Here is a 92,665-nt window from a genome sequence, read left to right as displayed (position 1 = left end):
CACGGCGGCGGGCGGCACCGCGGCGGGCGCGGCCGCCGGTCGCCGGGGCGGCGGGCTCCGCGGCCTGCCGACGCCCACGATCATCGGCCACCGCGGCGCCAGCGGCTACCGCCCCGAGCACACCTTCGGCTCCTACGAGCTGGCCCTCGACCTCGGCGCGCACGTCGTCGAGGCCGGCGACCTGGTGCCCACCCGCGACGGCCACCTGGTGTGCCGTCACGAACCGGAGATCGGCGGCACCACGGACGTCGCCGACCACCCCGAGTTCGCCGGCCGCAAGACCACCAAGACCCTCGACGGGGTGCCGACCACCGGCTGGTTCACCGAGGACTTCACCCTCGCCGAGCTGAAGCGGCTGCGCGCGATCGAGCGCATCCCCGCCAACCGCCCGCACAACACCGTCTTCGACGGCCGCTGGGAGATCCCCACCTTCGAAGAGGTCCTGAAGTGGCAGGACGAGCAGACCCGCAAGCGCGGCCGGCAGGTCTGGATCTACCCCGAGACCAAGCACCCCACCTACTTCCGCGCACTCGGCCTCGGCCTGGAGGAGCGGGTCGCCGAGCTGCTGCGCAAGTACGGCAAGGACCGCAAGGACTCGCCGGTCATCCTCCAGTCCTTCGAGCCCACCAGCATCCAGCGCCTCAACCGTCTCGTCGCCAACCCGCTGGTGGTGCTGCTGTCCGACGCCGGCTCGCGCCCGTACGACTTCGTCGCCACCGGCGACCCGCGCACCGTCGCCGACCTCATCACGCCCAAGGGCCTCAAGGAGATCGCCTCCTACGCGCAGGGCATCGGCCCGACCCTGGACCTGGTCGTCCCCAAGGACGCCGACGGCAACCTCGGCGCGCCGAGCACCCTGGTCCGCGACGCGCACGCCGCCGGACTGCTCCTGCACCCCTACACCGTCCGCCCGGAGAACCCCTTCCTGCCGCCGAAGCTGCGCAAGGGCGCCGCCAAGGACGCCTACGGCGACGTGTTCAGCCTCTACCGCACCTACTTCGCCACCGGCATCGACGGCGTCTTCACCGACACCGCCGACCTGGGCCTGCTCGCCCGCGAGGACTTCCTGAACCACCGGTCCGTCAACCACTGACCCGACCCGCCCTCGTCCCAGTGAACCGCGGCCGTTCCGGCAACCCGTGCCGGGACGGCCGCGTCGTGCCGCATATGACACACGAGATGCTCACCGCCCTGCGCCCCCTGCTCCTGGCCGAGGCCTCCGCGGAGGCACATGCCGCCGGAACCGAGCCGGGCGACCTGGAACAGGCGGTCTGGCTGCGGCTGCTGGAGCGCCTGGAGGCGGACGGCCCGCCGCCCGACCCGCAGGGCTGGCTGCGCCGGGCCGTCCGCTCCGAGGCCCGCCGCACCCGACGCACCATCAGCATCGAACGCCCCTACGGCCTGGAGCCCGCCGACGACAGCGAACGCGGCCCCGAACACCTCGCCCTGGCCGCCGCCCGCGGCCGCGCCCTGCGCGACGCGGTGCGCAGACTGCCCGGCCGCTGCCCCCGGCTGCTGGAGGCGCTGCTGTCGCCGCGGGACCTCACCTACCGCGAGATCGCCGGGGAGTTGGGTATCTCACAGGGCAGCCTTGGGCCGGAACGCTCCAGATGTCTGGGATGTCTGCGACGGCTGCTGGCGCCGGAGGTTGCGGCCCGCGAAGCGCGGGGATAGGTGTGGGGGACGACAGGTGATCAGGTGAGCGGGAGGCATGCGCACATGGGCATGAGCGTGACCATCTCTGCGGCGACCGAGCAGGACGCGGAGCAGATCTTCAGGTTGCAGTACCTGTGCTTCCAGAGCGAGGCCGCCCTGTACGGCAACTACCGCATCGCCCCGCTCGTGCAGAGCCTCGACTCGGTCCGCGAGGAGGTCGCCGAGGACTGCGTCTTCGTGGCGCGGCTCGGCGAGGAGGTCGTCGGCTCGGTACGGGGCCGGGTGACCGAGGACGGCGCCGCCGCCATCGGCAGGCTCTGCGTCCACCCCCGCCTCCAGGGCCACGGCATCGGCGCCCGGCTGCTGCGCGCGGCCGAGAAGGCGCTGGCCGACGAGCGCGGCGCGACCAGGTTCCGCCTGCACACCGGCCACCGCAGCGAGGGCAACCTGCGGCTGTACCGGCGCGTGGGCTACGAGGCGGTCGGCACCTCCCCGGGCGAGGACGGCGTGCCGCAGATCGTCCTGGAGAAGCCGGCCGGCACCTACGTGGCGACCGCCTGACGCGAGGCCGTACGTGCCGCCGCGCGGCCGTACGGGACGCCGCCGTGCGGCCGTCCAGGACGACGCCCCGGCGGCGGGCGCCGTCGGCCCGGTGGGCTCAGGGGGCCGACGGCGCCTGCTCGCGGGTGCGGCGCAGCCAGTACAGGGCCGACAGCGGCAGCAGCACCGGGATGAACAGGTACTCCATGCCGTAGTCCGACCACACGGTGGAGTCCGCGAACGCCGACGGCTCGACCAGCGTCCAGGTCCCGACCCCCAGCACGCCCACCAGCTCGGCGGCGCAGCACACCAGCGCCGCCCTGCGGGCCCTCTCGCCGCCGCGCACCAGCGAGTACGTGATGAAGCCGTAGACCACGCCCGCCACCGCCGACAGGGAGTAGGCGAGCGGCGCCCGGCCGAAGTCGGTGGCGATCTGGTAGACCGAACGGGACACCGCGCCGACGACCATCACGCCGTACAGCCACACCAGCAGCGTGCCCGGCCCGCTGATGAGCCGGTTGCGCGCCGGCTTCTCCTCGACGGCGGTCATCTCAGCCTCCCCAGATGTCATAGAGCCGCACCTCCAGAACGGCCAGGACCACGCCGCCGGCCGCGACCGTCACCGAACCCCAGCGCGTGCGCTCGCCCAGCGACATGAACCCGGCCGCCGGGACGCAGGCGAAGGCGCCCAGCAGATACGCCACGAAGATCGTCGTCCCCTGGTCCGGCCTCTCGCCCCGCGCCAGCGCCACGATCCCGATCACCAGCTGGATCAGGGCCAGCACCGACACCACGGCCATGCCGATGAAGTGCCAGTCCTTCGTCGGCTGGTCACGGTAGGCCGCCCAGCCGCACCAGGCGGCGAGCAGCAGCGCGGCGACCCCGGTCACCAGCGTCAGGACAGCAAGCATGCGGACGACCCTATTACGCACCGGACCCCGCCCGGTCCCCGGGCCGGGCACCGGCGGGGACGGCCCCGGCGCGTGCCGCACGCGGAGGGGCGGCGGACGGGGGCGGGGCCGTGGTGTTGGCCACAGCGTGCCGCCGGGGCGGCGGTGGCCGGCGCCGCCGGGCGGGCGCCGGGCGGCCCGTCCGCGCTGGTCAGCGCCGCGCGCACCGCGCGCCCGTCCCCGCACCGCACCGCGTCCACGGCTGTCCACTATCCGGACGGCGGTGTCCTCTCAGCAGCCCGGGTCTGGTTTACTGACCGCATGACCACGACGAGCTGCCGCATCCCTGCGACCGAGGCGACGATGACGCCCGGTGCTCGTTGTATGTGTCCTACGCGTCGAATGTGCGCCTTCTAGAGGGCCCCCGCACCACCTGAGCCTCGCGCCCCGAAGCGAGTGCCCGCTCATGTCCGCGCCCGCGTCCGGCCCGCCCGGCGTACCGCGGCCGAGCCCGTCCCGCCGCCCGCAGCGGCGCGGGACCGCCCCCAGCGCGCGCACGTCTCTCCTTCCGCCCCCGGCACAGCCAAGGCAAGCGCGCCGCGCGCCGGTCGCACCCGACCATGAACGCCGTGCCCGGCGCCCACGACGCGCCGCGCACTCGACAGTGACGGAAACCCACGTGATCACCACATCGGGCCTCACCAAGGTCTACCGCTCGCGCGGCCGCGAGGTCACCGCCCTCGACGGCGTCGACCTGCACGTGCGCGAAGGCGAGGTGTTCGGCGTCATCGGCCAGTCCGGCGCCGGCAAGTCCTCCCTCATCCGCTGCGTCAACCTGCTGGAGCGGCCCACCTCCGGCACGGTCACCGTCGCCGGCCGGGACCTCACCGCCCTCGCCGGCCGCGGCCCGCGCGCCGGAAGGGAACTGCGGCAGGCGCGCAGCCGGATCGGCATGGTCTTCCAGCACTTCAACCTGCTCTCCTCGCGCACCGTCAAGGACAACGTCGAGCTGCCCCTGGAGATCCTCGGCACGTCGGGGAAGGAACGCTCCCGCAGGGCGCTCGAACTGCTCGACCTGGTCGGCCTGGCCGACAAGGCCGGCGCCTACCCCGCCCAGCTCTCCGGCGGCCAGAAGCAGCGCGTCGGCATCGCCCGCGCCCTGGCCGGCGACCCCAAGGTGCTGCTCTCCGACGAGGCCACCAGCGCCCTGGACCCGGAGACCACCCGCTCCATCCTCCAGCTGCTGCGCGACCTGAACCGGCAGCTCGGACTGACCGTCCTGCTCATCACGCACGAGATGGACGTCGTGAAGTCGATCTGCGACTCGGCGGCGCTCATGGAGAAGGGCCGCATCGTGGAATCCGGCACCGTCAGCGAACTCCTCGCCACCCCCGGCTCACAGCTGGCCGCCGCGCTCTTCCCGGTCGGCGGCGACGCCACCGGCGAGGACCGCACGGTCGTCGACGTCACCTTCCACGGCGACGCCGCCACCCAGCCCGTCATCTCCCAGCTGGCCCGCACCTACAACATCGACATCTCGATCCTCGGCGCGGCCATCGACACCGTCGGCGGCCTCCAGGTCGGCCGGATGCGCATCGAACTGCCCGGCCGCTACGAGGACAACGTCGTGCCCATCGGCTTCCTGCGCGAGCAGGGCCTGCAGATCGACGTCGTGGACAGCGGGGCCGACGCCCCGGCGGACCGGTCCCTGCTGGTCAAGGAAGGTGCCAAGTGACCTGGTCCGAGATGCAGCCGCTGCTGTCCCAAGCGTGTTGGGACACCCTCTACATGGTCGGCTGGTCCACGCTCATCGCGGTCGTCGCCGGCCTCCCGCTCGGCGTCCTGCTGGTCCTCACCGACCGCGGCGGCCTGCTCCAGAACATCGTCGCCAACAAGGTCCTCGGCCAGCTGGTGAACATCGCCCGCTCGATGCCGTTCATCATCCTCATGGTCGCCCTGATGAGCTTCACCCGCTGGGTGACCGGCACGACCATCGGCCGCGACGCCGCCATCGTGCCGCTGGCCATCGGCGCCATCCCGTTCTTCGCCCGCCTGGTCGAGACGGCCGTGCGCGAGGTGGACGGCGGCCTCGTCGAGGCCGTGCAGGCGATGGGCGGCAACACCTGGACCGTCGTGCGCAAGGTCCTCGTCCCCGAGTCCCTGCCCTCGCTGATCGCCGGCACCACCACCACGATCGTCGCCCTCATCGGCTACTCCGCCATGGCCGGCACGGTCGGCGCCGGCGGCCTCGGCGACATCGCCATCCGCTACGGCTACCAGCGCTTCGAGACCCAGCTGATGTGGATCACCGTGGCGATCCTCGCCGTGGTCATCTCCCTCATCCAGTTCGCCGGCGACTTCGCCGCCCGCGCCCTGCACCGGCGCGGCGGCCGCGGCGGCCCGGCCCCCAGGCTGCGGCTGCTGAAGGCCAAGGAGCCCGCGGCGGCCGACGCGACCCGCCCCGGCGCCGCGCCCGCCGACGCGGCCCCCGCCGACGCGGCCCCCGGCGAAGCCGCCCCGGCCGAGGTCAGCAAGGTCGGCTGAGACCGCCCGACGCACCCCCCGACTCCCCGTCCACCCAAGACGGGGCGCACCACCCCTAGGAAAGGCACTTTTCGTGCGTAACACCGCCAAGATCACCACCGCCGTCCTGGCCGCCGGAGCCCTCACCTTCGGGCTCTCCGCGTGCGGCGGCTCCGACTCCGGCTCCGGCAAGGCCGACCCCGACGCCACGCTGACGGTCGCCGCCACGCCCACCCCGCAGGGCGAGATCCTCACCTATGTGAAGGACCACCTGGCCGCGAAGGCCGGCCTCAAGCTGGAGGTCAAGGAGTTCACCGACTACGTGACGCCCAACACGGCCGTCCAGCAGGGCCAGGTGGACGCCAACTACTTCCAGCACAAGCCGTACCTCGACGACTTCAACAAGAAGAACGGCACGGACATCGTGCCGGTGCCCGGCGGCACCGTGCACCTGGAGCCCCTCGGCGTCTACTCCAAGAGCCTCAAGAAGCTCACGGACCTGAAGCAGGGCGCCACCGTCGCCCTGCCCAACGACACCACCAACGAGGCCCGCGCGCTCAAGCTGCTGGAGGCCAACGGCGTCCTCAAGCTGAAGTCGGGCGCCGGCTACGACGCCACCCCCAAGGACGTCACCGACAACCCCAAGGGCCTGAAGTTCAAGGAGCTGGAGGCGGCCCAGCTGCCGCGCTCCCTCGGTGACGTCGACGCCGCGGTGATCAACGGCAACTACGCCCTGGAGGCCAAGCTCAGCCCGGCCAAGGACGCGCTGGCCGCCGAGTCCGCCGAGGGCAACCCGTACGCCAACTTCCTCGCCGTGAAGAAGGGCAACGAGAAGGACCCGCGGGTGGTGAAGCTCGCCAAGCTGCTCACCTCGCCCGAGGTGAAGAAGTTCATCGAGGACAAGTACGACGGCGCGGTCGTGCCCGCGTTCTGATCCGCCCGCGGCGCCGCGGAACACCGACCGGCGCGCCCACGGCACCACATCCGGGGTCCTTCCACGCCGCCCGGCCGGCGGGGGAGGACCCCGTGGTGCGCCCGGGGCCCCTGATACTGCATGCTGGACAGTTCAGCAGCCCTGACGGTATTTCCGAAGGTTACGGAGCGGCGCATGACGAGCACCTTCCCCAACATCTCCATCAGCACGGAGCGGTTGGTGCTGCGTCCCCTCGACGAGGACGACGTCGCCGCCCTGACCGAGATGATGAACGACGAACAGGTCGCGGCCTGGACCGACGTCCCCCAGCCCTTCACCGAGGAGGGCGCCCGGACCTGGATCACCGAGTACGCCCCGGCCGAACGCGCGGCGGGCCGCGGCCTCGACCTCGCCGTCACCGAGTTCCTCACCCAGCGCCTGGTCGGCCTCGTCCAGCTCGGCCGCACCGACTGGCACATACGCTCCACCGAGCTGTCGTACATCGTCGCCCCCTGGGCCCGCGGCGAGGGCTACGCCTCCGAGGCCGCCCTGGCCACCGCCCAATGGCTGTTCGGCGACCAGCGGTTCGAACGCATCGAACTGCGCACCGCCGCCGACAACACCGCCTCCCAGCAGGTCGCCCAGAAGATCGGCTGCATCAGCGAGGGCGTCCTGCGCAACGCCTGCATAGCCCACGTGCGCGCCGAGGACGGCACCTGGACCGACGTGCGCACCGACTTCATCGTGTGGAGCCTGCTGCCCGAGGACCTCGAAGGAGCCGGCGGGGAACTCGCCGACGCCAACGGATTCACCTCCTTCGCCGACTGGAACTGACGGCACGGACCGTTCGGCGGTACGGCCCCGCCGCGCGTCCCCCGCCCGCACCGGGTAATCTCACGGAGCCCGACCGTGGGCGACCGCCACCCTGACGACCTGCGACATCCCTGGAGACTGACGACGATGGCCGACCGGGTCACGGTGATCGGCTGGGACGGTTCGCCGCTGACCGACGCGGCACGCGGCGCACTGGGCGCCGCCACCCTCGTCGCGGGCGCGGCCCACCACCTGGCCCTGCCCGAGGTGCCCCCCACCGCCGAGCGCATCCGCCTCGGCAGCGTCGCCCTCGCCGCCCGCCGCATCGCCGGCCACCGGGGCACCGCCGTGGTGCTCGCCGACGGCGACCCGGGCTTCTTCGGCGTCGTACGCACCCTGCGCGCACCCGAGTTCGGCCTGGAGGTCGAGGTCGTCCCCGCCGTCTCCTCGGTGGCCGCCGCCTTCGCCCGCGCCGGAATGCCCTGGGACGACGCCCAGGTCGTCGTCGCCCACAAACGCACCCTGCGCCGCGCCGTCAACGTCTGCCGCGCCCACACCAAGGTCGCCGTGCTGACCGCCCCCGGCGCCGGACCCGCCGAACTCGGCCTGCTCCTGGACGGCGTCCACCGCACCTTCGTCATCTGCGAGGAACTCGGCACCGACCGCGAACAGGTCACCGTCGTCACCTCCGACAAGGCCGCCGACCACACCTGGCGCGACCCCAACGTCGTCATCGTCATCGGCGGCCGGCCCGGCGCCGCCGAGGACGGCGGCTGGATCGCCGGCCGCGACCCGGCCGCCGGCCCGCGCGGCTGGACCCAGCCCGCCGAGGCCTACGGCGGCGTGCTCGGCGAGGGGGAGACGGAACTGCTGCGCGCCGCCCAACTCGCCCGCCTCGGCCCGCGCGTCGGCGACCTGGTGTGGGACATCGGCTGCGGCAGCGGCGCGTTCACCGCCGAGGCCGCCCGAAGCGGCGCCGCCGTCATCGCCGTCGACCACGACCCCGACGCCTGCGCCCGCACCGAGGCCGCCGCCCGCAGCTTCGGCGTCCAGGCCCACGTGGTGCTCGGCGACGCCCCGCACATCCTGGAGAACCTCCCCGAACCCGACGTCGTACGCGTCGGCGGCGGGGGAGCGGCCGTCGTCGACGCCGTCGCCGACCGCCGCCCGCAGCGCATCGTCACGCACGCCGCCACCCGCGACGCCGCCGAACTCATCGGCCGCGAACTGACCGAGCACGGCTACCGCGTCGAGTGCGCCCTCCTGCAGTCCGTCCAACTCGACACCCGCGCCTGGACGGAGACAGAGCGGAGCGTCGCGTTCCTGCTCACCGGGGAACTCGGCCGCGACGAAGCCCCCCGCTGAGCGACCGCGCCGGACGACCGGACGGGGCCGCGAGAGCGCGCCCCGTGATCGGCTTGTCGTACCGCGCGCGGTAGGCTGGCCGATCGTTGTACCGCACTGGGTGGTCCGGAGCTTCGTTCGTCAATGTCCGGAAAACCCGCCCGTTTTGCGGTGGGTGTGGTACGGCGGAACCGGAGGACGCGCAACGTGGCGCAGTCCACAGCGAGCGGTGGCGGATCACGCTGTCGCGGCGGCCGGACGACCGCGACAATGCCACTGAATGGCTTTGTCGCCTTTTTTGGGCGGGTCGTTCGTGCCGCTGGGCACGCACGCTCGTTCTTCACTGCGGGGCGGTCGGTGCGCCGCTCCCGGTGAGCTGGTCGTAGAAGCACTAACCGATGGGCGAGGGGTACGCATGACCGACACCGGCCAGATCCCGGGCGAGGGGCTGCCGGAGAGCGCAGGCATGGTGGAGCAGCCGGGCGTCCCCGCGCACGGCGTGTACACCTACCTCTCCGAGTCTCCCGCCGAGGACGAAGACCTGCTGCTCCCGGGCTCCCACGGCGCCTGGGGCAACGAGGTGCCCCCGCCCGCCCCGGAGCCGGTCGTCGAGGCCGTCCACCAGCCGGGCCCGCACGAACTGTCGGGCCGCGACAGCGGTTCCGTCGACCTCAGCGGCGTCCTGCACCCCGACCCCATGGCCACGCAGCCCGTCGCCGCCGCGCCGCCGCGCCGCCCGCTGCACCTCGGCCCGCCGATCCCCGACGCCTCCGCGAGCCCGGTGCGCTCGCTGGCCGACCGGGGCCCCGCCGACGTACCGGCCCGGCCGTCCGGCCCCGCCGCCCCCGGCCCCGAGTACCTGGACGCCGCGCAGACGGCGCCGCAGGCCGCCGCCCCCTGGGGCGCGCAGGCCGCGCAGCCGGGCGTGACCGCTCCCGTGGCGGCGCCGGCCGGTGCGCAGACCACGGCCGTGGAGCCGGCCGTGGAAGCGGTCGCCCCCGCCGCCGAGCCCGTGGACGCCGCCCAGGCCGCCGTGGCCCGCCTCACCGCCCAGGCGGTCGCCCCGGCCGCCGTGTCCGCCCCGGAGGCCGTCGCCCCGGCCGAGGCGGCGACCGCGCAGCAGCCCGAGGACGCCCAGCTCCCGGCGGAGCCGGGCACGGACGCAGAGGCCGCGGGTGCTCCCGTGGCCGACCAGGCGCCGGAGGCGACGGCCCCGGCCGCCCCCGCCGCTCCTGCCGCTGCGGCCGAGCCGAGCCCGCAGGCCCAGGCCCAGGGCGAGGCCCAGGACCAGGGCCAGGCGCAGGGCGAGGCCGTGACCGGTTCCGCCGAGGCGGATCACGTGACGGCGGCCGCTCCAGGCGTCGGCGCGGAGAGCGACGCCGCGGCCGGGACGGCCCCGGTCTCCGAGACCGTCCAGGCCCCGGAGCAGGCTGCCGCCGAGGCTGTCCAGGCCCCGGAGCAGGCTGCCGCCGAGGGCGTACCGGCTCCGGAGGGCGTGCCCGCCCCGGGGGCCGCCCAGTCCCCGGAGGGCGGCCAGGGCGATGCCGAGGCCGCGCAGGGTCTCCCGGGCGCGCAGGTCACGGAGGCGGCTCAGCTTCCGGAGGGCGCGCAGACGGCCCCGACGGGCGCTGCCGAGGGCGTCCAGGCCGTGGGCGGTGACGAGGCCGTCGCGGCCGTCGAGACCTCGGAGGCCGCCGTTACGGCCGAGGCCGTGGGCGCTGCCGAGGTGGCTGTCCCTGAGGCCGTCGCCGACGGCCCTGAGGCGCTTGCACCTGAGGCCGCCGGTGGTCCCGAAGTGGCTGCCCCGCAGGCCGCCGTCGGCGCTGATGCCGCGCAGGCGGGCACCGCCGCCGAGGCTTCCGCCTCGGCACCGGAGCAGGCCGCCGTTCCCGGCCAGGCCGCCACCGAGCCGGCCGCCGCTCCCGAGCAGACGGCTGTCCCGCAGCAGGCCCCCGCCGCCGAGGTCAGCGCCCCGGAGCAGTCCCTCGCCGCCGACCAGGCCACCGCCCCGGCGCAGACCCCCGTCGCCGAGGAGGCACCCGCTCCGGAGCAGGCTCCCGCTCCCGAGCAGGCTCTCCCGGCCCAGCAGGCCCCCGAGGCCTCGCAGGTCGCGGAGGCCGCCCAGGCCGGCGACGCCCAGCCCGTCCAGGCGACGGAGGCGGCCCCCGTGCCCGCCCCCGCGCCCGACGCCGCCCAGCCGCACCCGCAGGCACAGCCCGAGACCGCTCCCGCCCCCGAAGCAGCGACCGCCCCCGCCCCGGAGGCCGCCCCCGCCCCCGAGGCCGTGGCCGCCTCCGCCACGGAGGCAGCAGCCGCCCCCGCACCGCACCCCGAGGCCGCCCCCGAGCACCAGGCCGTGCCCACCCCGGAGGCCCCGGCGCAGGTCGCCCCCGAGGCGGCCGACCAGGCTCAGCCGCCGTCGCCCGCCCCCGCGCAGGCCCCGGAAGCCGACCCGCAGAGCGCCGTACCCGTCGCCGCCGCAACCCCCGAGGCGCCCGCCCCCCAGGCGGCCGTCCCGGAGGCCACGCCCCCGGTGACCGGTGCGCCCGAGTCCGCCGACGCCCCCACGGACGCCGCGCCCGGGCAGGCCGTAGAGGCCCAGCCCCTCGCCGCCGCCCCGGCCGAGGCCGCTCAGCCCGTCGCCGTGCCCGCCCCGGCCGACGCCGCCCAGCCTCAGACAGCCCCCGCGCCCGCGGCCGGCCAGTCGCCCCGACCGGCCGACGCGGCACCCGAGTTCGCCACTCCCGAGGCCGCCGCGGCCGAGAACCCGCAAGCCCCCCAGCCCCAGCCCGGCCCCCACGCCGAGCAGGGCGGGCAGGCCGAGCCGGCCGACGCCGCCCCGCTCCCCGAGGTCCCCGTACAGCACCACCCCGACCTCGCCGTGGGTCACGTCGTCGCGGTCGAGGCCTCGGCGCCCATCGCCCCGCAGCAGGCCCCGGAGGCGTACGACGCACCGGCCGAGCAGCCCGCCGCACCCCAGGGCGAGACGGCGGAACCGGCCGTCTCCGTCCCCGCGCCCCGCGACGGCGACAGCGTGCCCGCCGCGCCCGGCGAGGCGCCCGCAGCGCAGGCGGACCAGCACCCGGACGACCCGGACGCCCGGGCCGCCGCCGAGGAAGAGCACCAGGAAGAGCACCAGGAAGAGAGCACGGCCGCAGTGGCAGAAGCACGACAGTCCACCGGCCCGGCCGCGCCCGGCTACGACGAGGCCGAGCGCGAGGCCGTGCTCCGCGTGATGCGCGAGCGCCGCGACATCCGCAACGGCTTCCGCAGCGACCCCATCCCGCACGAGGTGCTGCTGCGCGTCCTGGAGGCCGCCCACACCGCGCCGTCCGTGGGCCACTCCCAGCCCTGGGACTTCGTCGTCATCCGCTCCGCCGAGACCCGCCGCGCCATGCACGAACTGGCCATGCGGCAGCGCGACGCGTACGCCAGGTCGCTGCCCAAGGGCCGGGCCAAGCAGTTCAAGGCGCTGAAGATCGAGGCCATCCTCGAGACCCCGGTGAACATCGTCGTCACCGCCGACCCCACCCGCGGCGGCCGCCACACCCTCGGCCGGCACACCCAGCCGCAGATGGCGCCCTACTCGGCCGCCCTCGCCGTCGAGAACCTCTGGCTCGCCGCCCGCGCCGAAGGCCTCGGCGTCGGCTGGGTCAGCTTCTTCGACGAGCGCGAGATGGTCCGCACCCTCGGCCTGCCCGAGCACCTGGAGGTCATCGCCTACCTGTGCGTCGGCTACGTCGACGAGTTCCCGGACGAGCCCGAGCTGATGCAGGCCGGCTGGTCCAAGCGCCGCCCGCTGTCCTGGGTCGTGCACGAGGAGACGTACGGCCGCCGCGCCCTGCCGGGCGAGGACCCGCACGACCTGCTCGCCGAGACCGTCGCCGGGATCAGGCCGCTGGATGCCAAGGCGCTCGGCGAGGCCTGGGAGCGGCAGAAGCGGATGACCAAGCCGGCCGGCGCGCTCGGCATGCTGGAGATCATCTCCGCGCAGCTGTCCGGGCTGTCCCGGCAGTGCCCGCCGCCGATCCCGGAGCCCGCGGCCGTCGCGATCTTCGCCGGCGACCACGGCGTGCACGCCCAGGGCGTCACCCCGTGGCCGCAGGAGGTCACCGCCCAGATGGTGGGCAACTTCCTCGGCGGGGGAGCGGTCTGCAACGCCTTCGCGACCCAGGTGGGCGCCGAGGTCTGCGTCGTGGACGTGGGCGTCATCGCCGACCTCCCGGCCAGCCCCGGACTGCTGCCCCGCAAGATCCGCGGCGGCACCTCCGACATGACCGCCGGCCCCGCCATGACCCGCGAGGAGGCCAAGAAGGCCATCGAGGTCGGCATCGAGACCGCCCGGGACCTGGTCGCCGCCGGCAACAAGGCGCTGCTCACCGGTGAGATGGGCATCGCGAACACCACCGCGTCCGCCGCCCTCATCTCCGTCTACACCGGCGCCGACCCCGCCGAGGTCACCGGCCGCGGCACCGGCATCAACGACGAGACGCTGGCCCGCAAGACCGAGGTCGTCCGCCGCGCCCTGGAACTGCACCAGCCGGACCCGGCCGACCCCATCGGCGTCCTCGCCGCAGTCGGCGGCTTCGAGCACGCGGCCATGGTCGGCCTGCTGCTCGGCGGCGCCTCCCTGCGCACGCCGGTGATCTTGGACGGCGTCAGCGCCGGCGCCGCCGCCCTGGTCGCCCGCGCCATCGCCCCCGAGGTGCTGGCCGCCTGCATCGCGGGCCACCGCAGCGCCGAACCCGGGCACGTGGCCGCCCTCAACAAGCTCGGGCTGCGCCCCCTGGTCGACCTCGACCTGCGCCTGGGGGAGGGCACCGGCGCGCTGCTCGCCCTGCCGCTGGTGCAGAGCACGGCGCGGGCCATGCACGAGGTGGCGACGTTCGACTCGGCGGGCGTCACCGAGAAGTAGCCCAGCCGCGGCCCGGCCGGGGATGCGCACCCTGCGGGCACCCCCGGCCCGGCCGTACGCTGAACCCACGTCTAGAATCCGCACGTCAGGGCCGCTCCGGAGCCGTAGCGCCCCGTCCCCACCGCTTCGACCGCTGCCACGGCGCCGCCCTGCCGCGGCCGCCCGGACGAGGAGCCGCACTCCCATGGCCGAACACCCCGCCTATCCCGTAGGCCTCCGTCTGACCGGCCGTCGCGTGGTCGTCCTCGGCGGCGGCCAGGTCGCCCAGCGCCGGCTGCCCGCGCTGATCGCGGCCGGCGCGGACATCGTGCTCGTCTCGCCCGAGGCCACGGCGTCGGTGGAGGCGATGGCGGACGCGGGCGAGATCGCCTGGGAGCGCCGCCCCTACCGGGAGGGCGACCTCGCGGACGCCTGGTACGCGCTGATCGCCACCAGCGACCACGACGCGAACACCCGCGCCTCCGCCGAGGCGGAAGCCCACCGGGTGTGGTGCGTCCGCTCCGACGACGCCGACGCGGCGACCGCCTGGACCCCGGCCACCGGCCACAGCGAGGGCGTCACGGTCGCCGTGCTCACCACCGACGCACGCGGCCGCGACCCCCGGCACACCGCCGCGATCCGCGACGCGGTCGTCGAGGGCCTGCGCGACGGCACCCTCGTCGCCCCCCACCACCGCACCCGCACCCCCGGCGTCGCCCTGGTCGGCGGCGGCCCCGGCGACCCCGACCTGATCACGGTGCGCGGCCGCAGGCTGCTCGCCGAGGCCGACGTCGTCATCGCCGACCGGCTCGGCCCGCGCGACCTGCTCGCCGAACTCCCGCCGCACGTCGAGGTGATCGACGCGGCGAAGATCCCCTACGGCCGGTACATGGCGCAGGAGGCCATCAACAACGCGCTCATCGAGCACGCCAAGCAGGGCAGGTCGGTGGTCCGCCTCAAGGGCGGCGACCCCTACGTCTTCGGCCGCGGCATGGAGGAGCTGCAGGCGCTCGCCGAGGCCGGCATCCCCTGCACCGTGGTCCCCGGCATCTCCAGCTCCATCTCGGTGCCCGGCGCGGCCGGCATCCCCGTCACCCACCGCGGGGTGGCGCACGAGTTCACCGTGGTCAGCGGGCACGTGGCCCCCGACGACGAGCGCTCCCTGGTGGACTGGCCGAGCCTCGCCCGGCTCACCGGCACCCTCGTGATCCTCATGGGCGTCGACAAGATAGGCAGGATCGCCGAGACGCTCGTCGCCCACGGCAAGTCCCCCGACACCCCCGTCGCCCTGGTCCAGGAAGGCACGACCGCCGCCCAGCGCCGCGTCGACGCCACCCTCGCCACCGTCGCCGAGACCGTGCGCGCCGAGGACGTCAAGCCGCCGGCCGTCATCGTCGTCGGCCCGGTCGTCGCGGTGGGCCCGCCCGCCGCCGGCTGACCCGCGCCGCCCGAGACCCTCGCACCGCACCAGGACAAGGCAGTGACACCCCCGTGGCCGAACTCATCACCGTCGACGACCCCGCCGACCCGCGCCTGCACGACTACACGGACCTGACCGACGTCGAACTGCGCCGCCGCCGCGAACCCGCCGAGGGCCTGTTCATCGCCGAGGGCGAGAAGGTCATCCGCCGGGCCCTCGACGCCGGCTACACGGCCCGGTCGATGCTGCTGTCCGCCAAGTGGGTCGAGCCCCTGCGCGACGTCATCGACGGCCTCACGGCCCCGGTCTACGTCGCCGCCCCCGACGTCGCCGAGCAGGTCACCGGCTACCACGTGCACCGCGGCGCGCTCGCCGCCATGCAACGCAAGCCCCTGCCCGCCGCCGCCGACGTGCTGCGCACCGCCCGCCGGGTCGCCGTCATGGAGTCGGTCAACGACCACACCAACATCGGCGCGATCTTCCGCTCGGCCGCGGCCCTCGGCATGGACGCCGTCCTGCTCTCCCCGGACTGCGCCGACCCGCTGTACCGCCGCAGCGTCAAGGTGTCGATGGGCGCCGTCTTCTCCGTGCCCTACGCCCGCCTCGACCGCTGGCCGGGCGACCTGGAGCCGGTCCGCGCGGCCGGGTTCACGCTGCTCGCCCTCACCCCGCACGAGAGGGCGAAGCCGCTGGACGAGGTCGCCCCGCACCGGATGGACCGCGTCGCGCTGCTGCTCGGCGCGGAAGGCACCGGCCTGTCACAGCGCGCCCTGTCGGCCGCCGACGAGTGGGTCCGCATCCCCATGTCCCACGGCATCGACTCCCTCAACGTCGGCGCGGCCGCGGCGGTCGCCTTCTACGCGGTGACCGCGGGCCGCCCGACGGACTGAGCGGAGTCCCGCCGCCCGCCGGGGGCCGGGCTAGCGACCGGCGGCGGAAGCCGACGCGGGGTCCGCGTCCGGGACGGCCGGGGCCGCCGCCGCGTGCACGGGTCCCGTCACCGCGCCGCCGTCGCCGCCGAGACCCCGCGAGGGCCCCTGGCACCCCTGCGCCGCCGCGATGCCGAGGGCGACCAGCAGCGTCACCACCACGAACACGAACAGCCGCTGCCGCAGCAGCCGGGGATTGGCGGGCCGCCGGCCGGTGGAGGTGTTGCGCGGCCGGGGCCGGGCGGCGCCGCCCCGCTGAGCCGGACGGGCGCCGCCGCCCGGCCGGGAACCACCGCGCGAGGCCGGGATCGGCCGCCCGCTCCCGTTACGGGCGCGCGGCGCACCGCCGCTGCGGGGAGAGCCGCCCGTGCGCGGCGGAGTGCCGCTGCGCGACGGCGGCACCGTGCCGCGCGGGGCGGGCGTGGCCTGCGAGGAGCCCTGCGGACGCCGCCGCCCGCGCTGCGACTCGGCGTAGCCGGACCGCGACTGCTCGGGACGGCCGGCGCGCTGCTGCTCCGGGTAGGTGGCGCGCTGCTGGTCGGGATAGGTGTCGGCGAGCCGCCCGGTCGGCCGGTCCGCCTCCGCGGCACGCGGCGCCGGCGGCCGCAGATCGCCCAGGCCCTGCGCCTCGCGCGCGGCGATCTCCTTCAGCCGCAGCGACAACTGCAGCGTGCTCGGCCGCTCCTCCGGGTCCTTGGCCAGACAGGCCCGCACGAGCGGGGCCAGCGCGTCGGGCACGCCGTGCAGTTGCGGCTCCTCGTGCACCACGCGATACAGCATCACCTCGGAACTGCCGTGCCCGAACGGCGAGTCGCCCGTCGACGCGTACGCCAGCGTGGCCCCCAGCGAGAACACGTCGGTGGCCGGGGAGACGGCCGCCCCGCGCACCTGCTCCGGGGCGAGGAAGCCGGGGGAGCCGACCGCGGTGCCGACATGCGTGAGCGTCGAGGCGCCGGTCGCCCAGGCGATGCCGAAGTCGATGATCCGCGGCCCCTTCGGGGACAGCAGGATGTTGGACGGCTTCAGGTCCCGGTGCACCACCCCGGCCTCGTGCACGGCGACCAGCCCCTCGGACAGCGCGGCGCCGATCGCCGCCGCCTCCGCCGCGCCGAGCGCGCCCTCGTCGGCCACCTTGTCGTGCAGCGACGGCCCGGGCACGTACTGCGTGGCGAACCACGGCCGGTCCGCCTCCAGGTCCGCCGCCACCAGCCGCGCCGTGCACCCGCCCCGGATCCGGCGGGCCGCCGAGACCTCGCGCGCGAAGCGCGAACGGAACTCCTGGTCCTCCGCGAGATCCGGCCGGATGACCTTCAACGCCACCCGCTGGCCCTTGCGGTCGGAGCCGAGGTAGACCACGCCCATCCCGCCCGCGCCGAGCCGTCGGTGAAGCCTGAACGAGCCGACGACGCGCGGGTCCTCGCGCCTCAGGCGCATCATCGCCATGTTCATCCCCGCTGCCCGGTCCCTGTGACGAGCCACAGCTTACGTTTCCGGGGCCGTTCCCGCGCATAGGCCGCGCCCTCTCGACCCGACCGATCGTCATTGCCCCACGGGCCACTTGAGGGACGGTCAGCGAACCGTCGGCCCGGCCGGCCCGGTCACCGCAGGAGCCCCAACCGCTCGCCGGGCCAAGGGGGTTGGCGTCTTCCCGCGCGGCCGGAAGGAGCGGGCCGCCGGTGCGCGCGACCCGGCGGACGGCCATGGTCCGGCGGCGGACGCGCCCGACCGGCGGGGGTGGACACCGGACCACCCGGACTTGACGGAAGTGAGCGAAGTCACCAGTGGAAACGCCTCAACCCCGGACACTCCGGGCGTCCCCTCCGGGAAGACCCCGAGACCCGCCGCGACGTCTCCACCCAGGGGAGTACGCCCCGGCGCCCGGCTCATCCTCCCGGATGCCCGGCAAGGGGTACGAGGGCATGACGCCCGGCCGCCGCCGCGCGCCTAGATTTGAGGTCAGGCGGTGGGCGCAGCACTCGTCCCCCGAGGTCAAGCGCTCGCCGCCGCAGACGACAACCGACACGGTCAGGAGAGGGACCATGGCCCACACGGCACCGCGGACACTCCTCCGCGGACAGGGACGCGGCACGCGCCCACGCCGTACGGGCCGTCGCCACCCCTTGGTGGCGACGCTGATGGCCCTTCCCCTGGCGGCCCTGCTCCTGCTCGTCTTCGACGGCTGGGAGACGGTGGCCACACAGGCGTCGTCCGTGGGCGTGATGCTGGGGCGCTGAGCGGCGTCCCCAGGCCCGGAAGAGCGGTCCGGGCGGGGACATCCACCCATGAAACCCCGTGGGGACGGGGGTGCGGCGGACGGCAGGATGCCGGCGCAGCTGGGGAGCTGCGCCGGCATCGCCCTTTCCTCCCCCTCCTCCCGCACACCCCGCGAGCACGTGCACCTCGTGAGCCCACGAGCACGTGCGCCTCATAAGCCCACGAGCACGTGCACCTCATAAGCTCACGGTCGCCGCCGTACCCGAGGGAGCCCCGTGACCGCCGACGCCCTGCTGCCCGAGCTGACCGCGCGGGCCGTCCGGGCCGCCCACCGCGACGCGGACGGCTGCCCCTGCGAGGCGGGCGTCCTCGCCGCCCGCCCCGACGCCACGGTCGTCCGGCACGCCGGCGCCGTCGCCAAGGCCCACGCCCCCGGCACCGACCCCGGCCCGCTCGCCCTGCGCGTCGCCACAGCAGCCCGGCTCCCCGGCGTCCTGCTGCCCCCGCTCGCTCCGCACCCCGCCCCGCTCCACGACCGCCTCGTCACCCTCTGGCCCTACGGCGCCCCCGTGGACCCCGACGACCCCGACGCCGCGCCCTGGGAAGCCGCCGCGACGCTCCTGGCCCGGCTGCACCGCAGCCCCGTTCCGCCCGGCCTGCCCCCGATGCGCGGCCCGGCGAAGGCGGCGCAGGCCATCGCCCGCCTCGTCGCGGCCGCCCCGGATCACCCCGCCGCGCCTCCCGTCCTGCGCGCCTGGGCCACGCTCCCCGCCTGGGCCCGCGCCGAGGCGCCCATGCCCGGCCCCGGCCGCCTCTGCCACGGCGACCTCCACCTCGGCCAACTGGTGCGCCACCCGGCCCCCGACGGCCCCTGGAAGCTGATCGACGTCGACGACCTCGGCGCCGGCGTGCCCGCCTGGGACCTCGGCCGCCCCGCCGCCTGGTTCGCCTGCGGACTGCTTCCGCCCGAGGCGTGGAGCCGGTTCCTCGCCGCCTACCGCGCGGCGGGCGGACCGGCCGTCCCGGCGACCGGCGACCCGTGGACCGCCCTGGACACCGCGGCCCGCGCGCTGACCGTGCAGACCGCCGCACTGGCCGTCGCCAAGGCGACCGAGGCCGGCCGCCCGGTGGACGAGGTCGAGCAGGCCGTGGTGGACGCCTGCGACCGAATGGGCCGCCGCCCGCCCCCGTTGGCCGACGCCCCGCCGAAGTAGGGTGCAACCGACCGCGGTCGGACGGAGTCTGTCCTGGCGGTACCCGAAGCAGAATCCACCGGCGAGGAGTTGAGCCGAGCATGCAGTGTCCGAAGTGTCATGCGCCGATGCACACCTACAACCGCAACGGCGTCCAGATCGAGCAGTGCAGCGGCTGCCGCGGCATCTTCCTCGACTACGGCGAGCTGGAGGCGCTGACCCGCCTGGAGGCCCAGTGGACCCAGCCCGCGCCGCCCCCGCCCGCCCCGCAGGCCTACCCGGCCCCGCCCGCCCCGGCCTGGGGCGCGCCGCACGGCGGCCACTACGGCCACGGCCACCACCACAAGAAGAGCTTCGGCCGCATGCTGTTCTCCAGCTGAGACACGACGAAGCCCCCGGCCGTACGAGACGGCCGGGGGCTTCGGGCTGTGTGGACGATACTGGGATTGAACCAGTGACCTCTTCCGTGTCAGGGAAGCGCTCTCCCGCTGAGCTAATCGTCCTCGGGACCGAGATCGTACACCGACGACCACGGGCACTGCGTGCGCGATACTGGGATTGAACCAGTGACCTCTTCCGTGTCAGGGAAGCGCTCTCCCGCTGAGCTAATCGCGCGGGTCGAAGCCTGGGGCTTCAGTGGACGATACTGGGATTGAACCAGTGACCTCTTCCGTGTCAGGGAAGCGCTCTCCCGCTGAGCTAATCGTCCTTGGAGGTGGAGACGGGATTTGAACCCGTGTAGACGGCTTTGCAGGCCGTTGCCTCGCCTCTCGGCCACTCCACCAGGAGTGCTGGGGACCGGGAGTCCCCTCTTCCTACGAGCGGACGACGAGGCTCGAACTCGCGACCTCAACCTTGGCAAGGTTGCGCTCTACCAACTGAGCTACGTCCGCCTGTCGGTTCGGTCCGCTTCCGCGTCCCGGCGACGTGTTGAACTCTAGCGGATTCCCCGGCCAGTACAAAAACGCGTTTGCGCAGCGTGCTGCGGTGCGTCCCGCCGGCCACCCGGTCGCACCCGTGCCCGGACCCCCGCCCGCGCCCCCGGCCGGGCTCCCCGCAGGTCACCGAGGGATCACCGCACGGTCACCGGCGCGGGCGCGCCCTAGACTCGACCGCGTGTCCGACCTGCCTGCCCTCGCCCGCTTCGGCGACCGTCTGGCCACCGGCCTGACCGACGTCACCAGCGACCCCGCGGCCCTCGACTCCAGCGGCTTCTGGGCCGTCGCCGCCGACTACGAAGGCCGCCTGACCTGCGCCCGCTTCCGCGACGTACAAGAGACGCCGGTGCCCGCGCCCGCGCCCGGCCGCTGGCACGGCCCGGCGGCCGCCGACTGGACGTCCTCCCTCGACCACGCCGCGTACACGGCGGGCGTCCGCCGCATCCGCGAGCACATCGCGGCCGGCGAGGTCTACCAGGTGAACCTCTGCCGCGTCCTCTCCGCGCCCGTCGCGCCCGACGCCGACGTGGACGCCCTGACCGCCGTGCTCGCCCACGGCAACCCGGCCCCCTACGCCGGAACGATCCGCCTGCCCGGACACGGCGTGGAGATCGCCACCGCCTCGCCCGAACTCTTCCTGCGCCGCGCCGGCCGCACCGTCGAGTCGGGTCCGATCAAGGGCACCGCCCGCACCGAGGCCGAACTGCTGCCCAAGGACCACGCCGAGAACGTGATGATCGTGGACCTCGTCCGCAACGACATCGGGCGGATCTGCACCACCGGCAGTGTCACGGTCCCCGACCTGTGCGCCGTCGAGAAGCACCCCGGCCTGGTCCACCTCGTCTCCACGGTCCGCGGCGAACTGCGCCCCGGCGCAGGCTGGCCCGACCTGCTGGCCGCCGCCTTCCCGGCCGGCTCCATCACCGGCGCGCCCAAATCGAGCGCCCTGCGGATCATCGACGCCCTGGAGACCGCCCCCCGCGGCCCCTACTGCGGCGGCATCGGCTGGGTCGACGCCGACCGCGGCACCGGCGAGCTGGCCGTCGGGATACGCACCTTCTGGATCGACCGGGACCCCGGCGGCACGGCCGTCCTGCGGTTCGGCGCCGGCGCGGGCATCACCTGGGACTCCGACCCCGAGGGGGAGTGGCGGGAGACCGAACTGAAGGCCGCGCGGCTGCTCGCGGTAGCGTCGGGTACGTACGCGGAGACCGGGCTCTGACCCCGGCGGGCCCGCGCCGCCCGGCGACCCGGGGGACGCGGCCGCCGGCGGGCCGGACCCCGGCCGACGCGACGCACCCGGCACGGACTTGTGAGGTAGGGAAGCAGTGAGGATCTGGCTCGACGGCGGGCTGCGGGACATCGAGTCCGCGCGCGTCTCCGTCCTCGACCACGGACTGACCGTGGGCGACGGCATCTTCGAGACGGTCAAGGCGGTCGACGGGAAGCCCTTCGCGCTCACCCGCCACCTGGACCGGCTGACCCGCTCGGCACGCGGCCTCGGCCTGCCCGACCCCGACCACGACGAGGTCCGCCGCGCCTGCGCCGCCGTCCTCGACGCCAACCCGATGCCGCTCGGCCGGCTGCGCATCACCTACACCGGAGGCCACGGCCCGCTCGGCTCCGACCGCGGCGACCAGGGCCCCACCCTGGTGGTCGCCCTCGGCGAGACCAGCCGCCGCCCCGACTCCACCGCCGTCGTCACCGTCCCCTGGACCCGCAACGAACGCGGCGCGCTCACCGGCCTGAAGACCACCTCCTACGCCGAGAACGTCGTCGCCCTCGCCCACGCCCACCGCCACGGCGCCTCCGAGGCCCTGTTCGGCAACACGGTCGGCCGGCTCTGCGAGGGCACCGGGTCCAACGTCTTCGTCGTCCTCGACGGACAGATCCACACCCCGCCGCTCGCCTCCGGCTGCCTCGCGGGCATCACCCGCGCGCTCGCCGTGGAGTGGACGGGCGCCAAGGAGACCGACCTGCCGCTGGACGTGCTCGACCGGGCCGAGGAGGTCTTCCTCACCTCCACCCTGCGCGACGTCCAGGCGGTCCACCGCGTCGACGACCGCGAACTGCCGGGCGCGGCGGGCCCGGTGACCGCCAAGGCCATGCGGATCTTCGACGAGCGCGCGGGCGACGACCTCGATCCGTGAGGACCGGACCCCGCATCCGATCGGCGGCCCCGGTCGGTGACCGCGGGTCGGTGACCGCGGGTCCGTGAGGGCCGGACCGGTACGGCCCGTTCCGCGCGGCCCAGTCGACGGGAGGCCCGTTCGGTGAAAGGCCCGTTCGTCGGGAGCCGGGCTCCTCATCGGGCTGACCGGCGGCCCCGCAGAGGGTAGAAATCGTTCGATGACCACGACCCTGCGGCCCGTTGAGCCGCTTCAGCAGCACGACGACGGGACCCGTTCACGCCGCTACCAGGTGTGCGTGAACAGCCGTCCCGTCGGCACGGTCCACCTCGCGACCCACCCCTTCTTCCCGGCCACCGCCCGCCTCCTCGACCTGCGCATCGAGGAGCCGGACCGCGGCCGGGGCCGGGGCACGGTGGCCGCACTGGCCGCCGAGGAGGTGGTGCGCGGCTGGCGCTGCGGATGGATCGAGGCCATCGTGCCCGCCGACGCCGAGGCCGCCCTGCGGCTCGTCACCGCGCTCGGCTACGTCCAGCGCAACCGCGGCCTGGAGAAACGGCTCGGCGACGTCCCGCCCGAACTGCCCGCCGGCAGCCGGGGCCGGGAGCTGACGGACGCCGAGTACGCGAGGTGGCTGGCGGACGGCACGGAGAGCTACACCCGGACCTGGACCGAGCGCGGGGTACCGGAGGAGCGGGCCCGGGCCAAGTCACGGGACGACCACGCCCGGCTGCTGCCGCAGGGCGCTGCCACCCCGAACATGCGGATCAGCGTCCTGGAGCACGAGGGCGTCCCGGTCGGCACCGTGTGGGTGGCCCTCGACGAGGACCGCGCCTTCGTCTACGACGTCGTGGCCGACGAGCGCTTCCGCGGCCGGGGCCACGGCCGCTCGCTGATGCTCCTGGCCGAGCGGCACGCGGTGGCCGCCGGGAAGAACCGGATCGGACTGAACGTGTTCGCCGGCAACACCCCGGCCGAGCGGCTCTACGAGTCCCTCGGCTACGAGCCGACGGTGTACGCCCTGCACAAGCAGTTGCTCTAGTCCGCCCGCCCCGCCGCACCGGTCCGGCCCGGGAACCCCCAGGGGAGATCGCTCAGGGGGTGCCGGGTCGGGGGCGCCAGGCCGCGCCGCCGGGGGCGGCCAGGGTCCTCCCGGCACGCTGGTGAGCGCGAGGCGCGCCGGAAGAGCCGGCGGGTTGCCGAGGGCGCCCGTCGCGTCACTCAGCGGCGCGCCCGGAAGGCCCGCCGAACCGGTCAGCGGCGCCGGGGCACCGGTTCAGCCGTTCTCACCGGCCTCCGCGCCGGCTCCGGCGCCGCTCCCGGCCGCCAGCAGCCGGTCCACGATCGCCTCGACGCGCTCGCGCAGCCCCTCCTGGCTCTTGCCGCCGTCCAGACGCTCGCCGCCGACGACGTACGTAGGTGTGCCGGTCACCCCGATCGCCTTGCCCTCGGCCTGGTCGGCGTCCACGATCAGGATGTGCCGGCCGTCGATGAGCGCGGTGTCGAACTCCTCGGCGTCCAGGCCCAGTTCACGGGCGGTCTCGACCAGGAACGACTCGCCCCGCCGGTCCAGCTCCTCGACCCGGCCGAGCACCGCCTCCACATACGGCCACAGCCGGCCCTGCTCGGCGGCCTCCTCGGCGGCCTGCGCGGCGGCGAAGGCGTGCTTGTGCTTCTCCAGCGGGAAGTGCCGCAGCCGCAGCTCCAGCCGGTCGCCGTAACGGGCCCGCAGGGCGCGCAGATCGTCCAGGGCACTGCGGCAGTCCGGGCACTGCAGCTCGCACCAGACGTCGAGGACCGGGACGGCGGATGCGGAGGAGGAGTCGCTCATGCGCCCAGTCTTCCAGGACTGCCGCACAGGACCCAATCCACGCGGCGGCGGCCCCGGCCTCCCGAGGAGCCCGGGTCGTCGCCTCCTCCCGGCGGACGCCGGTCACCGGTACCCGCGAAGGAGGCGACCCGGAGATCTCCCTGATGTCCGCCGGGAGCGTGGCCCCGGGGGAGGGGAGAGGTGCAGGATGGAAGGGACGAACTGCCCGACCGGCGAGCCATGCCCTGGAGGACCGGATGATTGCCGAGACCGTATGCTCCGCCGTCTCCGCGGCCGGCCTCGGCATCGCCGCGGTCACGGCCTATCGCAAGCGTTTCCTCGCGGCGGCCCGCATCGCCGCCTACTCCCTGGTCCCGGTCGCCCTGGTGATGACCGGCGTCGTCGGCTGGCTGGCCGACACCGCCTTCAGCCTCACGGCCTGGGCCGGCTTCGCCCTGCTCGGCTGCGCCTGTCTGCTCTTCGCGACGACCCGCGCGGTGGAGCGCCGCCGGGGCGGCACCCGCAAGGAGCGCAGGGCGGCGGCCCGCGCCGCGGGCGGCGAGGCGGTGGCCCCGGCCGCGTCCGCGCCGTCCCTGGGCGCCGCCGGACCGGCAGCCCGGCCCGCCGCCCGGCCGCAGGCCAAGCCCCGGGGCGAGGACGACTTCAGCGACATCGAGGCGATCCTCAAGAAGCACGGCATATGACGGACGGCCCGGCGGCCGACAGGTCGTCCGGGCCGTGCGGGCCGTCCGGGCCCGCGCACGGACGACCTGCCGGGCCACCCGAGGTGCCCGAGGCGTCCGGGCGGCCCCAGGGTGAGCGCCGGGTGTCCACATGCTGAGCCGGCAGTGTCCAAGGAGTGTCCCGGAAGTGATCAGTACCCGGGCCGATCCGAAACGAAGATCACGGAAATCGGCGAACTCCCGGACATTCCGCGCGTGTTGATCGCGTCGGCGGCGCAGCCTGCGTCATCATCGCCGCGAGATGGTGGACACGACACAGAGTGAGGCCGCGCCGTCGAAGGACAAGCCGCGCGGTTGCCTCTTCGCCCTATCCCAGCCGCCGCTGATGATCTTCCTTGCGGTGATCGGGAGTCTGCTGCTCATGGCTGCGCTGCACGACCTGCTGCTGCTGTGAGCCGTACCGTGGGTCCTCGGCGTCACCCGCCGGGGACCACGACCTCACCGGGGATCACGGCATCACCGGGACCGGCGACGACACCGCCCGGGCCGTCAGCCCGCGGCCTCCTTGCGCCGCGCTCGGTACGCGGCCACATGCAGCCGGTTGCCGCAGGTCCGGCTGTCGCAGTACCGCCGCGACCGGTTGCGGGACAGATCCACGAAGGCCCGCCGGCAGTCCGGGGCCTCGCAGCGCCGCAGCCGCTCCTGCTCCCCGGCCACCACGAAGAAGGCCAGGGCCATCCCGCAGTCCGCGGCCAGGTGGTCGGCCACCGAGGCACCGGGTGCGAAGTAGTGGACATGCCAGTCGTAGCCGTCGTGGTCCGTCAGCCGCGGCGTGGTGCCCGCGGCGGCCACCAGCTCGTTGATCATGGTGGCGGCCGTACGGGCGTCCGGGGCCGCGAAGATCTGGGCGAACCGGCTGCGGATCCGGCGCACCGCCGAGAGATCGAACTCCGAGAGCACCCCGATGTCGCTCACCTCGTGGCTGCGCACGAAGTCGGCGAGCGCGGTGACGTCCGCCAGCCCGTCCGGCGCCGCGTCGTCCTCCGGCGCGGTGTTCACCAGATCGACCACGGTGTCCAGCGCGCACCGGGTGTCGTGGGTGATCAGCACGTTTCGCTCCCTGCCCTGGGGATCGGGCACACGCCCGTCGATGCTGGCCGATGGTAGTGGCTCGGCCGTCGCCCGGGCAGGCGTGGCGACACGCGCGTCGGGCCACGGCGGGCACACGGGCGCTCCGGCCGCCCCCGAGGCGGCCGGTGGTCACCGTGCGTCACCGTGGCCGGTGGCGTGCGCGGGCGCACCGGCACCGGCCCCCCGCGGGGAACCGGCACCGGTGCTTCCTGTGCGGTTGTCCGGCCCGAGCCGTCTCCCCGAGTGGACGGCGACGGGCAGCTCGAAGGGCCTCTCGCTAACTCTCCGCGAGGATGTGCGAGAGCTCCTGATCGAGATCGAAGTGCCGGTGTTCCGTGCCGGGAGGCACGGCGGCGTCCGTTCGCTTCAGGAAGGACTCCAGGGCCCGCGCCGGGGCCTCGAGCAGTGCCTCGCCCTCCGGAGAGCTCAGGGCGATGCACACGACCCCCTGACCATGGCTGCGCGACGGCCAGACACGGACGTCGCCGGTACCAGTGGGACGGTGAAGCCCCTCGGCGAGGAGGTCGCGGGCGAACACCCACTCGACGGCTTCCTCGGCTCCGGTGTGGAAGGTGGCGTGCACGGCGTAGGGGTCGGCCGTGTCGTACCGCAGGCCTGCGGGGACAGGCAGGGAGGACTCGCTCGACACAACGAGGCGCAGGTGCAGCTCGCAGCTGACCGTGGTGTTCATAAGCGCCAGGGCCTTTCGCTCAGTGTGCGCTCGGGGATTCGCACGTCGGCGAAATCGACATGCCACCTACGGTGCCGTTGTAAACCCCTCTGAGTGTTTTGCCTGGCTTTACGTAACTCTTCCGGCCGAGAACCGGTTCGGGCGGTACGGCCATTCCGGTGACCGGTTTCTCTCCGGTAGGGTTTCGGCGTATGAATACGGGGAGTGACCAGCCGGGCCGGGTTGCCGTGGCGTCGGACGGAGCGACGATGGAGGGAAACGGGAAAGAGACGGACGAGGGGCGCGACCGGCAGGGGCTGGGTTCGCGGGCGCCGGAGTTCGTCCGGTCCCGGCGGGCACTGCACCTGAGCTGGCAGGTCGGCGTCTTCGTCGTCGGTCTCGCGGTCGTCGCCGCCGGTGTGGTCATGCTGCCGCTGCCCGGACCGGGCTGGGTGGTGATCTTCGGCGGCATGGCGATCTGGGCGACCGAGTTCGTCTGGGCGCAGCTCGTCCTGCGCTGGACCAAGCGCAAGGTCACCGAGGCGGCGCAGAAGGCCCTCGACCCCAAGGTCCGCCGGCGCAACATCATCCTGACGGCGACCGGCCTCGTGATCGCCGCGGTGCTGGTCGGGATCTACGTGTGGAAGTTCGGCCTCGTCATGCCCTGGAGCATCCACCGCCAGTGACCGGCCCCCGGACCTGCCCGGCCCGGCTCCGGACCCCGGCCCGGCCCGTGGTCCCGAGCACCGGCTGACATGCGGTAATGTTCTTCCTGTGCCCGGGCGATTAGCTCAGTGGGAGAGCGCTTCGTTCACACCGAAGAGGTCACTGGTTCGAACCCAGTATCGCCCACCCGGGAAACGATGGCCCGTTCGCGATCATGCGGATGGGCCGTCGTCGTCTTTCGCTTCGGCCGCGAGAGGCGAATGCGGTTCGCGGAAGCCGATGTGACGAACCGTTATCCACGACGAGGTCGCCGGAGAACGCGCCAATGGATCAATCGGACCATTGCGCCTTTCGGGAGGAATCGTCCGCCGATCGAGCAGAACAAACAGATCAAGAGGAAGACGGACATTAAGACCTATCGGTCTTTCCGGGGGAAGTCCCGGAGTGGCTTCCGGAGAAAAGCCCCGCAAGCATTTGCCGAAACACCGTCACATTCCTTGCCGGGTACGGCGGCAGGAGAGTGGGGCGAGGGGAATCGGCGGTCCGGCCGGGCGGCGCCGCCGCACGGGCGGCGGCGCTCGCCGCCCAGTGTGGCCCGCCCCACCCCGTACGGCATGAGTACCCGTACTCAGATCCCCGCGCACCCGGCCGCGACCGGGCACACTGGACCGCCATGGACTGGACCCACTACCGCTTTTGCGCCCGGTGGACCCTGAGCGCACCGCCCACCGCCGTGTACGACGCACTGGAACGGGTCGAGGACTACCCGCGCTGGTGGCCCCAGGTGCGGGAGGTCCGGCGCACCGGCGCCGACACCGCCGCCCTGCGGATCCGCTCCCTGCTGCCCTACGACCTGTGCTTCACCGCCCGGGAGACCCGCCGCGACCCCGCGGCCGGCGTCCTGGAGGCCGCGATGACCGGCGACCTCGACGGCTGGGCCCGCTGGACCCTCACCCCGCACGGCGCCGGCACCCTCGCCCGCTACGACCAGGTCGTCGACGTGAACAAGCCACTTCTCAGGCGCCTCGCCGTACCCGGCAGGCCGGTCTTCCGGCTCAACCACCGGCTGATGATGCGCGCCGGACGGCGAGGACTGGCCACTCGTCTCCGAGCGGTTTGAAGGAAGGGCGCCGGGACCTGTATTGTTCAGTGCGTTCCCGGGCGATTAGCTCAGCGGGAGAGCGCTTCGTTCACACCGAAGAGGTCACTGGTTCGATCCCAGTATCGCCCACCATCGCGAGAGCGACGTGTGTCCACCAGCAGTACGGACCACGTCGCTCTCGTCGCGTTCCCCCACGCCGACGCCCGCCGGAAGACCGGGAGCACCGGAGCACCGGGAGCACCGGACACCACGCCGGAACACCCCGCTCAGGCCGCCGCCGGAAGCTCCGGCCGCAGCGGCCACGACGGGTCCACCGTCTCCTCCGTGCCACTGCGCGCGAACCACGCCTGCAGACCACGCGCCTGCGCCGCGTGCCACCCCGCCTGCAACGAGTGCAGCTCGGCCGGCGACAGCCGCTCCAGCCGGGTCGAGAAACGCCGGCCGAGCGCACGCACGACCTCCAGCGCCGCCAGCGCGTCCGCCGCCGCGTCGTGCGCGTCCGCCAGCACCACCTCGTAGTGCGCGCACAGATCGGTCAGCGTGCGCCGCCCCTTGCGATACCGGTCCAGATGCTTGTCCAGCACCCGCGGATCCAGCACCCGCAGCGGCGAACCCTCGAACCAGCGCTCCAGCGACGACGCCCGGTGCCGGCGCAACTCCCGGTCCAGCAACGTCAGATCGAACGGCGCGTTCATCACCACCAGCGGCCGGCCCCGCGCCGCCTGCTCCGCCAACTGCTCGGCTATCTCGTACATCACCGGAGCCGGCCAGCGCCCGGTGCGCTGCAACCGCTCCTCCGTCAGCCCGTGCACCGCCGTCGCTTCCCGCGGCACCGGAACACCCGGGTTCACCAGCCAGCGGGACACCCGCGGCCGCGTACCCGGAGCGTCCTGGACGACGACGGCGGCCGACACGATGCGGTCGGTCTCGACGTCGACGCCCGTGGTCTCGGTGTCGAAGGCGGCCAGCGGCCCCTCGTACCAGCAGCACGTCATGTCGACCACAACTCCTCGCTCACCTCGGGCAGCTGACGCACCGTCTTCCGCCCGTTTGGTGATACCCGGCCCGTTTGCGCCGTACGCCGGAAGGAGACAACAGGCGTACGGGTCTTTGCAGTTCACGGACCCGCTGCGGGGATTCCCCCGACTCACTCTTTCAACTCTTCAGGCCAGAAAGGCTGTCGGCCATGGCGATAGCGCGGCCCGAGCGGGGCGGGCTGCTGCCCGAACCGGCGGGCGCCCTGCGCGGCACACTCGCCACCACCGCCTGCATGGAGACCTTGCAGGTGGGCTATCTGCACGCGGTCGCCGCGGCGGCCGGCTGCTCCCTGTCCCAGCCCTTCCCCGACAACGGCATCGACTGGCACGTCAGCCACAGCGCCCCCGGCCACACCGTCGACGACGAGGTGACCATCAAGGTGCAGCTCAAGTGCACCTACCAGCTGCCGCCCCACCCCCCGGGCCGGCACTTCTCCTTCACCCTGGACAACGCCCACCTGGCGAAACTCGCCCGCACCCCGGTCTCGGTGCACAAGATCCTCGTCGTGATGATCGTGCCCCGCTCCCAGGACCAGTGGCTGCGGGCCGGACACGACCGGCTCGACCTCAGGCACTGCTGCTACTGGGTCAACCTCGCCGGGCACCCGATCACCGGCCGGACCCGCACCACCGTGCGGATACCGACCGCACGCATCTTCGACGACCGCGCCCTGTGCGAGATCATGACGCGGGTCGGGACGGGAGGCAGACCATGACCCACCGCCCCCCGGGCGACCCCGCCCACCGCCCGCTCGGCGACCCGGCCCACGGCACACCGGGCGACCCGGCCCACCGCGCCCACGGCGAACCGCCCCGCCCGGCCCGCCCGCACCCCGTCGACACGCCCTGGCACACCACGCCACCGCCCGCCGACCTCGACCCCGCCGTCCTCGCCGCACTGCTGCGCCGGCACGGCTGGCAGCGGCGCGGCGGCGCCGCCGGCCGCTACGGCCGCTGGTCCCCGCCCGGCCCCGGCGGCGACCGCACCAGCCTGCTCGTGCCCGAGAACCGGGCCTTCCCCGACAGCGACGACCTGCTCGGCGAAGCGCTCGACGCCCTCGCCCGCAGCAACACCCCCGCCGCCCGCGAGATCCTCGTCGCCCTCACCCTCCCCAGCGACGAGATCCACTGGTGGCGCGACGTGCCCGGCGGACCGGCAGGCCCCGGCGCCGCCCCCTGGACCGTCCAGGAACGGCTGCGCTCGGCCGCCCGGCAGACCCTGCTCGCCGCCGCGCTCGCCACCCGCGCCCGGGCCGGCTACCACGGCGCCCGCCACCGGCGTTCGGCCGCCGCCGCCCTCGAACACGTCCTCGTCGGCTCCGCCACCGACGGCGGCGGCCTCACCGCCTTCGTCCCCGTCGCTCCCGGCCGCCCGCTCGCCGTCCGCCTCCACCAGTCCCTCTACGCCGTCCGCGAGGCCGTCGACTACCGCCGGGCCACCGGCTCGATGGACGCCTTCGACGGCGCCGTCCGGGCCGGCGCCAGCCGGGAACTCACCGAGGCCCTGGTCGCCCTGGTGCGCGGCACCGAGGGCGCCCGGATCGCCGTCGACTGGGCGCCCGCCGCCGGCGTCCCCGCCGACTGCGCCGCCGGGGCCGTCGAGTTCTCGCCCGGCGACCTGCCCGTGCTGCGCGAGGCCGGCGCCCGCTATCTGCGCGCCGAGCCGTCCGTGCCCGCCCGGATCACCGGCGCCGTGGTCCGCATGCGCAGGCCGCAGCCGCACGGCGAGGGCACGGTACGGCTGCGGGTGATCTCCGGCGCCGAGGTGCCGTACATCCGCGTCGCCCTGGACGAGGAGGACTACCGCACCGCCGGGCACGCCCATCTCGTCGGCCTGCCGGTACGGGTGCTCGGCCGGCTGGAGAGCCGCGGCGGCTTCCGTCGGCTCACCGGAGCCTGCGAGGTCGCGCCCGTGCCGGTGGACGACGAGGAACGCGACCGGCTGATGAAGTGGCTGCGGGAGGACCCGGGCGGCGGCCCGGACCTGTTCGGCGGGACGTGCCCGGCCGAGGACTGACGGTGACCGTTTCGCGATCGGCGGGCCCGGGTCGGTACGATTCCCGTCATGCGCGCGCTCACGGTATGGCGCCGCACCCCACCTGCAGTCAGGAGAGACCGGTGTCAGACGTCCGTGTGATCATCCAACGCGATTCCGAGCGGGAAGAGCGCACGGTGACGACGGGCACCACGGCCGCCGACCTCTTCGCCGGGGAGCGCACCGTCGTCGCCGCCCGTGTCGGCGGAGAGTTGAAGGACCTGGCGTACGAGGTGAAGGACGGCGAGACCGTCGAGGGCGTCGAGATCTCCTCCGAGGACGGCCTGAACATCCTGCGCCACTCCACCGCGCACGTCATGGCGCAGGCCGTGCAGGAGATCTTCCCCGAGGCCAAGCTGGGCATCGGCCCGCCCATCCGGGACGGCTTCTACTACGACTTCGACGTCAAGGAGCCCTTCACCCCCGAGGACCTCAAGCGCATCGAGAAGAGGATGCAAGAGATCCAGAAGCGCGGGCAGAAGTTCTCCCGCCGCGTGACCACCGACGACGACGCCCGCGTGGAGTTGGCCGACGAGCCCTACAAGCTGGAGCTGATCGGCCTCAAGGGCAACGCCGCGCAGGCCGCCGACGGCGCCGACGCCGAGGTGGGCAGCGGCGAGCTGACCATCTACGACAATCTCGACGCCAAGACCGGCGACCTGTGCTGGAAGGACCTGTGCCGCGGTCCGCACCTGCCGACCACCCGGAACATCCCCGCCTTCAAGCTGATGCGCTCGGCCGCCGCCTACTGGCGCGGCAGCGAGAAGAACCCGCAGCTCCAGCGCATCTACGGCACCGCCTGGCCGTCCAAGGACGAACTGAAGCAGTACCTCGACTTCCTCGCCGAGGCCGAGAAGCGCGACCACCGCAAGCTCGGCGCCGAGCTGGACCTGTTCTCCTTCCCGGACGAGCTGGGCCCCGGCCTCGCGGTGTTCCACCCCAAGGGCGGTGTCGTCCGCAAGGTCATGGAGGACTACTCGCGCCGCCGGCACGAGGTCTCCGGCTACGAGTTCGTGAACACCCCGCACATCTCGAAGGAGCACCTCTTCGAGATCTCCGGGCACCTGCCGCACTACGCGGAGGGCATGTTCCCGCCCATCCAGTTCGACGAGCAGAACTACCGCCTCAAGGCGATGAACTGCCCGATGCACAACCTGATCTTCAAGTCCCGGGGCCGCTCGTACCGCGAGCTGCCGCTGAGGCTCTTCGAGTTCGGGACCGTATACCGGTACGAGAAGTCGGGCGTCGTGCACGGCCTGACCCGCTCGCGCGGCTTCACCCAGGACGACTCGCACATCTACTGCACCAAGGAGCAGATGCCCCAGGAGCTGGACACGCTCCTGACCTTCGTCCTGGACCTGCTGCGCGACTACGGCCTGACCGAGTTCGAGCTGGAGCTGTCCACCCGTGACGACTCCGACAAGTTCATCGGCTCGGACGAGGACTGGGCGGAGGCCACCGAGGCGCTCCGCCAGGCCGCCGAGAAGCAGAACCTGCCCCTGGTCCCGGACCCGGGCGGCGCCGCCTACTACGGCCCGAAGATCTCCGTCCAGGTGCGCGACGCCATCGGCCGGTCCTGGCAGATGTCGACCATCCAGGTCGATTTCAACCAGCCCAAGCGCTTCAACCTGGAGTACACGGCGGCCGACGGCTCCCGCCGGCAGCCCGTCATGATCCACCGAGCGCTGTTCGGCTCCATCGAACGGTTCTTCGGCGTCCTGCTGGAGCACTACGCGGGTGCCTTCCCGGCGTGGCTGGCTCCGGTGCAGGCGGTCGGCATCCCGGTGGGTGACGCACACGTCGGCTACCTGGAGAAGTTCGCGCTGGAGGCCAAGTCGAAGGGCCTGCGGGTCGAGGTCGACGCGTCCTCCGACCGGATGCAGAAGAAGATCAGGAACGCCCAGAAGCAGAAGGTGCCGTTCATGATCATTGTTGGCGACGACGACATGAACGCGGGCACGGTGTCGTTCCGTTACCGCGACGGCTCGCAGGAGAACGGCATTCCGCGTGACCAGGCACTGGCCAAGCTCGTTGACGTGGTGGAGCGTCGCGCGCAGGTGTGAGGTGGTCCCTGCGTAAGCGGGGGTGGTCCGAGCTTGCCCTTGGTGGCTTGGGGCGCGTAGACGTGCTCCCCGCCTCTGCGGGGTTCCAGGCCCCCAGGGTGATCCCTGGGGGCCTTTCCCTGCCCCCCACCCCGAAGCCATATGCTGACTGGCATGACGAGTGAGCCGGAGCAGCAGATCGGAGTGGGGACGCAGGACGCGTTCCAGCGCCTGTGGACGCCCCACCGGATGGCCTACATCCAGGGCGAGAACAAGCCGACCGGCCCAGGGTCCGGCGACGGCTGCCCGTTCTGCTCCATCCCGGCCAAGTCCGACGAGGACGGCCTGGTCGTACGGCGCGGTGAGCACGTGTACGCGGTGCTCAACCTCTACCCCTACAACGGCGGCCACCTGATGACCGTCCCCTACCGGCACGTCGCCGACTACACCGACCTCACCGCGGCGGAGACCGCCGAGCTGGCGGAGCTGACCAAGCAGGCGATGCGGGCGCTGCGCGCCGCCTCCGGCGCGCACGGCTTCAACATCGGCATGAACCAGGGCTCCGTCGCCGGCGCCGGCATCGCCGCGCACCTGCACCAGCACATCGTTCCCCGCTGGGGCGGCGACACCAACTTCATGCCGGTGGTCGGCCACACCAGGGTGCTGCCCCAACTCCTCGCCGACACCCGCAAGATGTTGGCCGAGGCCTGGCCGGCGGCGTAGCCGCGGATCCCACGCGTCGTACAGGTTGGCTGCTACGCGTCGTACAGGTCGGCCTTCCGCGGGGAGACGTCCTGTACGGCGCCGCTGAGGACCGACGAGCGGCTGCCGAACTTCTCGACGTCCACACCGTTGTCGCGGAGCGTCTTGAGGGCCGCCGCGTGCACCACGCGCAGCACCGGTGTGGCGGCGCGCAGCGCGTCGTCGGCCATGAAGCGGTGCCGCCAGGGCTGGTCGGCCCAGGCGTGGCGCAGGCCGAACGGCTCGGGCAGGGTGAGGCTGCCGCCGAGCCAGTTCAGCAGCGGCGGGTACCAGGTCAGGGGGGCGCGGGCGGCGAGCCGTACGACCTCGTCGGGGTCGATGAGGGGGAGTTTGACCTTGCGGGTCTCCCAGAACCGGAACGCCTTCTGCACCTCCTTCTCCTTGGCCGCGGGTTTCTCGTTGAACAGGGGGTTGACGGGGCCGAGGGCGTGGCCGGTGACCTCGATGCGCAGGGTCTCGTGCAGCACAGTCACGGTGATCATCATGGTGATGACGAGGTGGCCTTCCCACAGGGTCCACTGGACGCCGAGGTAGTGCCGGTCGCCGCTGCCGAACTGCTGTTTGTTGCAGATGTCCTGCACGGCGTGGGTGCGGACGGTGTAGGCGTCCACGTCGGCGCCGGTGGGCCGGGAGACCTCCTTGGCGTTCTCGCCGACGGGCGTCACGATCCAGTGGGTGATGGTGGGCTTGGTGAAGCCGCCGGTGTTGATGGGGGTGCGTTCCAGCATGCCGAGGCCGCCCTGGATGGCGGTGATCACGTCCCAGCTGCGGAAGGGGTGGAAGTCCTTGCCCGGTTCGGCGGAGACGAGGTCCTCGGCGAGCTGCCAGCTGCCCCAGCGGGTGCCCATGCCGAGGATGCCCTTGGGGCCGGCGTAGAAGACGGAGTTGGAGCGCTGTTCGGCGCCGAGGCGGGCGAGTTCCTTGCGGACCTGTTCGGCGGCGTCGCCGGGGGTGCCGGGTACGGCTTCGGGGATCTTGGCGCCGATGCCACCGCCGGACGCCAGGCTGGCCCAGCGTTCTCTGAGGTCCCGCGCGGTGCGCTCGCAGATCCGCTTGGCCCAGAACCAGCCGATGACCGGCATGACGACGGCGGCGCGGCCGTACCAGGCCCAGAAGCCGTGGAAGGGCATCTTGATCAGGAAGAGCAGGGCGAGCGCGCCCATGGCGAGCAGCAGGGCGGTGCCCAGGGCGCCGGCGCGTTTGTCCTCGCGGCGGCTCACGTTGACGCGCAGCGTGAACACCAGCAGCCAGAGCGCGAATCCGGGCAGGAAGAGGACGCCGCACAGCACGGTGACGGCGCTGAGCCAGTTGTCGCGTTCGCGGCGGATACGGTGGGCCGCGAGGCAGTGTTCGACCACCACCTGGGGTTCGATGCCGAAGGACTGGATGAGCGGTTTGCGTCCGGCGCCCAGGGTGCGGTCGATGACCGCGCGGGAGAACGCCTCGCCGAACATGGGGCGGAAGATCTTCGCCCAGGGGCGGGGAGGCTTGACGGTGGACTGGTGCCACTCGTTGTCCGCGTCCTTGATCCTGATGAGTTCGTCGTCCCGGTAGGCGGCGGAGGCGAGCGCGTAGGTCGCCGCCGTCTGGCCCGCCGAGCCCGAGAGGGGCACCTGCGCCCCGGGACTGAAATCAAATCCGTCCGTCACTGCCGCCCCCACTGCCGCCGCGTCTGCTTCTGCGGCCTTCCCGACTTCCTTGCCCCGCACACCTGTTGATCAGGTCATCAGCGTATCCGGCCCGGTGCGCGCGCGGAGGTGGACGGCCGAAGCCGTCCACCTTTTCGGAGCGAAGCGTTCCGTACTCGTGCCGGGCCGCCGGGTTGTGCGCCGGGCGCGCCGGCTAGGAGGCTTCGCGCTCCTGCCGGCGGATCCGTTCGGCGACCTGCGGCGGCATCGGTTCGTGCCGGGCGTAGCGGCGGTCGAAGCGGGCGGTGCCGTGGGAGAGGGAGCGCAGGTCGACGGCGTAGCGGCCGATCTCGATCTCGGGGACCTCGGCGCGTACGAGGGTGCGTCCGCCGCTGATCTGCTCGGTGCCGAGGACGCGGCCGCGGCGGCCGGACAGGTCGCTCATGACGGCGCCGACGTAGTCGTCGGCGACCAGGACGCCGACCTCGGCGACGGGTTCGAGCAGGTGGATCTTCGCGTCGGCCGCGGCTTCGCGCAGGGCGAGCGCGCCGGCGGTCTGGAAGGCGGCGTCGGAGGAGTCCACCGAGTGGGCCTTGCCGTCCAGGAGCGTGACGCGTACGTCGATCAGCGGGTGGCCGGCGGCGACGCCCTTGGCGGCCTGGGCGCGGACGCCCTTCTCCACCGAGGGGATGAACTGGCGGGGGACCGCGCCGCCGACGACCTTGTCGACGAACTCGATGCCGGAGCCGCCGGGCAGCGGTTCGACCTCGATCTCGCAGATGGCGTACTGGCCGTGGCCGCCGGACTGCTTGACGTGCCGGCCGCGTCCGGTGGACCGGTCGGCGAAGGTCTCCCGCAGGGAGACGCGGTGCGGAACGACGTCGACCTGGACGCCGTAGCGGCTGCGCAGCCGTTCCAGGGCGACGTCGGCGTGCGCCTCGCCCAGGCACCACAGGACGACCTGGTGGGTGTCCTGGTTCTGTTCCAGACGCATGGTGGGGTCCTCTGCGACGAGCCGTGCGAGTCCCTGGGAGAGTTTGTCCTCGTCGGCCTTGCTGTGCGCCTGGATGGCGACCGGCAGCAGCGGGTCGGGCATCTGCCAGGGTTCCATCAGCAGCGGGTCGCCCTTGGCCGAGAGGGTGTCGCCGGTCTCGGCGCCGGTCAGCTTGGCCACCGAGACGAGGTCGCCGGCGACGGCGTGCGGCACCGGGTGCTGCTGTTTGCCGAAGGGCGTCGACAGCGCGCCGATGCGTTCGTCGACGTCGTGGTCCTCGTGGCCCCGGTCGGCGAGTCCGTGCCCGGAGACGTGCACGGTCTCGTCGGGGCGCAGGGTGCCGGAGAAGACGCGGACCAGGGAGACGCGGCCGACGTAGGGGTCGGAGGAGGTCTTGACGACCTCGGCGACCAGCGGGCCGTCCGGGTCGCAGGGTTTGAGCGCGCGGGGCTTGCCGTCGATCGTGGTGACGGCGGGGGCCTGCCGCTCGGGCGGGGTGGGGAAGCCGCGGACGACGAGGTCGAGGAGTTCGACGGTGCCGATGCCCTGTCTGGCGCCCTCGGCGGCGGGGGCGGCGGCCAGGACCGGGAAGAAGGAGCCGCGGGCGACGGCCCGCTCCAGGTCCTTGATCAGGGTGTCGAGGTCGACCTGCTCGCCGCCGAGGTAGCGGTCCATGAGGGTCTCGTCCTCGCTCTCGGCGATGATGCCCTCGATGAGCCGGTTGCGGGCCTCCTCCAGGCCGGGCAGCTGGTCGGCGCCGGGTTCGGACTCCTTGCGCTCGCCGGTCGAGTAGTCGAACAGCTTGCGGGTCAGCAGCCCGACCAGGCCGGTGACGGGGGCGTGCCCGTCGCCTCCCTCGGGGCCGCGCAGTGGCAGGTAGAGCGGCAGGACGGCGTCGGGGTCGTCCGCGCCGAACGCGTCGGCGCACACCCGGGTCATCTCCTCGAAGTCGGCGCGCGCCGATTCCAGGTGGGTGACGACGATGGCGCGGGGCATGCCGACGGCGGCGCACTCCTCCCACACCATGCGGGTGGAGCCGTCCACGCCGTCGGAGGCCGAGACGACGAAGAGGGCCGCGTCCGCCGCGCGCAGACCGGCCCTGAGTTCCCCGACGAAGTCGGCGTAGCCGGGGGTGTCCAGCAGGTTGAGCTTGATGCCCTCCCACTCGACGGGCACCAGGGAGAGCTGTACCGAGCGCTGCTGGCGGTGCTCGATCTCGTCGTAGTCCGAGACGCAGCCGCCGTCCTCGACGCGGCCCGCCCGGTTCACCGCGCCCGCCGTCAGCGCGAGGGCTTCCACCAGTGTCGTCTTGCCCGATCCGGAGTGGCCGACCAGCACCACATTCCGTAGGGACGCGGGTCGGTCGGCCGTCACTGCCCTGCCGGCGGCTCCGGGGTGTGTGTGCGCCTTGTCGCCCATGGTCCTGCCTCCCGTTGACGGTGAGGTCCGTGTGGGCGCGGGCACGCGGCACCGCGTGCACTGGCGGCTCCTGCGACGCCCGCGGTCCTTCGAGCTTTCCACTCCCGTCATGCCGCGTCCATACGAAGGACCCCGTAGGCCTCCGGTCCCGTTCACCGCAGGGCGCTCGCGAGGGGGCCGTGCGCCGCCGGCGCGCGCCTCCCCGGGGTCCGCGAGCGGGCGGGCTGCGGTGCCCGGGCGTCACGCGCCCGCGCGCGTGGCTACGATGGGCCAGCCGGGGCCACCAGGGGCCGTCCGGCCACACCGACCGTCGGGAAGGCCATGCTGAACAAGTACGCGCGTGCATTCTTCACGCGTGTCCTCACACCGTTCGCCGCGTTTCTCATCCGCCGGGGCGTGAGCCCGGACACGGTCACGCTCCTCGGCACCGCCGGGGTGGTCGCGGGCGCGCTGGTCTTCTACCCCCGGGGCGAGTTCTTCTGGGGCACGGTCGTGATCACGCTGTTCGTGTTCTCCGACCTCGTCGACGGGAACATGGCCCGCCAGCTCGGCCGCTCCAGCCGCTGGGGCGCGTTCCTGGACTCCACCCTGGACCGGGTGGCGGACGGCGCGATCTTCGGCGGCTTCGCCCTCTGGTACGCGGGGCGGGGCGACGACAACGTGCTGTGCGCGGTGTCGATCTTCTGCCTGGCCAGCGGGCAGGTGGTGTCCTACACCAAGGCGCGCGGCGAGTCGATCGGTCTGCCGGTCGCCGTCAACGGTCTGGTCGAGCGCGCCGAGCGGCTGGTGATCTCGCTGGTGGCGGCCGGGTTCGCGGGCCTGCACAAGTTCGGCGTGCCGGGCATCCAGTACCTGCTGCCGATCGCCCTGTGGGTGGTGGCCGCCGGCAGCCTCGTGACGCTGATCCAGCGGGTGGTCACGGTCCGCCGCGAGTCCGCGGAGGCCGAGGCGGAGGCCGCCCGGCAGGAGAACCAGGGGAGCGGAGCGGCGAAGTGAAGGCCCAGGAGCGCCTGACCGACGCCCTCTACGGCCTCGGCTGGAGCACCGTGAAGAAGCTCCCCGAACCGGTCGCCGTACGGCTCGGCCGCACCATCGCGGACATCGCCTGGAAGCGGCGCGGCAAGGGCGTCGAGCGGCTGGAGCGCAACTACGCGCGCGTGCTGCCGGGCGCGAGCCCCGAGCGGCTGGCGGAACTGTCCCGCGCGGGCATGCGGTCGTATCTGCGCTACTGGATGGAGTCCTTCCGGCTGCCGGCCTGGAGCCCCGAGCGGATCCGCGGCGGGTTCGCGCCCAAGGACGTCCACCACCTCACCGACGGTCTGGCCGCCGGCCGGGGCGTCGTCCTCGCCCTGCCGCACCTGGCCAACTGGGACCTGGCCGGCGCGTGGGTGACCACCGAGCTGAACACGCCGTTCACCACGGTCGCCGAGCGGCTGAAGCCGGAGACGCTCTACGACCGGTTCGTCGCCTACCGGCAGGGCCTCGGCATGGAGGTCCTGCCGCACAGCGGCGGCTCCGCCTTCGGCACGCTGGCCCGGCGGCTGCGCGACGGCGGCCTGGTCTGCCTGGTCGCCGACCGCGACCTGTCCGCCTCCGGCGTCGAGGTGGACTTCTTCGGCGCGGCCGCCCGGATGCCGGCCGGACCCGCCCTGCTCGCACAGCAGACCGGCGCCCTGCTGCTGCCGGTCACCCTCTGGTACGACGACTCGCCCGTCATGCGGGGCCGCGTCCATCCCCCGATCGAGGTACCGACGGAGGGGACGCGGCGGGAGAAGGCGGCCGCCATGACGCAGGCGCTGGCCGACGCCTTCGCCGCTGGGATCGCCGAGCATCCGGAGGACTGGCACATGCTCCAGCGGCTGTGGCTCGCCGACCTCGACCCGGCGAAGGGACCCGCGTGAGAATCGGGATCGTCTGCCCGTACTCCTGGGACGTGCCCGGCGGCGTCCAGTTCCACATCCGCGACCTCGCCGAGTACTTCCTCCGCCTCGGCCACGAGGTGTCCGTCCTCGCCCCCGCCGACGACGACACCCCGCTGCCGCCGTACGTCGTCTCGGCCGGCCGCGCGGTGCCGGTGCCCTACAACGGCTCGGTGGCCCGGCTGAACTTCGGCTTCCTGTCGGCCGCCCGGGTGCGGCGCTGGCTGCACGAGGGCCGCTTCGACGTCATCCACATCCACGAGCCGACCTCGCCGTCGCTCGGCCTGCTGACCTGCTGGGCGGCGCAGGGCCCGATCGTCGCCACCTTCCACACCTCCAATCCGCGCTCGCGGGCCATGGTCGCCGCGTACGCCATCCTCCAGGCGGCGCTGGAGAAGATCAGCGCCCGGATCGCGGTGAGCGAGTACGCCCGGCGCACCCTCGTCGAGCACCTGGGCGGCGACGCGGTGGTCATCCCCAACGGCGTCGACGTGGACTTCTTCGCCCGGGCCGAGCCGCGACCCGAGTGGCAGGGCGAGACGATCGGCTTCATAGGGCGCATCGACGAGCCCCGCAAGGGCCTGCCGGTGCTGATGCGGGCGCTGCCGAAGATCCTCGCCGCCCGGCCCGGCGCCCGGCTGCTGGTGGCCGGGCGCGGCGACGAGAAGGAGGCCGTCGCCTCGCTCCCCGCGGAGCTGCGTTCCCGCGTCGAGTTCCTCGGCATGATCAGCGACGAGGACAAGGCGCGGTTCCTGCGCAGCGTCGACCTGTACGTCGCGCCCAACACCGGCGGCGAGAGCTTCGGCATCATCCTGGTCGAGGCCATGTCCGCGGGCGCGCCGGTCCTCGCCTCCGACCTCGACGCCTTCGCGCAGGTGCTCGACCAGGGCAAGGCGGGCGAGCTGTTCGCCAACGAGGACGCGGACGCGCTCGCCGAGGCCGCGGTACGGCTCCTCGCCGACCCGGCCCGCCGCGCCGAGCTGCGCGAACGCGGCAGCGCGCACGTCCGCCGCTTCGACTGGTCCACCGTCGGCGCGGACATCCTGTCGGTCTACGAGACGGTGACGGCGGGCGCGGCGGCGGTGGCCACCGACGACCGAGCCACGGGCCTCCGCGCCCGCCTGGGACTGGCCCGCGACTGAGCCCGGCCTCCGGCCGGGGCCGGGTTGTTCCTCCGGCCGGGTGTGGCTGGGGCCGGGGTGTTCCTCTGGCTGGTTGCGGCTGGACCGAGGTGTCCCCTCTGGCCGGGTGGGCCCCGGACCCGGCCGTCTCCCGTGGATGGCCCCTTCTCCGGCGCGCAGCCCTATCACGGTCGGCCCCGGGCACGGTGCGGAATCCGCGGGCGGCCCTGGCCCGGAGCGCAGTCCGCCCGCGGTCGGTCCGGGGGCCGGAGACCCGTGGTCCGGAAGGGAGTCTGCGGACGGCCCGGGGCCGGGGCCCGGAGCGCGGTCCGCCCCCGGGCGGGCCTCCCGTCGGGCACCGGTAGCCTTGCCGCCCGTGACCGCAACGTTCATCTGGATCCTTGTCGCCCTCGTCGCCGTCGGGCTGTACCTGAGCTGGACGGCGGGACGGCTGGACCGGCTGCACGCCCGGATCGACGCCGCCCGCGCCGCGCTCGACGCCCAGCTGCTGCGCCGCGCCTCCGTGGCCCAGGAACTGGCCACCTCCGGAGTGCTCGACCCGGCCGCCTCGATCGTGCTCTACGAGGCCGCGCACGCCGCCCGGCAGTCCGAGGAGGACCAGCGCGAGGTCGCCGAGAGCGAGCTGAGCCAGGCGCTCAGGGCGGTGTTCGCCGAGGCGCAGCAGGTGGAGGCGGTCCGCGAGGCGCCCGGGGGAGAGGAGGCCGCGCGCGAGCTGACGGAGGCCGTGCGCCGGGTCCCGATGGCCCGCCGCTTCCACAACGACGCGGTCGGCGCCGCCCGGCGGCTGCGCGAGCACCGCAAGGTCCGCTGGTTCCGGCTGGCCGGCCACGCTCCCTTCCCGCTGGCCTTCGAGATGGACGACGAGCCGCCGCCCGCGCTGGTGGACCGGGGCGCGTAGCCCGGGGCCCGGCAGAGACGTCGTCCCCGCAAGGGCAGACCGGGACCGGTCCGTGACCGTCCGGGACCACCCGGCGTCGGCCCGGAACCGTCCGGGACAACCTAGCGTCGGCCCGGAACCGTCCGGGACAACCTGGCGTCGGCTCGGGACCGTCCGGGACAACCTGGCGTCGGCCCGGAACCGTCCGGGACCAGCCGGCGTCGGTCCCCGCCGTGCACGCCGCACCCGCGGACCGTACCCGTGGTCCCCCCGAAAAGGATCCACCGCCTCTCCATTGGCCCTTGCCGTGGACTGGTCCACTCGCGTTTCCTCGCTCATGCACCAACCCCCTCTTTTCCCCCGAGTGAGGTCACCCGTGTCCACCACGCTTTCCGACTCCGCCCAGACCCCCGAGACCGGTACCGCCCGGGTGAAGCGCGGCATGGCCGAGCAGCTCAAGGGCGGCGTGATCATGGACGTCGTCACCCCGGAGCAGGCGAAGATCGCCGAGGACGCGGGCGCCGTCGCGGTCATGGCCCTGGAGCGGGTCCCGGCGGACATCCGCAAGGACGGCGGCGTGGCCCGCATGTCCGACCCGGACATGATCGAGGGCATCATCGACGCCGTCTCCATCCCGGTGATGGCCAAGTCCCGCATCGGCCACTTCGTCGAGGCGCAGGTGCTGCAGTCCCTCGGCGTGGACTACATCGACGAGTCCGAGGTCCTCACCCCGGCCGACGAGGTCAACCACTCCGACAAGTGGGCCTTCACCACCCCCTTCGTGTGCGGCGCCACCAACCTCGGCGAGGCCCTGCGCCGCATCGCCGAGGGCGCCGCGATGATCCGCTCCAAGGGCGAGGCCGGCACCGGCAACGTCGTCGAGGCCGTCCGTCACCTGCGCCAGATCAAGAACGAGATCGCCCGGCTGCGCGGCTACGACAACAACGAGCTGTACGCCGCCGCCAAGGAGCTGCGCGCCCCCTACGAGCTGGTCAAGGAGGTCGCCGAGCTGGGCAAGCTCCCGGTGGTGCTGTTCTCCGCCGGCGGTGTGGCCACCCCGGCCGACGCCGCGCTGATGCGCCAGCTCGGCGCCGAGGGCGTCTTCGTCGGCTCCGGCATCTTCAAGTCCGGCGACCCGGCCAAGCGTGCCGCCGCCATCGTCAAGGCGACCACCTTTTACGACGACCCGAAGATCATCGCGGACGCGTCCCGCAACCTCGGCGAGGCCATGGTCGGCATCAACTGCGACACCCTCCCCGAGACCGAGCGCTACGCCAACCGCGGCTGGTAATCACTCCATGAGCAACGAAGCCCCTGTCATCGGCGTCCTGGCCCTCCAGGGCGACGTACGGGAGCACCTCATCGCCCTGGCCGCGGCCGACGCCGTGGCCAGGCCGGTCAGGCGCCCCGAAGAACTCGCCGAGGTCGACGGCCTGGTCCTGCCCGGCGGCGAGTCCACCACCATCTCCAAGCTCGCCGTCCTGTTCGGCGTGATGGAACCCCTCCGCGCGCGCGTGCGCGCCGGCATGCCCGTGTACGGCACCTGCGCCGGCATGATCATGCTCGCTGACAAGATCCTCGACCCGCGTTCGGGCCAGGAGACCGTCGGCGGCATCGACATGATCGTGCGCCGCAACGCCTTCGGCCGGCAGAACGAGTCCTTCGAGGCCGCCGTGGACGTCAGGGGCGTCGCGGGCGACCCCGTGGAGGGCGTCTTCATCCGCGCCCCCTGGGTCGAGTCGGTCGGCGCCGGCGCCGAGGTGCTCGCCGAGCACGACGGCCACATCGTCGCGGTGCGCCAGGGCGACGCGCTGGCCACGTCGTTCCACCCGGAGCTGACCGGCGACCACCGGGTGCACGCCCTGTTCGTCGACATGGTGCGCGCGAAGCGGGCCGCGGAGTCCTTGTAGGATCTCCGGGGGTACCTCCCGGCTGCTTCCGGCCCGGGGGCGTTCGTACAGGATGGGTTTACGCGAAGGAGACAGGCAGATGTCCGGCCACTCTAAATGGGCCACGACGAAGCACAAGAAGGCCGTCATCGACGCCAAGCGTGGCAAGCTCTTCGCGAAGCTGATCAAGAACATCGAGGTCGCCGCGCGGATGGGCGGCGTCGACCTGGACGGCAACCCGACGCTCTACGACGCCGTGCAGAAGGCCAAGAAGCAGTCGGTGCCCAACAAGAACATCGACTCGGCCATCAAGCGCGGCGGCGGCCTGGAGGCCGGCGGCGCCGACTACGAGACGATCATGTACGAGGGCTACGGTCCGAACGGCGTCGCGGTGCTCATCGAGTGCCTCACCGACAACCGCAATCGCGCCGCCTCCGACGTCCGCGTCGCCATGACCCGCAACGGCGGCTCGATGGCCGACCCGGGCTCGGTGTCGTACCTGTTCAACCGCAAGGGCGTCGTGATCGTCCCCAAGGGCGAGCTGACCGAGGACGACGTCCTGGCCGCCGTCCTGGACGCGGGTGCCGAGGAGGTCAACGACCTCGGCGAGAACTTCGAGGTGCTCAGCGAGGCCACCGACCTGGTCGCGGTCCGCACCGCCCTCCAGGAGGCCGGGATCGACTACGACTCGGCCGAGGCCAACTTCGTCCCGACCATGCAGGTCGAGCTGGACGAGGAAGGCGCCAAGAAGATCTTCAAGCTGATCGACGCGCTCGAGGACAGCGACGACGTGCAGAACGTCTTCGCCAACTTCGACGTCAGCGACGAGGTCATGGAGAAGGTCGACGCGTAACACCCCGCGCGCACGGCGACCCAGGCGGGCCGGAGGGACACGTCCCCCGGCCCGCCGCCGTTGTCGGTGGCACCCGATAGCCTGCACGAACAGCGGCAGACGGAAGGGACGGGCGTGCGCGTACTGGGGGTGGACCCGGGGCTGACCCGGTGCGGAGTCGGTGTCGTGGAGGGCGTCGCCGGCCGGCCGCTGACCATGATCGGCGTCGGCGTGGTCCGCACGCCCGCGGACGCCGACCTCGGCCACCGCCTGGTCGCCGTCGAGCAGGGCATCGAACAGTGGCTCGACGAGCACCGCCCGGAGTTCGTCGCGGTGGAGCGCGTCTTCAGCCAGCACAACGTGCGCACGGTGATGGGCACCGCCCAGGCCAGTGCCGTCGCCATCCTGTGCGCCTCCCGCCGCGGCATCCCCGTCGCCCTGCACACCCCCAGCGAGGTCAAGGCCGCCGTCACCGGCAGCGGACGCGCGGACAAGGCCCAGGTGGGCGCCATGGTCACCCGGCTGCTGCGGCTGAGCGCGCCCCCGAAGCCCGCCGACGCGGCCGACGCCCTCGCGCTCGCCATCTGCCACATCTGGCGGGCCCCCGCCCAGAACCGGCTCCAGCAGGCCGTCGCCCGGCACACGGCCGGGACTCCGATGACATCGAAAGGCCGTACGGCATGATCGCCTTCGTCAGCGGCGCCGTCGCCGCCCTCGCCCCCGACACCGCGGTGATCGAGGTGGGCGGCGTCGGCATGACCGTCCAGTGCACCCCGAACACGCTGTCGACTCTGCGGATCGGGCAGCCCGCGAAGCTGCACACCTCCCTGGTCGTCCGCGAGGACTCGCTCACCCTGTACGGCTTCGCCGACGACGACGAGCGCCAGGTCTTCGAACTCCTGCAGACCGCCAGCGGCGTCGGCCCCCGCCTCGCCCAGGCCATGCTCGCCGTGCACGCCCCCGACGCCCTGCGCCGCGCGGTCGCCACCGGCGACGAGAAGGCGCTCACCGCGGTGCCCGGCATCGGCAAGAAGGGCGCCCAGAAGCTCCTGCTGGAACTGAAGGACCGGCTCGGCGCACCGGTCGGCGCCCCCGCCGTCGGCGCCCCCGTCACCCAGGGCTGGCGCGACCAGCTGCACGCCGCCCTCATCGGCCTCGGCTACGCCACCCGGGAGGCCGACGAGGCCGTCGCCGCGGTGACCCCGCAGGCCGAGGCGGCCGGCGGCGCGCCCCAGGTCGGACAGCTGCTGAAGGCCGCCCTGCAGACCCTGAACCGAACCCGCTGACAGGCACCGGCCGAGCCCCTTGTCCGGCACCGGCCGAGTCCGCCGACCCCGGCACCGGCCGAGCCCGCCGACCCGGGCGACGGCCGAGTCCGCAGCCTGCGGCCCGCCGGCCGCGACACGGGGCCACGGGAGCGGCTCCCGGCCCGGGCCCTGACCCGGGCCCGGGAGCGGCCTGTGACCTGCGGTCCTGGCCCAGAACCGGTCCCCGGCCCGGGCCCCCTGCTCCGGTGACGGTCCCTGACCTGCGATCCTGACGTGGGACCGGCCCCGACCCCCGCGACCCCAACCCGCGACCCCAGACCCCGACCCCGACCCGCGCCCTCGCCCCCTGACCCCGACATCGGCCCGGCCCGCCGGTCCCTGTACGGGCCTGGTCCCGAACCGGGACCAGCAGGCCCCGCCGACCCCGACCCGAGCCCGCCGACCACCACTCTCCCCGAGGCTGAGCAGACATGAACTGGGACGACACGACCGACACGCCCGCCGGCGAACGGCTGGTGGGCTCTGTCGCCGACGGTGAGGACCAGGCCGTCGAGGCCGCTCTGCGGCCCAAGGACCTGGGCGAGTTCATCGGCCAGGAGAAGGTGCGCGAACAGCTCGACCTCGTGCTGCGCGCCGCCCGCGCGCGCGGCGCCACCGCCGACCACGTGCTGCTCTCCGGCGCGCCCGGCCTCGGCAAGACCACCCTGTCGATGATCATCGCGGCCGAGATGGGCGCCCCCATCCGGATCACCTCGGGCCCCGCCATCCAGCACGCCGGCGACCTCGCCGCCATCCTCTCCTCCCTCCAGGAGGGTGAGGTGCTCTTCCTCGACGAGATCCACCGGATGTCCCGGCCCGCCGAGGAGATGCTCTACATGGCGATGGAGGACTTCCGCGTCGACGTCATCGTCGGCAAGGGGCCGGGAGCCACCGCCATCCCGCTGGAGCTGCCCCCCTTCACCCTGGTCGGCGCCACCACCCGGGCCGGCCTGCTGCCGCCCCCGCTGCGCGACCGGTTCGGCTTCACCGCGCACATGGAGTTCTACGAGCCCGCCGAGCTGGAGCGCGTCGTGCACCGCTCGGCGAGCCTGCTCGACGTCGAGATCGACACCGCGGGCGCCGCCGAGATCGCCGGCCGCTCCCGCGGCACCCCCCGGATCGCCAACCGGCTGCTGCGCCGGGTGCGCGACTACGCGCAGGTCAAGGCGGACGGCGTCATCACCCGTGAGATCGCCGCCGCCGCCCTCGCCGTCTACGAGGTCGACCCGCGCGGCCTGGACCGGCTCGACCGGGCCGTGCTCCAGGCGCTGCTGAAGCTGTTCGGCGGCGGCCCCGTCGGCCTGTCGACGCTCGCGGTGGCGGTGGGGGAGGAACGTGAGACCGTGGAAGAGGTCGCCGAGCCCTTCCTCGTACGGGAGGGCCTGCTCGCCCGCACCCCCCGCGGGCGGGTCGCCACCCCGGCGGCGTGGGCGCATCTCGGACTGACGCCGCCGCGTTCGCAGACCGCGGGAAACGGACAAGGGGACCTGTTCGGGGCGTGATGCGTGCGGCATTGGCCGGACCAGGAACCCAGGTGCCATGCTGAGCGTTGTTCCATGCACGCGGACTCGCTTAGACTCCGCCGATGCCGCCCTTGTCGACGGCACGCACACCCCCAACCATCAGGCCGCTCCCCATCGCGGTCGTGTGAAGGAAGTTCCGACCCGTGAAGCTCGTGACCCTCCTCCCGTTCATCGTGCTCATCGGGGCCATGTTCCTGATGACCCGGTCGGCCAAGCGCAAGCAGGCGCAGGCCGCCGACATGCGGAACCAGATGCAGCCCGGCAGCGGAATTCGCACCATCGGGGGCATGTACGCCACGGTCAAGGAGGTCAACGACGACACGGTCCTCCTTGACGCCGGACCGGGCGTGGAACTGCTGTTCGCCAAGAACGCCATCGCCACCGTCCTGTCCGACGACGAGTACAACCGCATCGTCCACGGCATCGAGCACGACCTGAAGTCCGACGCCGACCTCGTTCCCGACGACGCCTCCTCCCTCACCGAGACCGACGAGCCCGCCGCCGACGCTTCCACCGCCTCCGACGACAAGCCGATCGACCTCGGGAAGAAGGACGCGGCCGAGGAGCCGGCCGACGCCGCCGAGGCGAAGGCGGACGCAGAGCCGAAGAAGACCGACGGCGACTCCGAGGCGAAGTAGTCACCCTCCAGGGCGCGCGGCACCGCCCGCGCGCCCTGGGACGTGTTCACTTCGCGCGGGATCCCGACACCATGTCATGGCCGCCACCGGGCTGACCCGGCGCGGAGCGGCCCGAGAGGGAGTACGAGAAGGTGGCAGCACCTAAGAAGGGCCGGAGCGCGAGCGCCCAGAGCAAGCCGTGGCGCTCGCTGGCCCTCATCCTGATCGCCATCGTGGCGCTCACCGGCGGCATGTTCGCCTCGGGGAACACCACCCCGCGTCTCGGCATCGACCTGGCCGGCGGTACGAGCATCACCCTGCGGGCGGTCCCCGAACGCGGTCAGGAATCCGCGATCAACAAGACCAACATGAACACGGCCGTGAACATCATGGAACGCCGTGTCAACGGTCTTGGCGTCTCGGAGGCCGAGGTCCAGACCCAGGGCGACGACAACATCATCGTCAACATCCCCAAGGGCACGAACTCCAAGCAGGCCCGGGAGCAGGTCGGCACCACCGCGAAGCTGTACTTCCGTCCGGTCCTCGCCACCGAGCTGTCCGCCGGCGCCGCCACGGCCAGCCCGTCGCCGAGCGCCTCCTCGAGCCCCTCGGGCAAGGCGTCCGCCAGCCCCTCGGGCAAGGCGACGGCACAGTCCGGCGAGAAGGCGACCTCCGGTTCCGAGAGCCCGTCGGCGACCGCGACCCAGCAGGGCCGCGCCGTCACCGACGCCCTGAAGGCCGACGCCACGCCGTCCGCCGGCGCCACCGCGTCCGCCAAGGCCTCCGCCACCCCGAAGGCCTCCACCAGCGCCTCCCCGTCGCCGAGCGGCAGCGCCGGCGACGACGCCACCGCCAAGCTCCAGGCCCAGTACACCGCGCTCGACTGCTCCAAGGAGAGCATGCGCGCCACCGCCGGCAAGGGCGTGCTGCCCACCGAGCCGACCGTGGCCTGCGGCAAGAACTCCTCGGGCGTGTGGCAGAAGTACATCCTCGGCCCGGCCGCCGTCGACGGCACCGACGTCAAGAAGGGCCAGGCGGTCTTCGACACGCAGGGCGCGGCAGGCTGGATCGTGCAGCTCGACTTCACCGGCTCGGGCGCGAAGAAGTTCGCGGACGTCACCGGCAAGCTGGCGCAGAACCAGGAGCCGCAGAACCAGTTCGCCATCGTCCTGGACGGCGAAGTGGTCTCCGACCCCCGGGTCACGACCGCGATCACCGGCGGCAACGCCGAGATCTCCGGCAGCTTCGACCAGCAGTCCGCGCAGAACCTGGCCAACATGCTCTCCTACGGCGCCCTGCCGCTGACCTTCAAGGAGGACAGCGTCACCACCGTGACGGCCGCGCTCGGCGGCGACCAGCTGCACGCCGGCCTGATCGCGGGCGCCATCGGCCTCGCCCTGGTCGTCGTCTACCTGCTGATCTTCTACCGCGGCCTGTCGCTGATCGCCATCCCCTCACTGCTGGTCTCGGCGATCCTCGCCTACGTGATCATGTCGCTGCTCGGCCCGGCCATCGGCTTCGCGCTGAACCTGCCGGCGGTGTGCGGCGCCATCGTCGCCATCGGCATCACCGCGGACTCGTTCATCGTGTTCTTCGAGCGCATCCGCGACGAGATCCGCGAGGGCCGCTCGCTGCGGCCCGCCGTGGAGCGCGCCTGGCCGCGGGCCCGGCGCACCATCCTGGTCTCCGACTTCGTCTCGTTCCTGGCCGCCGCGGTGCTGTTCATCGTCACCGTCGGCAAGGTGCAGGGCTTCGCGTTCACGCTCGGCCTGACCACTCTGCTCGACGTGGTCGTCGTCTTCCTGTTCACCAAGCCGCTGATGACGATCCTGGCCCGCAGGAAGTTCTACGCGAACGGCCACAAGTGGTCCGGCCTCGACCCGAAGGCCCTGGGCGCCAAGCCCCCGCTGCGCCGTACCCGCCGCCCCGCCCGCCCCGTCGACACGAAGGAGGCGTGAGCGTATGTCGAAGATCGGCAGCCTCGGCGCCCGACTCCACCGTGGCGAGGTCGGCTACGACTTCGTCAAGAACCGCAAGATCTGGTACGGCATCTCCATCCTGATCACCATCACGGCCATCCTCGGCCTGGCGGTGCGCGGCCTGAACATGGGCATCGAGTTCCAGGGCGGAGCGGTCTTCACCACCCCCAAGCACATGACGACCTCGGTCAGCCAGGCCGAGACGTACGCCGAAGAGGCCTCCGGCCACGACGCGATCGTGCAGAAGCTCGGTGACGGCAGCCTGCGCATCCAGATCGCCGGCATCGACACCGGCAAGTCCGACGAGATCAAGGACGCCCTGTCCAAGGACCTGAAGGTCAACCCCGAGCAGCTCAACGCCGACCTGGTCGGCCCGAGCTGGGGCAAGCAGATCGCCAACAAGGCCTGGGAAGGCCTGGCGATCTTCATGGTCCTGGTCGTGATCTACCTGGCGATCGCCTTCGAGTGGCGGATGGCGCTGGCCGCCCTGGTCGCCCTGATCCACGACATCACGATCACCACCGGCATCTACGCCCTCGTCGGCTTCGAGGTCACGCCGGGCACCGTGATCGGTCTGCTGACCATCCTCGGTTACTCGCTCTACGACACGGTCGTCGTCTTCGACAGCCTCAAGGAGCAGACGAAGGACATCACCAAGCAGACCCGCTGGACCTACAGCGACATCGCCAACCAGTCGATCAACGGCACGCTGATGCGCTCCATCAACACCACCGTGGTCGCGCTGCTGCCGGTGGCCGGCCTGCTGTTCATCGGCGGCGGCGTGCTCGGCGCGGGCATGCTCAACGACATCTCGCTGTCGCTGTTCGTCGGCCTCGCGGCCGGTGCGTACTCCTCGATCTTCATCGCCACGCCGCTCGTTGCCGACCTCAAGGAGCGCGAGCCGCAGATGAAGGCCCTGCGCAAGCGTGTCCTGGCCAAGCGGGCGCAGGCCGGCGCGCAGGGCGAGCCCGAGGCGCAGGGCGCCGGCGCGTCCTTCGGCGAGGAGCCCGAGGACGCCGCTCCCGCGGTCGTCGGCCCGCGCGAGCAGGGCGCCTCCCGCAGCCGGGGCCGTGGCCGGCCCTCCGGGAAGCGCCGGTGACCGCGATGACCGACATCCAGGAACTGCTGCTCAGCCGCATCCGCGATGTGGAGGACTACCCGGAGCAGGGCGTGATGTTCAAGGACATCACGCCGCTCCTGGCGGACCCGGCGGCGTTCACCGCCCTGACCGACGCGTTCGCCGAGATCGCCGAGCGCACCGGCGCCACGAAGATCGTCGGCCTGGAGGCCCGCGGCTTCATCCTCGGCGCCCCCGTCGCCGTCCGCGCGGGCCTCGGGTTCATCCCCGTGCGCAAGGCGGGCAAGCTCCCCGGAGCCACCCTCCGCCAGGCCTACGACCTGGAGTACGGCTCGGCGGAGATCGAGGTGCACGCCGAGGACCTGACCGCGGGCGACCGCGTCCTGGTCGTGGACGACGTCCTCGCCACCGGCGGCACCGCCGAGGCCTCCCTGCAACTGATCCGCCGGGCGGGCGCCGGGATCGCCGGCGTCGCCGTCCTGATGGAACTCGGCTTCCTCGGCGGCCGGGCCCGGCTGGAGCCGGCCCTGGACGGAGCGCCCCTGGAGGCGCTGCTCCAGGTCTGACCGAAGCGTGGATACGGGACAAAAGCCCCGTATTCGCACAGACGGCACCACTGAGACGGGCCCGGAGGAATCCGGCGCCCGTCTCAGGTGTTCGCACAGGGAACAGCCCGCACGCCGGACTGAAGGCGATCCCGCGGCCCGGGATCGCTACCATGGGGTTTCCGGAGCCTGACCGGGGGACCCGGATCGCGCACGAGGAGTCCTCTTGCCAGACGAGGCCCAGCCACTGACCGCCGCCAAGCCCGAGTCCGCCTCGGCGTCCGCGGCGAAGCCCGCGCCCAAGGTGTCGAACGCGAAGAACGACACCCGGCGGGCGGTCGAGCACGCCCAGTCCGCGCCGGTCGAGAAGACCGCCGAGGCCGCGCGCCCCAAACCCGCCCCGCCCGTGCGCTCCGCCGGCGGGGCCGGCGCCCGCTCCGGCTCCTCCAATCGCGTCCGCGCCCGTCTGGCCCGCCTCGGCGTGCAGCGCGCCAACCCGTACAACCCGGTCCTGGAGCCCCTGCTGCGGATAGTGCGCAGCAACGACCCCAAGATCGAGACCTCGACGCTGCGCCAGATCGAGCGCGCCTACCAGGTCGCCGAGCGCTGGCACCGCGGCCAGAAGCGCAAGAGCGGCGACCCGTACATCACGCACCCGCTCGCCGTCACCACCATCCTCGCCGAGCTGGGCATGGATCCGGCCACCCTGATGGCCGGGCTGCTGCACGACACCGTCGAGGACACCGAGTACGGCCTGGAGGACCTGCGCCGCGACTTCGGCGACGTGGTCGCCCTGCTCGTCGACGGCGTCACCAAGCTGGACAAGGTCAAGTTCGGCGAGGCCGCGCAGGCCGAGACCGTGCGCAAGATGGTCGTCGCCATGGCCAAGGACCCCCGCGTCCTGGTCATCAAGCTCGCCGACCGCCTGCACAACATGCGCACCATGCGCTACCTCAAGCGCGAGAAGCAGGAGAAGAAGGCGCGCGAGACCCTGGAGATCTACGCGCCGCTCGCCCACCGCCTGGGCATGAACACCATCAAGTGGGAACTGGAGGACCTCGCCTTCGCGATCCTCTACCCCAAGATGTACGACGAGATCGTCCGCCTCGTCGCCGAGCGCGCGCCCAAGCGCGACGAGTACCTGGCCGTCGTCACCGACGAGGTCCAGGCCGATCTGCGCGCCGCCCGCATCAAGGCCACCGTCACCGGCCGCCCCAAGCACTACTACAGCGTCTACCAGAAGATGATCGTCCGCGGCCGCGACTTCGCGGAGATCTACGACCTGGTCGGCATCCGCGTCCTGGTCGACACCGTCCGGGACTGCTACGCCGCCCTCGGCACCGTGCACGCGCGATGGAACCCGGTCCCCGGCCGGTTCAAGGACTACATCGCGATGCCCAAGTTCAACATGTACCAGTCGCTGCACACGACGGTCATCGGCCCCAACGGCAAGCCGGTCGAGCTGCAGATCCGCACCTTCGACATGCACCGCCGCGCCGAGTACGGCATCGCCGCGCACTGGAAGTACAAGCAGGAGGCCGTCGCCGGCGCCTCCAAGGTCCGCACCGACGCGCCCAAGTCGTCCGCGAAGGACAAGGACGCCATCAACGACATGGCGTGGCTCAGGCAGCTGCTGGACTGGCAGAAGGAGACCGAGGACCCCGGCGAGTTCCTGGAGTCGCTGCGCTTCGACCTCTCCCGCAACGAGGTCTTCGTCTTCACGCCCAAGGGCGACGTCATAGCGCTCCCGGCCGGCGCCACCCCCGTCGACTTCGCCTACGCCGTCCACACCGAGGTCGGCCACCGCACGATAGGAGCCCGGGTCAACGGCCGACTGGTGCCGCTGGAGTCGACCCTGGACAACGGCGACCTGGTGGAGGTCTTCACCTCCAAGGCGACCGGCGCCGGACCCTCCCGGGACTGGCTCGGCTTCGTCAAGTCGCCGCGCGCCCGCAACAAGATCCGCGGCTGGTTCTCCAAGGAGCGCCGCGACGAGGCGATCGAGCAGGGCAAGGACGCCATCGTCCGCGCCATGCGCAAGCAGAACCTGCCGATCCAGCGGATCCTGACCGGTGACTCCCTGGTCACCCTCGCCCACGAGATGCGCTACTCCGACATCTCCGCGCTCTACGCGGCGATCGGCGAGGGCCATGTCTCGGCGCAGAACATCGTCCAGAAGCTCGTGCAGGCCCTCGGCGGCGAAGAGGCCGCCACCGAGGAGATCGACGAGGCGATGCCGCCCGCCCGCGGGCGCGGCCGCAAGCGCCGCTCCAGCGCGGACCCGGGCGTCGTCGTCAAGGGCGTCGACGACGTGTGGGTCAAGCTGGCCCGCTGCTGCACCCCGGTGCCCGGCGACCCGATCATCGGCTTCGTCACCCGCGGCAGCGGCGTCTCCGTGCACCGCAGCGACTGCGTCAACGTCGAGTCGCTGTCCCGCGAGCCCGAGCGCATCCTGGACGTCGAGTGGGCGCCCACCCAGTCCTCGGTCTTCCTGGTCGCCATCCAGGTCGAGGCGCTGGACCGCTCCCGGCTGCTCTCGGACGTCACCCGCGTCCTGTCCGACCAGCACGTCAACATCCTGTCCGCGGCCGTCCAGACCTCCCGCGACCGCGTCGCCACCTCCCGCTTCACCTTCGAGATGGGCGACCCCAAGCACCTCGGGCACGTCCTGCGGGCCGTACGCGGCGTCGAGGGCGTCTACGACGTGTACCGGGTCACCTCGGCCCGCAACCGCACCTAGCCCGCGCACACACGACGAGGGCTCCCGTACGCGCCGTACGGGAGCCCTCGGTCACACGCGACCGGGTCGCCTCAGCCTCAGCCGCCGAACTCCTGCAGACCCTTCAGAGCCTGGTCCAGAAGCGCCTGACGGCCCTCCAGTTCCTTCTCCAGCTTGTCGGCCCGGGCGGTGTTGCCCTGGGCGCGCGCCTGCTCGATCTGGCCCCGGAGCTTGTCCACGGCGGCCTGCAGCTGACCGGTCAGACCCTCGGCACGCGCACGCGCCTCCGGGTTCGTCCGGCGCCACTCGGCCTCCTCGGCCTCCTGCAGAGCCCGCTCCACCGCGTGCATCCGGCCCTCGACCTTGGGCCGGGCGTCGCGCGGCACATGGCCGATCGCCTCCCAGCGCTCGTTGATCGAGCGGAAGGCGGCCCGGGCGGCCTTCAGATCGGCGATCGGCAGCAGCCGCTCGGCCTCCTCGGCCAGCTCCTCCTTCAGCTTGAGGTTCTCCGCCTGCTCGGCGTCGCGCTCGGCGAACACCGAACCGCGCGCGGCGAAGAACACGTCCTGGGCGCCGCGGAAACGGTTCCACAGATCGTCCTCGTGCTCCCGCTGCGCCCGGCCCGCGGCCTTCCACTCGGCCATCAGATCCCGGTAGCGGGCCGCCGTCGGACCCCAGTCCGTCGAACCCGACAGCGCCTCCGCCTCGGCGACCAGCCGCTCCTTGACCCGGCGGGCCTCCTCGCGCTGCGCGTCCAGCTGCGCGAAATGCGCCTTGCGCCGCTTGGAGAACGCCGACCGGGCGTGCGAGAAGCGGTGCCACAGCTCGTCGTCCGACTTGCGGTCCAGCCGCGGCAGCCCCTTCCAGGTGTCCACCAGCGCCCGCAGCCGCTCACCGGCCACCCGCCACTGGTCCGAGCGGGCCAGCTCCTCCGCCTCCGCGACCAGCGCCTCCTTGGCGTGCCGGGCCTCGTCCGTCTGCCGGGCGCGCTGCGCCTTGCGCTCCTCGCGCCGCGCCTCGACGGTCTCGACCAGCTTGTCCAGGCGGGCGCGCAGCGCGTCGAGATCACCGACCGCGTGGTGCGCGTCGATCTGCTCCCGAAGGTGGCCGATGGCGGCCTGCGCGTCCTTCGACGACAGGTCGGTGGTCCGCACTCGCTTCTCGAGGAGGCCGATCTCGACAACCAGGCCCTCGTACTTGCGCTCGAAGTAGGCCAGCGCCTCCTCGGGGGAGCCGGCCTGCCAGGAACCGACGACCTGCTCGCCGTCGGCCGTCCGCACGTACACGGTCCCCGTCTCGTCGACGCGGCCCCACGGGTCGCTGCTCACAGCGCCTCCTCCACATGATGCCCGCGAGGGGGCTTCGTGGCTCCCCCGGGCATCGTCCACAGTTTCGTCACGGCCAACATAGGCGACCGGCGGGTTGCCTGTCCGCATCCAGCACGACCGAAATTACGCAGTTGACGATCAGGATTTCGTGACCGTGGCCTTGTTGATGACGACCGTCGCGTTGGGCGCCCCGTCGCCGGCCCCGGTGTTCTCGCCCGCGGCGGCGATCTTCTTCAGCACCTTCAGCCCGGACTCTGAAATCGTACCGAAGGGGGTGTAGTTGGGCGGAAGCTGGCTGTCCTGGTAGACGAGGAAGAACTGGCTGCCGCCGGAGTTGCGGCCCTGCCCGCTGGAGGCGTCGTACTGGTTCGCCATCGCCACCGTGCCCGCCGGGTAGACGTTGCCGGTCAGGCTCTTGTCCTTGAGGTTCTCGTCCGGGATCGTGTAGCCGGGACCGCCCGTGCCCTGCCCCTGCGGGTCGCCGCACTGGAGCACGTAGATGCCGGCGGTGGTGAGCCGGTGGCACTTGGTGTGGTCGAAGTAGCCCTGGCCCGCCAGGAAGTCGAACGAGTTCACCGTGTGCGGCGCCGCGCCCGCCTTCAGCGCGATGTCTATGTCACCGCACGTCGTGGCCAGCTTCATCGTGTACTTCGCCGACGTGTCGATCTTCATCGCCGGCTCCTTCTTCCAGCTCAGCTTCTTCACCGAGCCCGCGGCCGGCTTGGCGCACGGGTCCGGCGCCTTGCTGGTGGCGCTGGGGGAGACCTCCGCGCCCGCGTTCGACTTGCTGTCGTCCTTGTCGCTCTTGAGGGCCCCGGTCGTGTACAGCGCCGCACCGGCGATGACGACCACGCCGAGCACCGACGCGATCACCGAGTTGCGCACACGCGCCTTGCGCCGCGCCTCGGTGCGCCGCTGCTGCTGCCGCAAGAACTTCTCCCGGGCGAGCTGACGCCGCCGCTGCTCCTGGCTGACCACCGGGTTCTCTCCTCATGCGTCTCATGTGTCGACGGGTACGCGCGCGTCCCGTGAGCCGACCGCCTGCGTGTGCCCCGTACCGTATATGGGTTAGCTGAGGATCCGGCAGCGCCGGTAGGCTCGGATCACAGGCGTAGCCGCCCGATGCCCTCCCTTATCGACACAAACGAAGGACGATCGTGCTCATTGCCGGGTTCCCCGCCGGGGCCTGGGGGACGAACTGCTATCTCGTCGCCCCCGCCGCCGGTGAGGAGTGCGTGATCATCGACCCCGGCCACCAGGCCGCCCCAGGCGTCGAGGAAGCGCTGAAGAAGCATCGGCTCAAGCCCGTCGCCGTCGTCCTCACCCACGGCCACATCGACCACGTGGCCTCGGTCGTCCCGGTGTGCGGAGCACACGGCGTACCCGCCTGGATCCACCCGGCCGACCGGTACATGATGAGCGACCCCGAGAAGGCCCTCGGCCGTTCCATCGGCATGCCGCTGATGGGCGAGCTGACCGTGGGGGAGCCGGACGACGTCGAGGAACTGGCCGACGGCGCCAGGCTGGAGCTGGCCGGTCTGGAGTTCTCCGTCGCGCACGCGCCGGGCCATACCAAGGGGTCGGTGACGTTCCGGATGCCCGAGACCGCGGACATCCCGCAGGTCTTCTTCTCCGGGGATCTGCTGTTCGCCGGCTCCATCGGACGCACCGACCTGCCCGGCGGTGACATGGCCGAGATGCTCGACTCGCTGGCCCGCGTGTGCCTGCCGCTCGACGACTCGACCGTGGTGCTGTCCGGCCACGGCCCCCAGACGACCATCGGCCAGGAGCGCGCCACCAACCCGTATCTGCGGCAGGTGGCGGCCGGCCAGGGAGCGGGCGACGCTCCCCGACGAGGAATGTGACGAGAGACTTCGTGAGCACCTTCAAGGCCCCCAAGGGCACCTACGACCTGATCCCGCCGGACTCCGCGAAGTTCCTGGCGGTGCGCGAGGCCATCGCCGCCCCGCTGCGCAACTCCGGCTACGGCTACATCGAGACGCCCGGCTTCGAGAACGTCGAACTCTTCGCGCGCGGTGTCGGCGAGTCCACCGACATCGTCACCAAGGAGATGTACGCCTTCGAGACCAAGGGCGGCGACAAGCTCGCCCTGCGCCCGGAGGGCACCGCCTCCGTGCTGCGCGCGGCCCTGGAGGCCAACCTGCACAAGGCCGGCAATCTGCCGGTCAAGCTCTGGTACTCCGGCTCCTACTACCGCTACGAGCGCCCCCAGAAGGGCCGCTACCGCCACTTCTCCCAGGTGGGCGCCGAGGCGATCGGAGCGGAGGACCCGGCGCTCGACGCCGAGCTGATCATCCTGGCCGACCAGGCCTACCGCTCGCTGGGCCTGAGGAACTTCCGCATCCTGCTCAACAGCCTGGGCGACAAGGAGTGCCGCCCGATCTACCGCGCGGCGCTCCAGGACTTCCTGCGCGGCCTGGATCTGGACGAGGACACGCTGCGCCGCGCGGAGATCAACCCGCTGCGCGTGCTCGACGACAAGCGCCCCGACGTGCAGAAGCAGCTCACCGACGCCCCGCTGCTGCGCGACTACCTGTGCGACGCCTGCAAGGCGTACCACGAGGAGGTCCGCGAGCTGATCACCGCGGCCGGCGTCTCCTTCGAGGACGACCCCAAGCTGGTCCGCGGCCTGGACTACTACACGCGCACCACCTTCGAGTTCGTGCACGACGGCCTCGGCTCGCAGTCCGCGGTCGGCGGCGGCGGCCGCTACGACGGCCTGTCCGAGATGATCGGCGGCCCCGCGCTGCCCTCGGTCGGCTGGGCGCTCGGCGTGGACCGCACGGTCCTCGCCCTGGAGGCGGAGGGCGTCGAACTCCAGCTTCCCGCCACCACCAGCGTGTTCGCGGTCCCGCTCGGCGAGGAGGCGCGCCGCGTCCTGTTCGCCAAGGTCACCGAGCTGCGCAAGAACGGCGTCGCCGCCGACTTCTCCTACGGCGGCAAGGGCCTGAAGGCGGCCATGAAGGCGGCCAACCGCTCGGGCGCGCGCTACGCCCTGGTGATGGGCGAGCGCGACCTGGCCGAGGGCGTCGTCCAGCTCAAGGACATGGAGTCCGGCGAGCAGGCGGCCATCGGCGTGAACGAGATCGTGGCGGAGCTGGAGTCCCGGCTCGGCTGACGCTTCCCGCGCGTCCCAGGGCGCCGGACTCCCGCGCGGAGTCCGGCGCCCTGCCGTGTGGGGGCCTCGGCCCGCGCGCGTGCCGCCGGACGTGGACGCACCGGCGGGGCGTCAACTTCGTGCGCGCCCGTTCGTCATGTCGGGCGGTTTCGGCGGACGGAGGTGAACGCCGCTCCCGGCCGCCGGTACCGGTCCCACAGGCGGTGGCCACACCTCTCGCGCCCGTTTCCTTATCCCCATCGAACGGTGAACACGCGCGCGCGTGCGGCACAATGGCCCTGCCCGAAGCACCTCCGACTCTCGAGCGACGGAATCGGCGTGATGAGCAAGACGACAGTCAAGGACGTCTCCATGGAGCCCGACTCCGAGCCCGCGGCCCCCGGACCCCGGACGGCCGGCGGCAGCCGCGCCCTCGCCCTGCTGCTGGTGATCTGCGGCGCCGCCGGACTGCTCGCCGCCTGGGTCATCACGATCGACAAGCAGAAGATCCTCGAGGCCAAGCTCGCCGGCAAGACCTACACTCCGAACTGCAGCATCAACCCGATCATCTCCTGCGGCAGCGTCATGGAGAGCAAGCAGGCCTCGGTCTTCGGGTTCCCGAACCCCATGCTCGGCCTGGTCGCGTACGGCATCGTGATCTGCGTCGGCATGAGCCTGCTGGCCCGCGCCCGCTTCCCGCGCTGGTACTGGCTCACCTTCAACGCCGGCACGCTCTTCGGCGTCTGCTTCGTGACCTGGCTCCAGTACCAGTCGCTGTACCGGATCAACGCCCTGTGCCTGTGGTGCTCCCTGGCCTGGGTCGCCACCCTCACCCTGTTCTGGTACGTCACCTCCTTCAACATCCGCAACGACTTCCTGCCCGCCCCGCGCCAGGTGAAGTCGTTCCTCGCCGAGTTCACCTGGGTGCTCCCGGTCACCCACACCGGCGTCATCGCCATGCTGATCCTCACCCGCTGGGGCAGCAGCCTCTGGGCCTGAGCCGCCGGGCCCGAACCCTCTCGGCCCGAGCCGCCGGGCCTGTGTCCCCCGGCCCGGGCGGGCCGCCGGGTCCGGCGGCCCACGGCGTTGTCAGTGGCGTGCCATAGGGTTTCCGTGTGGAGCCCGACCTGTTCACCGCCGCAGCAGAAGAACGCCAGGAGAAGGACCCGGCCGCCAGCCCGCTGGCCGTCCGGATGCGCCCGCGCACCCTCGACGAGGTGGTGGGCCAGCAGCATCTGCTGAAGCCCGGCTCGCCCCTGCGCCGACTGGTCGGCGAGGGCGCGGGAGGACCGGCCGGACCCTCCTCGGTGATCCTGTGGGGCCCGCCCGGCACCGGCAAGACCACCCTCGCCTACGTCGTCTCCAAGGCCACCAACAAGCGCTTCGTGGAGCTGTCGGCGATCACCGCGGGCGTCAAGGAGGTCCGCGCGGTCATCGACGGCGCCCGCCGCGCCACCGGCGGGTACGGCCAGGAGACCGTCCTCTTCCTCGACGAGATCCACCGCTTCAGCAAGGCGCAGCAGGACTCCCTGCTCCCGGCGGTGGAGAACCGCTGGGTCACCCTGATCGCGGCCACCACCGAGAACCCGTACTTCTCGGTGATCTCCCCGCTGCTGTCCCGCTCCCTGCTGCTCACCCTCGAACCCCTCACCGACGACGACGTGCGCGGCCTGCTGCGCCGCGCCCTCGCCGACGAGCGGGGCCTGAAGTCCGCCGTCGCCCTGCCCGAGGACACCGAGGACCATCTGCTGCGCATCGCCGGCGGCGACGCCCGCCGGGCGCTGACCGCGCTGGAGGCCGCCGCCGGGGCCGCCCTCGACAAGGGCGAGGACGAGATCTCCCTGACCACGCTGGAGGAGACGGTCGACCGGGCCGCGGTGAAGTACGACCGCGACGGCGACCAGCACTACGACGTCGCCAGCGCCCTGATCAAGTCCATCCGGGGCTCGGACGTCGACGCCGCCCTGCACTACCTGGCCCGGATGATCGAGGCCGGCGAGGACCCCCGGTTCATCGCCCGCCGGCTGATGATCTCCGCCAGCGAGGACATCGGCCTCGCCGACCCGAACGCGCTGCCGATCGCCGTCGCCGCCGCCCAGGCCGTCGCCATGATCGGCTTCCCCGAGGCCGCCCTCACCCTCAGCCACGCCACCATCGCCCTCGCGCTCGCCCCCAAGTCCAACTCGGTGACCACGGCGATCGGCGCCGCCCTGGAGGACGTGCGCAAGGGGCTGGCCGGGTCCGTGCCGCCGCACCTGCGGGACGGCCACTACAAGGGCGCCGCCAAGCTCGGCCACGCCCAGGGCTACGTCTACCCGCATGACCTGCCCGAGGGCATCGCCGCCCAGCAGTACGCGCCGGACGCCCTCAAGGACCGCGAGTACTACAGCCCGAGCCGGCACGGCGCCGAGGCGCGCTACGCGGACGCGGTGGAGTGGACCCGCAAGCACCTGGGCCGCAAGCGTCCGTGAGCACCTCGGTCGGAAGCGGTCACAGCAGCCTGTAGACTGCTGCGGAGTGCTGAGTCCCGTGCCGTCAGAGCGGGACAACTAGCCGGAGACCCGGTTCGTCACGGACCGGCTCCAGGAGCGTCGCGCACCGTCGAACGGTGTCGCGGGCAGCCCACCACCACCCGGAGTTCCGGGACAGGTCGGTGGGCCACTCGCGTGCTGCACGTATGTGCCCAGACCAGGGAAACGGCTGCCCGGCAGGTCCCTCGTGGACCAGCGGGTTTTCCCGGCTGCGGATGCGACCTCCGTAACCCTGACGAGCCGAACACTACGAAATGAGAGACAGTGGCGAACCAGTCCCGCCCCAAGGTGAAGAAGTCGCGTGCCCTCGGCATCGCGCTGACCCCGAAGGCCGTCAAGTACTTCGAGGCCCGTCCCTACCCGCCGGGCGAGCACGGCCGCGGCCGCAAGCAGAACTCGGACTACAAGGTCCGTCTGCTCGAGAAGCAGCGTCTGCGCGCGCAGTACGACGTGTCCGAGCGTCAGCTCGTCCGCGCCTACGAGCGTGCCTCCAAGGTCCAGGGCAAGACCGGTGAGGCCCTGATCGTCGAGCTGGAGCGCCGCCTCGACGCGCTGGTCCTGCGTTCGGGCATCGCCCGCACGATCTACCAGGCCCGTCAGATGGTCGTCCACGGCCACATCCAGGTCAACGGCCAGAAGGTCGACAAGCCGTCCTTCCGTGTCCGTCCGGACGACGTCGTGCAGGTCCGCGACCGCTCCAAGGAGAAGACGCTCTTCACGATCGCCCGTGAGGGTGGCTTCGCCCCCGAGGGCGAGACCCCGCGCTACCTCCAGGTGAACCTCAAGGCCCTGGCGTTCCGCCTGGACCGCGAGCCGAACCGCAAGGAGATCCCGGTGATCTGCGACGAGCAGCTCGTCGTCGAGTACTACGCCCGCTGATCACCGGCAGGCCGTAGCACCGCCTCGACCCGCCGTCTCCCCGCCCGCCCGGGCGGAGGGGACGGCGGGTCCGCGCGTTTTCGGGCCTCCAGGGCACAGCTGACCGGCCGGTCAGTCGCCGTTCGACAGCTGGGAGCGCAGCCGGCGGACCGGCCCCGGAGGCCGGGGCGCCGGCAGCCGCCGCAGCGACCGGGTGCGCGAACCGCGCAGCGCCCGCGTCACCGCCGCCTCCCGGCCGAGCCCCGCCCCCTGGCGCACGCACTCCTCGTACCGCTCGTCGCCCAGCAGCTCCCGGGCCATCGCCTCGCACAGCTCGTGCGGCGCGTTGTAGTGCGCCGACCCGAACAGCCGCAGCCCCACCGACGGCCACATGCCGGCCGCCGCGCCCTGCAGCACCGCCGCCTCCACCGCGTCGCCCTCGGCCACCGTCACCAGCGCCAGCAGCTCCACCGCCAGCACCGACCCCAGCAGATCGCGGAACCCGTGCGCGCTGCCCAGACAGTCCACCAGCAGCGTTCGGGCGCGGACCAGATCCCCCTTGCGCCAGGCCGCGTACGCCAGGACGTACAGCGCGTACGCCCGCGTCCAGCGCTCGCCGTGGTCGTCGCAGACCCGGCGGACGTCCTCGCACAGCCGCACCGCGTCCGGCAGATCGCCCTGGAACGCCCGCGCCATCGCCAGCTCCACCTGCCCCATCAGCACCGTGCTGTTCAGCTCGCCCAGCTCCCGGTACCGCTCCAGCGCCGAGCGCAGCAGCGTCTCCGCGCGCTCCACGTCGTCCGTGATCAGCGCCAGACAGCCGGTGCGGTGCTCCGCGTACGCCAGCGCCGTCGCGCTCGCCGTGCGCTCGGCGCTCTCCCGGCACTCGCGCAGCGCGGCCAGCGCCGGCACCGTGTCCCCCTGCAGGATCGCCACATAGCCGAGCATCGCCAGCGCCCGCAGCCGGGACTGCTCGTGTCCGCCGTCCAGCTCCACCGCGCGCCCCAGCCAGTGCCGGCCCTCCGACAGCCGCCCGCACCCCGCCCAGCAGAACCACAGGCAGCCCGCCAGGTACTGGCCCAGATGCGCCTCGTCCGGGCCGGTCATGCAGTACTCCAGTGCGGCGCGCAGATTCGGCAGCTCCGCCTCGATCCGCGCCGCCACCTCCCGCTGCCGGGGCGAGAACCACTCCAGCTCGCACCAGGTGGCCAGCCCGACGTACCAGTCGCGGTGCCGGCGCCGCAGCCGCTCCGCGTCCCCGGCCGCCACCAGCCACTGGGCGCCGTAGGCCCGCACCGTGTCCAGCATCCGGTAGCGCACCCCGGCCGCCGTCTCCTCGCGCGCCACCACCGACTGCGCCAGCAGCTCGGTCAGCACGTCCAGGACGTCGTCGGAGGGCAGCCCGCCGCCGCTGCACACGTACTCGGCGGCCTCCAGGTCGAACGGCCCGGCGAACACCGACAGGCGTGCCCACAGCAGCCGTTCCGCGGGCGTGCACAGCTCGTGGCTCCAGCCGATCGCCGTGCGCAGCGTCCGGTGCCGGGGCAGGGCGTCCCGGCCGCCGCCGGTCAGCAGCCGGAACCGGTCGTCCAGCCGTTCCAGCAGCCGCCCCGGCGACAGCGCCCGCAGCCGGCCCGCGGCCAGCTCGATCGCCAGCGGAATGCCGTCCAGGCGCCGGCACAGCTCCCGCACCGCCGGATCGCCGCCGTCCACCGCGACGTCCTGCTGCGCGGCCCGCGCCACCAGCAGCTCCGTCGCGTCCTCCGCGCCCAGCGGCGCCAGCGGGAACAGCCGCTCGCCCGCCACCCCCAGCGGCCGCCGCCCCGCCGCCAGCACCGTCAGCCCCGGCGCCCGCCGCAGCAGCTCGGCCACCAGGCCCGCGCACGCCTGCGCCAGATGCTCGAACCCGTCGAGCACCAGCAGCAGCCGGCGCCCGGCCAGATGCGCGAGCAGGGCCTCGCGCGGCGGGCGCGTGGTGTGGTCGGTCAGCCCCAGCGCCTCCACCACGGCGTGGTCCAGGAACTCCGGGTCCCGAAGCGGCGCCAGCTCCACCCGCCACACGCCGTCCGGCGCCGTCGAGCGGGCCGCCGCCCGCGCCGCCAGCCGCGACTTGCCGACCCCGCCCACGCCGGTCACCGTCACCAGCCGCGCGGCGCCGAGCGCCCGCGCCAGCGCGTCCAGTTCGGCCGCGCGGCCGACGAACGCGTCGAGTTCGGCGGGCAGGTTGCCCGCCGCGCCACTGCCCGGGGACGGCTCGGCCGGCGTGGAATCACGCATGGGGTCTCGCATGGGACACGGAGCGTACTGAACCGTAATCGGTCCGTACAAACGCCGGTCGCCGCCGCGCGGCGCGGCGGCGGTAATCCGGTACGGAGCCCCGCCCCGGGCGCGATAGGCTCGGTGTACGACTTTCTCGATGTTCTCGAAGTTCAGGCACGTTTCAGGGAGCGGGTGCGCACAGTGTCCGGTGGTGAGGTGGCCGGGATCCTGGTGGCCGTCTTCTGGGCGATCCTGGTCTCCTTCCTCGCCGTGGCGCTGGCGAGGGTGGCCCAGACGCTCAAGGCGACCACCAAGCTCGTGGCGGACGTGACCGATCAGGCCGTTCCGCTGCTGGCCGACGCCTCGCAGGCGGTGCGCTCCGCGCAGACCCAGATCGACCGCGTCGACGCCATCGCCTCCGACGTCCAGGAGGTCACGTCCAACGCGTCCGCGCTGTCGACGACCGTCGCCTCCACCTTCGGCGGCCCCCTGGTCAAGGTCGCCGCCTTCGGCTACGGCGTGCGCCGGGCCCTGGGCGGCCGCAAGGAGGACGTGCCCGCCAAGACGTCGAGGCGTACCGTGATCGTGGGCCGCACCGTCCCGGCCGCGCGGCGGGGGAAGCGGAACAACCGGGAGAAGTAAGGACTAGCGATGTTCCGCCGTTCGTTCTGGTTCAGCACCGGCGTCGCCGCCGGTGTGTGGGCCACCACCAAGGTCAACCGCAAGCTGAAGCAGCTGACCCCCGAGTCCCTCGCCGTCACCGCGGCGAACAAGGCGCTGGAGACCGGTCACCGGCTCAAGGACCGCGCGGTCGGCTTCGCGCTCGACGTCCGCGACAACATGGCGCAGCGGGAGGCCGAACTCGGCGAGGCGCTGGGCATCAACGCCCCCGTCGACCCCGAACTCCCGGCGCCGAGGCGGTTCGCCGTCCTCGAGAACCACACCAGCCCGAAGTACGTCGACGGCTCGACGTACCCGACGTACTCGAACAACCGGAATGAGGACCACTGATGGAGTCGGCTGAGATCCGCCGCCGCTGGCTGAGCTTCTTCGAGGAGCGCGGGCACACCGTCGTCCCTTCGGCGTCGCTCATCGCGGACGACCCGACTCTGCTCCTCGTCCCGGCCGGCATGGTGCCCTTCAAGCCCTACTTCCTGGGCGAGGTCAAGCCGCCGTTCCCGCGCGCCACCAGCGTGCAGAAGTGCGTGCGCACGCCGGACATCGAAGAGGTCGGCAAGACCACCCGGCACGGCACGTTCTTCCAGATGTGCGGCAACTTCTCCTTCGGCGATTACTTCAAGGAAGGCGCCATCAAGCTCGCCTGGGAGCTGCTCACCAGCCCCCAGGACAAGGGCGGTTACGGCCTCGACCCCGAGCGCCTGTGGATCACCGTCTACAAGGACGACGACGAGGCCGAGCAGATCTGGCACGAGGTCGTCGGCGTGCCCAAGGAGCGCATCCAGCGCCTGGGCATGAAGGACAACTTCTGGTCCATGGGCGTGCCCGGCCCCTGCGGCCCCTGCTCCGAGATCAACTACGACCGCGGCCCCGAGTTCGGCGTCGAGGGCGGCCCCGCCGTCAACGACGAGCGGTACGTGGAGATCTGGAACCTCGTCTTCATGCAGTACGAGCGCGGCGAGGGCACCGGCAAGGACAACTTCGAGATCCTCGGCGACCTGCCGAGCAAGAACATCGACACCGGCCTCGGTCTCGAACGCCTCGCCATGATCCTGCAGGGCGTACAGAACATGTACGAGATCGACACCTCGATGGCCGTCATCAAGAAGGCCACCGAGCTGACCGGCGTCGCCTACGGCGACGCCCACGCCTCGGACGTGTCCCTGCGCGTGGTCACCGACCACATGCGCACCGCCACCATGCTCATCGGCGACGGCGTCACCCCGGGCAACGAGGGCCGCGGCTACGTGCTGCGCCGCATCATGCGCCGCGCCATCCGCAACATGCGCCTGCTCGGCGCCACCGGCCCGGTAGTCAGGGACCTCATCGACGTCGTCGTCAACATGATGGGCCAGCAGTATCCGGAGCTGGTCACCGACCGCGAGCGCATCGAGAAGGTCGCCCTCGCCGAGGAGAACGCCTTCCTGAAGACGCTGAAGGCCGGCACCAACATCCTCGACACCGCCGTCACCGAGACCAAGCAGTCCGGCGGCAAGGTCCTCTCCGGCGACAAGGCGTTCCTGCTCCACGACACCTGGGGCTTCCCCATCGACCTCACCCTGGAGATGGCCGCCGAGCAGGGGCTGTCCGTGGACGAGGAGGGCTTCCGCCGCCTGATGAAGGAGCAGCGGGAGCGCGCCAAGGCCGACGCCCAGGCCAAGAAGACCGGCCACGCCGACCTGGGCGCCTACCGCGAGATCGCCGACACCGCCGGCGAGACCGACTTCATCGGCTACACCGACACCGAGGGCGAGTCCACGATCGTCGGCCTCCTGGTGGACGGCGTGTCCTCCCCGGCCGCCACCGAGGGCGACGAGGTCGAGGTCGTCCTGGACCGCACCCCGTTCTACGCCGAGGGCGGCGGCCAGATCGGCGACACCGGCCGCATCAAGGTCGACTCCGGCGCCGTCATCGAGATCCGCGACTGCCAGAAGCCGGTCCCGGGCGTCTACGTCCACAAGGGCGTCGTCCAGGTCGGCGAGGTCACCGTCGGCGCCAAGGCCCACGCCTCGATCGACGGCCGCCGCCGCAAGGCCATCGCCCGCGCCCACTCGGCCACCCACCTCACCCACCAGGCGCTGCGCGACGCCCTCGGCCCGACGGCCGCCCAGGCCGGTTCCGAGAACCAGCCCGGCCGCTTCCGCTTCGACTTCGGCTCCCCGTCCGCCGTCCCGACGGCCGTGATGACCGACGTCGAGCAGAAGATCAACGAGGTGCTGGCCCGCGACCTCGACGTGCACGCCGAGGTCATGGGCATCGACGAGGCCAAGAAGCAGGGCGCCATCGCCGAGTTCGGCGAGAAGTACGGCGAGCGCGTGCGCGTCGTCACCATCGGCGACTTCTCCAAGGAGCTGTGCGGCGGCACCCATGTGCACAACACCGCCCAGCTGGGTCTGGTGAAGCTGCTCGGCGAGTCCTCCATCGGCTCGGGCGTGCGCCGTATCGAGGCCCTGGTCGGCGTGGACGCCTACAACTTCCTCGCCCGGGAGCACACGGTCGTCGCCCAGCTCCAGGAGCTGATCAAGGGCCGCCCGGAGGAGCTTCCGGAGAAGGTCTCCGCCATGCTCGGCAAGCTGAAGGACGCCGAGAAGGAGATCGAGAAGTTCCGCGCCGAGAAGGTCCTCCAGGCCGCCGCGGGACTCGCCGAGTCCGCCAAGGACGTGCGCGGCGTGGCCCTGGTCACCGGCCAGGTCCCGGACGGCACCACGCCGGACGACCTGCGCAAGCTGGTCCTGGACGTGCGCGGCCGCATCCAGGGCGGCCGGGCCGCCGTGGTCGCCCTGTTCACGGTGAACAACGGCAAGCCGCTCACGGTCATCGCCACCAACGAGGCCGCCCGTGAGCGCGGTCTGAAGGCCGGCGACCTGGTCCGCACCGCCGCCAAGACGCTCGGCGGCGGCGGTGGCGGCAAGCCGGACGTCGCCCAGGGCGGCGGCCAGAACCCGGCCGCCGTCGGCGAGGCCGTCGACGCGGTCGAGCGCCTGGTCGCCGAGACCGCCAAGTAGGACGAGCAAGAGACGGCCGAGAAGATGCGCAGAGGACGTCGGCTCGCGATCGACGTCGGGGACGCCCGGATCGGGGTCGCCTCGTGCGACCCCGACGGGATCCTCGCCACCCCCGTGGAGACGGTGCCGGGCCGGGACGTCCCGGCGGCGCACCGTCGCCTCAGGCAGCTCGTCGAGGAGTACGAGCCGATCGAGGTCGTCGTCGGGCTCCCTCGCTCCCTCAAGGGGGGCGAGGGCCCCGCCGCCGTCAAGGTCCGCGCGTTCGCGGGCGAACTGGCCAAGGGCGTCGCCCCGGTGCCGGTCCGCCTGGTGGACGAGCGGATGACCACCGTGACGGCCAGTCAGGGGCTGCGCGCCTCCGGGGTGAAGTCCAAAAAGGGACGCTCCGTGATCGACCAGGCCGCCGCCGTCATCATCCTGCAGCAAGCCCTCGAATCCGAACGGGTGTCAGGTGAACCACCCGGCGAGGGCGTCGAAGTGGTCATCTGATCGCGATACGGTAACGTTCCGCGCGATGCGCCGGTGTTCGAACAGCCGACGCACAGCAAGAGGCGGGACGGTGCCGGGCGACACGCTGCGTGACCGCTGCCTCGCGGCTCTAGGGGATCGATGACTGAGTATGGCCGGGGCCCAGGCTCCGAACCGTGGCATCCGGAGGACCCGTTGTACGGGGACGGCGGATGGGGAGGACAGCAGGGTCACCCGGACCCGCAGTCTCCTTACGGCGGCCTGCCGCAGCACCACCCGCAGCATGCACAGCAGCAGCACCCGCAGCAGTACGGCGACTGGAGCCAGGGCGGCCAGCCCGGCTACGGCGAGCAGTACCCGCACTACGCCCCCCAGGGCGGCCAGCAGCAGCCCCAGCACCACGGCCAGCCCCAGCACCACGGTCACCAGGGCCACCACCAGTACGACCCGCAGTACGGCGCCCAGCTCCAGGACCAGCACCAGCAGGGCGGCTGGGACGGCGCCGCCGGCCAGCAGCCGCAGCCGCCGTACGTCGCCGACCCGGTCGACCCGTACGGCCAGCAGGCCGTGGCCTACGGCGCCGAGCAGCCCGATCTGTACGGCACCCCCGAGGCCTACCCGCCGCCGGAGCCCCCGGGCCGCCGTAGCGCCGATCCGGAGCCGCGGCGCGACTGGGACCCGGACCCGGAGGACGAGCGGGAAGAGGACCACGCCTTCTTCGCGGGCGGCGGTGACGACGAGGACGACGACGCGCCGGGCGCGGACGAGCCGGCCGCGGGCCGCGGCCGCGCCGACCGCAAAGGGCGCGGCGGCAAGGGCAAGAGCGGCAAGAAGCGCCGCAACGGCTGCGCCTGCCTGGTCGTGGTGCTGGTGTTCGGCGGCGGTGCGGCCGGCGTCGGCTACTACGGCTACCAGTTCTACCAAAATCGTTTCGGCGCGGCGCCGGACTACGCGGGTGACGGCACCGGCGAGACGGTCACCGTGGAGATCCCGCAGGGCGCCGGCGGCTACGACATCGGCCGCGCGCTGAAGAAGGCGGGCGTGGTCAAGAGCGTCGACGCGTTCGTCGCGGCCCAGTCGCACAATCCGCAGGGCAAGCAGATCCAGGCGGGCGCCTATCTGCTGAAGAAGCAGATGTCGGCGGCGAGCGCCGTCGCGATGATGCTCGACCCGACGAGCCAGAGCAACGTCCTGGTGAAACCGGGCGAGCGCAACTCCGAGGTCTACAAGGCGATCGACAAACAGCTCGATCTGTCGGCGGGCACGACCAAGAACATCGCCGCCAAGCAGTACAAGAGCCTCGGCCTGCCCTCGTGGGCCGACAACAACGGCCAGATCATGGACCCGCTGGAAGGATTCCTCTACCCGGGCACCTATCCGGCGGCCAAGGGGATGAAGCCCGAGGCGGTCCTGAAGGACATGGTCGAACAGGCCGACCAGGCCTACAGCCGTTACGACGTCGTGGCGAAGGCGAAGGAGTTCGACCTCGCCGACCCGCTGCAGTTCGTCACGGTCGCGAGTCTCGTCCAGGCCGAGGGCAAGACGCACGACGACTTCCGCGCCATGGCCGAGGTGATCTACAACCGCCTCAAGCCGACGAACACCGAGACCAACCAGAAGCTGCAGTTCGACTCGACCTTCAACTACCTGATGGGGCAGAGCAAGATCCACATCAGTGAGAAGGAGATCAACAGCAACCAGAACCCGTACAACACGTACACCCACAAGGGACTCCCGCCCGGACCGATCGGGAACCCCGGCGACGACGCCCTGAAGGCGGCACTGAACCCGACCGACGAGGGCTGGCTCTACTTCGTGGCGACCGACGGTATGAACAAGACCGAGTTCGCCAAGAATCTGGCCGATTTCAATAAGCTCAAGGACAAGTTCAATGCCAGCTCGGGCCACTGACGCCCGCCGGGCCGCCGTGCTCGGTTCGCCCATCGCCCACTCCCTCTCCCCGGTGCTGCACCGCGCCGCCTACCGGGAACTGGGACTCGTGAACTGGTCGTACGACCGGTTCGACGTCGACGAGGCCGCCCTGCCCGGCTTCGTCGAGAAGCTCGGGCCCGAATGGGCGGGACTGTCGCTGACCATGCCGCTGAAGCGGGCCGTGATCCCGCTGCTGGACGAGATCAGCGAGACGGCGGCCGCCGTGGAGGCGGTCAACACCGTCGTCCTCACCGAGGACGGCCGCCGCACCGGCGACAACACCGACATCCCCGGCATGGTCGCCGCGCTGCGCGAGCACGGCGTCGAACAGGTCGACTCGGCCGCCGTCCTCGGCGCCGGCGCCACCGCCTCCTCCGCGCTCGCCGCGCTCGCCCGGATCTGCACCGGCGAGGTCACCGTCTACGTCCGCAGCGAGGCCCGCGCCGCCGAGATGCGCCAGTGGGGCGAACGCCTCGACGTCGACGTCCGCACCGCCGACTGGTCCGACGGCGCACGGGCGCTGCACGCCCCGCTGGTCATCGCCACCACCCCGGCCGGCACCACGGACGCCCTCGCCACGGCGGTCCCCGAGCGGCCCACCACCCTCTTCGACGTGCTCTACGACCCCTGGCCCACCGCCCTCGCGGCCCGCTGGTCCATGTCCGGCGGCGCCGTCGTCAGCGGCCTCGACCTCCTGGTCCACCAGGCCGTCCTCCAGGTCGAACAGATGACCGGCATCACTCCGGCCCCGCTGGACGCCATGCGTCACGCGGGCGAGAAGGCCCTGGCCGACCGCTGACCCGCCCCGCGGCTGTCCAGCGCGCGTCCGCCTGCTGGACCGGCGGCCGGTTCCGCTCCCCGGACGTGGGAGGATCGGAGGTGGCGGGCCAGGGCCGCGCACCCGGTCGCGCCGTCGCAGTTCCAGGCGCGAATATGAGGAGCACCGTTGAGCAGGTTGCGTTGGCTGACCGCGGGGGAGTCGCACGGGCCGGCACTCGTCGCCACGCTGGAGGGTCTTCCCGCCGGTGTGCCGATCACCACGGAGATGGTGGCTGACCACCTGGCGAGGCGGCGGCTGGGGTACGGCCGTGGCGCCCGGATGAAGTTCGAGCGGGACGAGGTCACCTTCCTCGGCGGTGTCCGCCACGGTCTGACGCTGGGTTCTCCGGTGGCGGTCATGGTGGGCAACACGGAGTGGCCGAAGTGGGAGCAGGTCATGGCGGCCGACCCGGTCGACCCCGCGGAGCTGGCCGAGCTGGCGCGGAACGCGCCGCTGACCCGTCCCCGGCCCGGGCACGCGGACCTCGCCGGTATGCAGAAGTACGGTTTCGACGAGGCGCGGCCGATCCTGGAGCGGGCCTCGGCGCGGGAGACCGCGGCGCGGGTGGCGCTGGGTGCGGTGGCGCGGTCGTATCTGAAGGAGACGGTCGGCATCGAGATCGTCAGCCATGTGGTGGAGCTGGCGGCGGCCAAGGCCCCGTACGGGGTGTACCCGACCCCCGCGGACGTCGAGAAGCTGGACGCGGATCCGGTGCGCTGTCTGGACGCGGACGCCTCGAAGGCGATGGTCGCGCAGATCGACCAGGCTCATAAGGACGGTGACACGCTCGGCGGTGTGGTGGAGGTGCTGGCGTACGGGGTGCCGGTGGGTCTGGGTTCGCATGTGCACTGGGACCGGCGGCTGGACGCGCGCCTGGCCGGGGCGTTGATGGGTATCCAGGCGATCAAGGGTGTGGAGGTCGGTGACGGTTTCGATCTGGCCCGGGTGCCCGGTTCGCAGGCGCACGACGAGATCGTCACCACCGAGGAGGGCATCAGGCGGGCCACGGGCCGCTCGGGCGGCACCGAGGGCGGTCTGTCCACGGGTGAGCTGCTGCGGGTGCGGGCGGCGATGAAGCCGATCGCGACGGTGCCGCGTGCGCTGCGCACGGTGGACGTGGCCACCGGTGAGCCGGCACAGGCGCACCACCAGCGCTCGGACGTGTGCGCGGTGCCGGCGGCCGGGATCGTGGCCGAGGCGATGGTGGCGCTCGTGCTGGCGGACGCGGTGGCGGAGAAGTTCGGCGGGGACAGCGTGCCCGAGACGCGCCGCAACGTCCGTTCCTACCTCGAGAACCTGGCGGTCCGGTGACGGGCTCGGGTGGGCCGCTGGTCGTGCTGGTCGGGCCGATGGGCGTGGGCAAGTCGACGGTGGGACGGCTGCTGGCCGACCGGCTGGGGGTCGGCTACCGCGACTCCGACGACGACATCGTCGCCGGGCAGGGCCGCGCCGTCTCCGACATCTTCGTGGAGGACGGCGAGCCGGCCTTCCGCGCGCTGGAGAAGGAGGCGGTGCGGCGGGCGCTGGCCGAGCACGGCGGCGTCCTCGCGCTCGGCGGCGGCGCGGTCCTCGACGCCGGCACCCGCGCCCTGCTCGCCGCACCGCCCGTGGTCTACCTGTCGATGGACGTCGAGGAGGCCGTCCGCCGCACCGGCCTGAACGCGGCCCGCCCGCTGCTCGCGGTCAACCCGCGCAAGCAGTGGCGGGAGTTGATGGAGGCGCGGCGGCATCTGTACGAAGAGGTCGCCACCGCGGTGGTGGCCACCGACGGCCGCACGCCCGAGGAAGTGGCCCAAGCCGTCCTGGACGCAGTGGAGTTGAAGGAAGCATGAGTGAGGCAGTGACGCGGATCCAGGTCGGCGGCACCGCCGGCAGCGACCCCTACGACGTCCTGGTGGGCCGTCAGCTCCTCGGTGAACTGGGCGGGTTGATCGGCGAGAAGGCGCAGCGCGTCGCGGTGATCCATCCGGAGGCGCTGGCGGAGACCGGTGAGGCGCTGCGCGCCGATCTGGCCGATCAGGGGTACGAGGCGATCGCGATCCAGGTGCCGAACGCGGAGGAGGCGAAGACCGCCGAGGTCGCCGCCTACTGCTGGAAGGCGCTGGGGCAGTCCGGGTTCACCCGCTCCGACGTGATCGTCGGCGTGGGCGGCGGCGCGACCACCGACCTGGCCGGTTTCGTGGCCGCGACGTGGCTGCGCGGGGTGCGCTGGGTGGCGGTGCCGACGACGGTGCTGGCGATGGTGGACGCGGCCGTGGGCGGCAAGACCGGCATCAACACCGCCGAGGGCAAGAACCTGGTGGGCGCCTTCCATCCGCCGGTGGGCGTGCTGTGCGACCTGGCCGCGCTGGACTCGCTGCCGGTCAACGACTACGTCTCCGGGCTGGCGGAGGTCATCAAGGCCGGTTTCATCGCCGACCCGGTGATCCTGGAGCTGGTCGAGTCCGACCCGGCGGCCGCGCGCACCCCGGCCGGGCCGCACACCGCCGAGCTGATCGAACGCTCGATCCGGGTGAAGGCCGAGGTCGTCTCCGCGGACCTGAAGGAGTCGGGCCTGCGGGAGATCCTCAACTACGGTCACACGCTGGGCCATGCCATCGAGAAGAACGAGCGCTACAAGTGGCGGCACGGCGCGGCCGTCGCGGTCGGCATGCACTTCGCCGCCGAACTCGGCCGCCTGGCGGGCCGGTTGGACGACGCCACCGCCGACCGCCACCGCACCGTTCTGGAATCCGTCGGCCTGCCGCTGACCTATCGCTACGACCAGTGGCCCAAGCTGCTGGAGAACATGAAGGTCGACAAGAAGGCCCGTGGCAACCTGCTGCGCTTCATCGTCCTCGACGGCCTCGCCAAGCCGACGGTCCTGGAAGGCCCCGACCCGGCCGTCCTCCTGGCCGCCTACGGGGAAGTAGGGCAGTAAGTCCCGCCGGACCGCGGGGGAGCGGGGGCGGCGGGTCTTGTGGGGCGGCGGGTCGGCGAGGCGGTGAGTCCCGCCGGGCCGTGGCCGGGCGGGCGACGACCCTGCGGGGCGGCGGGAAGCGGGCGGTACGTCCCGACGGGTCCCGTCCGTCCCATTCGCCGGACGGGAGCGGGCACTTCGGGCCGTCCCCGGCCGTTCACCACATGGCGGCCGGGGACGGTACCGTTCGGTACGGAGCGGGGTTTGGGCCCGCCGCCAGCGCCCATTGCCTTGTACGAGACGGAGTGGCACCGGATGCAGCACGCAGTGGGTTCTCCGCTGCCGCCGCCCCACCAGCCGGGGCACGGACCGGCCGCCGGCCGGCCGCAGGCCGCACACCACCCGGGTCCCTACCACCCGGACGCACACCAGGGCTCCGCCCCCATACCCCCGCCACCGGCGCCGGGCCACCCGGCCGTGCACCCGTCCCCGCCGCACCAGCCGCCACCGGGCCGTACCGGCGGGCAGCCGGCGCCGCCCCACCAGCCCCCGCCCGCAGGCGGCCACCCCGGCGGTCCGCCGCCGCAGCCTCCGGCGCAGCCCGGCGCCGCGCCGGTCCCGCCCGCGCCGGACGCCACCGGACACGTCCGGCTGCCACCGGGCGGCCCGGTCGTCATGCCGAGCGCCCCTCCGGCCCACACGGTCCCCGATCCGACGACCACCACCCTCGCGGTGCTGCTCATCGGTCCGGCCGGCGCCGGCAAGACGAGCGTCGCCAAGCACTGGGCCGAGCACCGCCGGGTGCCCACCGCGCACATCAGCCTGGACGACGTCCGCGAATGGGTCCGCTCCGGGTTCGCCAACCCGCAGTCCGGGTGGAACGACAATTCCGAGGCGCAGTACCGCCTGGCCCGCCGCACCTGTGGCTTCGCCGCGCGCAACTTCCTCGCCAACGGCATCTCGTGCATCCTCGACGACGCCGTCTTCCCCGACCGTCCGGTCGTCGGTCTCGGTGGCTGGAAACGGCATGTCGGCCCCGGCCTGCTGCCGGTGGTGCTGCTGCCCGGCCTGGACGTCGTCCTGGAACGCAACGCCGAGCGCAGCGGGAACCGCCGCCTCACCGACGAGGAGGTCGCCCGCATCCACGGCCGCATGGCCGGCTGGTACGGCTCGGGCCTGCCCATCATCGACAACTCCCAGCTGGACATACCCACCACGGCCCAGGTCCTGAACGAGGTCCTCACCCGAGCCCTCACCAGCCCCCCGACCTGGTAGCCCCCGCCGGGCCGGGCGGATGGTGCGGGCGGGTGCGGTGCGCTGCGCGCGGGGCGGTTCGGGCGGGCCGCTTCCAGGGCCGGCCGGCGGCGCGCCGGGGGGTGAGGGCGCTCGCCCGCGCTGGAGGGGGCCGCTGCGCCCGCCTGTGCCGCCCCTGCGGCACGACTGCCCGCAGCCACGACGATGCAGTCGCCCGCCGGAGGCGAACCCACTCGGCCCTCTCGACCGGCGATTTCCGGCCACCCCTCTTACGCTCGGTTCATGTCAGAGGTGTACGCGGCCCGCCGAACCCGGCTACGGGAGCGCTGCAACGCGGGCGGCAGCGCGGCGGCGCTGGTGACTCGTCCCGCCAATGTGCGGTACCTCGCGGGCGCCGCCCCGCACGGTGCCGTCCTGCTCCTCGGAAAGCGCGAGGACCTTCTGGTGTGCCAGAGCCCACCGGACGACCGGCCCTGCGAAGGGCGCCCCGACGACAACCTGCGGGTGCAGATCCTGCCCCAGCCCGGCGGTGACGCGGCCGTCGCCGCGGCGGGCCTCGCCCAGGCCCAGGACGCCGACTCGCTGGCCGTCGAGGAGCACCACCTCACCGTGGCCCGCCACCGCGCCCTCACCTCGGTGACCCCGAGACTGCGCCTGACCGACCTCGGCAGCGCGGTCGAGCAGCTCAGGGTCGTCAAGGACGAGGAGGAGATCTCCTGCCTGCGGATCGGCGCCGAGATCGCCGACCAGGCCCTGGGCGAACTCCTGGAGTCCATCCTCGTCGGCCGCACCGAACGGCACCTGGCCCTGGAGCTGGAGCGCCGCCTGGTCGACCACGGCGCCGACGGCCCCGCCTTCCCCACCTCCGTGGCCACCGGCCCGAACTCCGGCCGCCGCGGCCACCGCCCCACCGACCGCAGGGTGGAGGAGGGCGACTTCCTCTCCGTGTGCCTCGGCGCGGCCTACCGCGGCTACCGCTGCGAGATCGGCCGCACCTTCGTGATCGGCACGTCCCCCGCGGACTGGCAGATCCAGCTGTACGAGCTGGTCTTCGCCGCCCAGCGGGCGGGCCGGGAGGCGCTGACACCGGGCGCGGCGTACCGCGAGGTGGACCGCGCCGCCCGGCAGGTGCTGGACTCCGCGGGCTACTCCGAGGGGCTCCAGCCGCTCACCGGACACGGTGTCGGACTCGAAATCGACGAGGACCCGCAGTTGGCCCCCGCGGCCATGGGTAAACTGGACGCTTGCGTGCCGGTCACCGTCGAACCGGGGGTCCACCTCCCGGGACGGGGCGGTGTCCGGATCGATGACACGCTCGTCGTACGCCCCGAGGCGGACGGCGGACCCGAGCTACTCACCATCACGACCAAGGAGCTGCTCGCGCTATAGGTGCGTGCCCCGGGGTCGTCCACGTCAGTCCAGGAGATTCCGCAACCGTGGCTTCCACGAACGACCTCAAGAACGGCCTGGTGCTCAAGCTCGAAGGCGGCCAGCTCTGGTCCGTCGTCGAGTTCCAGCACGTCAAGCCCGGCAAGGGCCCGGCCTTCGTGCGCACCAAGCTCAAGAACGTGCTCTCCGGCAAGGTCGTCGACAAGACCTTCAACGCCGGCGTCAAGGTCGAGACGGCCACCGTCGACAAGCGCGACATGCAGTTCTCCTACATGGACGGCGAGTACTTCGTCTTCATGGACATGGAGACCTACGACCAGCTGATGGTCGACCGCAAGGCCGTCGGCGACGCCGCCAACTTCCTGATCGAGGGCTTCACCGCCACGGTCGCCCAGCACGAGGGCGAGGTGCTCTTCGTGGAGCTGCCGGCCGCCGTCGAGCTGACCGTCCAGGAGACCGAGCCGGGCGTCCAGGGCGACCGCTCCACCGGCGGCACCAAGCCCGCCACGCTGGAGACCGGCCACCAGATCCAGGTCCCGCTCTTCATCACCACCGGTGAGAAGATCAAGGTCGACACCCGTACGAGCGACTACCTCGGCCGGGTGAACAGCTAACCGTGGCTGCCCGCAACACGGCCCGCAAGCGCGCCTTCCAGATCCTCTTCGAGGGCGACCAGCGCGGCGTCGGCGTCCTCACGGTCCTCGCGGACTGGGTCCGGCTCTCCCGCTCCGACACCCGGCAGCCGCCGGTCAGCGAGTACACGATGCAGCTGGTCGAGGGGTACGCCGAGCACGCGACCCGGATCGACGAGCTGATCGCGCAGTACGCGGTCGGCTGGACGCTGGACCGTATGCCGGTCGTCGACCGCAACATCCTGCGGCTCGGCGCGTACGAGCTGATCTGGGTCGACGAGACCCCGGACGCCGTCGTGCTGGACGAGATGGTGCAGCTGGCGAAGGAGTTCTCCACGGACGAGTCGCCCTCGTTCGTCAACGGCCTGCTCGGCCGGCTGAAGGAACTCAAGCCCTCGCTGCGCCGCGACACGAACAGCGAGACCTGACGGACCCGGCACCGACCGGATTCCGGCAGGCGTACGAGGCACGCATACGCCGAGGGGCCCGCAGCGTCACCGCTGCGGGCCCCTCGGCGTTCCGTGCGCCTCCCGGTGCCCGGGTGCCCCCGCAGGGCCGCAGAAGGCCGCCGGGGTGGCCGGAACCATGTGATTCCGGCCACCCCGGCGGCACGTTTCTTCTGTTGTCTCCCGAGACCTGGGCGACGGGTGAGGCTCAGGCCTCCTCGTGGGCCGCCACCGCGCGCCGCGCGTCCGCGTCCAGCACGCCCCAGCTGATCAGCTGCTCGGTGAGGACCGAGGGCGACTGGTCGTAGATGACGGCGAGCGTGCGCAGGTCGTCCTGGCGGATCGAGAGCACCTTGCCGTTGTAGTCGCCGCGCTGCGACTGGATCGTCGCCGCGTACCGCTGCAGCGGGCCGGCCTTCTCGGCGGGCACCGTGGCCAGCCGCTCCAGGTCGAGGACCAGCTTCGGCGGGGGCTCGGCGGCGCCGCCCGGGGTGGTGCCCGGCAGCAGCTCCTGCACGGGGACCCCGTAGAAGTCCGCCAGCTCGGCGAGGCGCTGCACGGTCACGGCACGGTCGCCGCGCTCGTACGAGCCGACCACGACCGCCTTCCAGCGTCCCTGGCTCTTCTCCTCGACACCGTGGAGGGAAAGGCCCTGCTGGGTGCGGATGGCCCGGAGCTTGGCCCCGAGCTGTTTGGCGTATTCGCTGGACATATGGCTCCCCGGAACACTGTGTCGACGCGGCTGGACGGGATTCCAGGCCGCGCGGCTGGTAACTCACTGTGAGGTTACGCAGCGTTACTCTGCCGCGTCAAGCCGAATGGTGCGGCCCGCCGCTTCCGTGCTAACGATCCGCGGTTGCGCCGAGGGGGTGAGCGGAGCGGTCCCCGGCACCTGCTACTGTGGTTGGCGCAAATCCGACGTCCTTTAAGGTCCGTCCCGTGAGGCGGAGAAGGAGGTCCGTTTCGTATGGACAAGATCGACAAGCAGGACACGCCCGCCGCGGCGCGAGCGTCCGATGCGCGGCCCGTTCTCGAGGGCCCCGACATCGCCCGGGTGCTGACCCGCATCGCCCACGAGATCGTCGAGCGCGCCAAGGGCGCCGACGACGTCGTGCTCCTCGGCATCCCGACCCGCGGCGTCTTCCTCGCCCAGCGGCTCGCCGCCAAGCTGGAGCAGATCACCGAGCGCAAGATCCCGGTCGGCTCGCTGGACATCACCATGTACCGCGACGACCTGCGCATGCACCCGCCGCGTGCGCTGGCCCGCACCGAGATCCCCGGTGACGGCATCGACGGCCGCCTCGTCGTCCTCGTGGACGACGTGCTCTTCTCCGGCCGCACCATCCGCGCCGCCCTCGACGCGCTCAACGACATCGGGCGCCCCCGCGCGGTGCAGCTCGCCGTCCTCGTCGACCGCGGCCACCGCGAACTGCCCATCCGCGCCGACTACGTCGGCAAGAACCTCCCCACGTCGCTGCGGGAGACGGTCAAGGTCCAGCTCGCCGAGGAGGACGGTCGCGACACCGTGCTGCTCGGCGCCAAGCCGGACGCCGCGGGCGAGTCCCAGCACTAGCCCAGGCGCGCGTACCCGCCGACGCGCGCCCCGCGCCCGTGCCCGCACGCGCGCCCGCGCCCGGTCATGCCTCGCGGGGTCCCGCCACGAGCCACCGCGCCCGCCCCGGCCCCGCCTCCCGAATGAACTTCCTTACGGAGCCTGACAGATGCAGCGTCATCTCATCTCGGCCGCCGACCTCACCCGCGACGACGCCGTCCTGATCCTCGACACCGCCGAGGAGATGGCCCGGGTCGCCGACCGGCCGATCAAGAAACTGCCGACCCTGCGCGGCCGTACCGTCGTCAACCTCTTCTTCGAAGACTCCACCCGCACCCGGATCTCCTTCGAGGCCGCCGAGAAGCGGCTGTCCGCGGACGTCATCAACTTCTCCGCCAAGGGCTCCAGCGTCTCCAAGGGCGAGTCCCTGAAGGACACCGCGCAGACCCTGGAGGCCATGGGCGTCGACGCCGTCGTCATCCGGCACGGCGCCTCCGGGGCCCCGTACCGCCTGGCCACCTCCGGCTGGATCGACGCCGTCGTCATCAACGCCGGCGACGGCACCCACCAGCACCCCACCCAGGCGCTGCTCGACGCCTTCACCATGCGCCGCCGCCTGACCGGCCGCGACGCCGGGCTCGGCCAGGACCTGTCCGGCCGGCGCGTCACCATCGTCGGCGACGTCCTGCACAGCCGGGTCGCCCGCTCCAACGTCGACCTGCTGCACACCCTCGGCGCCGAGGTCACCCTGGTCGCCCCGCCCACCCTGCTGCCGGTCGGCGTCGAGTCCTGGCCCTGCGAGGTCTCCTACGACCTCGACGCCACCCTGCCCAAGTCGGACGCCGTGATGATGCTCCGCGTCCAGCGCGAGCGCATGAACGCCGCCTTCTTCCCCACCGAGCGCGAGTACTCGCGCCGCTACGGCCTCGACGGCGAGCGCATGGCGCGGATGCCCGAGCACGCCGTCGTGATGCACCCCGGCCCGATGGTCCGCGGCATGGAGATCACCGCCGAGGTCGCCGACTCCCCGCGCTGCACCGTCGTAGAGCAGGTCGCCAACGGCGTCTCCATCCGGATGGCCGTCCTCTACCTGCTGCTCGGCGGCAACGAGCCCGCCGTCACCCACACTCGGACCGAGGAGAAGTAACAAGATGAGCAAGATCCTGATCCGCGGTGCCAAGGTGCTCGGCGGCGAGCCGCAGGACGTGCTGATCGACGGCGAGACCATTGCTCAGGTCGGCGCCGGTCTCAGCGCCGAGGGCGCCGAGGTCGTGGCGGCGGACGGCAAGGTCCTCCTGCCGGGCCTGGTCGACCTGCACACCCATCTGCGCGAACCCGGCCGCGAGGACTCCGAGACCGTCCTCACCGGCACCCGCGCCGCCGCCTCGGGCGGCTACACCGCCGTCTTCGCCATGGCCAACACCTTCCCCGTCGCCGACACCGCCGGCGTGGTCGAGCAGGTCTGGCGGCTCGGCCGGGAACACGGCTACTGCGACGTGCGGCCCATCGGCGCCGTCACCGTCGGCCTGGAGGGCAGGAAGCTCGCCGAACTCGGCGCGATGCACGAGTCCGCCGCCGGCGTCACCGTCTTCTCCGACGACGGCAAGTGCGTGGACGACGCGGTGATCATGCGCCGCGCCCTGGAGTACGTGAAGGCCTTCGGCGGCGTCGTCGCACAGCACGCGCAGGAGCCGCGGCTGACCGAGGGCGCGCAGATGAACGAGGGCGTCGTCTCCGCCGAGCTGGGCCTGGGCGGCTGGCCGGCCGTCGCCGAGGAGTCGATCATCGCCCGGGACGTGCTGCTCGCCGAGCACGTCGGCTCCCGCGTCCACATCTGCCACCTCTCCACCGCCGGCAGCGTCGAGATCGTCCGCTGGGCCAAGTCCCGCGGCATCGACGTCACCGCCGAGGTCACCCCGCACCACCTGCTCCTCACCGACGAGATGGTGCGCACCTACAACCCGGTCTACAAGGTCAACCCGCCGCTGCGCACCGAGCGCGACGTGCACGCCCTGCGCGAGGCCCTCGCCGACGGCACCATCGACATCGTCGCCACCGACCACGCCCCGCACCCGCACGAGGACAAGGACTGCGAGTGGGCCGCCGCCGCCATGGGCATGGTCGGCCTGGAGACCGCCCTGTCCGTGGTGCAGGCCACCATGGTCGACACCGGGCTGCTGGACTGGGCCGGCGTCGCCGACCGCATGTCCCTCGCCCCCGCCCGGATCGGCCGCGCCACCGGGCACGGACGCCCCGTCTCGGCAGGTGAGCCCGCCAACCTCACCCTCGTCGACACGGCATACCGTGGGCGGGTGGACCCCGCGGGCTTCGCCTCGCGCAGCCGCAACACCCCGTACGAGGGACGCGAGCTGCCGGGCCGTGTCACCCACACGTGGCTCCGGGGCAAGGCCACGCTCGTCGACGGGAAGCTCACGTGACACCTGCAACACTGCTCGCAGCCGGCTACGCCGCCCGGATCGCGGCCGAGGAGAAGTCGGCCGCGGTCACCGACTGGGGCGCGCGCATCGGCTGGCTGGTCGGCCTCGCCCTCTTCGTCGCGCTCGTCTACTGGCTGATGCGCGAGGGCTGGAAGTGGCGCGGCACCCTCCAGGGCGACCTGCCCGAGCTGCCCGCCGCGCCGGCGGAGCCCGGTGCGGCGAGACTGACGATGACCGGCCGCTACCACGGCTCCACCACCGCCGGTCAGTGGCTGGACCGCATCGTGGCGCGCGGCCTGGGCACCCGCAGCCGCGTGGAGCTGACGCTCACCGACGCGGGCCTGGGCGTCGTGCGCCCCGGCGCACCGGACTTCTTCGTCCCGGCCGACCGGCTGCGCGGGGCCCGGCTGGACAAGGGCATCGCCGGCAAGGTCCTCACCGAGGGCGGCCTGCTGATCGTCACCTGGACGCACGGCGACCGGCTGATCGACTCCGGCTTCCGCTCCGACCGGGCGGCCGAGCACGCCGAGTGGGTCCAGGCCCTCAACTCCATGATCGAAACGAACACCACGGAAGGCGTCGAACGATGACCACCTCCTCTAGGGGAACCGCGAGGGTTCCCGCCGTACTCGTCCTGGAGGACGGCCGGATCTTCCGCGGCCGCGCCTACGGGGCCGTGGGGGAGACGTTCGGCGAAGCCGTGTTCTCCACCGGCATGACCGGCTACCAGGAGACCCTCACCGACCCGTCGTACCACCGCCAGGTCGTCGTCATGACGGCCCCGCACGTCGGCAACACCGGCGTCAACGACGAGGACGCCGAGTCGAAGCGCATCTGGGTGGCCGGCTACGTCGTGCGCGACCCCGCGCGCGTCCCGTCCAGCTGGCGCGCCAAGCGCTCCCTGGACGAGGAGCTGGCCGCGCAGGGCGTCGTCGGGATCAGCGGCGTCGACACCCGCGCCCTCACCCGCCATCTGCGCGAACGCGGCGCGATGCGGGTCGGCATCTTCAGCGGCGACGCCGTCCGGGACGACGCCGCGCTGCTGGCGCGCGTCCAGGAGGCCCCCGAGATGGTCGGCGCGGACCTCTCCGCCGAGGTCGCCACCCAGGAGGCGTACGTCGTCCCGGCGATCGGCGAGAAGAAGTTCACCGTCGCCGCCGTGGACCTCGGCATCAAGGGCATGACCCCGCACCGCATGGCCGAGCGCGGCATCGAGGTGCACGTCCTGCCCGCCACCGCCACCGTCGAGGACGTCTACGCCGTCCAGCCCGACGGAGTGTTCTTCTCCAACGGCCCCGGCGACCCGGCCACCGCCGACCACCCGGTCTCCGTGATGCGGGGCGTCCTGGAGCGCGGCACCCCGCTGTTCGGCATCTGCTTCGGCAACCAGATCCTCGGCCGCGCGCTCGGCTTCGGCACCTACAAGCTGAAGTACGGCCACCGTGGCATCAACCAGCCCGTGCAGGACCGTACGACCGGCAAGGTCGAGGTCACCGCGCACAACCACGGCTTCGCCGTGGACGCCCCCACCGACCAGGTCTCCGAGACCCCCTTCGGCCGGGCCGAGGTCTCCCACGTCTGCCTCAACGACGACGTGGTGGAGGGCCTCCAGCTCCTCGACAAGCCGGCCTTCAGCGTCCAGTACCACCCCGAAGCGGCCGCCGGTCCGCACGACGCCGCCTACCTGTTCGACCGCTTCGTTTCCCTGATGGAGGGCCAGCGTGCCTAAGCGCACCGATATCCAGTCCGTCCTGGTCATCGGCTCCGGCCCGATCGTCATCGGCCAGGCCGCCGAGTTCGACTACTCCGGCACCCAGGCGTGCCGCGTCCTGCGCGCCGAGGGCCTGCGGGTCATCCTCGTCAACTCCAACCCGGCGACGATCATGACCGACCCGGAGATCGCCGACGCCACCTACGTCGAGCCGATCACCCCCGAGTTCGTCGAGAAGATCATCGCCAAGGAGCGCCCCGACGCCCTGCTGCCCACCCTGGGCGGCCAGACGGCCCTGAACACCGCGATCTCGCTGCACGACAACGGCGTCCTGGAGAAGTACGGCGTCGAGCTGATCGGCGCCAACGTCGAGGCGATCCACAAGGGCGAGGACCGCGACCAGTTCAAGCTGGTGGTCGAGGAGGTCCGCAAGAAGATCGGGCACGGCGAGTCCGCCCGCTCCGTGATCTGCCACACCATGGACGACGTCCTCCAGGGCGTCGAGACCCTCGGCGGCTACCCGGTCGTCGTCCGCCCCTCCTTCACCATGGGCGGCGCCGGCTCCGGCTTCGCCCACGACGAGGAGGAGCTGCGCCGCATCGCCGGCACCGGCCTCACGCTCTCCCCGACCACCGAGGTGCTCCTGGAGGAGTCCATCCTCGGCTGGAAGGAGTACGAGCTGGAGCTGATGCGCGACAAGAACGACAACGTCGTGGTCGTCTGCTCCATCGAGAACTTCGACCCGATGGGCGTGCACACCGGCGACTCGATCACCGTCGCGCCCGCGATGACGCTGACCGACCGCGAGTACCAGGTGCTGCGCGACGTCGGCATCGCGATCATCCGCGAGGTCGGCGTCGACACCGGCGGCTGCAACATCCAGTTCGCGGTCGACCCCGAGGACGGCCGGGTCATCGTCATCGAGATGAACCCGCGCGTCTCGCGCTCCTCGGCGCTGGCCTCCAAGGCGACGGGCTTCCCCATCGCCAAGATCGCCGCCAAGCTCGCCGTCGGCTACACCCTGGACGAGATCCCCAACGACATCACGCAGGAGACCCCGGCCTCCTTCGAGCCCACGCTCGACTACGTGGTCGTCAAGGCCCCGCGGTTCGCCTTCGAGAAGTTCCCGAGCGCCGACTCCACCCTCACCACCACCATGAAGTCGGTCGGCGAGGCCATGGCCATCGGCCGCAACTTCACCGAGGCCTTCCAGAAGGCGCTGCGCTCCCTGGAGAAGAAGGGCAGCCAGTTCACCTTCGTCGGCGAGCCCGGCGACAAGACGGCGCTGCTCGAAGAGGCCGTCCGCCCCACCGACGGCCGGATCAACACGGTGATGCAGGCCATCCGGGCCGGCGCCACCCCCGAGGAGGTCTTCGCGTACACGAAGATCGACCCGTGGTTCGTGGACCAGCTCTTCCTGATCAAGGAGATCGCCGACGAGCTGGCCGAGTCCCCCGAGCTGACCCGCGACCTGCTCGCCGAGGCCAAGCGGCACGGCTTCTCCGACCAGCAGATCGCCGAGATCCGCGGTCTGCGCGAGGACGTGGTGCGCGAGGTGCGGCACACCCTCGGCATCCGCCCGGTCTACAAGACCGTCGACACCTGCGCCGCCGAGTTCGCCGCCAGGACGCCGTACTTCTACTCCTCCTACGACGAGGAGAGCGAGGTCGCGCCGCGCGAGAAGCCCGCCGTGATCATCCTCGGCTCCGGCCCCAACCGCATCGGCCAGGGCATCGAGTTCGACTACTCCTGCGTCCACGCCTCCTTCGCGCTGTCCGACGCCGGGTACGAGACCGTGATGGTCAACTGCAACCCGGAGACCGTCTCCACCGACTACGACACCTCCGACCGGCTCTACTTCGAGCCGCTCACCCTGGAGGACGTCCTGGAGATCGTCCACGCCGAGCGGCAGGCCGGTCCCGTCGCCGGCGTCGTCGTCCAGCTCGGCGGCCAGACCCCGCTGGGCCTGTCCCAGGCGCTCAAGGACAACGGCGTGCCGATCGTCGGCACCTCGCCCGAGGCCATCCACTCCGCCGAGGACCGCGGCGCCTTCGGCCGGGTGCTCGCCGAGGCGGGCCTGCCCGCCCCCAAGCACGGCACCGCCACCACCTTCGCCGAGGCCAAGACCATCGCCGACGAGATCGGCTACCCGGTCCTCGTGCGCCCCTCCTACGTCCTGGGCGGCCGGGGCATGGAGATCGTCTACGACGAGGCCCGCCTGCAGTCCTACATCGCCGAGTCCACCGAGATCAGCCCGTCCCGCCCGGTCCTGGTCGACCGGTTCCTGGACGACGCCATAGAGATCGACGTCGACGCCCTCTACGACGGCGAGGAGCTGTACCTCGGCGGCGTCATGGAGCACATCGAGGAGGCCGGCATCCACTCCGGCGACTCGGCGTGCGCCCTGCCGCCGATCACCCTGGGCGGCTTCGACATCAAGCGGCTGCGCGCCTCCACGGAGGCCATCGCGCGCGGTGTCGGGGTGCGCGGTCTGATCAACATCCAGTTCGCGCTGGCCGGCGACATCCTCTACGTCCTGGAGGCCAACCCGCGCGCCTCCCGCACCGTCCCCTTCACCTCGAAGGCGACCGCGGTACCGCTGGCCAAGGCCGCCGCCCGGATCTCGCTGGGCGCGACCATCGCCGAGCTGCGCGCGGAGGGCCTGCTGCCGAAGAGCGGCGACGGCGGCACCATCCCGCTGGACGCGCCGATCTCCGTCAAGGAGGCCGTCATGCCGTGGTCGCGCTTCCGCGACATCCACGGCCGCGGCGTGGACACCGTCCTCGGCCCGGAGATGCGCTCCACCGGCGAGGTCATGGGCATCGACTCCGTCTTCGGCACGGCGTACGCCAAGTCGCAGGCCGGCGCCTACGGCCCGCTGCCCACCAAGGGCCGCGCCTTCATCTCGGTCGCCAACCGGGACAAGCGCTCGATGATCTTCCCCGCCCGTGAGCTGGTCGCCCACGGCTTCGAACTGCTCGCCACCTCCGGCACCGCCGAGGTGCTCCGGCGCAACGGCATCAACGCCACCGTCGTGCGCAAGCAGTCCGAGGGCGCCGGCCCGAACGGCGAGAAGACCATCGTCCAGCTCATCCACGACGGCGAGGTCGACCTCATCGTCAACACCCCCTACGGCACCGGCGGCCGCCTCGACGGCTGGGAGATCCGCACGGCGGCCGTGGCACGCTCCGTGCCCTGCCTGACGACCGTCCAGGCGCTCGCCGCGGCGGTCCAGGGCATCGACGCCCTCAACCACGGCGACGTGGGCGTGCGCTCGCTCCAGGAACACGCCGAGTTCCTGACCGCGGCCCGCGACTAGCAGCCAGCCCCGAGGGGGACACCGGAAACGGTGTCCCCCTCTTCATGAGCCCCCTCAAGCCCCCCTGACGAGCCCTCTCACGACGGACGCATGAGACGCCTCATGACGACACCGAGGACTTCTCCGAGATGTACAAGATCTTCTTCCGCCTCGTCTTCCGGCGGATGGACCCGGAAGCCGCCCACCACCTCGCCTTCCGCTGGATCCGCCTCGCCGCCCGGATCCCCGTGCTGCGCACCTTCCTCGCCGCCGCCCTGGCCCCCCGCTACAAGGAGCTGCGCACCGAGGCCCTGGGCCTGCGCATGCACGGCCCCTTCGGCCTCGCGGCCGGCTTCGACAAGAACGCCGTCGCCGTCGACGGCCTGTCCATGCTGGGCTTCGACCACGTCGAGATCGGCACCGTCACCGGCGAGCCCCAGCCCGGCAACCCCAAGAAGCGGCTGTTCCGGCTCGTGGCCGACCGGGCGCTGATCAACCGCATGGGCTTCAACAACGACGGCTCGCTCGCGGTCGCCGCCCGCCTGGCCTCGCGCACCCCGGTCTTCAGGACCGTGGTCGGCGTCAACATCGGCAAGACCAAGGCCGTCCCCGAACAGGAGGCCGTCGGCGACTACGTGAAGTCCGCCGAGCGCCTGGCGCCGTACGCCGACTACCTCGTCGTCAACGTCTCCTCGCCCAACACGCCCGGCCTGCGTAACCTCCAGGCCACCGAGGCGCTGCGCCCGCTGCTGAGCGCGGTGCGCGAGGCCGCCGACCGTGCCGTGCCGGGCCGCCGCGTGCCGCTGCTGGTCAAGATCGCCCCGGACCTCGCCGACGAGGACGTGGACGCGGTCGCCGACCTCGCCGTCGAACTGGGCCTGGACGGCATCATCGCCACCAACACCACCATCGCCCGCGAAGGACTCGGCCTGACCTCCGACCCGGCCCTCGTCCAGGAGACCGGCGGCCTGTCCGGGGCCCCGCTCAAGGCGCGCTCCCTGGAGGTGCTGCGCCGCCTGTACGCGCGCGTGGGCGACCGGATCACCCTGGTCGGCGTCGGCGGCATCGAGAGCGCCGAGGACGCCTGGCAGCGCATCCTGGCAGGCGCCACGCTGGTCCAGGGATACAGCGCCTTCATCTACGAGGGCCCGTTCTGGGGCCGCGCCGTCCACAAGGGCCTGGCCGCGCGCCTGCGCAACAGCCCCTACGCCACCCTCGCCGACGCGGTCGGCGCCGATGTGAAGAAGGCGGGAGAAACCGTATGAGCCCCCTGGAGCCCTTCGGCGCGCGCCTGCGCCGCGCCATGGACGAGCGGGGGCCGCTGTGCGTCGGCATCGACCCGCACGCCTCCCTGCTCGCCGAGTGGGGCCTGAACGACGACGTGGCGGGCCTGGAGCGGTTCAGCCGCACCGTCGTGGAGGCGGTGGCCGACCGGGTCGCCGTGCTCAAGCCGCAGAGCGCCTTCTTCGAGCGGTTCGGCTCGCGCGGCGTGGCCGTGCTGGAGACGGCGGTGGCCGAGGCGCGGGCGGCCGGCGCGCTGGTCGTCATGGACGCCAAGCGCGGCGACATCGGCTCGACCATGGCCGCCTACGCCGAGTCCTTCCTGCACGAGGACGCCCCGCTGTTCTCCGACGCGCTGACCGTCTCGCCCTACCTGGGCTACGGCTCCCTGCGGCCCGCGGCGGAGCTGGCCCGGCGAAGCGGCGCGGGCCTGTTCGTGCTGGCGCTGACCTCCAACCCGGAGGGCGGCGAGGTGCAGCACGCCCTGCGCTCCGACGGCCTGAACGTGGGCGCGACCATGCTCGCGCACCTGGCCGAGGAGAACGCGGGGGAGCGGCCGCTGGGCTCCTTCGGCGCGGTGGTGGGCGCCACGCTCGGCGACCTGTCCTCCTACGACCTGGACGTCAACGGGCCGCTGCTGGCGCCCGGGATCGGCGCGCAGGGGGCCACACCGGCCGATCTGCCGGCCGTCTTCGGCGCGGCGGTGCGCAACGTCGTCCCGAACGTCAGCCGGGGTGTTCTGCGTCACGGTCCCGACGTCGCCGCACTGCGGGGCGCCGCGGAGCGCTTCGCCGAGGAGATCCGGGCGGCGGTGGCCGCCGGCTGAGGCGCGGGCCGGGCGGGCCCGGGGTTCGCCGGAGTCTGGATTCCTCCCCGAATCCGGGGCAGTATGTCCTAAATGTCCGGCCTGAGCGAGGCTGACCAGGACTTTTCCGCTGTTCTCGCTGACTCTTGGGCCCTCGACCGCTAGTCTCCGTCGAGAGCGCACGGGCAAGCGTGTCGCCCGTAGCTCCCCTGGTGTGGGGCGAAACGCCTCCTCACCGGTCCGTATCCGACAGTTCGACATCCGAGGTGACGTAGGCGTGGCTCTTCCGCCCCTTACCCCTGAACAGCGCGCAGCCGCGCTCGAAAAGGCCGCCGCGGCTCGCCGGGAGCGGGCCGAGGTCAAGAATCGACTCAAGCACTCCGGCGCCTCCCTGCACGAGGTCATCAAGCAGGGCCAGGAAAACGACGTCATCGGCAAGATGAAGGTGTCGGCCCTTCTTGAGTCCCTGCCGGGCGTGGGCAAGGTCCGCGCCAAGCAGATCATGGAGCGACTCGGCATCTCCGAGAGCCGCCGGGTGCGCGGCCTCGGCTCCAACCAGATCGCTTCCCTGGAGCGTGAGTTCGGCAGCACCGGTTCCTGAGGTCGAGGGTCCTCGGGACGCGAGTCCCGGGCACCCCGCGATTGCTGGAATAATCGCTGCATGGCTGTAACACCCCGGGGGGCGACCCCCGTACCCCCGGACGCACGTCCGCGGCTGACCGTGCTCTCCGGCCCCTCCGGGGTCGGCAAGAGCACGGTCGTCGCCCATATGCGCAAGGCGCACCCCGAGGTCTGGCTCTCGGTGTCGGCGACGACCCGCAAGCCCCGCCCCGGCGAGCAGCACGGCGTCCACTACTTCTTCGTCACCGACGAGGAGATGGACAAGCTGATCGCCAACGGCGAGCTGCTGGAGTGGGCCGAGTTCGCGGGCAACCGCTACGGCACGCCGCGCGCCGCCGTGCTGGAGCACCTGGAGGCCGGTGTGCCGGTCCTGCTGGAGATCGACCTCCAGGGCGCCCGGCAGGTCCGCGAGACCATGCCGGAGGGCCGTCTGGTCTTCCTCGCCCCGCCCTCCTGGGAGGAGCTGGTGCGCCGGCTCACCGGCCGCGGGACCGAGCCGCCCGAGGTGATCGAGCGCCGGCTCGAGGCCGCCAAGATCGAGCTGGCGGCCGAGCCGGAGTTCGACGAGACCCTGGTCAACACCTCCGTCGAGGACGTGGCGCGCGAGCTGCTAGCCTTGATGGACGTCGTCTGATCGTCACTGGTCATGCTGACTGAATCTTTCCCATCCATCGGAAGGTAGAGCGTGTCCTCTTCCATCTCCGCGCCCGAGGGCATCATCAACCCGCCGATCGACGAGCTCCTCGAGGCCACCGACTCGAAGTACAGCCTCGTGATCTACGCGGCCAAGCGCGCCCGCCAGATCAACGCGTACTACTCGCAGCTCGGCGAGGGCCTCCTCGAGTACGTCGGTCCGCTCGTCGACACCCACGTCCACGAGAAGCCGCTCTCCATCGCCCTGCGCGAGATCAACGCGGGTCTGCTGACCTCCGAGGCCATCGAAGGCCCGGTGCAGTAAGTCTCATCTGCGCAGGTCTTCTCTGCGTACCGCAATAGCTTTTCCCACAGGCCCGGCAGCGCGACTGCCGGGCCTGTGGTGTGTCATAGAAGGCGTGCGCCGTCCGGCGCACCGGGGCCGAGTCCGGGGAGAGACGGTGGACAAGCCGAAGGTCGTTCTGGGGGTCAGCGGCGGCATCGCCGCTTACAAGGCGTGCGAGCTGCTGCGCAGACTGACCGAGTCCGGGCACGACGTCCGGGTGGTGCCCACCGCCTCCGCGCTGCACTTCGTGGGCGCCGCCACCTGGTCCGCCCTGTCCGGCAACCCCGTCGCCACCGAGGTCTGGGACGACGTCCACGAGGTGCCGCACGTCCGCATCGGCCAGCACGCCGACCTGGTGGTCGTGGCCCCGGCGACGGCCGACATGCTCGCCAAGGCGGCCCACGGCCTCGCCGACGACCTGCTGACCAACACCCTGCTCACCGCCCGCTGCCCGGTGGTCTTCGCCCCGGCCATGCACACCGAGATGTGGGAGCACCCGGCCACCCGGGAGAACGTGGCGACGCTGCGCCGCCGCGGCGCCGTGGTCATCGAACCGGCGGTCGGCCGGCTGACCGGCGTCGACACCGGCAAGGGCCGGCTGCCCGACCCGGCGGAGATCTTCGAGGCCTGCCGCCGCGTCCTCGCCCGGGGCGCGGCCGAGCCCGACCTCGCCGGCCGGCACGTCGTCGTCAGCGCCGGCGGCACCCGCGAACCCCTCGACCCGGTCCGCTTCCTCGGCAACCGCTCCTCCGGCAAGCAGGGCTACGCGCTGGCCCGCACGGCCGCGGCCCGCGGCGCCCGGGTCACCCTGGTCGCCGCCAACACCGGCCTGCCCGACCCGGCGGGCGTGGACGTCGTCCCGGTCGGCACGGCCGTGCAGCTGCGCGAGGCGGTCCTGAAGGCCGCCGCGGACGCCGACGCGGTCGTCATGGCCGCCGCCGTCGCCGATTTCCGTCCCGCCTCCTACGCCACCGGCAAGATCAAGAAGAAGGACGACCAGGAACCGGAGCCCATCGTCCTGGTGCGTAATCCGGACATCCTCGCCGAGATGTCGGCCGACCGGGCGCGGTCCGGACAGGTGATCGTGGGCTTCGCCGCCGAGACCGACGACGTCCTCGCCAACGGCCGCAAGAAGCTCGCCCGCAAGGGCTGCGACCTGCTGGTGGTGAACGAGGTGGGGGAGCACCGCACCTTCGGCGCCGAGGAGAACGAGGCCGTGGTGCTGGCCGCCGACGGCGGCGAAACCCCGGTGCCGCACGGCCCCAAGGAGGCCCTGGCCGAAACCGTGTGGGACCTGGTGGTCGCCAGACTGCGCTGAGTGCTTCGCTTCGCCCCACGATCCACTCGCACCCCGGGCCCGACGCGTGGCGACCCTGGCCAAGGCCGCCGTGCATTGGGCAGAATGCCCGTGCCGCAGGTCACAGCGTTCCCGAGAGGCGAGACGGGTGGGCCGGTGGCCGAGCGCGACCGATAAACTGTTCCACGGACGGCCGGGCGCAGCCCCGCGTCGTCCGCCCATGATCAGCCAGCAGCCGCTGCAACCCCAGGGAGCGTTGTGTCC

At 72.6% G+C, this 92,665-nt stretch carries 83 protein-coding genes and 7 tRNA genes; 72 read left to right on the top strand and 18 right to left on the bottom strand.

The window, feature by feature from the left end; all coding sequences use genetic code 11:
• The 3 genes from K7787_RS16550 to K7787_RS16540 form a co-directional block, all read left to right on the top strand.
• Positions 1 to 1,093, top strand: a 1,093-nt coding sequence (locus K7787_RS16550) for a glycerophosphodiester phosphodiesterase (RefSeq protein ID WP_223001871.1), incomplete at its 5' end; no start/stop codon positions are given.
• Between the two features lie 74 nt (positions 1,094 to 1,167).
• Positions 1,168 to 1,674 (top strand): RNA polymerase sigma factor, encoded by a 507-nt coding sequence (locus K7787_RS16545; RefSeq protein WP_009187665.1) that lies wholly within the window; start codon positions 1,168 to 1,170, stop codon positions 1,672 to 1,674.
• A 45-nt stretch (positions 1,675 to 1,719) separates the two neighbouring features.
• Entirely contained in the window at positions 1,720 to 2,217 is a 498-nt protein-coding gene (locus K7787_RS16540; protein WP_009187664.1) for a GNAT family N-acetyltransferase, read from the top strand.
• A gap of 97 nt (positions 2,218 to 2,314) precedes the next feature.
• On the opposite strand, the gene K7787_RS16535 is transcribed toward K7787_RS16540, so the two are convergent.
• A complete protein-coding gene (locus tag K7787_RS16535; protein ID WP_009187663.1) occupies positions 2,315 to 2,746 on the bottom strand; it encodes a hypothetical protein in 432 nt (143 codons plus the stop codon).
• Between the two features lies 1 nt (position 2,747).
• Entirely contained in the window at positions 2,748 to 3,107 is a 360-nt protein-coding gene (locus K7787_RS16530) for a hypothetical protein (RefSeq protein ID WP_164394533.1), read from the bottom strand.
• 658 nt (positions 3,108 to 3,765) lie between these two features.
• Here K7787_RS16530 and K7787_RS16525 point away from each other — a divergent pair.
• From K7787_RS16525 to K7787_RS16490, 8 genes are all read left to right on the top strand, one after another.
• Positions 3,766 to 4,821, top strand: a complete 1,056-nt coding sequence (locus tag K7787_RS16525; RefSeq protein ID WP_223001870.1) for a methionine ABC transporter ATP-binding protein — start codon at positions 3,766 to 3,768, stop codon at positions 4,819 to 4,821.
• A complete protein-coding gene (locus K7787_RS16520) occupies positions 4,818 to 5,630 on the top strand; it encodes a methionine ABC transporter permease (protein ID WP_223001869.1) in 813 nt (270 codons plus the stop codon). The genes K7787_RS16525 and K7787_RS16520 overlap by 4 nt, the downstream gene beginning before the upstream one ends.
• A 73-nt stretch (positions 5,631 to 5,703) precedes the next feature.
• The gene (locus K7787_RS16515; protein ID WP_223001868.1) at positions 5,704 to 6,543 is read left to right on the top strand and encodes a MetQ/NlpA family ABC transporter substrate-binding protein; all 840 of its coding nucleotides are present in this window, start codon (positions 5,704 to 5,706) and stop codon (positions 6,541 to 6,543) included.
• A gap of 174 nt (positions 6,544 to 6,717) precedes the next feature.
• Positions 6,718 to 7,356, top strand: a complete 639-nt coding sequence (locus K7787_RS16510) for a GNAT family N-acetyltransferase (protein WP_043260598.1) — start codon at positions 6,718 to 6,720, stop codon at positions 7,354 to 7,356.
• Positions 7,357 to 7,482: 126 nt separating this feature from the next.
• Positions 7,483 to 8,700 (top strand): precorrin-6y C5,15-methyltransferase (decarboxylating) subunit CbiE, encoded by a 1,218-nt coding sequence (gene cbiE / locus K7787_RS16505; RefSeq protein ID WP_223001867.1) that lies wholly within the window; start codon positions 7,483 to 7,485, stop codon positions 8,698 to 8,700.
• 394 nt (positions 8,701 to 9,094) lie between these two features.
• Positions 9,095 to 13,594, top strand: a complete 4,500-nt coding sequence (gene cobT, locus K7787_RS16500) for a nicotinate-nucleotide--dimethylbenzimidazole phosphoribosyltransferase (RefSeq protein ID WP_223001865.1) — start codon at positions 9,095 to 9,097, stop codon at positions 13,592 to 13,594.
• A 184-nt stretch (positions 13,595 to 13,778) separates the two neighbouring features.
• Positions 13,779 to 15,011: a uroporphyrinogen-III C-methyltransferase gene (cobA, locus tag K7787_RS16495; RefSeq protein WP_169438053.1), complete on the top strand. Its 1,233-nt coding sequence runs from the start codon at positions 13,779 to 13,781 to the stop codon at positions 15,009 to 15,011.
• Positions 15,012 to 15,064: 53 nt separating this feature from the next.
• Positions 15,065 to 15,883, top strand: a complete 819-nt coding sequence (locus tag K7787_RS16490; RefSeq protein WP_223001864.1) for a TrmH family RNA methyltransferase — start codon at positions 15,065 to 15,067, stop codon at positions 15,881 to 15,883.
• A gap of 30 nt (positions 15,884 to 15,913) precedes the next feature.
• Here the strand turns inward: K7787_RS16490 and K7787_RS16485 are convergent, their stop codons facing one another.
• Positions 15,914 to 17,371 carry a serine/threonine-protein kinase gene (locus tag K7787_RS16485; RefSeq protein ID WP_223001863.1) on the bottom strand — a complete coding sequence of 486 codons (1,458 nt, stop codon included), beginning with the start codon at positions 17,369 to 17,371 and terminating at the stop codon, positions 15,914 to 15,916.
• 590 nt (positions 17,372 to 17,961) lie between these two features.
• Here K7787_RS16485 and K7787_RS16480 point away from each other — a divergent pair.
• The 3 genes from K7787_RS16480 (at position 17,962) to K7787_RS16470 (ending at position 19,709) form a co-directional block, all read left to right on the top strand.
• On the top strand, positions 17,962 to 18,156 hold the full coding sequence (locus K7787_RS16480) for a hypothetical protein (protein ID WP_019986071.1): 195 nt from the start codon (positions 17,962 to 17,964) through the stop codon (positions 18,154 to 18,156).
• Positions 18,157 to 18,411: 255 nt separating this feature from the next.
• On the top strand, positions 18,412 to 19,350 hold the full coding sequence (locus K7787_RS16475) for a phosphotransferase family protein (protein ID WP_223001862.1): 939 nt from the start codon (positions 18,412 to 18,414) through the stop codon (positions 19,348 to 19,350).
• A gap of 80 nt (positions 19,351 to 19,430) precedes the next feature.
• Positions 19,431 to 19,709 carry a TFIIB-type zinc ribbon-containing protein gene (locus K7787_RS16470; RefSeq protein ID WP_078511993.1) on the top strand — a complete coding sequence of 93 codons (279 nt, stop codon included), beginning with the start codon at positions 19,431 to 19,433 and terminating at the stop codon, positions 19,707 to 19,709.
• A gap of 51 nt (positions 19,710 to 19,760) precedes the next feature.
• Here K7787_RS16470 and K7787_RS16465 read toward each other — a convergent pair.
• The 5 genes from K7787_RS16465 to K7787_RS16445 all read right to left on the bottom strand — a co-directional run bounded on the left by K7787_RS16465 (position 19,761) and on the right by K7787_RS16445 (position 20,222).
• Positions 19,761 to 19,832: transfer RNA gene (locus K7787_RS16465), tRNA-Val, on the bottom strand.
• A gap of 40 nt (positions 19,833 to 19,872) precedes the next feature.
• Positions 19,873 to 19,944, bottom strand: a tRNA-Val gene (locus K7787_RS16460).
• Between the two features lie 22 nt (positions 19,945 to 19,966).
• Positions 19,967 to 20,038, bottom strand: a tRNA-Val gene (locus K7787_RS16455).
• Between the two features lies 1 nt (position 20,039).
• Positions 20,040 to 20,113: transfer RNA gene (locus tag K7787_RS16450), tRNA-Cys, on the bottom strand.
• A gap of 36 nt (positions 20,114 to 20,149) precedes the next feature.
• Positions 20,150 to 20,222: transfer RNA gene (locus K7787_RS16445), tRNA-Gly, on the bottom strand.
• Between the two features lie 223 nt (positions 20,223 to 20,445).
• Between K7787_RS16445 and K7787_RS16440 the strand changes: the two genes are divergently transcribed.
• From K7787_RS16440 to K7787_RS16430, 3 genes are all read left to right on the top strand, one after another.
• On the top strand, positions 20,446 to 21,489 hold the full coding sequence (locus tag K7787_RS16440; protein WP_009187649.1) for a chorismate-binding protein: 1,044 nt from the start codon (positions 20,446 to 20,448) through the stop codon (positions 21,487 to 21,489).
• A 106-nt stretch (positions 21,490 to 21,595) separates the two neighbouring features.
• The gene (locus K7787_RS16435) at positions 21,596 to 22,417 is read left to right on the top strand and encodes an aminotransferase class IV (protein WP_019984678.1); all 822 of its coding nucleotides are present in this window, start codon (positions 21,596 to 21,598) and stop codon (positions 22,415 to 22,417) included.
• A 199-nt stretch (positions 22,418 to 22,616) separates the two neighbouring features.
• Entirely contained in the window at positions 22,617 to 23,438 is an 822-nt protein-coding gene (locus K7787_RS16430) for a GNAT family N-acetyltransferase (RefSeq protein WP_223001861.1), read from the top strand.
• A 234-nt stretch (positions 23,439 to 23,672) separates the two neighbouring features.
• On the opposite strand, the gene K7787_RS16425 is transcribed toward K7787_RS16430, so the two are convergent.
• Positions 23,673 to 24,227: a DsbA family protein gene (locus K7787_RS16425; RefSeq protein ID WP_164390600.1), complete on the bottom strand. Its 555-nt coding sequence runs from the start codon at positions 24,225 to 24,227 to the stop codon at positions 23,673 to 23,675.
• A gap of 236 nt (positions 24,228 to 24,463) precedes the next feature.
• Here K7787_RS16425 and K7787_RS16420 point away from each other — a divergent pair, with 236 nt between their 5' ends.
• Together K7787_RS16420 and K7787_RS16415 are read left to right on the top strand one after the other, a co-directional pair.
• Entirely contained in the window at positions 24,464 to 24,910 is a 447-nt protein-coding gene (locus K7787_RS16420; protein ID WP_223001860.1) for a hypothetical protein, read from the top strand.
• Positions 24,911 to 25,190: 280 nt separating this feature from the next.
• On the top strand, positions 25,191 to 25,343 hold the full coding sequence (locus K7787_RS16415; protein ID WP_019984674.1) for a hypothetical protein: 153 nt from the start codon (positions 25,191 to 25,193) through the stop codon (positions 25,341 to 25,343).
• 95 nt (positions 25,344 to 25,438) lie between these two features.
• Here K7787_RS16415 and K7787_RS16410 read toward each other — a convergent pair whose 3' ends face one another.
• Both K7787_RS16410 and K7787_RS16405 read right to left on the bottom strand, forming a co-directional pair.
• On the bottom strand, positions 25,439 to 25,999 hold the full coding sequence (locus tag K7787_RS16410; protein WP_009187644.1) for a CGNR zinc finger domain-containing protein: 561 nt from the start codon (positions 25,997 to 25,999) through the stop codon (positions 25,439 to 25,441).
• 298 nt (positions 26,000 to 26,297) lie between these two features.
• Positions 26,298 to 26,711 carry an SsgA family sporulation/cell division regulator gene (locus K7787_RS16405; RefSeq protein ID WP_223001859.1) on the bottom strand — a complete coding sequence of 138 codons (414 nt, stop codon included), beginning with the start codon at positions 26,709 to 26,711 and terminating at the stop codon, positions 26,298 to 26,300.
• Between the two features lie 191 nt (positions 26,712 to 26,902).
• On the opposite strand from K7787_RS16405, the gene K7787_RS16400 reads away from it, so the two are divergent.
• The 4 genes from K7787_RS16400 (at position 26,903) to K7787_RS16385 (ending at position 28,590) form a co-directional block, all read left to right on the top strand.
• Positions 26,903 to 27,376 carry a TIGR02611 family protein gene (locus K7787_RS16400; protein WP_169438060.1) on the top strand — a complete coding sequence of 158 codons (474 nt, stop codon included), beginning with the start codon at positions 26,903 to 26,905 and terminating at the stop codon, positions 27,374 to 27,376.
• 94 nt (positions 27,377 to 27,470) lie between these two features.
• Positions 27,471 to 27,542 (top strand) — tRNA-Val (locus tag K7787_RS16395).
• A gap of 487 nt (positions 27,543 to 28,029) precedes the next feature.
• Positions 28,030 to 28,476 (top strand): SRPBCC family protein, encoded by a 447-nt coding sequence (locus K7787_RS16390; protein ID WP_223001858.1) that lies wholly within the window; start codon positions 28,030 to 28,032, stop codon positions 28,474 to 28,476.
• A 39-nt stretch (positions 28,477 to 28,515) separates the two neighbouring features.
• A tRNA-Val gene (locus tag K7787_RS16385) sits at positions 28,516 to 28,590 on the top strand.
• A gap of 134 nt (positions 28,591 to 28,724) precedes the next feature.
• On the opposite strand, the gene K7787_RS16380 is transcribed toward K7787_RS16385, so the two are convergent.
• Entirely contained in the window at positions 28,725 to 29,453 is a 729-nt protein-coding gene (locus K7787_RS16380; RefSeq protein WP_009187641.1) for a 3'-5' exonuclease, read from the bottom strand.
• A gap of 191 nt (positions 29,454 to 29,644) precedes the next feature.
• On the opposite strand from K7787_RS16380, the gene K7787_RS16375 reads away from it, so the two are divergent.
• The 4 genes from K7787_RS16375 to K7787_RS16360 all read left to right on the top strand — a co-directional run bounded on the left by K7787_RS16375 (position 29,645) and on the right by K7787_RS16360 (position 34,295).
• Complete coding sequence (locus K7787_RS16375) at positions 29,645 to 30,211, top strand: DUF4365 domain-containing protein (protein ID WP_009187640.1); 567 nt, start codon at positions 29,645 to 29,647, stop codon at positions 30,209 to 30,211.
• Positions 30,208 to 31,512, top strand: a complete 1,305-nt coding sequence (locus K7787_RS16370; protein ID WP_223001857.1) for a hypothetical protein — start codon at positions 30,208 to 30,210, stop codon at positions 31,510 to 31,512. The genes K7787_RS16375 and K7787_RS16370 overlap by 4 nt, the downstream gene beginning before the upstream one ends.
• Positions 31,513 to 31,613: 101 nt before the next feature.
• A complete protein-coding gene (thrS, locus tag K7787_RS16365; protein WP_009187638.1) occupies positions 31,614 to 33,593 on the top strand; it encodes a threonine--tRNA ligase in 1,980 nt (659 codons plus the stop codon).
• Between the two features lie 141 nt (positions 33,594 to 33,734).
• Complete coding sequence (locus tag K7787_RS16360) at positions 33,735 to 34,295, top strand: HIT family protein (protein ID WP_223001856.1); 561 nt, start codon at positions 33,735 to 33,737, stop codon at positions 34,293 to 34,295.
• A gap of 32 nt (positions 34,296 to 34,327) precedes the next feature.
• Here the strand turns inward: K7787_RS16360 and K7787_RS16355 are convergent, their stop codons facing one another.
• Both K7787_RS16355 and K7787_RS16350 read right to left on the bottom strand, forming a co-directional pair.
• Entirely contained in the window at positions 34,328 to 35,983 is a 1,656-nt protein-coding gene (locus K7787_RS16355) for an AbeC-like domain-containing protein (protein WP_223001854.1), read from the bottom strand.
• A 193-nt stretch (positions 35,984 to 36,176) separates the two neighbouring features.
• Positions 36,177 to 38,375 carry an elongation factor G-like protein EF-G2 gene (locus K7787_RS16350; protein ID WP_223001853.1) on the bottom strand — a complete coding sequence of 733 codons (2,199 nt, stop codon included), beginning with the start codon at positions 38,373 to 38,375 and terminating at the stop codon, positions 36,177 to 36,179.
• Between the two features lie 321 nt (positions 38,376 to 38,696).
• On the opposite strand from K7787_RS16350, the gene pgsA reads away from it, so the two are divergent.
• The 15 genes from pgsA to K7787_RS16275 all read left to right on the top strand — a co-directional run bounded on the left by pgsA (position 38,697) and on the right by K7787_RS16275 (position 54,823).
• Positions 38,697 to 39,371: a phosphatidylinositol phosphate synthase gene (gene pgsA / locus K7787_RS16345; RefSeq protein ID WP_009187634.1), complete on the top strand. Its 675-nt coding sequence runs from the start codon at positions 38,697 to 38,699 to the stop codon at positions 39,369 to 39,371.
• Entirely contained in the window at positions 39,368 to 40,276 is a 909-nt protein-coding gene (locus tag K7787_RS16340; RefSeq protein WP_164389973.1) for a phosphatidylinositol mannoside acyltransferase, read from the top strand. Before pgsA ends, K7787_RS16340 begins: the two co-directional genes overlap by 4 nt.
• Positions 40,273 to 41,436, top strand: a complete 1,164-nt coding sequence (locus K7787_RS16335; protein WP_169438069.1) for a glycosyltransferase family 4 protein — start codon at positions 40,273 to 40,275, stop codon at positions 41,434 to 41,436. The genes K7787_RS16340 and K7787_RS16335 overlap by 4 nt, the downstream gene beginning before the upstream one ends.
• 355 nt (positions 41,437 to 41,791) lie before the next feature.
• A complete protein-coding gene (locus K7787_RS16330; RefSeq protein ID WP_223001852.1) occupies positions 41,792 to 42,334 on the top strand; it encodes a LemA family protein in 543 nt (180 codons plus the stop codon).
• Positions 42,335 to 42,650: 316 nt separating this feature from the next.
• Positions 42,651 to 43,604, top strand: a complete 954-nt coding sequence (gene pdxS, locus K7787_RS16325; RefSeq protein ID WP_199293766.1) for a pyridoxal 5'-phosphate synthase lyase subunit PdxS — start codon at positions 42,651 to 42,653, stop codon at positions 43,602 to 43,604.
• 7 nt (positions 43,605 to 43,611) lie between these two features.
• The gene (pdxT, locus tag K7787_RS16320; protein ID WP_223001851.1) at positions 43,612 to 44,223 is read left to right on the top strand and encodes a pyridoxal 5'-phosphate synthase glutaminase subunit PdxT; all 612 of its coding nucleotides are present in this window, start codon (positions 43,612 to 43,614) and stop codon (positions 44,221 to 44,223) included.
• A gap of 79 nt (positions 44,224 to 44,302) precedes the next feature.
• Positions 44,303 to 45,055, top strand: coding sequence for a YebC/PmpR family DNA-binding transcriptional regulator (locus K7787_RS16315; RefSeq protein ID WP_009187628.1), 753 nt, complete (start codon positions 44,303 to 44,305; stop codon positions 45,053 to 45,055).
• Positions 45,056 to 45,169: 114 nt separating this feature from the next.
• The gene (gene ruvC, locus K7787_RS16310; protein ID WP_223001850.1) at positions 45,170 to 45,718 is read left to right on the top strand and encodes a crossover junction endodeoxyribonuclease RuvC; all 549 of its coding nucleotides are present in this window, start codon (positions 45,170 to 45,172) and stop codon (positions 45,716 to 45,718) included.
• Positions 45,715 to 46,320: a Holliday junction branch migration protein RuvA gene (gene ruvA / locus K7787_RS16305; RefSeq protein ID WP_223001849.1), complete on the top strand. Its 606-nt coding sequence runs from the start codon at positions 45,715 to 45,717 to the stop codon at positions 46,318 to 46,320. Before ruvC ends, ruvA begins: the two co-directional genes overlap by 4 nt.
• A gap of 452 nt (positions 46,321 to 46,772) precedes the next feature.
• Positions 46,773 to 47,843: a Holliday junction branch migration DNA helicase RuvB gene (gene ruvB / locus K7787_RS16300; RefSeq protein ID WP_009187625.1), complete on the top strand. Its 1,071-nt coding sequence runs from the start codon at positions 46,773 to 46,775 to the stop codon at positions 47,841 to 47,843.
• A 164-nt stretch (positions 47,844 to 48,007) separates the two neighbouring features.
• Entirely contained in the window at positions 48,008 to 48,502 is a 495-nt protein-coding gene (gene yajC, locus K7787_RS16295) for a preprotein translocase subunit YajC (RefSeq protein ID WP_169438073.1), read from the top strand.
• A 131-nt stretch (positions 48,503 to 48,633) separates the two neighbouring features.
• Positions 48,634 to 50,439 (top strand): protein translocase subunit SecD, encoded by a 1,806-nt coding sequence (gene secD, locus K7787_RS16290; RefSeq protein ID WP_223001848.1) that lies wholly within the window; start codon positions 48,634 to 48,636, stop codon positions 50,437 to 50,439.
• A gap of 4 nt (positions 50,440 to 50,443) precedes the next feature.
• Positions 50,444 to 51,559 (top strand): protein translocase subunit SecF, encoded by a 1,116-nt coding sequence (gene secF / locus K7787_RS16285; RefSeq protein ID WP_164392865.1) that lies wholly within the window; start codon positions 50,444 to 50,446, stop codon positions 51,557 to 51,559.
• A gap of 5 nt (positions 51,560 to 51,564) precedes the next feature.
• A complete protein-coding gene (locus K7787_RS16280; protein WP_027758544.1) occupies positions 51,565 to 52,104 on the top strand; it encodes an adenine phosphoribosyltransferase in 540 nt (179 codons plus the stop codon).
• 205 nt (positions 52,105 to 52,309) lie between these two features.
• Positions 52,310 to 54,823 carry a RelA/SpoT family protein gene (locus K7787_RS16275; protein WP_164392867.1) on the top strand — a complete coding sequence of 838 codons (2,514 nt, stop codon included), beginning with the start codon at positions 52,310 to 52,312 and terminating at the stop codon, positions 54,821 to 54,823.
• A gap of 77 nt (positions 54,824 to 54,900) precedes the next feature.
• Here K7787_RS16275 and K7787_RS16270 read toward each other — a convergent pair whose 3' ends face one another.
• Both K7787_RS16270 and K7787_RS16265 read right to left on the bottom strand, forming a co-directional pair.
• A complete protein-coding gene (locus K7787_RS16270) occupies positions 54,901 to 56,130 on the bottom strand; it encodes a DUF349 domain-containing protein (RefSeq protein WP_009187619.1) in 1,230 nt (409 codons plus the stop codon).
• A 138-nt stretch (positions 56,131 to 56,268) separates the two neighbouring features.
• Positions 56,269 to 57,108: a peptidylprolyl isomerase gene (locus K7787_RS16265; protein WP_019984655.1), complete on the bottom strand. Its 840-nt coding sequence runs from the start codon at positions 57,106 to 57,108 to the stop codon at positions 56,269 to 56,271.
• Positions 57,109 to 57,287: 179 nt separating this feature from the next.
• Here K7787_RS16265 and K7787_RS16260 point away from each other — a divergent pair, with 179 nt between their 5' ends.
• The 5 genes from K7787_RS16260 to rpsD all read left to right on the top strand — a co-directional run bounded on the left by K7787_RS16260 (position 57,288) and on the right by rpsD (position 62,658).
• Entirely contained in the window at positions 57,288 to 57,995 is a 708-nt protein-coding gene (locus tag K7787_RS16260; protein ID WP_009187617.1) for an MBL fold metallo-hydrolase, read from the top strand.
• A gap of 11 nt (positions 57,996 to 58,006) precedes the next feature.
• Positions 58,007 to 59,269 (top strand): histidine--tRNA ligase, encoded by a 1,263-nt coding sequence (gene hisS, locus K7787_RS16255; RefSeq protein ID WP_169438076.1) that lies wholly within the window; start codon positions 58,007 to 58,009, stop codon positions 59,267 to 59,269.
• Positions 59,270 to 59,590: 321 nt separating this feature from the next.
• Complete coding sequence (locus K7787_RS16250) at positions 59,591 to 60,247, top strand: vitamin K epoxide reductase family protein (RefSeq protein ID WP_223001847.1); 657 nt, start codon at positions 59,591 to 59,593, stop codon at positions 60,245 to 60,247.
• A gap of 116 nt (positions 60,248 to 60,363) precedes the next feature.
• Positions 60,364 to 61,719, top strand: a complete 1,356-nt coding sequence (locus tag K7787_RS16245; protein WP_223001846.1) for a replication-associated recombination protein A — start codon at positions 60,364 to 60,366, stop codon at positions 61,717 to 61,719.
• 324 nt (positions 61,720 to 62,043) lie between these two features.
• Positions 62,044 to 62,658, top strand: a complete 615-nt coding sequence (gene rpsD / locus K7787_RS16240; protein WP_009187613.1) for a 30S ribosomal protein S4 — start codon at positions 62,044 to 62,046, stop codon at positions 62,656 to 62,658.
• A 111-nt stretch (positions 62,659 to 62,769) separates the two neighbouring features.
• On the opposite strand, the gene K7787_RS16235 is transcribed toward rpsD, so the two are convergent.
• Positions 62,770 to 64,914 carry an ATP-binding protein gene (locus tag K7787_RS16235; protein WP_247720956.1) on the bottom strand — a complete coding sequence of 715 codons (2,145 nt, stop codon included), beginning with the start codon at positions 64,912 to 64,914 and terminating at the stop codon, positions 62,770 to 62,772.
• A gap of 174 nt (positions 64,915 to 65,088) precedes the next feature.
• Between K7787_RS16235 and K7787_RS16230 the strand changes: the two genes are divergently transcribed.
• The 13 genes from K7787_RS16230 (at position 65,089) to nusB (ending at position 78,401) form a co-directional block, all read left to right on the top strand.
• Positions 65,089 to 65,538 carry a DUF948 domain-containing protein gene (locus K7787_RS16230; RefSeq protein ID WP_009187611.1) on the top strand — a complete coding sequence of 150 codons (450 nt, stop codon included), beginning with the start codon at positions 65,089 to 65,091 and terminating at the stop codon, positions 65,536 to 65,538.
• Between the two features lie 9 nt (positions 65,539 to 65,547).
• Entirely contained in the window at positions 65,548 to 65,907 is a 360-nt protein-coding gene (locus tag K7787_RS16225) for a hypothetical protein (protein WP_223001844.1), read from the top strand.
• A complete protein-coding gene (gene alaS, locus K7787_RS16220) occupies positions 65,907 to 68,579 on the top strand; it encodes an alanine--tRNA ligase (RefSeq protein ID WP_009187609.1) in 2,673 nt (890 codons plus the stop codon). Before K7787_RS16225 ends, alaS begins: the two co-directional genes overlap by 1 nt.
• A 24-nt stretch (positions 68,580 to 68,603) precedes the next feature.
• Positions 68,604 to 69,068, top strand: a complete 465-nt coding sequence (gene ruvX / locus K7787_RS16215) for a Holliday junction resolvase RuvX (RefSeq protein ID WP_009187608.1) — start codon at positions 68,604 to 68,606, stop codon at positions 69,066 to 69,068.
• Between the two features lie 120 nt (positions 69,069 to 69,188).
• Positions 69,189 to 70,958, top strand: coding sequence for an endolytic transglycosylase MltG (gene mltG / locus K7787_RS16210; protein ID WP_223001843.1), 1,770 nt, complete (start codon positions 69,189 to 69,191; stop codon positions 70,956 to 70,958).
• A complete protein-coding gene (locus K7787_RS16205) occupies positions 70,939 to 71,778 on the top strand; it encodes a shikimate dehydrogenase (RefSeq protein WP_223001842.1) in 840 nt (279 codons plus the stop codon). The genes mltG and K7787_RS16205 overlap by 20 nt, the downstream gene beginning before the upstream one ends.
• Positions 71,779 to 71,925: 147 nt before the next feature.
• On the top strand, positions 71,926 to 73,110 hold the full coding sequence (gene aroC / locus K7787_RS16200) for a chorismate synthase (RefSeq protein ID WP_223001841.1): 1,185 nt from the start codon (positions 71,926 to 71,928) through the stop codon (positions 73,108 to 73,110).
• 38 nt (positions 73,111 to 73,148) lie between these two features.
• Complete coding sequence (locus tag K7787_RS16195) at positions 73,149 to 73,631, top strand: shikimate kinase (RefSeq protein ID WP_223001872.1); 483 nt, start codon at positions 73,149 to 73,151, stop codon at positions 73,629 to 73,631.
• The gene (aroB, locus tag K7787_RS16190) at positions 73,628 to 74,719 is read left to right on the top strand and encodes a 3-dehydroquinate synthase (protein WP_223001840.1); all 1,092 of its coding nucleotides are present in this window, start codon (positions 73,628 to 73,630) and stop codon (positions 74,717 to 74,719) included. Before K7787_RS16195 ends, aroB begins: the two co-directional genes overlap by 4 nt.
• A 294-nt stretch (positions 74,720 to 75,013) precedes the next feature.
• On the top strand, positions 75,014 to 75,973 hold the full coding sequence (locus K7787_RS16185; protein WP_223001839.1) for an AAA family ATPase: 960 nt from the start codon (positions 75,014 to 75,016) through the stop codon (positions 75,971 to 75,973).
• Positions 75,974 to 76,234: 261 nt separating this feature from the next.
• Positions 76,235 to 77,341, top strand: a complete 1,107-nt coding sequence (locus K7787_RS16180; protein WP_027758540.1) for an aminopeptidase P family protein — start codon at positions 76,235 to 76,237, stop codon at positions 77,339 to 77,341.
• 47 nt (positions 77,342 to 77,388) lie between these two features.
• Positions 77,389 to 77,955: an elongation factor P gene (efp, locus tag K7787_RS16175; protein ID WP_009187601.1), complete on the top strand. Its 567-nt coding sequence runs from the start codon at positions 77,389 to 77,391 to the stop codon at positions 77,953 to 77,955.
• Positions 77,956 to 77,957: 2 nt separating this feature from the next.
• The gene (gene nusB, locus K7787_RS16170) at positions 77,958 to 78,401 is read left to right on the top strand and encodes a transcription antitermination factor NusB (protein WP_223001838.1); all 444 of its coding nucleotides are present in this window, start codon (positions 77,958 to 77,960) and stop codon (positions 78,399 to 78,401) included.
• A 226-nt stretch (positions 78,402 to 78,627) separates the two neighbouring features.
• Here the strand turns inward: nusB and bldD are convergent, their stop codons facing one another.
• Positions 78,628 to 79,131, bottom strand: coding sequence for a transcriptional regulator BldD (bldD, locus tag K7787_RS16165; RefSeq protein WP_019984640.1), 504 nt, complete (start codon positions 79,129 to 79,131; stop codon positions 78,628 to 78,630).
• Positions 79,132 to 79,386: 255 nt separating this feature from the next.
• On the opposite strand from bldD, the gene pyrR reads away from it, so the two are divergent.
• The 12 genes from pyrR to coaBC all read left to right on the top strand — a co-directional run bounded on the left by pyrR (position 79,387) and on the right by coaBC (position 92,422).
• The gene (gene pyrR, locus K7787_RS16160) at positions 79,387 to 79,992 is read left to right on the top strand and encodes a bifunctional pyr operon transcriptional regulator/uracil phosphoribosyltransferase PyrR (RefSeq protein WP_019984639.1); all 606 of its coding nucleotides are present in this window, start codon (positions 79,387 to 79,389) and stop codon (positions 79,990 to 79,992) included.
• 148 nt (positions 79,993 to 80,140) lie between these two features.
• On the top strand, positions 80,141 to 81,118 hold the full coding sequence (locus K7787_RS16155) for an aspartate carbamoyltransferase catalytic subunit (protein ID WP_009187597.1): 978 nt from the start codon (positions 80,141 to 80,143) through the stop codon (positions 81,116 to 81,118).
• 4 nt (positions 81,119 to 81,122) lie between these two features.
• Positions 81,123 to 82,409: a dihydroorotase gene (locus K7787_RS16150; RefSeq protein WP_009187596.1), complete on the top strand. Its 1,287-nt coding sequence runs from the start codon at positions 81,123 to 81,125 to the stop codon at positions 82,407 to 82,409.
• Positions 82,406 to 82,999 (top strand): PH-like domain-containing protein, encoded by a 594-nt coding sequence (locus tag K7787_RS16145; RefSeq protein WP_169435271.1) that lies wholly within the window; start codon positions 82,406 to 82,408, stop codon positions 82,997 to 82,999. The genes K7787_RS16150 and K7787_RS16145 overlap by 4 nt, the downstream gene beginning before the upstream one ends.
• A complete protein-coding gene (carA, locus tag K7787_RS16140; RefSeq protein WP_009187594.1) occupies positions 82,996 to 84,138 on the top strand; it encodes a glutamine-hydrolyzing carbamoyl-phosphate synthase small subunit in 1,143 nt (380 codons plus the stop codon). The genes K7787_RS16145 and carA overlap by 4 nt, the downstream gene beginning before the upstream one ends.
• Positions 84,131 to 87,439: a carbamoyl-phosphate synthase large subunit gene (gene carB, locus K7787_RS16135; protein ID WP_009187593.1), complete on the top strand. Its 3,309-nt coding sequence runs from the start codon at positions 84,131 to 84,133 to the stop codon at positions 87,437 to 87,439. The genes carA and carB overlap by 8 nt, the downstream gene beginning before the upstream one ends.
• 128 nt (positions 87,440 to 87,567) lie before the next feature.
• The gene (locus K7787_RS16130) at positions 87,568 to 88,683 is read left to right on the top strand and encodes a quinone-dependent dihydroorotate dehydrogenase (RefSeq protein ID WP_169435272.1); all 1,116 of its coding nucleotides are present in this window, start codon (positions 87,568 to 87,570) and stop codon (positions 88,681 to 88,683) included.
• Positions 88,680 to 89,525 carry an orotidine-5'-phosphate decarboxylase gene (gene pyrF / locus K7787_RS16125; protein WP_223001837.1) on the top strand — a complete coding sequence of 282 codons (846 nt, stop codon included), beginning with the start codon at positions 88,680 to 88,682 and terminating at the stop codon, positions 89,523 to 89,525. The genes K7787_RS16130 and pyrF overlap by 4 nt, the downstream gene beginning before the upstream one ends.
• Positions 89,526 to 89,781: 256 nt before the next feature.
• Positions 89,782 to 90,105, top strand: a complete 324-nt coding sequence (locus K7787_RS16120) for an integration host factor (protein ID WP_003977346.1) — start codon at positions 89,782 to 89,784, stop codon at positions 90,103 to 90,105.
• 60 nt (positions 90,106 to 90,165) lie between these two features.
• Complete coding sequence (gene gmk, locus K7787_RS16115; protein WP_027758538.1) at positions 90,166 to 90,759, top strand: guanylate kinase; 594 nt, start codon at positions 90,166 to 90,168, stop codon at positions 90,757 to 90,759.
• Between the two features lie 51 nt (positions 90,760 to 90,810).
• Positions 90,811 to 91,083, top strand: a complete 273-nt coding sequence (gene rpoZ, locus K7787_RS16110; RefSeq protein ID WP_009187588.1) for a DNA-directed RNA polymerase subunit omega — start codon at positions 90,811 to 90,813, stop codon at positions 91,081 to 91,083.
• A gap of 136 nt (positions 91,084 to 91,219) precedes the next feature.
• A complete protein-coding gene (gene coaBC, locus K7787_RS16105) occupies positions 91,220 to 92,422 on the top strand; it encodes a bifunctional phosphopantothenoylcysteine decarboxylase/phosphopantothenate--cysteine ligase CoaBC (RefSeq protein WP_308036372.1) in 1,203 nt (400 codons plus the stop codon).
• Positions 92,423 to 92,665 lie beyond the last annotated feature (243 nt).

The sequence above is a fragment of the Streptomyces sennicomposti genome (assembly GCF_019890635.1).
GTDB lineage: Bacteria > Actinomycetota > Actinomycetes > Streptomycetales > Streptomycetaceae > Streptomyces > Streptomyces sennicomposti.
This window is presented reverse-complemented; position numbering and strand designations above follow the sequence as displayed.

What these genes read in the sequence shown, in the direction of transcription:
- K7787_RS16545 (WP_009187665.1), top strand. Translation starts at nt 1,168, where the DNA reads ATGACACACGAGATGCTCACCGCCCTGCGCCCCCTGCTCCTGGCCGAG.
- K7787_RS16540 (WP_009187664.1), top strand. Translation starts at nt 1,720, where the DNA reads ATGGGCATGAGCGTGACCATCTCTGCGGCGACCGAGCAGGACGCGGAG.
- K7787_RS16535 (WP_009187663.1), bottom strand. Translation starts at nt 2,746, where the DNA reads ATGACCGCCGTCGAGGAGAAGCCGGCGCGCAACCGGCTCATCAGCGGG.
- K7787_RS16530 (WP_164394533.1), bottom strand. Translation starts at nt 3,107, where the DNA reads ATGCTTGCTGTCCTGACGCTGGTGACCGGGGTCGCCGCGCTGCTGCTC.
- K7787_RS16510 (WP_043260598.1), top strand. Translation starts at nt 6,718, where the DNA reads ATGACGAGCACCTTCCCCAACATCTCCATCAGCACGGAGCGGTTGGTG.
- cbiE (WP_223001867.1), top strand. Translation starts at nt 7,483, where the DNA reads ATGGCCGACCGGGTCACGGTGATCGGCTGGGACGGTTCGCCGCTGACC.
- cobT (WP_223001865.1), top strand. Translation starts at nt 9,095, where the DNA reads ATGACCGACACCGGCCAGATCCCGGGCGAGGGGCTGCCGGAGAGCGCA.
- cobA (WP_169438053.1), top strand. Translation starts at nt 13,779, where the DNA reads ATGGCCGAACACCCCGCCTATCCCGTAGGCCTCCGTCTGACCGGCCGT.
- K7787_RS16485 (WP_223001863.1), bottom strand. Translation starts at nt 17,371, where the DNA reads ATGAACATGGCGATGATGCGCCTGAGGCGCGAGGACCCGCGCGTCGTC.
- K7787_RS16480 (WP_019986071.1), top strand. Translation starts at nt 17,962, where the DNA reads ATGGCCCACACGGCACCGCGGACACTCCTCCGCGGACAGGGACGCGGC.
- K7787_RS16470 (WP_078511993.1), top strand. Translation starts at nt 19,431, where the DNA reads ATGCAGTGTCCGAAGTGTCATGCGCCGATGCACACCTACAACCGCAAC.
- K7787_RS16430 (WP_223001861.1), top strand. Translation starts at nt 22,617, where the DNA reads ATGACCACGACCCTGCGGCCCGTTGAGCCGCTTCAGCAGCACGACGAC.
- K7787_RS16425 (WP_164390600.1), bottom strand. Translation starts at nt 24,227, where the DNA reads ATGAGCGACTCCTCCTCCGCATCCGCCGTCCCGGTCCTCGACGTCTGG.
- K7787_RS16420 (WP_223001860.1), top strand. Translation starts at nt 24,464, where the DNA reads ATGATTGCCGAGACCGTATGCTCCGCCGTCTCCGCGGCCGGCCTCGGC.
- K7787_RS16415 (WP_019984674.1), top strand. Translation starts at nt 25,191, where the DNA reads ATGGTGGACACGACACAGAGTGAGGCCGCGCCGTCGAAGGACAAGCCG.
- K7787_RS16405 (WP_223001859.1), bottom strand. Translation starts at nt 26,711, where the DNA reads ATGAACACCACGGTCAGCTGCGAGCTGCACCTGCGCCTCGTTGTGTCG.
- K7787_RS16400 (WP_169438060.1), top strand. Translation starts at nt 26,903, where the DNA reads ATGAATACGGGGAGTGACCAGCCGGGCCGGGTTGCCGTGGCGTCGGAC.
- K7787_RS16390 (WP_223001858.1), top strand. Translation starts at nt 28,030, where the DNA reads ATGGACTGGACCCACTACCGCTTTTGCGCCCGGTGGACCCTGAGCGCA.
- K7787_RS16380 (WP_009187641.1), bottom strand. Translation starts at nt 29,453, where the DNA reads ATGACGTGCTGCTGGTACGAGGGGCCGCTGGCCGCCTTCGACACCGAG.
- K7787_RS16375 (WP_009187640.1), top strand. Translation starts at nt 29,645, where the DNA reads ATGGCGATAGCGCGGCCCGAGCGGGGCGGGCTGCTGCCCGAACCGGCG.
- K7787_RS16370 (WP_223001857.1), top strand. Translation starts at nt 30,208, where the DNA reads ATGACCCACCGCCCCCCGGGCGACCCCGCCCACCGCCCGCTCGGCGAC.
- K7787_RS16360 (WP_223001856.1), top strand. Translation starts at nt 33,735, where the DNA reads ATGCTGACTGGCATGACGAGTGAGCCGGAGCAGCAGATCGGAGTGGGG.
- K7787_RS16350 (WP_223001853.1), bottom strand. Translation starts at nt 38,375, where the DNA reads ATGGGCGACAAGGCGCACACACACCCCGGAGCCGCCGGCAGGGCAGTG.
- pgsA (WP_009187634.1), top strand. Translation starts at nt 38,697, where the DNA reads ATGCTGAACAAGTACGCGCGTGCATTCTTCACGCGTGTCCTCACACCG.
- pdxS (WP_199293766.1), top strand. Translation starts at nt 42,651, where the DNA reads ATGCACCAACCCCCTCTTTTCCCCCGAGTGAGGTCACCCGTGTCCACC.
- pdxT (WP_223001851.1), top strand. Translation starts at nt 43,612, where the DNA reads ATGAGCAACGAAGCCCCTGTCATCGGCGTCCTGGCCCTCCAGGGCGAC.
- K7787_RS16315 (WP_009187628.1), top strand. Translation starts at nt 44,303, where the DNA reads ATGTCCGGCCACTCTAAATGGGCCACGACGAAGCACAAGAAGGCCGTC.
- ruvA (WP_223001849.1), top strand. Translation starts at nt 45,715, where the DNA reads ATGATCGCCTTCGTCAGCGGCGCCGTCGCCGCCCTCGCCCCCGACACC.
- ruvB (WP_009187625.1), top strand. Translation starts at nt 46,773, where the DNA reads ATGAACTGGGACGACACGACCGACACGCCCGCCGGCGAACGGCTGGTG.
- secF (WP_164392865.1), top strand. Translation starts at nt 50,444, where the DNA reads ATGTCGAAGATCGGCAGCCTCGGCGCCCGACTCCACCGTGGCGAGGTC.
- K7787_RS16280 (WP_027758544.1), top strand. Translation starts at nt 51,565, where the DNA reads ATGACCGACATCCAGGAACTGCTGCTCAGCCGCATCCGCGATGTGGAG.
- K7787_RS16250 (WP_223001847.1), top strand. Translation starts at nt 59,591, where the DNA reads ATGAGCAAGACGACAGTCAAGGACGTCTCCATGGAGCCCGACTCCGAG.
- K7787_RS16235 (WP_247720956.1), bottom strand. Translation starts at nt 64,914, where the DNA reads ATGCGTGATTCCACGCCGGCCGAGCCGTCCCCGGGCAGTGGCGCGGCG.
- K7787_RS16225 (WP_223001844.1), top strand. Translation starts at nt 65,548, where the DNA reads ATGTTCCGCCGTTCGTTCTGGTTCAGCACCGGCGTCGCCGCCGGTGTG.
- alaS (WP_009187609.1), top strand. Translation starts at nt 65,907, where the DNA reads ATGGAGTCGGCTGAGATCCGCCGCCGCTGGCTGAGCTTCTTCGAGGAG.
- ruvX (WP_009187608.1), top strand. Translation starts at nt 68,604, where the DNA reads ATGCGCAGAGGACGTCGGCTCGCGATCGACGTCGGGGACGCCCGGATC.
- mltG (WP_223001843.1), top strand. Translation starts at nt 69,189, where the DNA reads ATGACTGAGTATGGCCGGGGCCCAGGCTCCGAACCGTGGCATCCGGAG.
- K7787_RS16205 (WP_223001842.1), top strand. Translation starts at nt 70,939, where the DNA reads ATGCCAGCTCGGGCCACTGACGCCCGCCGGGCCGCCGTGCTCGGTTCG.
- K7787_RS16195 (WP_223001872.1), top strand. Translation starts at nt 73,149, where the DNA reads ATGGGCGTGGGCAAGTCGACGGTGGGACGGCTGCTGGCCGACCGGCTG.
- aroB (WP_223001840.1), top strand. Translation starts at nt 73,628, where the DNA reads ATGAGTGAGGCAGTGACGCGGATCCAGGTCGGCGGCACCGCCGGCAGC.
- K7787_RS16185 (WP_223001839.1), top strand. Translation starts at nt 75,014, where the DNA reads ATGCAGCACGCAGTGGGTTCTCCGCTGCCGCCGCCCCACCAGCCGGGG.
- K7787_RS16180 (WP_027758540.1), top strand. Translation starts at nt 76,235, where the DNA reads ATGTCAGAGGTGTACGCGGCCCGCCGAACCCGGCTACGGGAGCGCTGC.
- bldD (WP_019984640.1), bottom strand. Translation starts at nt 79,131, where the DNA reads ATGTCCAGCGAATACGCCAAACAGCTCGGGGCCAAGCTCCGGGCCATC.
- pyrR (WP_019984639.1), top strand. Translation starts at nt 79,387, where the DNA reads ATGGACAAGATCGACAAGCAGGACACGCCCGCCGCGGCGCGAGCGTCC.
- K7787_RS16155 (WP_009187597.1), top strand. Translation starts at nt 80,141, where the DNA reads ATGCAGCGTCATCTCATCTCGGCCGCCGACCTCACCCGCGACGACGCC.
- K7787_RS16150 (WP_009187596.1), top strand. Translation starts at nt 81,123, where the DNA reads ATGAGCAAGATCCTGATCCGCGGTGCCAAGGTGCTCGGCGGCGAGCCG.
- carA (WP_009187594.1), top strand. Translation starts at nt 82,996, where the DNA reads ATGACCACCTCCTCTAGGGGAACCGCGAGGGTTCCCGCCGTACTCGTC.
- K7787_RS16130 (WP_169435272.1), top strand. Translation starts at nt 87,568, where the DNA reads ATGTACAAGATCTTCTTCCGCCTCGTCTTCCGGCGGATGGACCCGGAA.
- pyrF (WP_223001837.1), top strand. Translation starts at nt 88,680, where the DNA reads ATGAGCCCCCTGGAGCCCTTCGGCGCGCGCCTGCGCCGCGCCATGGAC.
- gmk (WP_027758538.1), top strand. Translation starts at nt 90,166, where the DNA reads ATGGCTGTAACACCCCGGGGGGCGACCCCCGTACCCCCGGACGCACGT.